We start from the raw sequence: 113,118 nt of genomic DNA, 5'->3' as shown, positions 1-113,118 counted from the left end.
TGCCGAGGTATCGCTGTTTTATCGGGCATTACCGATGCACACAACGTCAAGGAAGCAACAGCAGCATATCGGAATGTATTGGACACTTGGGAGGGCAGGTCAATATGAAAGACAGAAACGTACTTCGCGAAAAAATGGGAGTCTATTTTGTAGTCGGTACGCAGGACTGCGATTACTCCATCGAGCGGACAGTAGCTATCGTCGCAGATGCTCTGCAAGGCGGGGTAGGCACGCTTCAGCTGAGAGACAAGGGAAGCAAGCTCACGGCGGATGAACGCGATGAGCTGGGGCGTCAGCTGCAGCTTCTTTGCCGTGAGAGCGGGGCACTCTTTTTTGTCAACGACGATGTGGACTTGGCGATCCGTCTGCAGGCAGATGGCGTACACGTAGGCCAAGACGATATGCAGCTCGCTGAGGTAAGAGAGGCGGTAGGGCCAAACATGTACATTGGGGTTTCTGCCGCTACCATAGAAGAGGCATTGGCCGCTCAAACGGGCGGAGTCGACTGCATCGGTGTAGGAGCGATGTACGCCACTTCATCCAAAGCGGATGCGGGAGAGCCGATCGGACCAGAAGGCTTGCGGGTCATTCGAGAAGCTGTTGGCCGCGAACTTCCTATTGTGGGGATCGGTGGGATTACGCTGCAAAATGCCGCGGAAGTTATTCGCGCAGGTGCGGATGGAGTGGCTGTGATCAGCGCCATTACGCGAGCGGATTCACCGAGCGATGCGGCACGTGCTCTGCAGGGAATTGTACGAACTGTCTAGCACGGACAGGTCTCAAAATACATATGGTACGTTAACCGAATAACCGGCTAAATCAAAAACGCCAAATGGCGACCAAAAGGAGGTGGAGCCGATGAAAAACCGGATATACCGAATCGGATATGAGTGGGTCAGCAAACGGGAGCTGCTGGAGCGTCTGTCTATGAATGAAAGTGCGCTTGTGGAACATAAGCGTCTGAATCCTGCTCCTGACGATCAGGACACCGAAGTTCCGCCAGAGGAAGAGCGTCATACCGTCCTTATTCGCAGTCAGCGACGTCCAGGGGAATGGGTTACTTTTAATGGTCTTTATGAGATTTTGGAGCGGGAACCGATTCCATGGATTGATTCTCCCCTCGAATATCACCAGTTTGGTACAGAGCTGATACCTGGGAATATTCGCAGGGAGAAGGCACCTCAGGGCAGAATCCCCGCTCGTACGAAGCTGCAGGTGGCCGCTGTCCGTCAAGATACTGTCTTTGTTACGGTTCCTGGCCATCCCTCTAGGCGCTATGAAATGTCGCTTTCTCATGCACGCTTTGCAAAGGACTTTCCTACAGAGCTGGAAATGAAGCTGCAGGTATACGCGTTTCCTCCACGCCCAGATATTTTTGTCGACTGGCTGCTGAAAGAAGGGCGTAAATCAGGAATCATCACGCGTCCGAATCAAGAGAGAGTCGAAAAATCAGCGTTTCAAGTGTGGGATGATTTGCGAAAGGAATACGGGATCAGCGTCAGCGCTGCGCTCTTGGCGATTAAACAGGCTTTGATCGTCTTAGACCGCGCTGGGGTAGAGACCGATTTTCCGTATCCTGTGCAGGAACGCTCGGACCTGTCCCTCTTTAGTGAATCAGAGCGAGATGCCTTTTACTCCTATCAGTCCGTTCGTTGCGCGATGGCGGCAGTCGCTGCCTTGTTGACTACGGATCCGAAAGAACCGCTGCAGGACACTCTGCTGATGGATATTATGCTGGAACAACAAATGAACCGCAGGCGCGAATAGATGCGTCAGCGGTTATTTTTGTTTTGCTAGAGTCCCATGTATAATGGAAGGGAAAACCAATGTGGGAAAGGACGTGGCAAATATTATGTACGTATCGATGAACCGACTTCGCGTGCCAGCTGACTACGCATCGCATTTGGAAAGAGCATTTGGCAGTGGTGGAGAGCGGATGAAGGGTGTTCCTGGGTTCCTTGAATTCCTTTTCTTGGCTCCGTCTGAAGGGGATGAGTACGTCGTCTTTACGAAATGGGAGTCGGAAGCGGATTTCCAAAACTGGACGCAGAGTGAAGCGTTCCAACGAGCACACGCAGGCGGCAACCCGAACAGCCCGGTGAAATCCGAGCTGCGAAACTACACGGTAAAATCCCATTCCTAATAGCCAAAGGCATTTGTCTGATCACAGGGGCAAATGCCTTTTTTGTAGGAAACGCCTTGGTTTTGTCCTATTTCGCTAGTGACTATGCTTTACATATCAACCTATTTCCAGCCATAATAGAAGCATTCGGAAAATGGAAGAAATCACCACGGTACAGTTGGAAGCAAAGGAGCCAGAGCGTTTTGAAAAATCGAATACGTACGTATTTTGCAGATCTGGCCCCTGTGATGGCGGCCGAAATGCTCTCATTTCTTTCAGACGAGCAGCAAGCACTTGTGTGGGAGCGTGGAATGTATCGGGAAGAGTGTTTTGTTGAAACTTTTTTGCGATTAGGGGATGCTCTTGCAGCCTCTGATCCCCTGCAGGTCAGACAGCAGATATTCGTATTCTCAAATTTTTTTGAAGAGCTGGGCTTATCCAACCGGCATGTAGCTGAGCAGCTTCGGAACGGACGGGACAAGATCATCGAGCATTTGCTGGAGCATGCGAGCTGTCTCCTTATCACTACAGAGGACAAGCTGTCCTTTTATCAAGTCGAGCTGCAGCTGTACCAAGCAGTGGACAATCAAGTGGCCAAGCTGCTGGAATTGGGCCAAGTCCATTCCGACATAGGGACGGGAGTGCAGGTACCCGCCCGCGTGAAAAACCGAAACGGTGACCCATTTGCGGAAGTAGCGGAGCAAGAATTAGTGCAAATCGTTTTGCAATCACATGATATTGCCGTGCTGATGATTGACCGTCAAATGAACATCGTGGAAGCCAACCAAGCCTTGGCCAAACTGTTTCAGGTAAATCGAGAAAAAATCCTGGGTCAAAACATCGATGAGATCTTTCGCCCGCATGAAGGGGAGCGCTTTGTGCAGTGGGTCCTCGAACGGGGGCAGACTGGTCATTATGTCGCGGAGTATTGGGGACAATGGACGACGGTAAGTACGAGTCCGATCTACCATGATGGGGAGCTGTGGGGAGCGATTGCCGTATTGCGGAATCTAACCGACAGCAATCGATACGAAGAGGAACTGACGAAAAGGGAAGCGCTCGCGGCAGTCGGCCAATTGGCAGCAGGAATGGCGCATGAAATCAGAAATCCGCTGACGTCGATCAAAGGCTTTATCCAGCTGCTGAGGGAACAGGAAGAGACGAATCGCAGAGAGACCTATTTTTCTGTGATCTTGACGGAGATAGAGAGAATTGACGAGCTTCTAAATGATGTTCTAGTTCTAGCGCGTTACAGGGATGACAAGATCGTTTCGGAGTGCTTTCCAGTGATCGAGGAGCTTTCAGGTGTCATCCGTTTACTGGAGCCCGAAGCAAACCGCCGAGGAATCAAGCTGGAGCTGCAAATTGCCCATGGAGCTTGGTACATATACGGTTATCGCTCGAGAATCAAACAAGCCTTTCTCAATATTTTAAAGAATGCTTTTGAAGCACTCTCGAACGGCGGCTCACTGGTGAGGATCACAGTCATTGCATCCATTCATCGGATCGTGATTACAGTCGAGGACGATGGCCGGGGAATGTCTGAAGAGACTTTGCAAAACCTGTTCATTCCGTTTTTTACGACGAAGCAGGAGGGAACCGGCCTCGGGCTGTCTACGACACAGCGTATCATCACAGATCATGGAGGAGAAATCTTCGCGGGCAACTCGTCCGATTTGAAAGGTGCTCGTTTTGAAATTTGTCTGCCTTTACGCTCCAAGGAAGAGCTGTAAAACATGCAAAAAAAAGACGGATGCTTCCTCCGTCTTTTTTCCTGTGAATCGATGAAAAGAAATTCGCTTGTTATTTGACCAGTTGCTGGCGAAGTGCCATGGCAACCGCTTGCGTGCGGTCTTCTACGCCCATTTTCTGCAAAATGCGATGGACATGGGTCTTCACGGTTCCTTCTGAAATGAACAGATTCTGTGCAATTTGGTCGTTTCGATAACCGTATGCAATCTGCTGCAGGACGTCCAGCTCCCGATCCGTCAGCTCATCCAACAGGTAAGAGGCTTGCGGGGTAGTATCAGGTGCTGGCTGCTGTGTTTGCAGGACCTCCGCAAGTGCCTTGGCAGCCGTTACGGTGTGAAACAGGGCCTCTCCCTGATGGGCGCGCCTGATCAGATCCAGCATTTCTTGAGAATCCGCGTCTTTTAGCATATAGCCGACAGCACCAGCGCGGATGCCGTCCACTACGTAGTTATGATTGTCAAAGGTCGTCAAAATCAGCACCTTTAACGTGGGGTGGAGGAGCATAATTTCTCTAGTAGCGTCGATCCCGGACTTGTTGGGCATCTGCACATCCATCAAAACGACATCGGGATTGAGCTCACCCACCAGCGCGACCGCTTCGTCGCCATCAGAAGCTTCCCCGATTACTTCCATATCCGGTTGCATCTGGATGACGTAGCCGAGTCCCTGGCGAATCATCGTTTGGTCATCTACCAGAACGACGCGAATTTTCTCTTGATGATGCGTATCTGTCATCTGCGTATGCTCCCTTCTTGTGGGGGTGTATTCAGCGGTATTTCTACATCAATTTGAAATCCGTGTGGAGTCCGGACAAAATAGCGGAATCGTCCATTGAGCTTTGTCAACCGTTCCTGTATCCCGTGCAGTCCGAAGCCTGGTTTTACGGCTTGTTTTGGTGTGATGCTGCCGTCATCGCGGATACTGAACCAGAGATGCTGACCGCGATTTTCAACCACTACCTCGATATGCTTGGCGTCGGAATGGCGCAATGTGTTTGTAACCGCTTCCTGCAGGATGCGGTAAATCGTGATCGTGATCTCCTGAGACAAGGTGATGTCCAGTTTGTCCGTAACCAGCTCCATTTTTACACCGGTATGCTTTTCTGCTTGTGAGAGCATGGCACGAAGCGGGGTCAGACCCAGCGAGGTTTTATCCACTGCAAGTGTGTGCACAGAGGAGCGGATTTCCTCCAGACTTTGCTTGGCGACACCAAGCATATTCCGTATGGCTTCCTGTGCCTGGGGAGGTCCGTCCTGCAGCATGTACTTGACCGCATGAAGCTGCACGATGAGGGACGTCAGACTGTGCCCGAGGGCGTCGTGGATGTCCCGTGCGATGCGGGTCCTCTCCTCTAGAACGGCGACTTGCATGGTATGGAGGGCAGCTTCTTGCAGCTGTTCATGTGCTTCCTGCAGCTCCGCGTGCGCCTGCTGCAATTCTTCCAAATGCAGCTGATTGGTTTTATAGGCAGTATCCTGGATGCGGTAGCCCCGTGCACCGATATAGCAGCCGATGTAGGTCAAAATGAACGGTACGATGTGCGCAAGCTGCAAGATGTCTTCGAAATACAAAGACAGGGTCGTGCAGACGCCGAAAAAAGTGGCATAAGCCAGTGAGCGTTTTCCTTCAATATGAAAACCGATAAACACAGCAAGTGGCAGCATCATGCCAAAGCCTTCTCCACCGATAAAAACACTCTTGATCAGTGACATGGACCCGAGAAGGATGGTAACTAGCTCAATTTGGTAAGGCTTCCAGTTCTTTTTAGACACCCAGAACAAGACGATATAGAAAAAGAATAGTACCATAGTAGTGTAAAATTGAATGGGTGTTTCCCGCATGAATGAATTCGGAAGTAAAGACAAAATGATGAGAACTGAAAACCAGATGATCAACAAACGCTTTTGGATCGCTTTTAGACTCATTCGCAACAAAGAGACGTCCTTCTTTCTCTGTCGGGTTTTTCGCTTAGTTTCATTCTAGCATGGGCTGTCATCTATCTCTAGATAGACACTGTACACCTGGAAATCATCCAACTGGTAGACTTCACTCCCTGGGTCTGCAGGTAGAATGAAATGGGTAAATACACTCACAGGGTAGTGTAGAGTCTAAAGTGATGCAGTCAACGCAAGGGGAGGCTTTCATGAAAGAGTTGATTCAGCTGGCAAAGCTTCTGCGGGAAGCGAGTGCCTTGTTTTCATCGATTTCGAAGAAGGAACTGGATACCGGCGATGTGACATGGCAACAGGTGCTCATCCTGGAGCAGATTGAAAAGGGTCCGAGGACGATGGGAGACATTAGCAAGGCTGTCGATCTTTCATACAGTACAGCTTCCGGACTGATAAACAGGCTCGAGCAGGAAGAGCTGGTGAGGAGGTATCGGGATAAGAGTGATCGGAGAATCGTGTGGGTCGCCTTGACTGAGCGGGTAACCGAGCAGGATCGGGCCGAGATGGAAGATCCTCAGACAATCTCATCTCTTCATGCATTGCAAGATTTATTTTCACCAAAAAAGAAACTGACTAGCTGAATTAAAAGAGGTGAGTAAAATTGAATCTGTCAGAGCTATCGATTAAACGCCCCGTTACGATGATCATGTTGACGGTGGCCATGCTTATTTTTGGCTTCGTGTCCTTACCCCGCCTGGCAATTGATTTGATGCCAGAGCTGAACTTCCCGGTAGCGGTCGTCGTAACGTCCGTAGACGGTGGTTCGCCGAGCGAGGTAGAGAAGCTCGTAACGAAGCCGATAGAGAATGCCCTCGGAACGGTTTCTGACCTGGATAGTATTTCATCCGTTTCGATTGAGGGTGCATCGCAGGTTATTTTGATGTTCAACTGGGGTACGGATTTGGACCAAGCGACCCTGGATATGAGGGAAAAGGTGGATCAGGTTCGAGGAGCCTTGCCTGATTCCGCACATGCTCCACGTGTACTTCGGATTGATCCGAACTCTCAGCCGATTATTCAATTTGCGGTAACGGGTGATGCGGATGTAAACAAACTGAAGGACATGGCAGAGGATTTGATCCAGTCCCGTTTGGAACGGATTGACGGTGTAGCTTCTGCAGCAATCAACGGTGGTCAAGACCGCGTCATTGACGTCATCGTAGATCCAGCCAAGCTTTCTGCCTATGGCTTGACGCTTGATCAGATTCAGCAATCTCTCGGCAGCAGCAACTTGTCCGGTTCGGCAGGGGCTGTCCGTGAAGGGGATGGAAAACTTAACATTCGGGTACAAGGTGAATTTGCCAATGTCGAGCAGATCGCTCTGACGCCGATATCCGTAGGAAGTGGCGGTTCTATTCGCTTAAGTGATATCGCACAGGTGAACGATACAACCGAGGACGTCACCCAGCTGAGCTATGTAAATGGGAAACCAAGCTTGGGCATCTCGATTACGAAAGCATCCGGCGGCAACACGATTGAAGTAGCCGATGCCGTAATCAAAGAGATGGAGCAAATCAAAAAGGATTTGCCTGAAAACATACAAGTAACAACAACGATGGATACATCTACTTACATCAAAGATTCTATTTACACAACCGCTGAACACGCCCTGTTGGGTGGACTTGTCGGGATTATCTTGCTGTTCTTCTTCTTGGGAAGCTTCCAGTCTATGATCATCGCGATCATCGTACTGCCTGTTTCGATCGTAGCGACCTTCCTGCTCATGTACATGACGGGGCAGACGATCAACTTGATTTCTCTTTCCGGTTTGACACTGGGTCTCGGGTCCTTGATTGACTTCGCGGTCGTTATGTTGGAAAATATTTTCCGACAACGCGAAAAAGGGAAAGGCATGATGGAAGCGGCACTGGTCGGTTCCAAAGAAGTGGGAACAGCCGTTATGGCTTCCGCTTTGGCACAGATTTGCGTATTCTTGCCGATCGCTTTGACGGAAGGGATCGCAGCGGAATTGTTTGGACCACTTGCTCTGACGGTGGTATTCTCTCACATCGCAGCTCTCGTGTTCTCGATTCTGCTCGTACCAATGCTGAGCTCCCGCATTTTGAAAAAGGTGCCGGAGCATACCGAACGCAAGAATTACAAAGGGATCAACCCGGTTATCTGGTTTAACATCGGGTTCCATAAAGTAGAGAAAGCTTATGCCAAATTGCTCGGTTGGGCTTTGGGCCGCCGTAAAACGGTTATCGCCGCAGCAATCATCATGATGGTGGGCTCCCTGGCTCTGACGCCTTTGATCGGTGCTGAATTTATTCCGAGCATGGACCAGGGGCAAGTATCTGTCTCCATCAAGATGCCGAACGGTACCGTGCTGGCTGAGACAGAAAAAGTCACGAAACAAGTGGAAGAAATCGTGAACCAGGTGCCTGAAAAGGACATCGTTGGGGTATCGATCGGTAGCAGCGGCTCACCGCTCGCAAGTACCTTGTCCTCTAACCAGGCGACCATTACCTTGAAGCTGGTGGATGTAACAAAGCGTCAGCGTTCGTCGGATGATATCGTGATTGATTTGACGAAGAAGCTCAAGTCGATTGCAGGTCCGGAAATTACGGTAAGTGCTGCAGAAGGAATGTCAACTGGATCGCCAATCGAATTGACCGTTCGCGGGGATGATCTGGAAGTTTTGAAAGACATTAGTGGCATTGTGAAAGGCGAGGTAGAAAGTGTACAAGGTACGAATAACGTAACGACGAGCTTGGAAGAGTCCCGTCAAGAGTTTGAAGTGAAGGTAGACGCCGAGAAAGCGAGCCTGTACGGTTTGACAACCGGCCAAATTCTTTCCACTGTTCGTACTTCTTTCCAAGGACAGACAGTTACGAAATATCGTACAGGTGACGACGAGATTGATGTGAAGCTGCAGTTGCCTGAAAATTATCAGGAAGATATTAACTACTTGAACAATCTTCGCATTTCGGCACCAGGCGGAGCACAAGTCGCGCTCTCGTCTGTGGCAACGATCAGCAAAGTCGATGTACCATTGACCATTAATCGTTCCAACATGACGCGTGAAGTGAAAGTGACCGCTGATTTGGCAGGTCGTGACCTGAACGCCGTTTCCAAAGATATTCAAGCTAAAGTGGATAAGCTGAACCTCCCTGACGGCTACAAGCTGGAGTTTGGTGGTCAAAGCCAAGACATGGCGGAATCGTTCGGCAGCTTGGCACTTGCGATTGTCTTGTCCGTAGTATTGCTGTACATGGTAATGGCAGCGCAGTTTGAATCGCTTTACAGCCCGTTCATCATCATGTTCTCCGTGCCGCCTACAGTCACAGGGGTACTGCTTGGCTTGCTGGTAACAGGCACGTCGATCAGCGTATCTGTCTTGATCGGTTACATCCTGCTAATTGGTCTGGTCGTGAACAACGCGATTGTATTGATCGACTACATCAACCAATTGCGTGCGCAAGGCTGGGAGCTTCGCGATGCTATCCTGCATGCAGGTCCGATTCGTCTGCGTCCGATTTTGATGACGACATTGACCACGATTCTGGCGATTGGGCCGTTGGCATTCGCAGGTGGGTCGGGTACAGAGACGCAAGCACCGATGGCGATTACCGTTATCTTCGGTTTGAGCTTCTCGACACTCATTACGCTCGTACTGGTGCCAGTAGTTACCTCGTGGTTCGATGATAGAGGGAAAAAGCGCCGTGAAAAACGCGCACTGAAAAAAGCGAAAAAAGAAGCCAAGAAAAATGCCAAAAACGCTCCCGCTCTGGAAGTGTAGACGTTTGTGGGATAAGGAGGGACATATATGATTAAAATCAACAAACCCGTCATTCTAGCTTTGCTCGCCATCAGTCTGGTGGCAGGTTGTTCCAGCCCGCAAGCGGCAGAGACACCTACAGAAAAGACGGAGTCCGTAACACCGGTGCAAGTGGAGCAAGTCACGACCGGTACAGTGAGCTCAGAGGCTGGACTGACTGCCAAGCTGGCACCAAGTGAAGAAGTGCAGGTAACACCGAAAGTCAGCGGGAAAATTTCGTCACTTCCGGTAAAGCTGGGACAATACGTGACAAAAGGTCAGGTCCTCTTCAAAATTGACGAGCAGGACTTGAGTAATGCCGTTCAGCAGGCGGAAGCTGCTTATCGTGTGGCGCAGGCCAACCTGAGACAGACCAATAGCAGCTCTGACCAAGGACTGGTCCAAGCGAAAAACGGACTGAAGCAAGCGGAGCAAGCCTTGGCGGATGCCAAGCTGAACCAGCAGCGTATGCAGGAGCTGTTTACACAGGGCGCGATTGCTTCGCAGCAGCTGGAGCAAGCAAACACCCAGCTGACAAATGCACAGACATCCTATGCGAACGCGCAGCAAAGCCTGCAGGCAGCGCAGCAGAAAACGGGCACACAAGTATCCGAGGCTTCGGTGAACCAATCGTCTGTCAGTCTGCAAAACGCACGTAACCAGCTGGCGAATGCAACGGTAGTAGCTCCAATCAATGGCTTTATCTCCAGTGTGAACGGAGCAGTTGGGCAGATGGCGGGTCAACAGCCCGTTGTGGTTATCGTCAACACGAACCCGCTGCTGGTAAAAGCCAACCTGTCCGAGACTGACATTACGAAAGTAAAAGTCGGTACGGCAGTAAAAGTGAATGTGCAGTCCACCGGAAAAACCATTGATGCGAAAGTTTCCGCGGTCAGCCCGGTGATGGATTCAGCGTTGAAAGCTTATCCGGTTGAGGTGACCATTCCCAATGCGGATAATGCGCTGAAATCCGATATGGTAGTCAATATCACGTTCCCGAATGCTTCCGGTGAACAAAAATCCAGCCTCATTGTTTCTCGCAAAGCCGTGTTCGAGCGTGAAGGCAAGCAGTACGTATTCAAGCTGGAAGGCGATGTAGCGAAACAAGTGGAGGTAACAACCGGTGCTTCTACCAGCGATACGATCGAGATCGTGTCTGGAGTATCAGCAGGGGATCAGGTTGTAGTCAAAGGTCAAACCCTTTTGACAGATGGCAGCAAAGTAAGCATTCAGAAGTAAAGCAAAGAGGAAAGAGACGGGCGAGGCTCGTCTCTTTTTTGTATGCACAGAAATCAAGCAGCTCAGGTCCAGTGGGGAGTGTTGAACGAAAAAAAGGCAGTCCGTTTGGCGACAGCCTTTTTCCTTACACTTCGTTATTCTGTGAAAGCTTTTGAATAGTGGACGACACCTTGCGCATTTGCAAGAGCATTCTCCGTTAATTCCAAGGCCATAAAGAATTCGGGAGGAACATCAAAGGGAGCTTTTACTTTCCACAGGCTAGCTGGTTTAAAGCCAAACCTCGGGTAGTAATCTTTATGCCCTAAAACAATGACTGACTGGTAGCCTAACTCTTTAGCCTTGATCAGGGCTTTGCGGATTAATTGGCTGCCAATCCCTATATTCTGGAACTTAGGAGCAACCGAAACGGGAGCAAGCGCCAATGAGTTTGCGACAACGGTAGTACCATCTATGATGTGAATTTTGGACAAAAGGATATGTCCGACAATCTCGTTGTCTTGTGTTACAGCGACTAAAGAAAGCTCAGGAACGAATGCATCTGATTTTCGGATGCGGCAAACCAGCAAATGTTCTGTTTTGTCGCTAAATTCTTCGTTTAGAAATGCCCGCTCGACTACTTCTTCTGTCTTGTTATATTCTTCCGGGAGCTCTTGTCTGATCAAGATATCCATTTATTTTCTCCTATTCTTTGAGTCCATTGAAACGAGCGTAACGATCGGTTTCGCGAACAACATTCGCTCATTTCGGTGATTTCAGTGTAATTACAAGGACAAGTAAAGTCAACGACAGTATGGGGTGGCAGAAGTGAGGGAAATAAGTAAACATAATATTTATTACGTAAACAAAAATGTCACGGATTTAAGACAAAGTGTAGGTCCCACTTTTGACATGAAGAAAGTTTCGCTACAATAAGGTAGATAGTGGATGAATCAAATTTGGAGGTATGTATGACTGGAAATCTTTCCATTTTGTTAGCCTTTGGCGCGGGCTTTCTTTCTTTTATCTCGCCTTGCTGTCTGCCGCTTTATCCTTCCTTTTTATCATACATAACGGGGATTACTGTCGATGAAGTGAAAAAGGGGAAGACTGTTTTTCAGAAACAGGCGCTCTTGCACACGCTGTTTTTCATCATCGGATTTTCCATTATTTTTATCGCGCTTGGGTTATCGACCTCCTGGATCGGCAGTTTGTTTGTCAATCAAAAGGACTTGATCCGTCAGCTAGGCGGCATTTTGCTTGTTGTCATTGGACTGATTATGTTTCAGGTGTTTAAAATGGATTGGATGATGCGCTCATTTAAAGTTGATTTAAAATCGCGCCCATTGGGGTATACTGGGTCCATACTGGTAGGAATGACTTACGCAGCTGGTTGGACGCCATGCGTAGGACCGATCCTTTCCGGGATTATTGTCATGGGCGTGACGGATCCATCTCGTGCCTTGTCGTATACACTCGCTTATACATTGGGTTTTGCTATTCCGTTTTTTGTGATGACTTTCTTTATCAGCAAAGTAAGCGCGATCGTCAAATACTCCGATCAGTTTATGAAGGTGGGCGGGGCTATCATGATTTTGTTTGGCGTGCTGCTGTACACCGATAAAATGACGGATATTACACGTGTGCTCATTCAACTGTACGGTGGGTTTACGGGATTCTGATCGAATGAAGCAGAGGTGACGTAATGAACAAAATAGCGTTGGCGATGCTGGTTACAGTAGGCGTCGGCTATGCAGTCTGGCAGCAGCCTCAGGAGTCCGTCGCGGTTGTGTCTGAGGTGCAAAAGCCGGAAGTAGGGTTTGCAGCGCCTCATTTCTCTTTGACTGGGCTGGATAATCAAGTGTACAAAGTTGAAGGAAAAAGGGACAGGCCCGTCGTGCTAAATTTCTGGGCATCCTGGTGCGGTCCTTGCCGTATGGAGGCGCCGGATTTGCAGAAGCTCTACGAGAAATACAAAAACCAGATCGATTTTTACGGCATCAATGTAACCAACAACGACAGTCCAGAGGCTGCAGCCGCGTTTGTGCAGAGCTACAAGCTCACGTTTCCGATTCCCATGGATGTGGCCGGAACGGTCTCCAACCGATATCTGATTCAAGCTTTTCCAACTACGTACGTGATCGATACGAATGGCGTCGTCCGAAAGAAGATTATCGGGATGATAGATGCACCAACGCTAGAGCTGGAACTGCGCAAGCTGCTCCAGGAAAAACCGTGAACGATAGAGAGAACCTCCCAAAACGCTGTGTGTCCGCGCAGCGTTTTTTGCTTTTGCCACGATGGCTATCACATGTCTCTGTGCGGTGAAAATCGTGCTAAAATGTGGAAAAGGAGGTAGTCGTAATGGCGGATAAGATCTCGTTTTTGGAGTGCTACAATCGTGATCATCAGCACCCTGTAAACAAGCTGACACATGCGATTGGTATTCCGATGATTGTCGTTTCCTTGCCGCTGTTTTTCTGGAATGGGAAGTGGGCAGCAGTGTTATTTATTCTTGGCTGGATATTTCAATTTGTTGGTCATTTCTTCGAAGGAAATCCTCCGTCCTTTTTCAAGAATCCTGTTTATCTCCTAATTGGTCCGTGGTGGATCCTAAAGAGGTTAGGACGCTTTTTATAGGAAAACCATTAAAATAGCGCGGCATGCGACCATTCTGCCTATTTTCGTGGAAAGAGCCCCGTTTTGTGTCTTTGCCTAAAGAATGGGGTTGTTCTCCTTCATAGACTGGAGTGATCTAGGGCTAAGGGAGGGGAGAAGATGGCTAAGGCAAAGAAAATCAAGAAGAAAAACTCTAGGCAGCATCCAAATCAATTAAACCTGAAAATTGTGACTTCTTCTACTTGTCAGGTGTGCAAACAGCAATGTGCTCGTGGGTTAGCATATCTCGAGAAAATGTCCCAGCCCGGCGAGATCGGATACGGGGTGCCGTGCATCCTGACGAAACGGCAGACATAGGCGGTTGTAAAGAGAGAACCCTTCATCCAGCAGAGACGAGGGGTTTTTTCGCGTGGAGCATGAACCGTTTTCCCCTCGAATGCCTGCGTTCTATGGCAAGATCGTCTGGCATGTACTATACTGAAGAGACTTCTATTTTTACAGATGAAAGGAGGGTGATTTTGTGCGTCCCTTGCAAATATCGCCCGAAACAGCCGTGAAATTGGCTGAGAAACTGAATGTTCCGCTGGAGCAGCTGATGCATATGCCCCAGCATATTTTGATGCAGAAAATGCTGGAGCTGGCCAAACAAGAAGAGGAAGAGAAGAACCAAGAGTAAGCAGCTCCTGCTGTTTGAAAGACAGGAGTTTTCGCGGGGGCTGTAGAATCGTAAACACGATACAGAGTATGGAGGAGGAATACATATGGCAGCAAACGTGTCTCACAAGCTCCGTAACGGGATAAAACCCCAAGCCTTTATCGATGGGATGACCAAGAATCAGGATACTTTTCTCAGCAGGAAGGCAGAGTTTACGTGGCCGAGTGAGGAAGACCGTGCTTTTTTTGCTTCGCTCGCCAATCGGGATGATCTTCGTTGTCTGATCATCGCGGCGGACTGGTGCGGTGACGTTGTTCGCAATATACCGGTGGTGCTGGAAGCCTTGAAAGAAACGGAAATTCCAACAGAGATTTTTATTATGGAAGAGCATCTGGATCTCATGGATGAATTCTTGACCATGGGCGGCCGCTCCATCCCAGTGGTTCTTTTCGCAGATACGGGTGGACATGTGCTTGCGAAATGGGGACCGCGTCCGAAGCATGTCCAAGACGTGATGATCGCGTTTAAGGAGCAGAACCCTGATCGCAATGCGCCTGAGTATGAGGAGAACCTCAAGGCTGCACGCGCGGAAATGCTCAAGCAATACGGGGAAGGTACTGGATACCAAGCTGTCATCGTGAAGGAGCTTCGAGAGCTTCTCTCTTCCATCTAGCGTAACGGTTTCGTTCTTGGCGGGCGGAGTTCCTCTCCGCCTGTTTGCTTGATTTCACGGTTCGATGGAGAATCAGATGTAGAAAGGTTGAATGAAATGCACTACTACGGTAATGAAACGATTATGTCCTTGGAGCAAGTACTGCGATTAAAGCCATCGGAAGTACGTATTCTGGAATGGGTACGGACCTATGAGTTTTTGGAAAACAGCTATGGCATTGACGAGTCTGTACCGTACTTCCTGGATATCCAGTGCATGGCAGACGGGGTACGTATTCGGAAAAATCGCATTGCAGATTTTCCGGAATTTATTTGTGAAGCAGAGCATTCTTTTCCAACCGTGGAAGAAGCATTGGCTGTTTTTCATCAGTGGGCTGAGGAAATTTTGGAGAAGCTGTAAGTGGTGAGAAAAATCAAACGTTGATTTTCTATCAAAATTGTGCTAGTATGAAGACACAGATTGATATGCCGGTGTGGCGGAATGGCAGACGCGCGCGACTCAAAATCGTGAGGGAAACCGTGGGGGTTCAAGTCCCTTCACCGGCACCACTATTTCCATAAAGAGAACGATACAGCACACAATTCAAGTGTTTACAGCGCTTGGGAGGTGTGCTTTTTGATTTGTCATTTTCTGCAGACGAAATTCGCGCAAACAAAAATCCCCCCGAAGAGGGATTAGTAGCTTAGCACATTTTCTTGATACCTTTTCATCACCGTATTCGCAATGCCAATTTTGCTATCCAGATAGCCAGTCGGATTGACAGAGGCGATCGATCCACTCTCTAGTTCCTGCAGTCTCAGATCAACGAGGAACCCAGCTACTCTCGACAAATGATCAATGACAGTTATCAATTCCGTTTGCGGTTGTTGTGCACTCAGTTGTAACGAGGCGGCATGAATCTCCGTAATCTTTTTGTATAGCTCCATGAGATATTCTGAGTTGAGTTGGGTCATGATTTCACTCCTTTCAACAGGGCTGATACTTCATTTTTATGTAGGAGTGATGAGATTAGAACAAGCTAGAATTAGAGAATGAGCTGGATATCCTGACCGAGCAGCTCCATTTTAGCAGAAAATGAAAAAAGCCTTGCTGCGCAAGACTTTTCCGATGGAGCGGGTGATGGGAATCGAACCCACGCTACTAGCTTGGGAAGCTAGAGTTCTACCATTGAACTACACCCGCAAACGTTTTTTTTGCTTTAATTTAACAATATTATATAACGTTCAATCAAAGATGTCTAGTGGATTGCTTGATCCTGTAGTTTTTTACAAGGGCTCACTCGATTAGGAATGCGCCCATGATTAGGGTACGCGAATGGCAAGTCAGTGTAAATATCAGGAAAACCATCCGCACCATGTGGAGTAGCCTCGAAGTATGGTATCCTTAGGAAACAACGAATGAACTGTCCGAATAGGAGTGATTCTCGCGTGAATATGTGGATGCTTTCAAAAGTGATGGTGGCAGCCGTGTCGGGCTTTTTCATGTTTGGGGATGTGGCGGAAACGGAATCAAGCGGAGGATCAGAAGCTGTCAACCATGCCCCAGCTCTCACGGAAAAAATGCCGGATGTAGAGACGATCTCTCCTTGGGTTGAGTATAAAATCGATGTCAGCGAGGTTTTTTCGGACGCGGACGGAGATGAACTCATTTATTCTGCCTTATCTCAGAGTGAGGCCGTCGCAAAAGTGGAAGTGGAAGGGAGCCGTGTGAAAGTCATGGCTCAAAAACCGGGAGAAGTGACCATCATCGTGACCGCAAGTGATCAAAAAGGCGGAACCGCATCAACTGCCTACCGCTATAAAATAACAGAGTGATGCAAGGGAAGGCTGTCGATTACGTTTCGGCAGCCTATCCAGGCAGATTCCGATGATTCGCAAACATTCCAAGATTACATAAATTTTTGTAGGTATAACGCAGTTGAACATGGTAGGATGGAGAAGGAAGCAGAGGCAGTCAAAAGTCCTTCCAGGTAAAATCGATGCTCAAGTGTCCGATGGGCTTTTCTTTTCGCAAAGTACGAGATCTCATTGCCAATTCTGGTTTTCGAAAACAAACGAGGTCTGTGTAATACCCAAAATCTCGACAGATTTCTGGGCGTGCTGCGTGTATTCCGCACTGATCTTTATCGATGTCATAAAAAATACAGGTTCCAAATAAGCGTTGCTGCTTTTCCAAGCTCTCCCGGATTTTTCGCGGCATGCTTTTGAGCTTTTTCTGTATCTTTTTCAGCTCATGTTCGGTTATGGGAACAGGACCACAGCAAAGTCCTTTGCAGCCCTGGCAAGGTAGTGTCTCCATGATTGTCCAGCTCCTTTCAGGATTCATAAGGTTTTCTCAATGAACATTATGGAAGCTGCAGGGGTGTTTGTAAATAAAAAAATATTCAATCATAACACAAAGAAAAAATTTTGTCAATAATTATTTTAGGGTTGAAAGATATGCCGATGCCTGGGGCCATCTATACAGGAAACACCTGGTGATTTGCGGATCATAGAGCTGGCTGCAAACCAGATCAGAAGGATACTGGTAAGGTGGAAAGGAAGTTTGCGATGATGCTGGAAAATTTGCGCGGCTGGATGCTGGCCCCTCCCTCTATTGCTCGAATCCAAGACGAATAACACGATTCTGGGGAGGGCTGTAAGTGGGTAGGAAGAGCATGTTTCATCCGTTGATTGTGCGCTACGGGGTATTTATGCTTGGATTGGCCATCATGGGTTTTGGGATCGGGATGATGATCCAGGCTAATCTAGGAGTAGCGCCATGGGATACGCTTCATATTGGATTGCAGAAAACGTTTGGCTTAACGATCGGGATGTGGTCGCAAATCGTAGGTTTGTTGATCATCGTCTCCTCTTATGTGATTGGGAAAATAAAGCCTAGCGTAGGAATGTTTTTGAATATGTTTTTCTTTGGGCTGTTCATTGATCTTTTTATGTGGCTGAATTGGATTCCGATCGGCGGAACGCTCAGTGAACGTATTTTTCTATTTGCGGCTGGCTTGTTGATCTACACGTTCGGGACTGGAATGTATATCTCACCGCAGCTGGGGGCAGGACCGCGGGACAGCTTTATGCTAGCGCTGCACGACCGAACCGGCTGGGATGTCGGCCGGATCAGGATCGGGATTGAATGCACCGTGACTTTGCTAGGTTTTTTGCTGGGAGGTCCTGTTTCTATCGGTACTTTGGTAACTGCGCTATCGATTGGCCCTTTGATTAAACGCTTTATCCCCATGTGGGAACGCGTGATGGCAAAGCTGAATAGCGTCAGGAGCGAAAGTCAGTTAGCCAAATAAAAAATCGGACCGCCATGGAGCACCATTCATGGCGGTTCTCTTTTCAAGCCTAAGAAGGAAGAAAGCAGCAAACCCAACTGTTCTTTTTTAAGAATCACCCTTATAAAAAAGAGAGAAATAAGTTATAATATAGACTTGTGAAAGAGTGCGGGAAATCATTCGCACTTTTTGTCGATGAACGTAGAACGGAAAGAAATCCTTTGCTATCGAAAGAGAGTGGGAAAAATGGGTCGTAAGTGGAACAATATTAAAGAAAAAAAGGCGTCCAAAGACGCTAGCACCAGCCGTGTATACGCAAAGTTCGGAAAAGAGATCTACGTGGCTGCAAAGCAAGGCGAGCCTGATCCTGAATCGAACCGTGCATTAAAAGTCGTACTTGAGCGTGCCAAAACATATAGCGTACCGAAAGCTATTATTGACCGGGCGATTGAGAAAGCAAAAGGTGGATCGGATGAGGTTTACGACGAGCTGCGTTATGAAGGCTTCGGACCGAATGGCTCTATGATTATCGTGGACGCCCTCACCAACAACGTGAACCGTACAGCCCCAGAAGTGCGGGCTGCATTCAACAAAAACGGTGGAAATATGGGTGTAACAGGTTCTGTTGCCTATATGTTCGATGCTACTGCCGTTATTGGTTTAGAAGGAAAAACAGCGGAAGAAGTCTTGGAAATTTTGATGGAAGCGGATGTAGATGTTCGCGACATTATCGAAGAAGACAACGCTGTGATTGTCTATGCCGAGCCGGATCAGTTCCATGCTGTACAAGAAGCGTTAAAAGCTGCAGGTGTATCGGAATTTACAGTAGCAGAGCTGTCCATGCTGGCGCAGAATGAGATTACGCTGCCAGAAGATGCCATTGCACAATTCGAAAAGTTGATCGACGCGTTGGAAGATTTGGACGACGTTCAGCAAGTGTACCACAACGTAGATTTAGGCGAGTAATCAGGATTAAAACCCGAGGCTCTCACAGCTCGGGTTTTTTATGTGCGCTCCGAGTGGACGTCATGAGAGGATAAGGTTCTCTATCGTAACAAGAGGAGACCTCCGATGCTGGAAGTCTCCCTATCTGGTGGGCTTGTCCGTATGTGTGTTGGTAATGATCAATGCTCATGGTCGTGACGGCGTAAATCTACGGATCGCAATTCATCCTTCGCTTTTTCCACCAGGACCTGATAGTCTCTGACTACCTCGGTCAAAGCGGCAACGGACTCTTTGTATTCTGATTCATTACAGATCCCGTCAATGGCTCGGTGGAGATGAAACATCTTATCTTCGGTTTTTCGGATAAATTCTACCCAATCCATCCCGTTCATCAAACTCCTCCTTTCCCATCGTAGTTTATACATCTGCTGGAGAATGTATGCAAGACTACAAGCAGTAGCAACAGATAAAAACGACATTTAGTCTTGTTGAAAATGAAAGTTCGTGATAACATACCTCACATTAGAAAAACTTTGTTTGCTAGGTAACAAGGATGTGCTGGGAGTGAAACGAATGTGGACTATTTAGCCAAACTAAACAAACTGCTGGAAAAAATCATGCCTGCGCTTACACCCTGCAGCGTAGTGATTGGCGTGCTGACGGGAAGTCATTTGCAGCCTTTCTCTTTTCTGTCTCCCTGGGTGTTTGCGTTCATGACTTTTTCGGGGAGTCTGGGGTCGGGGTTTGGAGATTTCGCTCGAGTTCTTGCGCGACCACTTCCGCTTGTTGTTAATTTGCTCCTTTTGCATGCAATCATGCCTTTTGTGGGTTGGGGCGCTGCACTCTTATTTTATCCCGATGATGTGCATGTCTTGACGGGGCTTCTATTGGCATCCGTGATTCCTACCGGGATCTCCAGCTTTTTATGGACTTCTATCTACATGGGGAATATTGCTCTGACGTTGTCCATTATCTTGGTGGATACGATGCTGGCTCCATTGATTGTACCTTTGGGGATGGCTTTGCTGGTCGGAGCCAAGGTTGATATGGATGCAGGTGCGATGATGCAAGGACTTTTCTTGATGATTATGTTCCCGTCGCTATTGGGAATGCTCCTGAATCAGCTGACGCGTGGTGAAATCAAAAAGACGTTGGCTCCTAAGCTCGCTCCGTTTTCGAAGCTGGGAATGGGTGTTGTCGTTGCGATTAATGCGTCTGTCGTGTCACCTTATCTGGTGCAGATCGATGGAAAATTAATCGGCTTGGCTGCTGTCGTTCTGTTGTTAGCCATCTTGGGTTACTTGATGGGGTGGTGGGTTTCGAGAGCATTTGGATGGCAACGTGACATCATTGTAACATTGACCTTCAATACCGGGATGCGAAACATAAGTGCGGGTGCCGTTATGGCTATTGCTTATTTTCCTGCCCCGGTCGCACTGCCAGTTGTATTGGGCATGCTGTTTCAACAGACGTTGGCTTCAACCTTTGGGAAATTCCTCTCTCTTGTTGAAAAAGAGCACACGGAGAAGCGAGTGGAAGCGACAAATCAAAAGGCTATGTAATGTCAGAAAAACTAACATAAAAATCAAAAAACTCATTGACACCTATCGTTAATATGTTAGTATATATTACATAGCATGCATTCTCTCCACTTCCTATCTTTGACCCAGAACATTTCTGGGTCCTTTTTTTTGCCTAAAATCATGCGTGTGGCACAGAAACGCTGTCACTAGAGAAACGAAAGGCAGGACATGCGAATCATTTGGTGAATACTGGTGTGGAACAGTGAGTGAAGAAGTGCTTAAACACCTTGACACACAATTGTTTGAGTGGTCCCGAGAATGAGAACGGCAAGGATACCTAATGAAACCGGGCATGATAATAATGAACAAGCTCAGTCTCCAACTCTATTTTCTTTGAATCGAACGGAAAGGGGGGAATATTATGTGTGGACGCTTTACCTTGGTAATTGCGCCTGAGAATATGGTCAGACGTTTTCAAGTAGACATGCAAAACCTGGAGTATCGCATGCGCTACAATATCGCACCGGGACAGCAGGTTCTGGCTATCATCGCAGAGAAAGGGAAGAGGCGGATGGGGGAGCTGCGCTGGGGATTGATCCCTTCTTGGGCGAAGGATGACAAAAAGGGGTTTCAATGGATCAATGCAAGAGCGGAGAGCCTGCAGGAGAAGCCGTCCTTTCAAAAGCTGCTGAGCAGAAAACGATGCATCATTCCTGCCGACAGTTTTTATGAGTGGAAGGAAACGAAGCAAGGAAAGCAGCCCATGCGGATCATGCGGAAAGATGAACAGCCGTTTGCATTTGCTGGGCTGTTTGATACGTGGGTGCAACCGGACGGACAAAAAGTACATACCTGTACGATCATTACAACAACCCCAAACGATGTTGTTGCGCCGATTCATCCGCGTATGCCTGTCATCCTGCGGGAAGAAGACGAATCGATCTGGCTGGATCGCGAATACCACGACCACCAGCATCTACAATCCATGCTCATACCCTACAAGGCAGAGTGGATGCAGGCCTACCCTGTAAGCAAAGCGGTTGGAAATGTGAAGAATGATCATCTAGACTGCATTCGGGAAGTACGTCTTCATGAGGAAGAATAGCGAACGGGGAAATGCCCTTATTGGGGGTAAGGATGGGCATCTCCCTGGAATAGTTTACTGACCATGGCATACAGCTTTCCAGGCATGTTTGGGAAGACGAACGAATACTGATTCGCTCCATTTGCCAAAAGGGCGACAGGAGTTTCGATCACATACGGTATTTTCATGAGATCGAGCATTTTTTTGTATTCATCCACCATCGACTGGTCGACCGTATAATAAAATGATTTGGAAGATTTCATGGGCGCACACTCCTTTCTATATATTGTAGCATAGCCGACATCCAGAAGGAACGAGACATAATAAGGGTTACGTTAACTAATGATGAAGCCTGTACTTTTCATGCTACGAAAGTTGACCGAAAAAAAGAAAGTAACTATAATCAATATAATTGTTTCTTATCTAGTCAACAGGAGGTAGTCGCGTGAAAGCTCAATTTGCCCCACTATTTGAAAATGTCACATTAAACAGCGGAGTTACGCTGAAAAATCGAATTGTCCTCGCTCCAATGACGCATATTTCTTCGAATGAAGATGGAACGGTCTCGGACGAAGAGCTCGAGTATTACGTTAGAAGGTCTGGTGGCGCCGGGATGGTGATTACGGCGTGCGCGTATGTGACACCAAATGGAAAAGGATACGCGAGACAGTTTTCTGTAGATGATGACTCCTTCATTCCTGGATTAAAACGATTGGCAACCAGGATTCAGGAAAAAGGTGCGAAAGCAATTTTGCAAATTTTTCATGGGGGTCGATTAAGCCCTGCGTCTGAAGTGCCAAATGGAGAGCCGGTCAGTGCGAGCGCAATAGCAAGTGAACGGAAAGGCGCTGTCGTCCCTCGTGCTCTCGAGGAAGAAGAGATTATCGACATTATCAAAGGGTTTGGCGAAGCAACACGCAGAGCGATCGTGGCAGGCTTCGACGGTGTGGAAATTCACGGTGCAAACGGGTATTTGGTTCAGCAATTCTTCTCTCCTCACTCCAATCAACGCGAAGACCGTTGGGGCGGAAGTGTGGAGAAACGACTCTCATTCCCTCTTGCTGTGGTGGATGAAATCAACAAAGTGGTCGCCGAGCATGCAAAGGAACCGTTTGTGGTAGGCTATCGCTTTTCGCCAGAAGAACCAGAGACACCTGGGATTACCATGGCGGAGACATTTGTTTTGGTAGATGCTTTGGCTGACAAAGGGCTTGATTATTTGCATCTGTCCGTTAATGAATTTTGGAGCGTATCCCGCCGCGGTACGGATGATTCGCGGTCTCGGATCGAAATTGTCCAAGAGCGTGTTGGTGACAAGGTAGCCGTCATTGGTGTTGGTGGCATCAACACGGCAGACGACGCAGTGAAAGCACTGACAGCCAATATCCCGCTGATTGCCATTGGAAGAGCATTCATCGTGGAGCCGGATTGGGTCGAGAAGATCCAGGCGGGAAAAGAAGAGGAGATCGTCACGACTCTAACCAAGGACGATCAGGAGCGCCTCGTGATTCCAGATCCGCTGTGGAAAATGATTGTTCATTCTCCGGGCTGGTTTCCTGTGGTTCAAGAAGCGGACAAGCAGTAAAAAGAGGTGGATGAGAGAACAGGTGCGCGCTTGGGGCGTTCCTGTTTTTTGTTTTGCTTGTCGAGTCTTCAGGGTTCGTAGTATCGGGCGTATATGATATGCTGATGCCAGTGATTTTCCGATATATGGGAGCGTGGAGAGATGGCAATCCCGCAAAAACGAAGCAGGGGACGACCGGTGAGTCGCCCCTTTCATTTGAAAATGATTATTATTTTGCGGTCCCTAATGATCCGTTTAAAAAGCTGTGGATGAACGCGTTGACTTCTTGCGGACTGTCGATATTCGGGAAGTGAGCGGAATTTTTGAGAAAGATTTGACGGACATCAGGGATTTGATTGACCAAGCTCTCTGCCGTCAAGAGGAAGTCTGCGTGATCGAGCTCACCTGACACGATAAGCGTTGGGGCGGATACTTCCGATAGACGACTTCTCGGATCAGGCTCCAGCCAGGTCGGCATTCCTGTGACGGTTGGCCGGGTGTAAATATCTCGATAAATGTCTGATAGCCACTGGCGCCTGCTTTGGACGCGCCCGCTTTGCTGATGGAAGCCATCCAGCGTGATATGCAATGTGATGTCCAGCGCTTGCTCCAGATTTCCCTTCTGGAGCTGCTCCTGCATCACCTGAAGCTTTTGTTGCCATTCATCAGAAGGGGGAACAAAGCCCCCTGGACACAATAGGATGAGTCGATCGACCAATTCCGGATAGGCTAATGCAAATTCAATGCTGGCATAACTGCCAAATGAGGCGCCAACAAGTGAAGCGCGCGAGATGTTCAATTGCAGCAGCAAATCGTGCAGATCTTCGTAAAGCGTATAGGAACCGCCTGGGTTGGCAGACTGCCCCATTCCTCTCATGTCAAAACGAAGAACCTGGTATTGGCTCGAGAGTACAGCCATCTGCGGCTCCCACATACGGCTATCCAAAGGAAAACCGTGTAGAAAGACGATCGTTTCGCCAGATCCCGCCATTTCGTAAAAGATTTTAGCGCCGCGACAGGTAATAAACCCTTCTTGTGCCATCGAAACCACCCTTCCGTCTGAAGAAGTGATACCCTCTCATCCAAATACTACCATTTACTTGGGCGTTCATCTGTGAAAATTCAGTGGCATTTCCCAAGGGAACCTGGGCGTCAACTCCTGATTTTCAGGAAAGCGGATTTTTCAGTCATACAAAAAAGCGGCAACGAATATGTAAACAATATTCGGCAGCAAATAGGTCGGCATGGGCGTAACGATGGACGAGGTCTTGATGGAAGAAAGGGGGAGAGTGATTTCAAAATAACGAATGAAGTCATCGTGACGGCTGGTGTTTATGTCAGGGTACAAGGGCGCTTCCCTTTTCAAATCGGACCGAACCGAGCTGGAACTGCACTAGGCATCGTCCGGCTGGGGGGCCATCGGGAAGGCAGGGAAACAGGTTGGCAATGCGCTGCGCGTGAAGCTCATGAGGAAGCGAGTTTGCAGGTCAGTCCAGTTCCTCCGCCGAGAACCTATTGGTATGAGACTGCAGTGGCTGACACGCCAGCTTTGTTTGAAGGCGCGTGGCTGGAAGAGGGGGTTGCCCCTATTTTGATTGGCAGACATTTGAACAGACACAACATGACACCGATCTACTTGGCAGTATCGCAAGACAAACCCGTCCCAGCTCATGAGACAAAGGGGTTGCTCCTTCTGAGTCCAGAGGAGATTTCCACCATCCTCTCAAAGGAAATCACGCTGGGACAGTATCTGGATGCAGGAGGCAAAGCGCTTCTGCGAGTAGATCTTCCATTAAACGGCAGACTGCAGCCTTTCCCGCATCTCCGACTCCTTCACTGGGTGCTCACGCAGCATCCTGAGATTCTGTCATAAAGCGTCAGTTCGGACCATCGTTACGGTTCTGCACTGACGCTCTTTCATGTGAATTTAAACGATCGTTTAACATAAGAGTGTTGGCTAAACATAATGGAATTGGCGAGGGCACAAGATGCCATTAACGATGGATCCAAAAGAGTTTGTCAATCGCCGTCAACGACTCGCGGAAAAAATGCCTGATCACAGTGCACTTGTCCTATTTTCAGGAGTTCTCAAGACTCGAAGCGGTGACGATAAATATCCGTTTTCGCCGAACCGCAGCTTCTATTATCTGACCGGCATTGCGCGCAGCAAGCTCATTCTGATGATCACAAAACGTGCTGGCATCGTGACCGAGACGTTATTTCTGCAGCGTCCCAATGAACTGGAAGCGAAATGGACAGGAGCCGTTCTTTCGGATCAGGAAGCGAGGAAGCAGTCTGGTATCGAACATTTTGACTATCTGGATGAGTGGTTACAGTCATTTGGAACCTTTGTAAGACGCTGCGAAGGCAAATGTTCGCTCTATCTTGATCTGTACCGCGATCAGTGGAGCGATGAGCTGACCCCTGCTGAAAGCTTTGCCGAAGAGGCGCAGAAGAAGTACCGGACTCTACAGATTCAAGACGCTGGCCCATGGCTGAAAGAACTGCGTATGGTGAAAAGTCCAGCAGAGATCGTAGAAATCAAGCGTGCGATCGCGATCACAGATAAGGCCATTCGACGCATGTGGTCCCATTCACGTCCAGGAATTATGGAATATGAGCTGGAAGCGCACTACGATTTCACGTTGAAGTCACACGGTGTTCGTGAGCTTCCCTATTTGCCTATTATTGCAAGCGGACTCAATGCCACTGTTCTGCACTATGAAGACAATGACCAGCGAGCGGAAGATGGTGACTTGGTCCTTCTCGACCTCGGGGCAGCTTCCAACTACTATGCGGCTGATATTTCGCGGACGTTCCCCGTAAATGGTCGCTTTACAGAACGCCAGAAGGGGAGATCCCGAAGGAAATCGAAGAAGTAGAAGGGTTGATCGGGAAAAAAGAGTAGCGGTTGCTGCGGTTCCGTCTCTCGTAATTTTCCAGGGGCTTCATATAAGGAGTGTCGAATCGCTTGATATCGGAGGATGCAACAGAGAAGCTTCTTGGTACAAAGCAGCGAAATAGAAGTTCTTCAAAAGACTCCAACAGACTCGACAACACTATTGTACGAAAATCGCACAGAGCTGCCCCAAACGAGGAATTGATACTCGTCTGGGGTTTTCTTTATAAATCCAATGCTCAGCAGAAATTTGTCAGACACTAAAATAATATTGCGAATTTTTGTTGACGAATGAAAAGGGTTTCAATTATACTTTCACTAAACCGGTTCGCTAAACCGATTTAGTACACTTTGGAATGTACCGATTATGACAGTATAAATCGTTTCTGCATCGTGGTAGAGGGTGTTAGGAGGAAAGAAAATGACATCGAATTTTGGTGTGTTCACGCTGGGAGACGCAATGATCACGATGAACCCGGCCGTGAAGGGCCCGCTGCGATTTGTATCGCAGTTTGAGCGAAAGGTAGGCGGCGCTGAGCTGAATTTTGCGATCGGCTGTGCGAGGCTGGGTTTGCGCTCGAAATGGGTAAGCCGACTGGGGAAAGATGAGTTTGGACGAGTCATTGATCATTTCGCGCGTGGCGAAGGGATCGACATGAGTGACGTTCATTTTGTGGAAGGGTATCCCACTTCCCTGAACTTTAAAGAAATTCGTGAAGACGGATCGGGAAAAACGTTCTACTACCGTTACCAATCCCCTATTTTGACCATGAAGCCGGAAGACATTACGGCTTCCATGTTTGAAGGAATCAATCTCGTTCACATCACGGGTGTCTATCTGGCAATCGACCCGCAAAATATGCAAATCATCATGCGAGTGGTACAGATTGCAAAGGAAAAAGGACTTGCCATTTCATTCGATCCCAACATCCGTCTCAAGCTGTGGACGATTGAAGAGGCGCGAAAAGCCTACTTTGAACTCTTCCCGTACGTCGATATTTTGCTGACGGGCAGAGATGAGATTCGTCTGATACTGGGAGAGGACAGTGAAGAAGCACTGGTTTCCCTGGCAGAAAAATATGCGATCGATCAGCTCGTCGTCAAAGATGGCGCGAACGGGTCCAAGCTGTACACGAAAGGAACCTGGCATGAAAAAGAAGCGTTTTCCGTGGAGGCCGTTGACACGGTCGGGGCAGGAGATGGCTTTGATGCCGGTTACATCTACGCTTTTCTAAACGACTATTCCTGCGAGGAGCGGCTGGTCTTCGCCAATGGAGTCGGAGCGTTGGCTACGACAGTGTCTGGCGACAATGAGGGGCTGCCTTATTTGGAAGAAGTCTTTCCCTTTATCCGTCAGGAAGCCGTGATTGAAAGATAAGGTGGGAGAGAAAGTGACGACCATTCCGTTGATCTTGAAAGAAGTGGGAGCTGCACTCAATGGCTGTTGCCAAGTAGAGTATCAGACATTTGTTTCACTCCTGAAGCGGGAGTCGCGGTTTTTCTTCACAGGGGAAGGGCGTTCCGGTCTGGTCGCGAAAATGGCTGCGATGCGCCTCATGCATAGCGGGAAGTCCGTGTTTGTCATCGGGGAAACAACGACGCCTGCGATCGGTGCCGATGATGTGCTGATCGCCGTCTCTGGCTCTGGACAGACACCACTGACAAGCCAGATTGCTCAGTCCGCCGCAGCTGCCGGAGCATTCGTCTGTGTGGTGACCACGAGTGAAGCGGTTCGACAGCTTGCATGGTGTTCAGCAGTTTTGCGCATACCTGCTGCGACAAAATATCGTCTAGCTGATGAGCCGACAACCATACAGCCGCTGGGCAACCAGTTTGATCAGGCCGCCCATTTGCTTCTGGATGCCGCGATCATCGATAGTTTAATAGAAACACAATCAAATGAATCTTTCAGGGCAAGGCATGCCAATCTGGAGTAGGAGGGAATCCAATGTCCAGCATTGTGATTCAAGCAGAGGAAGCTAGAGAGCTTGTGGTAAAGAAGCTGACAGAAGCAGGACTGCATAGTGACGACGCCAGCAAAGTGGCAGATGTCCTCGTGCACGCGGATTTGCGCAACGTAAACTCCCACGGAGTGCTGCGGACGGAGCATTATGTGAATCGTCTGCAGGCAGGTGGGATCAATCCCCACGCCCGCCCGACCTTTTCGCCGTCAGGGCCGGTAACAGGCGTGGTCGATGGGGATGACGGCTTCGGACATGTCATCGCGGATCTAGCGATGGAGCATGCGATCGACATGGCGAAGAAAAACGGAGTCGGGATGGTCACGGCCATCAACAGCAGCCATTGCGGGGCTCTCAGCTACTTCGTACAAAAAGCGGCGGATGCCAAGCTGATCGGCATCGCGATGTCCCATACGGACAAAATCGTCGTCCCTTTTGGCGGGAAGACACAGTTTCTGGGAACAAATCCGATTGCTTACGGCGTTCCTGCGAAATCAAAAAAGCCTTTCATTCTGGATATGGCTACTTCCAACGTGGCCTTGGGCAAAATCTTGCAAGCGCGTGAAGAAGGCAAAGAAATTCCGCATGGCTGGGGTGTAGATGAGCAGGGAACGTCCGTAACCAACCCACATGATGTCGTCTCTCTACTGCCTTTTGGCGGTCCAAAAGGGTACGGATTGTCCGTCATCGTCGATATTTTTTCCGGTTTGCTGGCTGGAGCCGCCTTTGGCCCGCACATTAGCAAGATGTATGGAGACCTGGATCAGAAAAGAAAGCTGGGCCATTACTTTTGTGTGATCAATCCTGCCTTTTTCACGGACGCTGACGTGTTTCTGGAGCAGATGGATCGGATGATGGAAGAGCTTTCGCTTGTAGCACCTGCGCCTGGTTTTGACCGCGTTTACATACCGGGTGAGATCGAGCAGCTGCATGAAGAAAGAAATCGCGCCCACGGCATTTCCATCGCACAAAGTGTCTACGAATTTTTGACGAAGTAGGTGAGCGAGCATGAAAACAGTCCAAGTTCGAAAAGCGTATGAGCTTCATCTGCATGAGGTAGATAAGCCTGTGATCGCACAGCCAACAGATGTGCTGGTAAAAGTGAAGCGGGTCGGCATCTGCGGCTCTGACGTCCATATTTATCACGGAACCAATCCGTTAGCGACCTTGCCAAGAGTGGTTGGACATGAAGTGGCTGGCGAAGTGGTTGAGATTGGATCAGCAGTGACAAACGTTAATGTAGGTGACCATGTGGTAGTGGAGCCTATTCGCTACTGCGGCACTTGCTACGCGTGCAGAAAGGGCCGTCCGAATGTATGCGCTTCCTTGTCCGTATTCGGTGTGCATGAGGACGGGGGGATGCGCGAGTGGTTCGTGCTGCCAGAGAAACAGGTGCATCTCGTAGACGCCAGCCTTCCCTGGGAAGAAGTCGTGCTGGCCGAGCCGTACACGATCGGCGCTCAGGCAGTATGGAGAGGTCAAGTGGAGCAAGGTGACACTGTGTTGATCCAAGGTGCTGGTCCGATTGGTATTTGCATTCTGAAAATGGCCAAGCTGCAGGGGGCCACTGTCATGATAACCGATCTAAATGAAGAGCGCCTCGTCTTTGCAAAGGAAAATGGCGCAGATTTCACCATCCATGCCGGAAAAGAAAATGTCCGTGAAGCCGTGGCGGAGTGGACGCAGGGGGAAGGCGTCAATGTCGTGATCGATGCGGTCTGCCTGCCCATGACGTTTGAGCTGTCGGTAGACGTGGTATCTCCTGCTGGAACAGTGGTCGTCCTAGGTTTTGATGAGCGGCCTGCTGCCATTGCGCAGCTGCCGATTACCAAAAAAGAAGTAACGATCGTAGGCTCTCGTCTGCAGACGAATCAGTTCCCGAAAGTCGTTCGCTATTTAAATGAAGGAAAACTGAAGCACAACGGACTTGTCACTCACACATTTCCACTGGAAAAGGTGCAAGAAGCCTTTGATTTTGTGGAAAAGCATCCGGATCAGGTCCGCAAAGCTTTGATCGTTTTTGAGTAAGGAGGTGGAACTGTGAACAGGAAATACGATGTCCTGCAGAAGCTGGAATCCGCCAAAGTCGTAGCAGTCATCCGCGGCGCGAGCGCTGAAGAAGCGATCCAGCTGTCAAAAGGTGCGATTGAAGGCGGGATTCAGGCAATTGAAGTCACCTATACGACCCCGAATGTAGCAGCTGTTTTTCAGGCACTGGAGCAGTCGAACGCCCTTCTGGGGGCAGGTACGGTTTTGGATGCAGAAACTGCGAGACATGCGATGCTGTCGGGAGCCAAATTCATTGTCAGTCCCCATTTTGAGAGAGAGATCGCGACGGTGTGCAATCGGTACGGGATCCCGTACTTGCCAGGGTGCATGACCATCAAAGAGATGGTACAAGCACTGGAAGCTGGCTGCGACGTGCTGAAGCTGTTTCCGGCAAACAATTTCGACGCTTCCTTTATCCGCTCTGTCAACGGTCCGCTTCCTCACGTCCGCATTATGCCAACAGGCGGTATCCATTTAGAGAATATGAAGGATTGGCTCGAGGCAGGGGCAGTTGCGGTCGGGATTGGCAGCGATTTGAACAAAGCCTATCGAACGGGCGGCTTCGAGGCAGTTGTTTCCTTGAGTCAAAGCTATATGCGCAAAAGCGCGGAATAAGGAGGGAATCGTATGCAAATGACGTTTCGTTGGTACGGACGAGGCAATGACACGGTTTCGTTGGACCAGGTGAAGCAAATTCCCGGAACGAAGGGCATTGTTTGGGCTCTGCACCAAAAGCCAGTGGGAGAAGTGTGGGAAAAAGCAGAGATCCAAGAAGAAGTTAGCTACATCCAGTCTTTCGGATTCCATGCCGAAGTAGTGGAGAGTGTGAACGTCCATGAAGCGATCAAGCTGGGGAACGAAGAGCGGACCCCGTACATCGAAAACTACAAGCAAACCATCCGCAATCTGGCAGAAGCAGGCGTAAAAGTCATCTGCTACAACTTCATGCCAATTTTTGACTGGACTCGGACCGAAATGTTCCACCCGCTCGAGGACGGGGCGACTGCGCTGTTTTATGAAAAGGCGAAAGTCGAGCATCTGGATCCTCAAGAGCTAATTCGTACCGTTTCGGAAGCATCCGATTTGACACTTCCAGGCTGGGAGCCCGAAAAGATGGCGCGCATCTCGGAGCTGTTTGAAGCCTATAAAGAGGTGGATGAAGAAAAGCTTTGGGACAATCTCGGCATCTTTCTGAAAGAGATTTTACCGGTCGCCGAAGAATGCGGCGTGAAAATGGCGATTCATCCGGATGATCCGCCATGGTCGATTTTCGGATTGCCTCGGATCATTACGGGAGCGGCAAGCTATGAGCGATTATTCGCGATTTCCGTCTCTCCATCGAACTGCATTACCATGTGCACTGGCTCGATGGGGGCAAACCCGGAGAATGACATGGTGGAAATCGCAGAAAAATACGCTTCTCGCGCACCATTCTCCCATATTCGAAATGTGAAAATTTACGAGAATGGCGATTTCGTCGAGACATCCCATTACACACAGGACGGCTCCATTAACGTCAAAGGTGTTGTGGAAGCCCTGAGCAAGCAAAATTACACCGGATATGTCCGTCCGGATCATGGACGCCATATTTGGGGCGAGGTGTGCCGACCAGGTTACGGACTGTATGACCGTGCTTTGGGGATCATGTACCTGCTTGGTCTGTGGGATGCTTACGAAAACGCAAAGGCAGGGCAATCCAGATGATCCCGATCCATGAGAACCTGAAAGACAGAGTAGCAGTCATCACGGGAGGCAGCGGTGTCTTGTGCTCTCGCATGGCGAAAGAGCTGGCTAGGCATGGGGTAAAGGTAGCCATCTTGAATCGCACAGCGGAAAAAGGGCAGCAAATTGCGGATGAAATTCGTGAAAACGGCGGGGAAGCTCTCTCGATTGCAACAGATGTACTGAGCCGTGAGTCATTGGAGACGGCAAAAGAAACACTCATTGCAGCGTTTGGTCAAATCAACATTTTGATCAACGGAGCGGGAGGCAATCATCCCTCTGCGATCACGGACTCAGAAGTACACAGCGAGGACAACCCGGGAAAATCGTTTTTTGACTTGGAGGAACAAGGATTTGCCCATGTGTTTAACAGCAATTTCACGGGGTCCTTCCTGGCTAGTCAGGTTTTCGTACCAGCGATGCTGCAGACGGATGCACCGACGGTTGTGAACATTTCCTCGATGAGTGCCTATGCACCGATGACAAAGGTTCCTGCCTACAGTGCAGCCAAGGCGGCGATCAACAACTTCACCATGTGGATGGCCGTACACTTTGCCGAAACGGGCCTGCGTGTCAATGCCATCGCACCCGGCTTTTTCCTGACGGCGCAAAACCGCAGTTTGCTGCTGGATGAAGAGGGGAACTATACGACCCGATCACAAAAAATACTGACGGGGACGCCGATGAAGCGCTTTGGTCAACCGGAAGATTTGCTGGGTACTCTGCTCTGGCTGGTGGATGACACCTATTCAGGTTTTGTGACAGGTGTTACGGTTCCGGTCGATGGCGGATTTATGGCCTACTCTGGTGTATAGCTTCACTCTCGCATAGACGGGGGGATGGATATGAAACTGCAAGTAGCATTGGATCGACTGGAATGGTCGGAATGCTTGCGCCTGATTGAACAACTGCAGGATACCGTTGACCTTGTCGAGATCGGCACGGGCGTCATAAAAGAATACGGGATGGCCATCGTGCGAGAAGTGCGAGAAGCTTTCCCGGTTTTGCCCCTCGTCGCAGACATGAAAATTTGCGACGCAGGCAGGTACGAAGCGGAGCAGGCATTGCTTGCTGGTGCCGATGCTGTAACCGTAATGGGCTTTGCGCCGCTCTCGACGATACGTGACGTGCATGCGGTGGCAGGTAGGCTGGGAAAGCAAGCGATCGTAGATCTATTGGGCATAACGGATCGAAGCAGGGTAAACCAGCTGGCGGAAGCGGGCTGCTCCCATTTTTGTCTGCATGTCGGATTGGACGACCAGTCCGCTGGCCATCAGGCTGATCAACGATTGTTTGAGCTTGTACAGCCTCTCGCCCATGTGAAGATCAGCGTGGCGGGCGGGATTAACGAGCAGACGATAGATCGGTTCCTTCTGCAGTCGGTTCACACCGTCATCGTCGGTTCAGCCATTACGGGGAGCAAGCTGCCCAAACAAGCGGCGGAGCAGATCAGAAGCAAGTGCCAATCGCCGAGCGAAAGCGGATAGCACCATTTCAGGATCAAATATTCAAAAAATATTGTAAAGCGTTTTCATCCACGCTATAATTTTGCTACACAGGGAATAAATCGTTTTACTAAAACGTTTTATTTTGATCGTGACCAGGCTATGCTAGTTTTAGTAAAATGAAACTGTTGCGTAAGTAGCAAAAGATGGGATGGAAATATGAAAAATATCACAATAGCAGATGTTGCCAAACACGCGAATGTGTCGAAAAGCACAGTGTCGCAGTATCTCAACAAGCGATACGACTACATGAGCGAAAAAACGCGGAAAAAAATCGAGGAGACGATCAAAGAGCTGAACTATCAGCCCAACAGCGTCGCCCGAAGTTTGAAGCAGAAATCGACCTTTACCGTCGGCGTTGTGGTCGCAAACATCTTGCATACATTTTCAACCTATATCATCCGCGCGATTGAAGACTTCTTTCACGAGCACGATTTTCAGATCATCGTTTGTAATGCAGATGATGAGCCCGAGAAGGAAAGAAAATACATTGAAATGCTCCGGGCCAAGCAAGTGGATGGCATTCTCATTTTCCCGACCGGCGGCAACCTCGACTTGTATGAGCAGATGAAAGACGACGAGTTTCCGATCGTTTTCATGGACCGGACGATAGAGCATCTGGGCATCGATACCGTAATGCTGGATAATCACCTGGCTGCCCGGTTGGCTGTCGACGAGTTTGTGAGAAATGGATACAGCCGAATCGCGATCGTGACGACATCGATTATTCGCAACATCTCACCACGTGTCGAACGGATTCAAGGGTATCGAGACGCACTTAGGTCGCACGGCATGGAGGTGAACGAGGCCTACATCAAAACGGTGGATGTCGGCCAAATCTCCCTCGCGTTAGCGGACCTGTTTCAGCAGACCGTACCCCCACAAGCCATTCTGGCGGGAAATGACATCGTGCTCGTTGAGGTCTTGAAATTCATGAAAGAAAACAACAAGCACATCCCGAAGGACGTTGCCGTCATCGGAATCGACGAAGTATCCTTCGCTAGCTTCTATACGCCATCCATCACCACGATCGCGCAGCCGACGAAGGAAATGGCGAAGAGTGCAGCGGAGCGGCTGCTGCAGCAAATTCGAAAAGAAGAAAGACCAGAGGAACTGCCGATTATCCAGCGATTTGCGCCAGCGATGATTTTGAGAGATTCCTGTGCGGTCAAATAAGCAAGTGGTTCAAAGTTCTGCAGTAGAGAGGGGAAGCGAAGGCTCCACCATTTTTCTCGGTGAAGCCGGGCTTTCTCACTCCAAAACTAAACCGGTTTACTCTCTAAAAAACAAAATGTATGCGTTTTCCTGCTCCGTTTGCAGAAAGCGATCACAGAGCAGCACCATGGAGCGCTCTTTTGGATTCATTCCATCACGGTAAGAAAAAAAGGAGGAGATTCTGTGTTTTCAAAGGACAAGCTTCCCGTCATTATCATGTTATTTTTGGCAGGCGTGATCAACTATCTCGACCGCTCTGCGCTATCGATTGCCGCTCCTTTTATTCAAGATGATCTAACGCTCACGGCAACTCAAATGGGTATCATCTTTTCCAGCTTCTCGGTCGGTTACGCTATTTTCAACTTCCTAGGTGGTGTCGCTTCCGATAAGTACGGAGCGAAGCTGACGTTGTTCGTCGCGATGATCGTCTGGTCGCTTTTCAGTGGCGCCGTTGCATTGGCAGTCGGGTTCGTGAGCTTGATCGTCATCCGCATTTTGTTCGGGATGGGGGAAGGGCCTCTCTCCGCTACGATCAACAAGATGGTCAACAACTGGTTCCCGGCTGATCAACGTGCATCTGTCATCGGTCTGACAAACAGCGGTACTCCTTTGGGTGGTGCGATTTCCGGTCCAATCGTAGGTTTTATCGCAATCGCTTACAGTTGGAAAGTTTCGTTTCTTCTCATTATGGTCATCGGCTTGGTATGGGCTGCGTTTTGGTGGAAATCTGTTAAGGAAAGACCAGCAAATAGCCAGAAGGAAAGCACCAAGGCACAAACAAAATCAGAAACAACCGAGAAAATTCCGCTTACTTTCTATCTGAAACAAAAAACAGTCTTGTTCACGGCATTTGCGTTCTTTGCTTACAACTACATCTTGTTCTTCTTCCTGACCTGGTTCCCTAGCTACCTGGTTAAAGCGCACGGTGTCAGTGTAAAAGATATGAGTATCATTACGATTATTCCTTGGGTATTAGGATTTATTGGCCTTGCAGCAGGCGGCTTTGTCTCCGATTACGTTCGCAAAAAATTTGTGAACAAAGGTATGCTCTTCTCAAGAAAAGTGGTTCTGGTAACATGCCTGTTTATCTCCGCGGTTTGCATTGGCTTTGCAGGACTCGTAACTACGACTGCAGGCGCGGTTACGCTGGTAGCACTGTCCGTTTTCTTCCTGTACCTGACAGGTGCGATCTACTGGGCGATTGTTCAGGACGTTGTCGATCAAAACAACGTGGGATCTGTTGGTGGATTCATGCACTTCCTGGCGAACACTGCAGGGATTATCGGTCCGACTCTGACAGGCTATTTGGTAGATACATCTGGCTCCTTTACCTCTGCGTTCTTGCTGGCGGGTGGATTAGCCGTTGTAGCTTCCCTGACTGTCATCCGTTTTGTACAACCTATCGTCAAAAAAGTTCAACAAATGTATTAATCCAATCAGCGGCGCTCGCTTCCCCAGCAGTCTAATTAGGGAAGGGGGCGTCGCTTTTTTGCGTAAACAACGAAAAACCCCTCTGCCGCAAGCAGAAGATTTGTTCGAAATGAACAGTCTTCCTGCCAGCCAAGAGGGGAGGGCGCATTCGCTTAGCTGCTGAAAAAGCTGCGGCTGGAATGCTTTCTTTTGTAATGAGAGCTTCCGTAATAAGAATGCCCGTGTCCGGAGCCGTGTCCATGGGGATGGCCGTATCCTTTGCGATACTTGTGGTCACTGCTGCTGTATTTGCGATAACTGTGAGAGGATGAGTGATTCCCCATCAAGCTTTTCAACAGTTTTTTCAGCATTTCCCATCACTCCTTATGGTGTCGATATTAGGATATACGAATATATCGGGCATTCGTTTCATTTTTTACAACGCGATTCTTCATTTTTTGTATATGCGGCAAAGATCCGATCGATGCGATTTGTCCAGATCCCCCCAGAGAAACCATCTGGAACCCGCTTGAGGTCATCAAGCGTATCAAACCCGCTGGACACATCGCCGCTACCCGCTACGAGAATGACTCGTGTATCTTGCTTGTCCATTCTTTCCATAAAACGGGTAGGCCACCCCCAGAGCCAAGAAGCAATTTTATCTGGAATATGCAGCTGCGTCTGACCGCAGGCAGCAGGTACATACCCCGACCAGCCTACGGCAATATAAGGGAGCAGGCAGCTTTTTAAAGTAAAGCTCCCTTAACCGCTGTATAGTTATACCCGATATCCAGCTTTTGCAGGTGGGCCAGCGAGAAGTCGCGGGTAACTCCTTCGCCATTTGTGCGACAACCGAGCGTCCAGTTGTGAAAGACGGCAAATTGTCCATCCTTGGTCGGCTGTATGTCCAATTCTACTACATCTGCCCCACGATCAAAGGCGGCTTGCATGGAGGCGATAGTATTCTCCAGATAAGGATGCTCAGGAGGATAGATCCTTTCAGCGGTACAGGTATCGTTCGTGATGCCCTCCATGTGGAAGGTCTGCGCCATGCCCCGGTGGGCGAGGAGAAAAGGCTCGCGTGTAGATGGCTTTGCAAAAAGCGAGCTGTTGTTCACATAAACGAAAGCGATCAGGAAGAAGATGATTCAAAGAGCAGGCCGCTTCCTGAGAGGCTTTCGTGGCTGGCCCTTGTCATGCCTTTTGATCATTTATGGAAACCTCCGAAATGTTGGATAAGGTTCATCCTAAACTTGCATATTCCCATGAGGAAGTCTTGGCATAAGGAAAAAAGACTGGCACAATAAGAGAAACCATGCTAGCAGTCAGGAGGTTCCATGAAAATCGCATTGCATCATATCGCCTATCAAATCGGATACCATCCAAATGAGATGGCCAGGCTGGTTCATGATGGGGAAATCACCGGAGAGGTCCCAGAAAACAATCCACAGTCAAAGGATGCCTGGGTGGATTTGCATTCGCTAAGAAACTTCATCCAATGGAGGCGGGATCAGGGGCGAATCGATACCATGTTTTACGACAAGGCGATTCGTCATATTGACAAGCATCTGCGCCGCTAATAGAGACAAAAAGGAAACGGAGAAGATACAGACATGACGATGATTTATTGCCTGGTACCGAAAAGCTATTGGGAACAGTGGGAGGGACGGGATCATTACCTTCCGCGCGACTATGAACAGGAAGGCTTTATCCATGCGACAAAAGGGGACGATCTGCTCGCAAAGGTAGCTGACCGCGTCTATGCGACCTATGAAGGAGAGCTGCTGGTGCTCGTCGTCGATGAAGCCAAGTCCTCCTCGCCAGTAAAATATGAGCAGGCTAAGGATGGTCTATTGTACCCCCATATTTACGGACCGTTAAACCAAGACGCGATCGTAGACGTGAAAAGCATGGTGCGGACGAACGGTCACTGGGCGCTTGGTGCAAGCGTCCGTTGATTCGCTGCCCTACCAGTTAAACCATTGTAACAGGTCAAGTACCTCCCGGCGTTTTTCCTCGGGGAGCTTGTCTAGCCTGCGCAGGAGCAGTCCGATTCGCAGCCGCTGCTCCTCTTCTGTATCGGTTTGCTTGTGGGCATGAATCCACTGGCGCTTTAGCCTGACGGTTTCAGTCTCCGAGATGATTTTGAGCAGCATGCGTTCAAGCAGATCCAGTGATGCCATATGTAAAAACCTCTTTGCCATGTAATCTGTTACTCGCATTATAGCACGGACTTCTTCGCAAGGTAGGAAAAACGAGAGACAGAGGTGCGATTGCCACACAGGCATAGAAGCATAATTACTCCAGAAATGGCGCACAATGGGATAGGTGCAATCACCAAGATACCACGCTGCAAAGGAGGGCTTATTCATGGCAAAACCAGATGATCGTTCAGACAACGCAGAAAAGCTGCAGGAGATGCTGCAAAACACGGAGGAACGTATTCGTGAGTCACAAGACTATGTAGCTGCGAATGCAGGGGAAATCTCGGCAGAGGAAAAAGCAAACATTGAAGCGAAAAACGAGCGTCGGGCAGAAAGTATCGAAGGTTATCGTGCTGAGATCAAAGACGAGATATCCCAAAGCTAAAGATGTAAATGCGCCTGTTGCCTCCCGTGCGACAGGCGTTTTTTCTACGAAGTGTAACAATACATGATTTGTTTTGCGAAACGTGGTAATCTGTTAGAGGAACAAATTGAGAATAGAGGAGAAAGACTATGAAACGACCAGAAGACACACGCGTCGTTGTCGGCATGTCCGGCGGGGTCGACTCCTCCGTGACGGCTCACCTGCTCAAACAACAGGGATATGACGTCATCGGCATCTTCATGAAAAACTGGGATGATACCGATGAATTCGGCCATTGCACGGCGGAAGACGACTTCCAGGACGTTCGTCGCGTCTGTGAACAAATCGGTATTCCATACTACACTGTCAATTTTGAAAAAGAATACATGGATAAAGTATTCCAGTATTTTTTGGATGAATATAAACGTGGGCGCACACCAAACCCGGATGTCATGTGCAACCGGGAAATCAAGTTTGGGGAGCTTTTAGCCAAAGTCATGGATCTGGGGGCGGATTACATCGCGACGGGTCACTATGCGCAGGTAAAGGAAGTAGATGGGGAATTCAAGCTCATCCGCGGTGTTGATTCCAACAAGGATCAGACCTATTTCCTGAACGTGCTCGGCCAAGAGCAATTGTCTAAAACGATGTTCCCGATCGGGCATCTGCCGAAAGCGCAGGTCCGTGAAATCGCGGAGCAAGCGGGACTTGCGACGGCCAAGAAAAAGGACAGCACGGGAATCTGCTTTATCGGAGAACGGAATTTCCGCGAGTTTTTGCAGAACTATCTGCCAGCCAAGCCAGGTAACATCGAGACGGTGGATGGGACTGTAATTGGTCATCACGACGGGTTGATGTACTACACACTCGGCCAGCGTCAGGGACTAGGCATCGGCGGTGGTCATGGAACGAGCGGTCAACCGTGGTTCGTGGTAGATAAAGATCTGGCACGAAATGCGTTGATCGTAGGAGAAGGCTCTGATCACCCGCGCTTGTACTCGACCAGCCTGATCGCAACAGACGTAAGCTGGGTCAGTGACAAGCAGCCTGCTTCGACATTTACATGTACGGCAAAATTCCGCTACCGCCAGCCTGATCAAGGGGTCACCGTTCATATTCGGGAAGGCAGCACAGTGGAGGTCGTATTTGACAAACCGCAAAAGGCAGTCACTCCAGGACAGGCTGTCGTCTTTTACGACGGAGAATACTGCTTGGGTGGCGGTACGATTGATAAAGTCACCTTGATGGATAAATAGAAGAACCGAGACAGACGGGGGTAACGCGGTGGATCCAACGAAAAAGTCGAAAGTCATTATTGTATCCTTTGTAGCAGGAGCACTTCTGCTAGGATTCCTGGCATATTGGGGCATGGCATCAACAGGAAACGAGCATATGGCGACCATCAAGAAGGTCATTGCTGAAAAAGGCGGGGTCATTGTAGCGCATGGTGTGACCGCTGTTCCTGCGGATGAGAGCCCTTTTGAACGAGGCGGAAAAGGGAATACCATCTACAAGATCGATTATACGAAAGATGGGAAGCCGTACACGGCCTGGTACCGTTCTGAAAATCATTCCTCCATTTTGAAAGAACCGGAAGAATGGATTCTTCCTTGAGCGCGTGAACCATTTTTGGGAGAGTAGGGTTGATCATGACCGAATTTGCTGGGCTTCGTGAGCTCGCTCGACTTCTGCAGCGGATTGAACCAAATCTGGCAGGAGGCTCTTTGAGCATTTTAGCGCATGAAAACAAAGACGAAATCGCAAAGCAGCTGCTGGATGGTTTTGGCGTTTCCTTGCCTGTCCAGCACAGCTCTGGTGAATATGCCAACCATTTGGCGATTCTGCGTGCCGGCGGGAACAAGTACACGTTTGCCCAAGATTGGCGAGAAGTGTACATCAGTGAGATTAACTACTGTGCATGCCGTATCCCGGCAGGTTCCCATGGCTTGCTGGTCCACCACGTTGATTACCCGGGAGTTATTTACGATGTCTCTCGGAAATTAGCCGAACACGAAATCAATATTTCCAAGCTGAACGTCTCACGGGAGCAAAAAGGAAAAAATGCGTTGCTCGTATCCGTGACAGATGAAGAAATCACACCAGCGGTCGTTCGCGCGATCGAGGAGCTGCCGCAAATTACAAAGGTGGTCTCTTTGCAATAGGCTCGCGGTGTTCCGTTTCTTTCCAAGCGAGGCAGAAATGATGATAGAAATGCGTACCGTCCGCATGCTTGCGGGCGGTTCTCTTTTTTCCTGATTCTACAAGATCTGACAAATAGTAGATCTATCAAGCTTTTGTGAACCTTTTGCTTCTCGAAGGGGGAAAACTCGCTCCTCTCTCTTGACTGACACGATATATTGATGTAAAGTAAGTTTTACCAACTACATATTGATGCGGATAGGTGTCTTGCTACGAAATATCGGCAGACTTAATAGGGAAGTCGGTGAGAATCCGACGCGGTCCCGCCACTGTAAGAGGAGAGCTCATTTGTATAGGCTACGCCACTGGTCGACGTGATTGGGAAGGCGAAATGAAGCGATGATCCTATAGCCAGGAGACCTGCCTACCCGTTAAACACGAGTAAACCTACGGGAGATAGGGGAAGTGTTCGAGCGCTCGATTCGTTTTGGCGAGTCGATTATCAGTGGATGATTGCGCATTCGACTATCTCTACCCGTCGAATGCGTTTTTATTTTCCTGACAAGTAGATAGGATCGCGCTACATAGAGGAAAGGATGAGGGCGTATGCTCATCGCGTACGATTCCAAAACGGGAAACGTTCGTAGATTTGTAGGAAAGCTGGCTTTGCCAAGTATAGAGATTGACTCTGAGATGGTGATCGAGGAACCGTTTGTTCTAGTCACGTATACGACTGGCTTCGGACAAGTCCCTGAAAAGGTGGCATCGTTCCTCAGCAGGAACCATCGTTACATGAAAGGCGTATCGGCGAGCGGCAATCGCAATTGGGGCGCGAGCTTTGCGAAGAGCGCCGATACCATTTCCCATCAATACGGTGTTCCTGTGATTTCCAAATTTGAATTATCCGGTACCGGCAGGGATGTCGAACATTTTACGAACGGGGTGGCCAGCATTGCGGCATATTGAACTGAACAACGAACTGATGCAACGGGGCGAGGATGGCTTTTATCAGCTGGAAAAAGATCGGGAAGCCGTCGAAGTCTTTCTTGAGGAAGTACAAGCCAAAACATTGACCTTTAACAGTGTTGGGGAACGGATGGATTATCTGATCCAAAACGATTACTACGAAAACGTCTATGAACGTTACACGGAAGAGCAGGTCGAAGAAGTATTCCGTTTGGCAAAGGACGCGTCTTTTCAATTCGCCTCTTACATGGCTGTCTCGAAGTTTTACAAAGACTATGCCCTGAAAACAGACGATAAATCGATGTATTTGGAACAGTATCCGGACCGCGTAGCGATTGTCGCACTCTCGCTGGCGCAAGGAGACTTTGATCGTGCCAAGCGTCTGACGGTCTCGATGATGGACCAACGCTTGCAGCCTGCGACGCCAACGTTTCTGAATGCAGGAAAAAGTCGTCGTGGCGAAATGGTATCTTGCTTTTTGCTCGAAATGGACGATTCCCTCAATTCGATCAACTACATATTGGGCACATGTATGCAGCTGTCCAAAATCGGCGGTGGAGTGGCCGTCAACCTGTCCAAGCTGCGCGGCCGCGGCGAACCGATTAAAGGAGTAGAAGGTGCTGCCAAAGGAATTATGCCGGTACTGAAGCTTTTGGAGGACGCCTTCTCCTACGCGGACCAGATGGGTCAGCGCAAAGGCTCAGGAGCTGCTTATTACAACATCTTCGGCTGGGATATCAACGAGTTTCTCGATTGCAAAAAGATCAATGCGGATGAAAAATCACGGATCAAAACGCTCTCGATCGGGCTGATTGTTCCAAACATGTTCTACAAGCTGGCGGAAGAGAACAAGCCGTTGACCATTTTCGCCCCGTACTCGGTGTATAAAGAATACGGCCAGCATCTGGATGACATGAACATGGACGAAATGTACGAAGAGCTGCTCGCAAATGACAACATCAAGAAAAAGACGATCATGAGTGCACGGGACATGCTTACCAAGATCGCTATGATTCAGCTGGAGTCCGGCTATCCGTACATCATGAACAAGACCAACGCCAACAAAAATCACGCGCTGAAAGACATAGGCTCGGTCAAAATGTCCAACCTGTGCACGGAAATCTTCCAGCTCCAGGATACCTCGACCATCAACAACTACGGTGAAATGGACATCATCCGTCGGGACATCAGCTGCAATCTGGCATCCCTGAACATCGTGAATGTGATGGAGCAAAAGAAGATTCGCGAGTCGGTCCATGAGGGCATTGAAGCCATCACATCAGTAAGTGACATGACTGCTGTCGAGAACGCACCGGGTGTCCAAAAGGCAAATCGGGAGCTGCACTCTGTCGGTTTGGGTGCCATGAATTTGCACGGGTATTTGGCAAAAAACAAGATCGCGTACGAGAGCGAGGAAGCGAAAGATTTCGCCCGCACGTTTTTCATGATGATGAACTTTTACTCCCTTGAAATGAGCATGGAGATTGCTAAAGAGCGAAAAACGACCTTCCTCGGTTTTGAGCAGTCTGAATATGCCAAAGGGACGTACTTCTCGAAATATGAAGAGACGGATTATCGCCCTCGGACGGAAAAGGTCAAGCAGCTGTTCGCTGACATGTACATCCCGACAACTGAGGATTGGGCACAGCTGAAAGAAAAGGTCCAGACCTATGGCTTGTATCACGCTTACCGACTGGCGATTGCACCTACTCAAAGCATCTCGTACATTCAGAATGCGACATCGAGTGTCATGCCGATCGTGGAGCACATCGAAACGAGAACATACGCAAACTCGACTACGTACTATCCGATGCCGTACCTGTCACAGGAGAATTACTTTTTCTATAAATCAGCGTATGTCATCGATCAATTCAAGGTAATTGACCTGATCGCGGAGATCCAAGAGCATGTAGACCAAGGGATTTCCACTGTTTTGCACGTCAACAGCAATGTATCTACGCGAGAGCTGGCACGCTACTACATTTACGCTGCGAAGAAAGGTCTGAAGTCGCTCTACTATACACGGACCAAGCATTTGACAGTGGAAGAGTGCATTAGCTGCGCAGTGTAAACTAGGAGGCCGAGACCGTGGATCTGAGGCAAACGCTGACGAAGCAGTTCAATCCGCTTGTATCGCATGTGGAGCGTACATTTGAGCATGTAATAGGCTCAGGAGCGGCTCTGATGGTCATTCACCGTGATGAGATCGTGATGGAAACATACTGGGGCAAGCAGTCCCTGGAGCAGGCAGCACGAGAAGTTCAAGCAGATACCCAGTTCCACGCAGCTTCTGTGAGGAAGAGCTATATTGGCTATGCAGCTGCTTATGCTGTGACCTGTGGAGCCATCGCTTCCATCGACGATCAGGTGATGAAATACTTGCCGCATTTGGACGAGGAGCGGATGACAGGGACCACCATTCGCCATCTGCTGACGCATACACACGGCTTGCACGGAACCTATACGGGGGAGATCGTACGAGAATTTCCTGCTGGAAGCAGTTGGGCGTATCGAGGAGTCGGCATTGATATGCTGGCGCAGATCGTTAAAAGAACGACAGGCAAAACGATCGCCCAAATCGTTCAGGAGCAAGTCTTCCAGCCGCTCGGATTTGTAGAGACAGGCTGGCGCGCCCAGATGGATCCGAAAATGGTTGAAGTCATTCGCAAGCCGGATGACGTCAGCTGGTACACGAGCACAAGCACCGAGGGTGACAAGATGAATCTCTACGTATCCGCACGTGAGCTGGCATACTGGGGCTATTTTCACCTGAAAAAAGGCTTAGTGGACGGCAAACAGCTCGTCCCCCGGGAAGTAATCGATCTGGCGACAACGGTGCAAAGCCCTCCGCTGCAGGGCAAGGACTTGCCACAGAACGGCTTTTTATGGTTTGTGAAGGACCTGCCTGCGGATAAGACCGAGATCGGGGAGCGAGTACCGAGGGGGTCTTATCAAATACTAGGCTATACAGGCGTTACGCTGCTGGTCATTCCTGAGCACGAATTCGTAGCTGTGCGGATGTTTAACAGCTTCGGATCTCCTCCTGGCTACGACTATTTGGGGGATGTCAGAGGGTTCGGGGATTGCGCCATGCGGTGTCTGCTAGAGAGCTAGGAAGAACGAAATAGAGAAGAGGAAAGCCTACATGAAAGCTGTCAATTGGAACAGGCCCGACGATGATTTCACCATGACGTTTTGGAACCAAAACATCATGCAATTCTGGACCGATGATGAGATTCCGCTATCCGACGATAAAATGGCTTGGATGGAGCTATCGGATACGGAGCGTGACACCTATAAAAAAGTACTCGGAGGATTGACTCTGCTGGATACCGTCCAGGGAGGAGTCGGGATGCCGAAAATCATGGAGCATGTGGACGGACTGCAGCGCAAAGCCGTGCTCGCCTTCATGGGAATGATGGAGCAAATCCATGCCAAGTCGTACAGCAGCATCTTTACCACACTGGCCGCGACCGAGGAGATCGACGAGATTTTCAGCTGGGTCGAGCAAAACCCATATCTGCAAAAAAAGGCCGAAATGATCTCCAGCCGCTATCAGGAAATCCATACGCAAAAGGATTTGTACATGGCTATGGTTGCTTCCGTCTTTTTGGAAAGCTACCTGTTCTACAGCGGCTTCTTTTATCCCCTCTACCTCGCAGGGCAAGGCAAGATGACGAGCAGCGGAGAAATCATCGACCTGATCGTGCGGGATGAGAGCATTCACGGATTGTACGTGGGTGTACTGGCGCAGGAGGTTTACCAGCGTTTGACTGTCAACGAGCAGAAGGCATGCAAAGAAGAGCTGTATCAGCTGCTGGCTGAGCTGCATCAAAATGAAGAGGCCTATACGACGCAGCTGTATTCATCAATCGGTCTGGCACAGGATGTCCATGCCTACGTACGATACAACGCCAATAAAGCGTTGATGAACCTCGGACTCGATCCGTTCTTCCCGGAAGAGGATGTCAATCCAATCGTGTTAAACGGGATCAGCACCCATACCAAGCAGCATGATTTCTTTTCCAAGAAGGGGAATGGCTACGTTCGCAGTCTCCACGTTGAGCCATTGACAGATGACGATTTTCGGTTTGATTTTTAAAATCCATTTGATATACGGAAGATTTTCGTTTATTATGTCTACACAACCATATAGGAACGGATAAACGATGTTGAGGAAGAGCAAGTACGTATCAGAGAATGAGGCACAGAGAGTCGGTGGTTGCTGCGAACCGATCCTCACCTGAGTGAATCGCTTTTTGCATTAAAAAGGTGGTACCACGATAACCTCGTCCTTTATTGGGCGAGGTTTTTTTATCGTATAGGAATTTATAAGCGTTTACGTTTATGAATTCCGGAGCGCATGACGAAGTACCTCAGCGTCCGCTTCTTGCATAACTTCGGTAAAACTTTCCGCTTAAACGCGGTCGCTCCTCTTTGAACAGACCACGATAAAGGTTTTCTTATTTTCCTTGAAAGGGGTGATGCCCATGGATGATGGCTGGTGGATCTCTCGTTTACATGACACAAGCAAAATGCTGAGGAGGATCAGAAATGAAAGAGCGGATTTTAACAGGGGATCGGATTACGGGAAAGCTTCACCTTGGGCATTACGTTGGCAGCTTGAAGAACCGAGTCGAGCTGCAAACCCAATACGAAACGTACTTGCTGCTTGCTGACGTCCAGGCCCTAACGACTCATTTTGAACAACCAGACTTGATTCAAGAAAACTTGCGGCAGGTGGCCTTGGACTATTTGTCAGCAGGCATCGACCCTGATCAAGCCACGATTTTTATTCAGTCCTTGATCCCGGAGATTGCGGAGTTAACCATTTACTTTTCCATGTTTGTGACTGTTAATTCCTTGCGTCATAATCCTACCATCAAAGCGGAAGCCACGGAGCGCGGCTATCAAGAGATGTATTACGGTTTCCTCGGATACCCCGTCAGCCAGGCGGCAGATATCACCTTCTGCAAGGCGACGTTAGTTCCCGTAGGAGAAGATCAGGTGCCTCATATCGAGCAAACACGGAAAATTGTCCGGCGATTTAACCAATTGTATAAACCTGTTTTAGTGGAGCCCAAACCGCTCGTAGGGGATGTTCCACGACTTGTCGGATTAGATGGCAATCACAAAATGAGCAAAAGCCTTGGAAATGCCATCTATTTGGATTCCACGCGGGAAGAGGTGAGTGAGAAGATCAAAAAAGCGACGACGGATCCTGCACGCATTCACAAAACGGATCTCGGTCATCCAGAAATTTGTCCCGTCTACGCTTATCATAAAGTATTTCGTAAAGACGGCTCAGATGAGATTTATGAAAGCTGTAAAAAGGGCCAAATCGGATGTATGGAATGCAAACGAAGCATTTCGCAAAGCGTCAATGATTTACTCGAACCCATGAGAGAACGCAGAAGCTTGTACAAAAACGATCCGAAAAAGGTCGGTGAAATGCTGATGTCGGGTACGGAAAAAGCACGGCAGGTAGCCAAAGAGACCATGCAAGAGATTCGTGAGGCAATGAGCATGAACTATTTTTAAAATACGAAAGCCGATACCCCTATTGGTGTCAGGGGAATCGGCTTTTCCTTTATACGTACATTACTGGAGATGAACAGCTTCCTGCATATTCGCCATTGCAGGCTGACTGATCAAGCCTAGTCTCCACAAGGCAAAGCCTTTAAGGCTATAGCGCTTGGCAAGACCGATCTTTTGATTGACAGACTGCTCGTTTTCGCTGCCCATAGAGATGCCCAGGATTAGCTTTTCCTTCGGCACTTGGGCGAGTGCCAGCTTAATGGCTTGATCGACCTGGTTCATCGGCTCGGGGCCTTTCTCGTTTTCATACGCGTAGGCCATGATGACGAGATCATCAGCGAGACTGCCGAGGGTGGCATAGTCATAGCCCTGATAAGCTCCGTTGAGCGGATGGAGCACCAGTGTCAGCTTGACTCCAAGACTTTTCGTTTGTGCAGAGAGGAGCTGGACGAACTCATTGTAGTCCTGCTTGATTTCTGCTCCCTGTCCATTCATTCCCAGACCTTCAAAATCAAGGACAATCCCTTCGAGTCCTTTTTCCTGTACAATAGTGAGGATGTTGGCGATGGCCTTATCCCGCAAGCTGCTGTCCGAGAGCAAGGTAGTCAATTCGTTGTTGGCATCCCCTGCAAAGACCATGAGATGGGGAGAGGTTCCGCTGGACTTCGCTTCATCGATAATCATTTCCGGGGTGGTTGCACCTGCTGCCTTTGGCCAGTAAAAATCGTTGCCTACAAGAGTCAGGCTGCCGTCTTTGTCGATCCGGCTCCAGCCAAATGCAACAGAGTCAAAATGGGAAATCAAGTCCTTTTGGGCAAAGGAAGAAATCGCATAGAATGCCAGACTGTAGAGGTCGCGTGCTGGGGAAGTAATGGAAACCGTCTTCGTCGACTCATTCCAGCTCACGTGTGCTCCGAACTGCTCACTGAAAAACCGCAGCGGGATGAGGGTACTGCCTTTCGTCTGATAAGGAGCCACAGCAAGAGTATAGGGCTGGTCATTGACCGAAAACTGCGGGTTATTCAAAGTCATTTTGACCGTTTTACGCTCCTGCCCGCTTGTTTGAATCGCCGTAATGGATTGCGTCGCTTTGTCCCATTGCACATCGATGCCCATCGCTTCGGAGATGGCTCGAAAGGGTACCATTGTCGTACCTTTTTCAATGACAGGCGGTGTCGGAAAAGCGAGTGGATAACCATCTAGTAGAATCGTAGTGGCAGGGGGAGCTGTCGAGGCCGATACCTCAGCAGATAGACCGACCATACCACTCGTACAAATGGACAGGGAAAGAAGCAGCTTCCAAAGTCTCGTTTTCATACGAATTCCTCTCTTTTCGGGAGTCGTTTTACATACCACTTATTACAGGATTACGTAAATCATTGCAAGAGTTGTTTCATTCAAACGATGTGAAATTTACAAAAACCAGGGAATTGTTGGAGGAATTATGAGACATGCTGCTGCCTTTTTCATTCTTCTCTTTGCTCTCGTAAGTGCAGGCTGCTCAGAAGGAGCTGGTGCTCCCACGGAGGAGATGAGACTGGAAAGCAGCCAGGACCTGCAGGGGAAAAAATGAGCAAAGAGTGGGTCGTGAACCGCCTAGTAGAAATTTCTCGCTACTATTTTAGCAGGCAAGAAGAGGCTTTGAATCAGAATTTGCCCTTCGAGGAGTTCCGGGAAGATCTGCAACGCTACATGACAAACCGCTTCATCGATCAGGAACAACTGGAGCAATACTACGCTGGCGGGATTGGCATGACGCGATTGTTTCTCTTTCACTATGAGCCTGGGACGCTAAGAGCTCGCACAACCATCCTGGAGCAAACAAAGGATCGCATCATAGTGAAGACGATGTGGTTCGCCAATGAATTAAACAGCGGATACTATGAGATCAGCACGCTTCAAAAAAGCGGAGGGAACTGGCTGCTGGATGAAAAACGGAGGGAGGAGACGCCCAAGGGGGGATTTCAGTTGACGATCCAGGAAGCAGAAACCTACCTGAAAAACTACCCGTATGCAGAAAAGCCGATCCAATCAGTCAAGTTTGTAGGCAATCAAACCTTGGAAGACGCGCATGGAGAGTTTGCCGTTTTTTATCAGTTCGATTGCGATGGCGAAACGTATTACATTTCTCCGATAGACGGGTATGTATTGTCAGCTGATCTGGAGCATTATTAGGCGTGAGGAAGGTAGAAAGAGACGGCAGCAACTGAGCCTCTTTTCTCATGAAGTCTGTCTGAGAATCTATCCGCTGCCTTCGTTCACGAAACAGTGCCAGTCTATGAAGATTCCATAAAAATCAGCGCAGCCTGGCTCCCTATCTTTCGAACGAATATCGCTTTCCCAACGGCATCTGTCCATGTGGGGAGGCGTTTTTTTGTTCCATCGTGAAATAAGTGGCGATAACGGTACAGGGTATATTTGCCTCAAAATGAAGCGTAAACTACAATTTTATGGAAGTATTGTAGTGAATTATTGCAGAAGATATAGTATTCACAAAATTAACTTCCGATCAGTCTTCAAAAGGAGTGCCGCAGATGGATGAGCATGTAAAAGAACGGATTCGAAAGCAGTATGGAAATCTCACAGCCAGTCAAAAAATCATTTCCAAATTCGTCATCGAAAAGCCCAACCTGATCGCAATCCATACCGCCAAAAAAATTGCTGATCTGACAAACATGAGCGAAGCGACTGTCATTCGCTTTTGCTACGCCTTGGGCTACACAGGCTATACCCAATTGCAGGATGAGATTAAAAAGGCGCTGTTGATTGCGGATCCGCGCAAAGGTCCTATTCAAAAGTACCGCGACTCAGAAGAAATACGGACAAAGGACAATTATGCCCAGCAGGTCATGGAAACGGACATCGCTTATTTGCAGCAAGGTCTGCAGCAGCTAGATTACGGCCTGCTTGACCAAGCCGCACGTCAAATTATCTCGGCAAATCGAATTGTCGTTGTAGGCTTTCGCTGGTGCCATATTCCTGCCAAATGGCTTTTCTCGACCCTCAATGCCATCAAGGGAAACACCCATTTGTATACGGGCGCGGTGGATAACGCGGACTACTTTCTCACAGAACGAGACCAGGAATGGCTCGTGATTGCGCTTTCCTTTCCCAGACATCCGGCTGAAACGGTGGCGCTCGTCCAATCTGCCAAAGCATTGGGAGCCAAGGTACTCGCGATCACGGAAGGGGAGCTGTCACCGATAAGCCAGATGGCGGATCTGCTTTTGAAGGTTACGACTCCCCAGCCTGCTGCAACCAGTGGAATGCCTGTTTTGTTTTCCTTGTTAAACGTGTTGATCAAAGGAGTGATGGTCTACGACGCAAAGAATGTACAGAAACGGCTGCAGCACTACGACGAAATCAGTTCACAGCTATACTCGTTCATTGGCGATGAGGATGAATTTACGATTTGAGAGGGAGGGATGAGAACGATGACCAAACCAGTCACGTTTGCAGCAACAGGCGACAGCTTTATTACACGCCTACTTCATAAGGACGAGGCCTTCGAAGAGGTAGCTGCTTTGCTTCACCGGGCAGATGTTCGCCTAGCCAACCTAGAAACGACGGTACATGACAGCAAAGGATATCCGAGCGCGCAGAGCGGGGGAACGTGGGCAATGTCTCCTCCGGCTGTCCTGCAGGTCATGAAAGAGTACGGCTTCAACATGATCGGCTGGGCGAACAACCATACTCTCGATTATTTGTACGGGGGACTGGAGGCGACCGAACAGCATCTAAATGAATACGGTTTCGTTCACGCGGGCGCAGGTAAGAATTTGGCAGAAGCGGGTGCGCCAAGGTACTTGGAATGCGATTCTGCCCGCGTCGCATTGATTGCAGCTACCTCCACCTTCCATCCATGGTGGGCGGCAGGCGAACAGCGTAGAGACAGTATCGGCAGACCGGGAATCAATCCGATGCGCTACATCATGACGCACCATCTCTCAAAAGAAAAGCTGGAGCAATTAAAGTCAATTGCGGATTCTGTGGATATAAATGCCTTCAGCAAAGTCTTGATCGAGGAAGGCTTCATGAATTCACCGGGACAGAATGTTTTTCTGTTTGGGAACTCGCTTTTCAAGATGGGCGAGCAGGAAGGAACCAAAACAGAGCCGCACCCACGCGATATGCAGAGAATCATCAAAACGATTGAGGAAGCGAAGCGAAGGGCGGATTACGTCATTATCAGCATCCATGCCCATGAGATGAAAGGGGAGCAAAAGGAAGCACCGGCAGAGTTTTTGGAAACGTTTGCCCGTGCCTGCATCGATGCAGGTGCACACGCTGTTGTTGGTCATGGTCCGCATTTGCTAAGAGGGATCGAAATTTACAAGAACCGCCCCATTTTCTACAGCCTGGGCGATTTTATATTCCAGACGGAGGCTGTTACCAGTCAGCCCGCGGATTTCTATGAACAGTACGGACTTACTCACGACCACAACGTAGCGGATGCCTTAGAGGCGATGAGTGCGAACTACACAAGGGGGCTGTGCGTTCATCGGGAAGTGTGGGAAGCTGTCGTCCCGATCTGGAAAATGCAGGATGGTGAGCTACTAGAAATCGAGCTGCACCCGATCGAATTGGGCTATGATTTGCCGATTCATCGCATGGGGTGGCCGAGGCAAAGTACATCTCCTGCCATTGTTGAGCGCCTGCAGGCTTTGAGAGGGATCCTGGGTGCGGCACTCTCGGATCGGATCGGAACGAAAAAGCTGCTGGCGATCATGGCGATTTCCTGGACGGTGGTACAGTTTGGAGCTTATGCGATCGCCAGTTTGCCGATGCTCGTCCTGGCGCGTGTCCTGCTCGGCATAGGGGAAGGTCCGTTTTGGGCGACAGTTGTCAGTCATCTAAACAAATGGTTTCCTGAAGAAAAACGAGGCCTCGTTTATTCCACTGTCAATTTTGGTGCTTTTGTGGGAGCGGTTGCGTCCGCGCCATTACTGGTTGCCATGATCGATCAGAACGGTTGGCGCTTTGCCTGGGCATTCATGGGGGCGCTCAGCCTCATCTGGTTTCTTGTCTGGATCTGGATGGGGAAAGAAAAGCCCGCGATTGCGGTGGCTGCTTCTTCGCCAGTCAGCGTAGAAGCACCAAAAGCGAAGTGGTCAGAAATATCCAAGGTCATGCTCTCCTCCACCTACATTTTTTGCTTTTTGATTTACTTCGGACAAATCTGGGGCACCACTTTTGCAGCCGTATGGGAGCCTGTCTATCTGGTGAAAGCCATCCACCTCACCAACTAGCAAATGGCCTACTCGATTGCAGGGACGGGGCTGGTAGCGGGACTCATGACGATTCTCATTTCATCGATCGGGGACCGGTTGTACAAAAAGCATCGCTCTTATCGCAAATCCTACGTATGGGTCGGCGGTGTATCGATCATTCTCGGTGGACTGTTCTTTTACCCCGTCACATGGGTACAATCGACTGCGCTTGTCCTGATCGCACTCTGCTTGGGAAAAGGCTTTGCTTTTTCCGTAGGAATGGCTTCATCCGTCATCGTGAGCAGTCTGATGCCCGCTAGAACAGGTCTGCTTGTCGGGGTGATGTCCAGCCTGGTTACGTTAGCAGGGATCATTTCTCCGCTCGTCACGGGATCCATCGTGCAGGCAGCGGGGGATGTAGCTGTCGGTTTTGGTCATGCGATGAGCCTGAATGCCTTGATCTTTGTAGTTTTCGGAGTCCTTTTTCTGCTCTTCGCCAAACGGAATGAAGGAAAAATGGAAATAACCTCTCCAATCTCGAACAAAATAGAAAACTAATACTTTCGCCCGATTATTCAGAATGTTAAAATTTTTAAAAGGAGGTAGATATGAGATGTATGATTTGAACGAGAATTTGAAGCGTAGTGCCCACAACTTTCCAGATCGTCCCGTGTATGTCTATCAAGGAGAGAGCACTACATATGCGGAGCTGGACCAGCAGGTAGAGTTTTTGGCAGCGGGCCTGGCGAAAAGAGGGATCGGCAGCGGGGATGCAGTGGCTCTGCTGTTAGATAACCGCCCCGAATTTGTGAGCGCTTACTATGCCATTCTCCGAGTCGGGGCGGCTGTCGTCCCCATGAATCCTATCTATACTCCTAGAGAGATCAGTTATATATTGTCCAATAGCCATACCAAAGCAGTAGTGGCTCTGCCGGCGCTGGCCCCGACCATAAATTCGTTAAAAGAAGAGCTTCCTGAGTTGCAGCTGGTCATCTACACAGAGCCAGTGGGGGAGGAACTTACGATCGGCCAGCTGATCAGTGAGAAAGCGACCGAATACGAAGAGCCAGAACGACACGAGGATAGTCTGGCTGTTATCTTATATACATCGGGAACAACCGGGCAACCCAAAGGGGCCATGCTTTCTCATCGCAACATGGATTCGAACGCTGAAGCGATGGGAATCTTGTTTGAGCTTGAACCGGATGATCGCGTTGTTGCCGTTTTACCGATGTTCCACGTCTTCTGCATGACGGTATGTCTGAATGGTCCGATTCGCTCCGGTTCTACCATTTTGATCGTCCAGCGCTTTCATCCAGTAGAGGTGGTCAATGTCATTCGCGATCAAAAAGCGTCTTGCTTTGCCGGAGTTCCTACCATGTACAATTACATGCTGCAGCTTCCTTCCGCTACGCGGGCTGACTTTTCTACCATCCGCGTATGCTGCTCCGGTGGTGCTTCGATGCCAGTCGAGCTGCTGCACAAGTTCGAGGAAAAATTCGGCGTAAAAATCATGGAAGGTTACGGACTGTCTGAGGCGGCTCCTGCGACTGCATTCAATCCGATTCGCGGCACACGCAAGCCGGGATCTGTCGGCATCGATCTTCCAGGTGTAACCAACAAGGTGGTGGACCCAGAAGGAAATGAAGTTCCGCGCGGGGAGGTAGGAGAGTTGATCGTCTATGGTCCGAACGTCATGCTTGGGTACCTCGGACTCCCGGAAGAAACGAAGGCAGCTCTCAAGGATGGCTGGTTGTACACAGGTGATTTGGCGCGCATGGACGAGGAAGGCTACGTCTACATCGTCGACAGGAAAAAGGATATGATCCTCGTAGATGGGTACAACGTTTACCCGCGTGAGGTGGAAGAAGTGCTCTATCAGCATCCGGCGATTATCGAAGCGGCCGTCATCGGTATTCCTGATGAGGTACATGGAGAAGCGGTCAAAGCCTTTGTCGCCTTGAGAGAAATCGCGGTATCTCAGGAGGATATCTTGTCGTTCTGCAACGATAAGCTGGCAAAGTACAAGATCCCACGCCAGGTTGAATTCGTAGCAGAGCTTCCGAAAAACAGCACGGGCAAAATCCTGCGACGTTCCTTGCGAAGCTAAACAGACGAATAAGCGAATACAGATACTCGCAAATAAAAAAACCAGCTGCAAACAAATGTTTGGGCTGGTTTTGTTGTTGTTTGTCCCTATTTGATCGGGCCACGCTGAGCCTGCAGGTTTACGTAAAAGGCACGTTTTTCGAGAGTAAAATTTCTGACAGCCTCGAGCTGCTGCATCTGTTTCTCCAAATGCTCAAGATGTTCATCCAGGATTTCAATTCGTTTTTTCAGAGTCTCGTCGACATGCATGACGGGATAATCGTCGGCTAACAGGCAGCCTTCCTGTACAAATGCTGCGATTTCCTCCAGCTTCATGCCGGTCTGCTTCAAGCCGTGGATAAAGCGGATAAATCGCAGGTCCTGATCACTGTATCGACGGATGCCGTTTTTCCTGCCTTCTTGACGCGTAGGATCGGGCAAAACGCCAATTTTTTCATAGTATCGCAGGGTGTAAGCGGAAATCCCTGTAAGCCGGGCGATATCACTGATGGTGTACATAGGATGGAATCTCTCCCTTACGCAGTCAGGAATGGACGAGGACGATCTTCCCAGTCGCCTTGGATGTCTCCAATAGTTCATGAGCCCGTGCCACTTCATGAAAAGGAATACGATGGGAAATCAGAGGCTGAATCATCCCCTGAAGCAACAAGGAAAACAAATGCTGCACATCCTCGAAAAACCACTCCGGCCGCTCTTTCTTCAGCGTCGTAATACTGTATAGGTGGACGGGGTTTCCGTTTGCCGTTGTCCCAGCTTCGGTCAACGCCTGCCAGCGAGCCGCCCAATCATTTTCTTCTTCTTGTGAAAAGACCGAGGTATACCCATACCCGATAAAGATGCCCCGTCTATGTAAGGTTCGCATAGAACGGTCCCAGTTCCTGCCTCCGATCGGATCAAATACGGCATCCATACCTTCTGGTGCTTGCTCTGAAAGGACTTGTGCAAAATCCTCCTGGCGATAATCGATCGCATAGGCACCGTAGCTCGTCACGACAGAATGCTTTTGGGCGGAGGCGGTTCCAAACATCTTCAGCTTCGCCAGCTTTCCCAGCTCCAGAAGGGCCGTTCCTACCCCGCCGCTGGCTCCATGAATCAGCACGCGGTTTCCTTCCGACACGCAGGCGAAACGATGAAGCATTTGATAGGCAGTCACATAATTCAATAGGATTGACAATGCACTCGCTGGATCTAACGATGCAGGCACCGGGATGACTTCGCCGACCGGTGCGTAAAGATAGGATGCATAACCGCCCAGGCCATCCATAAAGACAGCGACACGATCCCCAATTGCAAATGCCGTGACGCCTTCTCCTTTTTCGATGACGATACCAATCGCGTCATAACCGGGTGTAAAGGGAGGCTGTGGGGTAGAAGGGTACAGACCTTCCCTGCGCATGAGATCGGCGAGAGCGACACCGGAGTACTCCACTTGAATCAACAATTCACCCCTGTGAGGCTTTCTCAACGGCTCCAAAGCGAGCTTGAGGACATCTGTCCCTCCATATTCAGTTACTACTACACGGGCACTTTTCATCACACAATCCCCTTTTCTATTTTCGAAGTTGGGTATATGGTAAGTGTTAGAGTAAACTCGAAGTCAAGGGGGGAAATGCCATGCAAGAAATAAAGGTCGAACAGTTCCAACAGCAGGTGGAGCAAAAGCATTCATTCGCCCTGTTCGTCTATACGCCGATGTGCGGGACCTGCAAGGTAGCTAAGCGAATGTTACATGTTGTTTGCGAAGCATTACCCCAGGCAAATGTGTACCAGATGAATATCAATACGGCACCGAACGTGGCTTCTCAGTGGGAGATCAGCAGCGTTCCTGCCTTGCTATTGTTCCGAGAGGGCGTGCTGGCGGAGCGGCATTTTGCCATGCAATCAGTCGGGTTTCTCTTTGAGCGTCTAAAGGTTTTGAACTAGACATACACCTAATTCCTTCGCGCGGAATAAAAAGAAAGAGAGACTGATTGCGAAGGAGGAGGCGTATGCAGATTCATGTGGTGGAACAAGGACAAACGCTGTCTGGCATCGCCGAAACATATGGGACGACCGCGTCCGAAATAGCAAGAGCCAACGAGCTTCCCGATCCAGCGAATCTTGTCATCGGACAGGCGATGGTGATTCCCATCGAGGGAAGCTTTTACTGGGTGAGACAAGGGGATACTCTGTACACGATCGGCCAACGCTTCCAGATCAGTGCGGCAGAATTGGCGCGGGTTAACGGAATATCCCAGTATCGTCCGCTGCAGATTGGTCAAAAGCTGTATATTCCGCCCCGCCCCAGAAGAGCAGCAGACTTTAATGCTTATGCCGAACCGCGAAGGACCGTTTCCGAGGCGTTGGAAAACGATGTCCGCACAGCTGCTCCTCATCTGACCTATTTAGCGCCGTTTAGCTTCCGAATCAAGCGCGATGGCACGCTGGCACGGCCTGCCCTGAACAATTTTCCGGCGATTGCACGCGAAAATCAGGTGGTCATGATGCTGGTTGTAACGAACCTCGAGGGGAGTCAATTCAGCACAGAGCTGGGCGGACTGGTCTTGAACGATATGGAGCTGCAGAACAAATTGCTCGACTCGATCATTTCCACTGCACAGGAGCTGGGCATGGGGGACATCCACTTTGATATGGAAGCACTGCCGCCAACAGACCGAGAAGCCTACATTCGCTTTTTGCGTCGTGCCAAGCAGCGAGCACAGGCTGCAGGGATGATGATGTCGGTAGCGGTAGCACCAAAAACGAGTGCAGAGCAGCAAGGAAGATGGTACACCGCTCACGATTACGGGGCGATCGGCGCCATTGCCGATTTCGTCGTAATCATGACGTACGAGTGGGGATACAGCGGAGGTCCACCCATGGCGGTCTCCCCGATCGGGCCGGTGCGCAGGGTGCTGCAGTACGCCTTGACGGAAATGCCAGCAGAGAAAATCTTGATGGGTCAAAACCTGTACGGATATGACTGGACCCTGCCATTCGAGCAAGGGACGACTGCAAGAGCACTCAGTCCTCAGGCCGCCATCGCTTTAGCAGCCGAGCACAATGTCCACATCCAGTACGACTATCGGGCACAGGCACCCTTTTTCGAATACACAGCCGCTGATGGGAGGCGTCACCAGGTCTGGTTTGAAGATGCGAGGTCGATTCAAGCCAAATTCGATCTCGTCAAGCAGCTTGGATTGCGCGGTGTGAGCTACTGGAAGCTTGGGCTGCCGTTTCCGCAAAACTGGCTTTTGATCGAAGGGAACTTCCGAGTACGAAAACGGGCATGAGGAACGGGCGTGCAGTGCTTTTAGGCTGTGCGCCTGTTTTTTGTGGCCAGCTCACTTCAACTGCTGTATACGTTTTCCTATCTGCTAGAATCATGGTATGATGGCAAAAAGTAAGGATGAAGCGTCATGCTTCGAGTAGAAGGAGGGGGAGAAAAATGGGAGAATGCAAGCTGGACCACAGTGTGGAGGATGTACAAAAAAAGCTGGGAGAGCAAGCTCCTTTTTTGCCAGAGAAACGAGTCCAACAGCTGCAGACGTTGCTTGCAACCGAGCTGTCGCAAGAAAGACTGAACGAGCTGTTCCACCTGCTGAAAAAGTATGATTTGGCGACACCGGAAGAGCGAGCTAGACGTGAAGAACAAATGGAGCTGCTGCTGGGCTAGAAGGTGACGCAAGAAGCTGATTTACTCAAGCTTCTTGCGTCCCTGAAAGCCTTCATGCAGTCCGTGGTAGTGAGTGATCTCACTTTCTCCCTCCCGCCAGCACAGGAGGACTTCTTCGCCATTGATCATCGCCGGGAAATCAAACAAGCCGATGTCGACATCTTTCACTTGAACGCCTTTTTCAAGAAGGCGTGTGATACGTGCCTTGGCTTCCAACTCCATAAATTCCAGGCGGCATTCAACGGCAAAGAGCTCGCTCTCGTCCACGGGCAAAAGCTTTTTCACTTCTTCACGCTGTTGATAGAGCTTATAGAAAGTGCGTTTGGCTTCCTGCATAAAGGATAGCTCTGCGCGTACATAGGGCAGCAGCTCATTGGCTTCCTCGGGAGTAAAATACTTTTTGGACAAAAGAAACACCTCCTACTTATCTATTATACTAGCAACCCCGTACGGGAGAAAATGGCGGAAGCAGCGCAAATGTGTTTTTGCTTCTTGCGGTAAGGAGTCAGGAAAAATGAAGGACAGACTGTATTACCAGGATGCCTATGTGAAAACATTTACGGCCGAAGTAACGAAACGAGGCGTGGAAGAGAACGGCACGCCCTATGTGGTATTGAGTCAGACCGCTTTTTATCCGACTGGCGGTGGACAGCCATCTGATCATGGTCATCTTGGTGAAACGCGTGTCATCGATGTAGAAGAAGTAGATGGAGAAGTCCGTCATCGCTTAGCATCCCCCATCCCGGAAGAAACGGTGCAGCTCGAAGGCAGCATCGACTGGGAACGCAGATTCGACCATATGCAGCAGCATGCCGGGCAGCACATTTTGTCGGCAGCTTTCCTGGAGGTAGTGGGAGCAGAGACCGTTGCTTTTCATTTGGGAAAAGAGCGAGTCACGATCGATGTAAGACTCGATGAGCTGACCCCAGAGGTATGGGAAGCAGTCGAGCAGCGCGCCAACCAGATCGTTCTGGAAAATCGGCCGATTTCCGCGCGTTTTGTAGATGATGAAGAGCTGGCGACATTGCCGCTAAAAAAGCAGCCGACTGTTACTGAAAACATCCGTGTCGTGATCATTCCCGAGTTTGATTACAATCCGTGCGGGGGGACACACCCTGCACATACCGGCGAAGTGGGGATGATCAAAATTTTGGGCTGGGAGCGTCATCGGGGCAATATTCGACTGGAGTTTATTTGCGGCTGGCGTGCATTGCGAGATTATACGAGAAAGCAGTCCATGGTGCGAGAGGTCTCGAAGCTGCTCATGACGAGTGACGCGGAGCTTGTAGCCCAAACAGAGCGACTGGTCGCCGAGCGTGATGCGCTGAAGCAAAGCTTGGTGGAAAAGGAGCGTCTCTTGCTTGAAGTGGAGGTACGTCAGCATCTGGCACAAGCGGATCAGCTGGGAGGGGTGCGACTTTTGGAAATGACCTTTAGCGACCGCTCGATCCAGCAGCTGCAGCAATTTGCTCATCAAGCTGTAGCACAAGAGCCGAATGTCGTGTGCCTGCTGGCAGCGACAGGTGAAAAACTGCAGCTTGTCTTTGCCCGAGGAGCAGAGGTAAACGTGGCGGTGAACCAACTGATTAAGGATACCCTGCCTTTAATCGACGGAAAAGGCGGCGGGAATGCGGCTATGGCACAAGGCGGTGGCCAGCCAACTCGACCTGCGCAGGAAGTTCTTGACCATGCAAAACAGCTGTTGAAGGCAGCTCTTTCCTAAAGGATAACGAAAGAAAATAACAGAGGAGGATGATCGCGCCATGATGTGGAATCCGGGAGATATCGTACGCGTCACGCAAAAGACTGGGGAATATATAACGGAAGTTCTCGAGAACCATGATTCCAAGCTGCTCGTAAAGGTACTGGCTGTCACCAAGTTCCCGACCCAGGGAGACTTGCATACATCGTTTGAGGTCGACGTGCCTTTGTTTCATCAACGCCCAGCGCTGTCGTACCAAGAAAAGTTCATGTGCCCAAGCAATGCCGTGATGCGGTATAGCGGAGCGATCCCTGACTACAAGGAATCGGTGCGGATTGCGATGGAGCGGGAAATGGAGAAATTGAAGAAAATGTCTCTGTGGGCGCAGCGCTGTCTGGTGGAGCTGGAAGCGATGCACAAGGAAACCTTTACAAAATAGAAATAGAGTGATACTGTAGGTATCGAAAGTACGACAAATGAATAAGAACACTACCAAGCGGGGGCCGAGCATAGTTGGCTGAGATTGTAACGAATGTGTTACTGACCGTTGAACCTGAACTGGGTCATGCCAGCGGAGGAAGAGGTATAACGAATCGTTATGAACCAAAACCATCCACGGCGGATGGTTTTTTTTGTAAACTATCTGCGTGATGATTAGGGAAACGGCTTCTTCTGTTTTGACTGGATGATTTCCAGCGACGGGAGGAGCCGTTTTTTAACGTAAAGGAATTTATAAGCGTTTACGTTTATGAATTCCGGAGCGCATGAAAACTTTCCGCTAAAACGCGGTCGCTCCTCCTTGAACACGCCTCGATTGAGGATTTCTTACGGATAGGAGGAATACGATGGTCGTAGTTCTGAACGGAAAAAAGGTGGAGCTGGCTGATGATGTCCAGAATGTACGCGCACTGCTCGCGTCTTATCAGCTGCAGGAGAAGATCGTAGTCGTGGAGCAAAACGGGGTAATCATCGACCGCACCCACTATGAGGAATCACCGATTATGGATGGAGATCGTATTGAAATCGTTCACTTTGTTGGAGGAGGATGATCCTGATGGATACATGGAAAATTGGACCGTACGAGTTTCGCTCCCGCTTGCTCTTGGGAACGGGTAAGTTTGCTGATTTGGAAACACAGGGTAAGGCAGTCGAGGTATCAGAGGCAGAGATTCTCACTTTTGCCATTCGTCGACTGAATTTGGAAAACCCACACGAGCCTAACTTTTTGGAACAGCTCGACCTGAAAAAGTTCACGCTTCTGCCGAATACAGCAGGGGCTTACACGGCAGAAGAGGCTGTGCGCATCGCTCGCCTGGCGAAAGCATCTGGCTTGTGCGACATGATCAAGGTCGAAGTCATCGGTGATCCGAAAACATTGCTGCCAGATCCAATCGGCACACTGGAGGCATCCAAAATCTTGGTGGAGGAAGGCTTCATCGTCTTGACTTACACCAACGACGACCCGATTCTTGCGCGCCGTTTGCAGGAAGCAGGCGTTCACGCAGTGATGCCGGGAGCTTCTCCGATCGGTTCCGGTCAAGGGATCGTGCATGAAAACAACCTGCGCTTCATTATCGAGGATGCAAAAGTACCGATCATCGTCGACGCGGGCATCGGTGCGCCAGCGGATTGCGCAAAAGCCATGGAGCTGGGCGCGGATGGCGTGCTTTTAAATACAGCAGTAGCGCTGGCAGACAATCCGGTGCTGATGGCAGAAGCGATGAAGCTGGGCGTGGAAGCGGGACGCAAAGGCTTTTTGGCAGGACGCATCGCGAAAAAACGCTACGCTTCGGCAAGCAGCCCAACAGAAGGGATGATTGAGTAGCGTGAGTGGGGTACGTGCAGCAGTCGAGGCAATCGCCAGTCGACAAGAGGAGTTGTTTGACCTGCTGGACCGCCTGGTCTCGTACCCGACAGTCAGCCCGCCTGCACGAAATAGCGAGCAGGCGCAGAGCTTGATTGTGCAAGAATTGCAGGGGCTGGGCTTTGCAATCGATCGCTGGCCGGTATTTCCGGGCGATGACAATGTGGTGGGCACGCTCAAAGGTTCTGCGTCCGCGATTGCGAACAGCTTGATCATCAACGGGCATATCGACGTAGCTGAGGTCGGAGATGATGCGGGCTGGACATATCCGCCGTTTGCTTTGACGAAAGGAAAGAACGGACGTTGGTATGGACGCGGCGTAGCTGATATGAAAGGTGGAATGGCCGCCAGCCTGTTTGCGATCAAAATGCTTCGCGAACACGGCGTAGAGCTGAGGGGCGATCTGCTGTTCCAGTCGGTCATCGGGGAAGAAGCCGGTGAAGCTGGCACGCTGGCTGCCATCGAGAGAGGCTATCAGGCAGACTATGCAGTCGTCGTGGATACAAGCGACTTGCATATGCAAGGGCAGGGCGGTGTCATCACGGGCTGGATTACGATCGAAAGCCCAACGACCTTGCATGACGGGATGCGGGCAAAAACGATCCATGCTGGCGGGAGAGTGAAAGGTGCCTCTGCGATCGAGAAGATGATGAAGGTCATTGCTTCCTTGCAGGATCTGGAACGCCACTGGGCGGTCATGAAATCGTACCCGGGCTTTCCAGCTGGCAGCAACACGATTAATCCCGCTGTCATCGAAGGCGGTCGCCATGCGGCTTTTATCGCGGATCAATGTGCACTTTGGATTACGGTTCATTTTTATCCCAATGAATCGTACGATCAGATCATTCGGGAAGTAGAGGATCATGTACTGCGAGCAGCGGCAGCAGATGTATGGCTCTGCGACAACCCGCCGACCTTTCGCTGGGGTGGGCGTTCGATGATCGAGGAGCGCGGTGAGATTTTCCCGTCGCTCGAGCTGGATCATGCTCATCCCGGATTGGTTGCTTTGCAATCTGCTTTTGAACAGCAGGTCCAGCAGGCACCGACCGTCAATATGTCGGTCACCGTGACGGATGCGGGCTGGTTTGCTCACGCAGGTATTCCAGCTGTCCTGTTCGGACCAGGAGAGCTTTCCCATGCCCATGCGGTGGATGAATCGATCGATCCCGAGCAGCTTGTTTTGTTTGCGCAAATCATGGCGCAGTTTATTGCAGATTGGTGCAATACGGATAAGGAAGGAAAGGCGTGAATCTCATATGACAACGTTTACCGATCGTCTTTGGAAAAGCGTAGCCCCGATCTGGGAAAAGACTCATCAGCATCCCTTTGTCACCGGAATGGGAGACGGAACGCTGCCAGTCGAATCATTTAAATATTACATGAAGCAGGACTATGTCTATTTGATCGATTATGCCAAGATGTTTGCGATTGCAAGCACAAAAGCATACGATCTGGAAACCAGTGCGAAGTTTGCTGGTTTGCAGGAAGCGACCTTGAATGGCGAGATGAATTTGCACAGACAGTACGCCGAGCGATTTGGGATCTCTCGCGCAGAGCTCGAAGCGACAGAGCCATCTTTTGTAATGCTCGCGTACACCAGCTACATGCTGAGAGTCGCTCACCAAGGCTCTCTGGCTGAATTGGTCAGCTCTCTTCTTCCGTGCATGTGGGGCTACTGGGAGATCGGCAAGAAGCTGGCAAAGATAGAGGGGGCGCTCGATCACGAATTGTACGGAGAGTGGGTGCGCACTTACAGCTCTGACGAGTTTGGGGAACTGGCAACCTGGCTGATTGGCGTGATGAACGAGCTGGCAGAGGGGAAAAATGAGAAAGAGCTCGCTCGTTTGGAAGAGCATTTCCTGACCACGTCCAAGATGGAATATTTGTTCTGGGATATGGCGTACAGAAAGGAATTTTGGCCGTGCTAGACAAAGTGGCCTTCTCCGGTGTCCGTTTTGCGTACGGAGACCAGCCTATTCTTCAAAATTTTGACCTGCGCGTTGCAAAAGGCGAGTTTATCAGCCTGATCGGCCCAAGCGGGATTGGGAAAAGTACGTTGTTTCAACTGATTGCAGGGCTTTTGCAGCCTGAACAAGGCTCCATCACGCTAAATGGTGCTCGTTCAGAAAATCGGCTTGGGATGGTCGGATACATGCCTCAGCGCGATGCTCTGCTCCCTTGGCGTACGGTCGTGGAAAATGCGGCGCTTCCTTTGGAAATCAAAGGAGTTGCCAAAAAAGAAGCGCAAGACAGGGTTCGTTCGGAGCTTCCCCGGTATGGGTTGCACGAATGGGCAGATGCGTACCCGGCAGAGCTTTCGGGGGGAATGCGGCAGCGCGTTTCGTTTTTACGCGCATTGTTGTCTGACACCGACATCATGCTGCTAGACGAGCCGTTCAGCTCTCTCGACGGGATCACAAGAATGGAGCTGCAAGAGTGGCTGATGGAAATGTGGCAGGAGACCGGCAGTACGATGCTGATGATCACCCATGACATCGATGAAGCCATCTTGCTCGCGGATCGCGTCATTGTGTTGAACGGCAAGCCGATTGAAAAGCCTGTGGAGCTTGCGGTAAATGTAGAGCGCCCGCGAACGACTGCCCACCGAAATCGTGCGGAATTCCTGGCATTACGTGAGCAAATTTGGGAGCTGCTGCGCCAAAATGCCAGCAAATCCCCAGCTGGGAGGGAAGCGTGATGGCCGGGTGGAATCGGGGTGTGTGGTTCGGGATCTCGATTGCGCTTTTCGTAATCGTCTGGGAAGCCGTCTGCCGCTTGCTGCATGTGCCTCCCTTTATTCTCCCGCCGCCAAGCACCGTCGTCTTGTCGTTGTGGGACTTGCGCAAGACCCTGCTGGGTTTGCATCTATGGGTGACTTTGAAGGAAGTTATCCTCGGGCTTAGCGCTTCCATCGTGTTTGGGATTTTGCTTGCCTTTGCGATGAATATGAGTCGTGTGGTTGAACGATTGGTCTATCCGTATATTGTTATTTCCCAGACCATTCCGATCATCGCTTTATCACCGGTCTTTATCCTATGGTTCGGCTACGATTTGTCAGGAAAGATCGCGATCACGATTCTGTTTACGTTTTTCCCGATCGTGGTCAATACGTATGACGGCTTGCGCTCGACAGACAAGGAGATGCTGCAGTTGCTCAAAACCATGGGAGCCAATCGCTGGCAGATTTTTACCAAGCTGCAGCTTCCGTCGAGCTTGCCGCACTTCTTCAGTGGATTGAAGGTGGCGGCTACCTACAGTGTCGCAGGGGCGACTATCGGGGAGTGGCTGGGATCGAGTGAGGGGCTCGGCTATTTTGGTCGCCGCGCCTCTGGAAACTTTCAGGCGCCGGCGCTGTTTGCCTCCGTCCTGCTGCTGTCCATTTTGGGCATGCTGTTGTTTTGGCTGGTGGGACGTATGGAGAAGTATTTTACCCCGCATCAAAGAACAAGTAGAAAAACATCGAAAGAAAAATAGGGGGATTTTACTCATGAAACCGATTCAAAAATGGAGCAAAACGGTTGCAGCCTTGCTGCTGTCGGCAGGTCTGGCGGCTTGCGGAAATCAATCAGGAGCACAACCTACACCTGCACCTGGTGGAAGCGAAGGAAATGCACCAACTGAATTGACTGTAGCTTTGGACTGGTATCCGAATGCCGTCCATTCCTTCTTGTATGCCGCTGAGGAACAAGGCTATTTCAAAGAGGAAAATCTGAAAGTAAACCTACAGATGCCATCAGACAGCAACGACCCGCTGAAAATGGCAGCCGCCGGAAAAGTAGACCTGGCGATCAGCTACCAGACGCAGGTCGTACAAGCTCGCTCCGAAGGAATTCCCGTCGTGTCCGTAGGAGCGCTGGTTCGCCATCCGCTCAACGTTATCATGACCAGACAGGATAGCGGCATTGATGGTCCGCAAAAGCTCGCTGGAAAAAACGTTGGCTATCCATCCGTGCCATTGGATGAATCCGTGGTGCGCAACGTAGTGAAGCAAGCAGGCGGAGATGACAGCGGCATTTCCTTTACCGATATTGGCTTTGACATCGTTCCTGCTCTGACAGGGAAAAAGGTCGATGCAGTCGTCGGTGGCTACAAGAACCATGAACAGCTGATCCTCGAGAAAAATGGCATTCCAGTCCATGCTTTTGCACCTACTGATTTTGGTGTACCGGATTACTACGAGCTGGTGATGACGACTAGTGACGATACTTTCGGGAAAAAACAGCAGGCCATAGAGGCTTTCATGCGTGCAGCTGCGAAAGGTCAGCAATACGTCAAGGACAATAAAGAAAAAGCGCTGGATCTGCTCTTGAGCAAGCAAGCGAACGAGTTCCCACTGGAAAAAGACATCGAGTCGAAAAGCTTGGAGATTTTAATTCCATTGATGGACGCAGGAGATAAAACGTTTGGCAGCCAGACCACAGAATCCTGGCAGACGCTGATCGACTGGATGAAAAAAGAAAACCTGATCACGCAAGACGTGAAGGCGGAAGAGATCATGCGTGAAGTGGTGAAGTAAGGCTCAGCTCGAGGAGCATAATAAAAAACGGCAGCTTGGGAGCGAACGCGATTCCCGAACTGCCGTTTTTTTACATTACCATATTGGATATTCCCCACAAGAGTACGAAGCTGATTAGAATCGTCATGTTCGAGACCATCCCGACAAATTTGTAGTCGTATTTGAACTCGACGGAATAGGCGAGGACAGAGACACCCATCGGTAGAACGAAGCCAACGAGCAAGGTGTACTTGAACATATCTTCAAACGGCAGCAGCCTAAAGCAGGTGATGCCGACAGCCAGACCTACGATGTAGCGCAGACCCAGAACCTTCCAGAAGTGATGCAGGTAGCGCTTGTCAAAAGAGAAATTCAAATAAATGCCGAGCAGCAGCAAAGACAGGGGCGTATTCGCTTTGGAAATCGTCCCGGTGATGCCGAGGAACAGATCCGGAAGCGGAATATGAGCAAGATTCAATCCGAAAATAATGAGATACGTAAGCAAAGGAATGGATTTGGATACTTTGCTCAGTACTTGTTTGAAATTCAGCTTGACCTTTTCACCGGAATAATAGCTGCCGATCAAATAGCTGACTCCGAAGACGATCATGGCATTTCCAACATCGAACATCCCGAAGTACGCCAGCCCCTCCTGACCCCAAATGCCTTGAACGAGCGGATAGGCGAACAGCCCCACATTGAAGCCCGGAACCATCATTCCTAGCATCCCTTTCGTCTGACGGTTTTCTTTACGGAATGCGAAATAAGCTAGGAATGCGGCCATGACTCCGTACAAAAAGCCGATGACTACCAAGAGCATGAGAGACCCATCAAGTGTTACATTATGAAAAGTAGAAACGATCAAGCAAGGAAGCGTGATATTAAAAATAATCCGTGCCAGCCCTTCGCCATCTTTTTCTTTGATGATGTTGCACCGCTTGAGAAAATAGCCGAGAGCGATAATGAGAACCGATGATAAAAATTGACTGTTAAAGCTGTCCATTTACGTAAGTCTCCTAACTATCGTGCATTTCAATCGTTTTAAACAAATATAGACTCTACCACTCTTTCGGTAAGATGAAAAGGAAAAATTCTTAGTCTGCCGATGCTTTTACTCGAATATGAAGAAGCGAGATGACTCCAGATTATCAGAGTGAGGTTACAAAAGAACAATAAAAACCCAGCTCACAATAGGAGCCGGGCAGGGAGAAGGGGGTCACTTACGTTCACGGAAAGTAACTGGATAGCTTTTTACACCGAAAACGAAAGGGCTGGGAATAGGGGTCAGCGACGTTTTCTCGAACTCGATATCCGTGAATCGCGTTAGCAGGATTTCAAGGGCGATCTGTGCTTCCAGTCTTGCGAGAGGTGCTCCGAGGCAGAAATGGATGCCAAATCCGAAGCCCATATGCGCATTCGGCTTGCGATCCGTGTGAAACGTCTCGGGATCATCGAACTTTTCCGGGTCACGATTGGCTGCGCCTACCCACGATACTACTTGCTGCCCTTCCCGGATGAGCTGGCCGCAAATTTCTACATCCTGAGTAGCTACTCGGCCGATCGCAACGATCGGAGGATAGTAGCGAAGGGTTTCTTCCACCATGCTTTTGACCAGCTCTGGCTGCTGTCGTACCTGGTCTTGAATGGCGGGCTGCTCGGTCATGAGACGGGTCGCATTTGTAATCAGATTGGTCGTGGTTTCGTTACCAGCGACGAGAAGCAGAATACAGAATCTCAAAATATCCTGCTCTTGCAGCTTTTCTCCGTCAATTTCAGCATCCAACAGAGCGGAAACAAGGTCGTCCTCAGGCTTTTTGCGCCGTTCCTCGAGAATCTTGAGAAAGTATTGCACGAGTTCAGCTTCTGCTTTATCTCTTTCCGCCATCATGTGAGCAAGTGCCGTGTCCGTGTTGTCCTCGACTCCTTTGACCATCGTATCCGACCAATCCTTGAACAGCATGCGATCCTTTGCAGGAACTCCCAATAGCTCGGCGATGACGATCACAGGCAAAGGAGTGGCCAAGTCGTAGACGATATCCATTTTTCCACGGGAAGCGACTTGATCGAGCAGTTCGTTTGTAATGGAAGTAATGCGAGGGGCGAGGTCGTTGATCGCTTTTGGAGTAAATGCCTTGTTTACCAGATTGCGCATGTGAGTATGCTTGGGCTGATCCATTGTGAGCAGCGTTTCGCCTCTCACTTCCAATCCACGCCGGGATGAAAAAGTTGCCGGGTCCTTTAAAATGCGATGGACGTCCTCATACCGAAAAACATCCCAGGATTGTCTGTCCTCGTCATAACGGACAGGTGTTTTTTCTCGCAGCTCTCGATAGATGGGAAACGGAAGCAATTGGGCGGCATTATTCGAGAGCTCTTTCATGAAAATGATGTTGCCATAGCGCTTTCCTTGTGTCTCCGTATTCAACGTAGAATTCCCCCTTCATGAAAAGAATACATACAAGCTAAGATTTCGCTGGCTGCTAGAAAATATACGAAAATGACAACGATCATCTCAGCGCTGCCCTTTCGATGAGAGCGTTTTTATTTTATAATGAAAGAACTGAATGATAGGGGTAAGGAGTAGTTTGCATGAGTGATAACCAGGGAAGCAACAACAAGCTTGTCATGTGGGGCTTCATCGGTACGATCTTGGTATGCGCGCTGTCTATGTTTGTGTTCATTTATGTCATGAGAAGTTAGCCAAAATCGACATAGTTGTACAAAAAAGAAACCGCTGAGCCGATGCGGTTTCTTTTTTGTATGCCTCTTTGGCTCGTATCGCTTAAGAAGAGACGCTCTTCACTTTTTTCGCGAATTCTTCGATTGTCAGTTGGTTGAGCTCTGAAAAGCCAGCACCTTCCAGCGCAATGCTCTTTCCCTGAAAGAGGGGATAAACGCCCTGCCACAGTCCCGACGCACTGTATAAATCAGGTGCAGAAACTCGGTGTAAAAACAGGATGTAGTTTCCTTCTGCAAGCGGACCTGGATAGGTGCGATTTAAAGGACTGCTGGCATCAGGCAAAGGCTCTACGCCTGTGCTCACCAGCTTTAGCATCCGCGCAGACGAGCCTTTCAAAATTTGTTTGATATGCAGGGTCTGCGCGTAGTTTACGAGTTTTCCTTCACGCAGGGAACGGCCTGTCGATGCAGACTGATTGGAGGTGTCTGCCCAGGCGACGACGATAAGCTCACTGTGGTTGACGAGCTCCTGCCACGTTCTTGAGGTAGCTGGATTGATACGGAGACTCCCAATATCGGTTGCCGCTATAGCAGGAGCTGCCATCGTCCCGAGAAGGAGGAGTACGAGTAAAATGCGTTTGAACAAGGTGGATACCTCCGATAGACAGTCATGTTGTTTAGTATGATCAGAGGAAGGGGAGGTATCCAGATTTTAACTTTTAGTATTATGGTAATATTTCGAAAAGGAAAAATGCATGCTATCATTGGGTCAACCCGCTTGAGAGACTCGATCAGAGAGAATAACACGAGGAGGATTCTATGAACGCACGGTTGGTCAGACGCACTTGTACGTGGTTACTTTTCATCATGCTAGTTTGGCAGGTGACAGCGGTTCCTGTCTTTGCACAAGAGGCGGTAGCAGTAAGCGGTCCTCTGGCAGCTCAAGTGGAAAAATCCCTCGCAGATTTGAGAGGGAACAAGGAGAGCCTGGGCGCGTCAGCAGGAATTGCAGTCTATGACTTGACAGAGAAAGCGTACCTATACACACATAACGAAAAGAAAAACTATACACCCGCATCCAACATGAAGCTGCCCACGACCATCTCTGCTTTGGATCGGTTGGGGCCCTCGTATCAATGGAAAACGGAGCTCTACATAGACGGGAATGTCACGCCTGGGGGGATTCTGCAAGGGAATCTGATCTTGAAGGGCTACGGGGATCCGACTCTCGCGCCACAAGATTTGCGCTCACTCGCCGATGCGGTAAAAGCAATCGGAATCAAGCAAGTACATGGGAACCTGCTCCTGGATGATAGCTACTTTGATGAAACCCGACTGGGAATCGGATGGATGTGGGACGATGAGCCTTACGGATACAGCGCGCAGATCAGCGCTCTTGCCGTTCATAAAAACTTCGTCACCGTAACTTCAAAGGCAGGTGCAAAGCCTGGAGATGCGGCCACATTGTCACTTGAGCCGAAGACCTCCTATCTTACCGTGACCAACAAGACAAAAACGGTGGAGGGTGCGGCAGCGGATATTGTAGTCGAGCGCCCACGCGGAAAAAACGAAGTGATCGTTACGGGTACGATCGGAACGGCCGCAGAACCGTATCAAGAAGATGTCACGATGGAGGACCCAGCTTTGTATGTCGGGGACATCTGGAAGCAGGAGCTGGCCGAAGCCGGAATTCAGCTTCAGCCCCAAGCAGCCATAAAAAAGACAGTAGTCCAAGGGGGAGTGCCCCTTCATACGCATCTTTCCAAACCTTTTCGCGATATCCTCGTGGAGCTGAACAAGGAAAGTGACAACTTTTACGCGGAAATGGTGCTCAAGACTTTGGGGGCCACGCAAAATGGCAAAGGGACTTCGGAAGCAGGTGCACAGGTTGTTGCAGATGTATTGAAAAGAGCAGGGATTGAGTCAGGATTCCAGATAGCAGATGGATCTGGCCTCTCGCGTTTCAATCTCATTACTGCGGAGCAAATGGTCAAGCTTCTCGCTTTCGTTCAAGATCAGGATTATCGAGAAGCTCTGCAGGCTTCTCTGCCCATTGCTGGCGTGGATGGAACGCTCCGTAATCGAATGAAGGATACTCCTGCCAAGAGCAATGTGCTTGCCAAAACAGGTTCGATGGGAGGTGTGTACAGCCTGTCGGGCTATGTAACAGCCCGAAATGGTCACAAGCTGGCATTTTCCATGATTTTCAACGGGCTGTACAAGTACGAGTACGCCCAAAAAATGCAGGATGCTGTAGCAGTACAGCTGGCCATGTATCCGGAAAACGTGTACCCTGAAGGCTTTACACCAAAGCCTGCCAAGACGTATAAGCTGTCGGCCAAGATCGATCCGATCCTGGATCAACCAGCGACAGTGGGATTAACTACGAGCGTGCTTATTCAATCCCTGGACGGTGAGGTCTTGTATGAGCGTGACGCAGATTCCTTGGTGACACCGGCTTCCAACCTGAAGCTGCTGACGACAGGAACGGCTTTGAATCAGCTGGGAGTGGATTACACCTTTCAAACGGAGCTTTATGGCGATTCGGCGATACAAAAAAGCGGCGTTCAAAACGGCAATTTGTATCTGAAAGGCTATGGCGATCCATCCCTGCACACTGAAAATGCGCTGAAGGTACAGGATGGCGTATCGATCGAACAAATCGCCAAATGGCTAAAAGACAAAGGACTCAAGCGAGTGAACGGAAATCTGGTGATGGACGAGAGCTATTTTGATGAGCAGCGTCTGGGTCTGGGATGGGCCTGGGATGACGAAAGCTATTACTACAATCCGACTCTAGGCGCCCTTGCCTTGAACCGCGGTACGGTCATGATCGAATACAAGCCGGCTGGACAGCCAGGGGAGCTTGTCAGCATGAATTTGCTACCGAAAACCTCCTATGTGCAGGTGATCAATGAATCGCATACGGTCCCGGCTGGGGAGGAAAATACGTTTGCCATTACGCGGGATCGTGGGACCAATACCATTCGTTTGAAGGGGAATCTGCCAGCCGATCACCCAGGCGATTATGAGCGGCTCCCAGTAGAAGATCCGGCAAAATACGTGGGAACCGTGCTAAAGGAAGCCCTCATCAATGAAGGTGTCAGCTTCGCTCCGAACAGCAGCGTAACAATCGGAAAAGTACCGGCAAAGGCAGTCAAATGGAATGCATTCGCTTCAAAGCCGTTACAGGAAATCGTCCGGTATTTGAACAAGCAAAGTGATAATTTCTATGCCGAAATGCTCCTGAAGACTCTAGGCGCGGTGAAAAAAGGCGAAGGCAGCGCAGAGAAGGGCGCCCAGGTCGTTCATGAGGACTTGGCTGCCAAAGGTGGAAGTATCTATTTCGACATGTTTGACGGCTCGGGATTGTCCAGATACAGTCTGGTCTCCGCACGCCACATCGTAGCGGAATTGGAGGGGATGACCCACTCTCCTGCATTTTCTGCCTACGATTCGTCTCTGCCAATTGCGGGAGTGGATGGAACGCTGAAAAACCGTTTAAAGGGAACGCCCGCGGAAAACAACCTGCATGGGAAGACCGGCTCGATGACGGGTGTAAACAGCTTGTCAGGCTATGTCACAACGAAGGGGGGCAAAAAGCTCGTCTTCTCCATCCTCGTGAATGGCTATGCAGAGAGCAGTAAAATCATGACCGAGCTACAGGATCAAATCGCGACGACACTCGCTTCCTTGGAATAAGCGGATGGGTAGAAATAAGCTGGACGTTCAGCAAAAGCTGAGGTCCAGTTTTTTCTTTTCCTCGCGTTTTCGACTGCTCGTCGTTGGGCCAACGCCGTGTCGGTGCATAGTCGGCCATCATATTTATATCCAGATGATTTCGGGCATGAGCGTTGAAACGATGAAAAGGAGGGCAGTCAAACCTTGGATTCTATACGATACGATTGGAAACGTCTGGAGGAAGTGGCCGCTGAACTGTTTGAGAAGGTCGGGGTATCAGAGAGGCATGCACAGACGGTCGCTCAATCCCTGGTTCATGCAGACTTGAGGGGAATAGAGTCGCACGGACTTTCCCGGTTGCCTATTTATCTTTCGCGCATCAAAGCTGGCGTCCTTTCGCTGAGAGAAGCACCGGAGATTGTGAGGCAAGACGGAGCTGCGGCATTGGTGGACGGCAAGAACCAGCTAGGAGCAGTGATCGGTCAGACAGCCCTGGAGCTGGCGATGTCCCTCGCAAGGCAAACAGGAATCGGCTTCGTCGGAGTCCGCCATTCCAATCACTTTGGCTCCTGTTCCTTTTACGCGGAGAAGGCGATTGAAAAAGGGTTAATTCTGCTTGTTCTTTCAAACGCACCAGAATCGATGGCACCCACAGGCGGCATTCGCCCCTTCTTCGGGACCAACCCGATCGCCATCGGTATTCCTGCGGGACAGGAAGCTCCTTTTTTACTCGACATGGCGACTAGTGTGGTAGCACGTGGAAAAATCGCTTTGGCAGCGAAAAAGGGAGAGAAGATCCCAGAGGATTGGGCGATCGATCCAGATGGCAACCCGACCACGGACCCGCAGCGAGCTTTGCTGGGCTCCCTGCTGCCGATTGGCGGAGCAAAAGGATATGGACTGGCGATGTTTATTGACATTCTGTGCGGTCTGTTGACGGGAGCTGCGAGCGGACCCGCTGTACAAAGCTTGTATGATAATTGGACACATCCGCAAAATATTGGTCACGTGTTTTTGACCATCGACATTCAGCGCTTTTGGCCGTTGACGGTATTCCAAAGCAGGATGGACGAGTACATTCGTGAAATCAAGTCTGTTCCGAAAAGAGCGGGTATCGAGGAAATTCTGATTCCTGGAGAGATCGAGCGACGAAAAATGATTGAGCAACAGGCAAACGGCGTCAAGCTATCGGCAGCAATTGCCCAGGAATTGGAGCAACTCTGTGTGGAGTACAGCGTAGATTGGAGCAAGGTGAAGATCCACGATTGATCAGATTGGAGCGGCTTCGGGTTTCACGGACAGCCGTTTCTACATAGACTGGTGTCATCGGTTTGGAAAGGAAGGATAACGGATGCAACGACACATGTGCAAAGGAAAAATCCATCGCGCGACGGTAACGCAAGCAGAGCTCGATTATGTGGGCAGTATCACAATCGATGCCCTTCTATTAAAGGCAGCGGACATCAAGCCGTATGAAATCGTCCAGGTCACAAGCCTGCGAAATGCAACACGCTGGAAGACTTATGCCCTCCCTGCGCCTGAAGGGACGGGCAAGATTTGTTTAAATGGTCCACCTGCTCATTTGTTTCAGCCAGGGGATTTGGTGATCATCCTTAGCATGGGCATGTACGAGGAGGAAGAAGTGGATCAGCTGATCCCGCGAGTTGTTTTTGTCGATGAAAAGAACCGTATTACTAAAATAGAGGAGCATCATCTTATAACGAATGGGGAGGCAGCGACATAAAACCGCCAAATGTTGGAAAGTGGAGCAAACATCAGCACATGATCAAGCATGCGTATTTGCGCGATTATCTGCCTGCCACACGTTTGTTTGCCCCAGATACGTTGTGGGAGTACGTGGAAGACTACCAAAAAATAATGCTCAAGCCATCCGGTGGCGGTGGCGGTGCGGGGATTATCCAGCTGACAGACAAAGGAAACCAGCGATATCTGGTACATGCGGGGAATGCCAAACGGATTGTAGAGGGCCGTGACAATACCGTCTCTTATGTAAAATCGCTGTTTCGGCCAAAGCCGTATTTGCTCCAGCCATTGATCCCGCTGGGGAGGATCAATGGCAGGCCGTTTGATATTCGTGTCATGGTGCAGCGCAAAACCAGCAAATCGACGTGGCTGGTTACGGGATGGGTAGCAAAGCTGGCAGGACCGGGCTTCGTCGTCACAAACGTGGCAAGGAGCCGGGGGAAGGTTTTGCCGCTTCAAACGGCCATTCGTTTATCCAATGTGGACGCACCAGATGATTTGCTGGCAGAAATCAAGAAAGTAGCATTGGCGGCGGCAGACGCACTGGGAAAGGCATACCCGACGCTGCGCGGGATCGGTTTGGATCTGGGCGTCGATATTGAGGGGAAGCCTTGGATTATCGAGGCCAATTTTCGACCGTCGCTTTCCTTGTTTCGCAAGCTGAAAGACCAGACGTTTTACCGCCGAATTATTGCCATGCAGAAATAGGAGAGTGACTCAACCACTTGTCGTACAGTTTCGTACGTAAAACAGGTGGTTTTTATTTTACTCCTTTCCTTTTTCTGTATTTTCCGTTATGATAAACGGAAAGAGAACATTTGTTCTATTTGTATGGAGGTGCTTGCATGTACTGCAATTTAGGAAATGTTTCCGTATACTATGAAACGTTCGGTGAAGGCTTTCCCATCGTGCTGATTCACGGGTTTACGCCCGATCATCGCTTGATGACTGGCTGTATGGAGCCTGTTTTCGAAAATCAGCCGGGATGGCACCGAATTTACTTGGATTTGCCGGGAATGGGACAAACCAAGGGGGAGGATTGGATCCAAGGCTCTGATCAGATGCTGGAGGTGGTGGAGCGTTTTATTGACAACGTGCTCCCAGAGGGGAAATACGTACTGGCTGGAGAATCCTACGGGGGGTATTTGATCAGGGCGTTAGCGGCAAAACAACCAGAACGAGTGGCAGGAATGCTGTTTATCTGTCCGCTCATCGAAGCAAATCCAGACCTTCGCATCCTGCCTGAAGGTCGAGTAATCGCAGAGAATCAAGAATTTTTGTCTACATTGACTGTTGATCAAATGAGTCGCTTTGCACCGCTGGCTGTCGTACAGGATCGATACAACTTTGAGCGGTTCGAAAAGGAGATTTTGCCCGGGTTACATGCTGCCGATACGGTGTTTCTGCAAAAGATACGGGAACGCTATGCGTTTTCCGTGCCGAATGAAAAAGAAATGCAGCCCTTTGACAAGCCAGTCTTGTTCTTGACGGGCAGGCAGGATCATGTAACGGGCTACCAAAATGTATGGTCCATACTGGAGCAGTATCCACGTGCCAGCTTTGCCGTGCTCGATCGAGCGGGGCATAACTTGCAAATCGAACAGAGCGGTTTGTTTACGGCCATGGTGAAAGAATGGCTGTATCGTGTTGCCGAAAGTGAAAACTTGCAATGATTTTGCAATTGCGAATATGCCCGAATGACTGGAATCTCGTATAGAAAATTGATAGAATGCCTCTCATTATGATGGGAGGATGTATGATCATCGATGATAACACTATCGAGACGAGAAGTGATTTGGATTAGTTTTATGCTATTTTCCATGTTTTTTGGTGCAGGTAATCTTATTTTTCCGCCATTTCTCGGTCAGTCTGCTGGAGAGAGCGTGTGGGTGTCACTCATTGGTTTCATTTTATCGGCGGTTGGTCTTCCCATATTAGGTGTAGTCGCCATCGCAAAAGCAGGAACATTTTACGATTTGGCGAGTAGAGTGCACCCATTGTTCGCTTTGGTGTTTCCCTTCCTGATTTACGTTTCGATCGGGCCGGGGCTTGCGATTCCGCGTGCGGGTAGCTTGGCATTTGAAATGGGAATGGCACCATTTTTGCCACAGGAGATGGTCATCTCACCGTATAGCCTGCTGGTCTACACCGTTGTATTTTTCGGTGTCGTCTTTTGGTTGAGCTTGTCTCCCTCCAAGCTTGTCGATCGCTTTGGGAAGCTGTTGACTCCTGCATTGCTTACCTTGATCGTCTTGATTTTTCTGATGAGCTTGGTAACGCCGATGGGAGCACCTACAGCTCCTGTGGAGAAGTATGCAGCTCACCCCGTCATCCAAGGCTTCTTGGACGGGTATTTGACGATGGACGCCCTGGCTGCCCTCGTGTTTGGCATTGTGATTGCCAATACTCTGCGCAGTAAAGGGGTAAATGATTCACGCGCGATATCAGCGAATATGATCAAGGCAGGTCTGGGCGCGGGATTGTTGCTGACGGTCATCTATGTGATGCTGGGGATTCTCGGTTCCCAGAGTGCATTCCTAGGTCATGCTGAAAATGGAGCTCAAATCTTGACAAGCCTGATGAATCATCTGTTCGGGGAAAGTGGAACGGTGATCTTAGGGGTCGTATTTACGATCGCCTGCTTATGTGTGTCGATTGGACTTGTTACCTCTTGCAGTCAATACTTTCAAGGTCTTTTCAGCGGACTCTCCTACCGCATCTGGGTAACGATTCTGTGCCTGTTGAGCATGGCGATTGCCAACCTGGGACTGACGCAAATCTTGAGCGTTTCTGTTCCGATCTTGGGAGCGATTTATCCAGTTGCGATCGTGCTCATCGTCCTGGCTTTGTTCGGGAGTTGGATACCAGCTTCGTCAAAAGTTTATCCGACGACAGTCGGTTTGGTTGCATGCTTTGGGATCGTAGATATGGTAAATGGGACATTCCTGAATCATCAATGGGATTTCTGGTTGACATTCTTGCCGCTGTACAAAGAGGGTGCGGGATGGATCATGCCTGCTTTGTTGGCAGCATGTGTGGGGATGCTTTTGGATTTTGGGAAAAAAGCAGCCTCTGTCTACAAGCGAGGACCTGTATCCTGATTCCAGTCAAAAGTAGTGGTATAGACAGCCTTTCGCTTATGGAAGGCTGTTTTTTTGTGTACGCACCCCAACGTTGCCAGGTAACGCGGTCTTTCGCCATAATAAGGAAAGCGAGTGGGAAAGGGACGATGTCGATGAAGGCTATACCTGTTTCCGAGGCAGAACGAATCCATCAGCTGGATGTGATTCGAGGTTTTGCCTTGTTCGGGATCTTTTTCGTGAATATGCCAACGTTTTTGCAGCCAGCTTTATTTCTCCCGGAGGACGGGTTGCCTGCTGATCATTCCATGCTGGATGTATGGATACGCCTTTTTTTCAATATGTTTGTCCAGACGAAGTTTTACACGATTTTTTCCTTTCTTTTCGGAGCAGGCTTCTATTTGTTTATGAGTAGAGCAGAGGCAAAGGGCCACAGGGTGAGTATGCTGTACATGCGAAGGCTAAGTGGATTGTTTCTCATTGGGGTGATTCATTTTTTGTTTTTGTGGTACGGCGATATTTTGCATACATACGCTCTAACAGGATTGATTTTACTGCTCTACTATCGAAAACGGGACATGCAGGTGCAAGGGTGGGCATGGTTCTGGCTGCTGAGCTTACAGCTGCTCTATGCGATGACACTCCTGCTTCCCAGTGAGCCAGACGTGCACAGAGCGATAGCGGATCAGAGGCTTGCCCAGAAAGCGATTCACGCATATACGAGCGGGAACTGGGGCGATTGGATGCAATTTCGGCTCGTGAATGAGTTTCCTCTTGTGCTGGCCAACGAATGGTTTGCGATTTGGTCGGTTCTGCCGCTCTTTTTGTTCGGATTCTCTTTTGCCAGACTTGGACTGTTTCAGCAAACGCGGCTGTTTCTGCCTGCCATCAAGCGGTTGTGGTGGCTCCTGCTGATGATCAGCTGCGTTCTGGTCGTCATGATTCCCCTGCTTCAATTTGAAGTTGTCCGCCCTCCAGCATCAGCCTTTGTATCCGTACAGGTATTTGTGGGGTGGAGTGGGCTTAGTTTGTGCGCGTTTTATATCTGTTCCTTGTTGCTGCTCTATGAAAACGAAAGGGCACGCAAGCTGTTGCTGCCGCTCGCGCCAGTGGGCAGGATGGCACTTACGAATTACTTGCTGCAAACAATCGTATCTGTAGTGGCCGCCAGATGGCTTCAACTTTACGGAGAAGCGAGTATGGCAATGGGTCTGTTGCTGTGTCTGATCGTATTTTCTTTGCAAGTGGCGGCCAGCAAATGGTGGCTAAACAGGTTTCGATATGGACCGGCAGAATGGTTGTGGCGCTGCTTTACTTACGCCACTCTCATGCCCATCAGGAAAAAAAGAGAGCTTCCTGTAAAGAACAGCTAAGTAATTGCGAGCGAACGCCTGCTTGTTTAGGGGCGTTTTTGTTTTGCTTCTAAACAGAGAAAGTGGATAAAAGTGGGAGAGTCAGGGCAAAATTTCCTTATCTTGAACAGGGAAGGGAGGGGGGCAGGTGAGTGGGAATCCGCGTAAATGGTGGAAAGCAAACAAAGGCAGGATGCAGCAGAAGCATGTGCCTTCGCACACCCCTCTGGAAAAAAACATCGCACGAAATGAAGAGATCCTGCGAACTCTCTATACAAACTGTTCTGATGTCGTCTTCCGTTCTTTTTTGATATTCGGCACAACTCCAGCTTTGATCATTTATATCGATGGCTTGGCGAACATTGAGGAAATGGATGCGCGTGTATTGGCGCCCCTGATGCAGGGTCGAGGCAATACTGAATGGCGCACGGAAGACTTCTTGCAAAAAGTCATCCCGATTTCCAAGTGGCAAGAGATTTGTTCTTTGGAAGAGTGTGTGGAATCAATAGCAAGCGGGTATCCTGTTCTGCTCATCGATCAGCAGGAGAAGGCGATTTCGATTGGGTTAGCTAAATGGGAGAAACGAAATGTCGAAGAACCGGTAGCAGAAGGCGTCGTGCGGGGACCGAGGGAGGGCTTCACAGAGTCAATCACGGTCAACACCTCTCTGCTGCGACGATTAATAAAAACACCGGCATTGAAGATGGAGCGGAGAGAAATTGGGGGGTATACCAAGACCTGTATCATCGTTACCTATATCGAAGGATTAGTCGAACCGTCTTTGGTAACGGAGGTCAATTCTAGATTGAGCCGCATTGAAATTGATGGCATTTTGGAAAGCGGCTATATCGAAGAGCTGATAGAGGATCAGCCGTCTTCCCCTTTTCCACAAATACTGAGTACAGAGCGACCAGATGTCGTATGCGGAAACCTGCTGGAAGGGCGCATCGCCATTCTCGTGGATGGTACTCCTTTCGTATTAATTGCACCGACTACTCTCTTTTCCTTGCTTCAATCCAGTGAGGATTACTACCAGCGATCTCTTGCCAGCACGGCGATCCGGTGGCTGCGCTATTTCTTTACTGCCATGTCCTTTGTCCTTCCTTCCCTTTATGTCGCATTGATTACGTATCATCACGAAATGGTACCGACTTCGCTGTTGATCAGTATGGCCTCTTCACGCGAAGCTGTGCCTTTTCCTGCCCTTGTCGAGGCGATGATCATGGAGGTTACATTTGAGGCACTTCGCGAGGCGGGTGTTAGACTCCCGAAACAAGTGGGTGCAGCTGTCAACATTGTCGGGGCACTGGTGATTGGACAGGCTGCCGTGCAAGCGGGACTCGTTTCGGCACCGATGGTCATTGTCGTGGCCATTACGGGGATTGCCTCCTTTATGATCCCGCACTACATCGCAGGCATCTCGATTCGTTTACTGCGTTTTCCCATGATGCTTCTGGCAGGGACACTGGGATTGCTAGGTATTATGTTAGGAGTGATTATGGCGGTGGTTCATTTATGTTCCTTACGTTCCCTAGGCGTTCCCTATCTGAGTCCTGTGGGCCCACTGCGGGTGCAGGAGCTGAAGGATACGTTGGTTAGAGCCCCCTGGTGGATGATGGATACACGCCCGAAGTTGTTGGGAGAGGCTAATCCTCACAGGCAGGCACCCGGTATGAAGCCAGGGCCATCGAATGGCGGCGATGCTACATGAGATGGGGAGTCGTCCTCAGTATGACCGTATTGGCTGTCGTATTGATCGGATACGAGTGGCCACGACTGAAAAAGCAGCCGCGAAAGGACAAGCTGGTCTTTCTCAGCCTGATTCTGATCGCGTGGACACTCTCGCTTTTTGATTTGCCTAACATACCTGGCCCGACAACGATGGTACAGACTCTCTTTAAGCCGTTTGCGATTTTATTAGAGTGATGGGATGGAGAGGAGGTGGGCACATGCTGGAGAAGGGAAAAATCTCAGCGTCCCAGATGGGAATGATGCTGTTTCTGGCAGTTGTTGCATCAGGGGTGATGTCGATCCCGGGGATCACAGGAAAGTATGCGCATAATGACCTTTGGCTCTCCCCGATCTGGGCAGCCCTGATGGGAACTGTAACAGTTTGGATTGCTCATCGACTGCATTGTATGTATCCGGAAAAAACGTCCGTTCAGTACAGTGAGGAGGTCGTAGGGAAGGTGGCGGGAAAAGCAATCGGTTTTCTGTTCATCTTTTTTTACCTGCATTTGTCCGGCTTTGTCGTCCGCAGCTATGCAGAGTTCATCGTCCAAAACTTTCTTCACAAGACTCCCATCAGCGTCGTTATTATTACGATGATTTTTGTGTGTACATGGGCAGTCAGAGCTGGCATCGAAGTCATTGGGCGAACGGCTCAGCTGTTCTTTCCGGTTTTCCTGATTCCGGTCTTATTTATTCCTCTTCTCCTCAACAACATGAAGCTGGATTATCTGTTCCCCATGCTCGAGCACGGCTTGGTTCCCTCGATAAAAGGGGCCTTGGTACCCGGTGGGTGGTTAAGTGAGATGTTTCTCCTATCGTTTTTGCTGCCCTATGTGCGCAATCAGGAGAAAGGAAAATCGAGCGCGCTGTATGCGGTAATCGGTGTGACGCTGCTACTTACGATGATCAACTTTTTCATTCTATTTGTGCTCGGCAAACAGATTGGCGATTTCCTTTTTCCCGTCATGGTTGCCTTTCGATACATCAGCGTGGCGGAATTCTTTGAGAACATGGAGTCCCTCGTCATGGCGATTTGGATTTTGGGGATGTTCGTGAAAATTTCCATTTTCTATTATGTGACGGTACTGGGTGCGAGCCAGTGGTTTCGGATGAGCGACTATCGATCCCTCGTCCTTCCCATCGGATTTTTTGTCGGCCTGTTCAGCTTCTGGTCTTTTCCCAACTTCAATACGGGGCTTTATTTTGACATCTATGCTTTTCCGTTTTACGGCCCGTTAATCCAGACTGTCCTGCCGCTGTTTCTATTGATCATCGCCGCTTTGCGAAAAAAAGGGCAAAGTCAAAATCAAAATCTCACGGCTGCAAAGCACAAATAGGAACGGACGACGAGAGGAGGGGGAGCGATGCTGGAAAAGGGGAAAATTACCGCTACGCAATCTGGAATGATCCTGTATCCGATCATCATGTCGACGGCCATGATAGCCGGTCCGAGCTTGATGATGAAGCATGCAATGCAAGATATGTGGATTACCCCGATCTGGGCATCGTGCAGCGGCTTTTTGGCACTCTTTATTGCCAAACAATTGAATCAGCGCTATGTCAACATGACGATCATCGAACAAAGTCAGCAGATCGCGGGAACCTTTTGGGGGAAGGGGATCGGCTTTTTCTACGTTCTCCTGTTCCTGCAAATCAATGGTTTTATCGTACGCGAATACGCCGAATTCATCGCTTTGTTTTTAAACGGTACTCCCTTGAGTATCGTTTCGTCGGCTTTGGTCCTTGTAAGTGCTTTTGCCGTGCGAGGGGGAGTTGAAGTGATTGCGAGATCAGCTCAGATTTTCTTTCCGTTTTTTGTCGTCCCTTTTTTGATCATGATTTTGCTCATTTTGAAAGACTTGGAGCCGCAAAATATATTGCCGATTCTGGACAATGGTCTATTGCCTACGATTCGCGCAGCGGTTATTCCCCAAGGCTGGTTTAGCGAAGTGTTTCTCCTATCGTTTTTGCTGCCCTATATGAGTGATCGGACAAATGCTAAGAAAGCAGGGGTGGTGACCATTCTCGCCTGTCTGGTCACGATGATCGTTTCCAATCTGATCACCCTTTTCGTATTCGGTGATGTGACGATGACATTGCTTTTTCCCATCATGGATATGGCGAGGTATATTAGCGTCGCTGACTTCTTTGAAAACCTGGAGTCAGGGGTCATGGCCGTTTGGGTGGTCGGGGCATTCGTCAAAGTTACACTCTTCTATTACGTGACGGTATTGGGCACGGCGCAGTGGCTCAATCTGTCAAACTTTCGCCCGATTGTACTGCCCGTCGGATGGCTGACGATACTCTTTTGCTTTTGGGGAATCCCCGACTTTTCTACTGTAGGGGAAATCAATTCCTTTGCGATCCCGTTCCTTTTAATGATATTTTTCGTGTTCATACCGGGTAGTTTGCTGCTTCTATCGACGCTGACTGAAAAGCGGAATCGAACAAAAGGAGTGGACACGGGGTGAAAGTCAAATGTCTTTGGATTAGCATCTGCTGTCTTCTCGTAGCGGGCTGTTGGGATCGAACGGAAGTAAACGACCTCGCTATTATTACTGCAGCATCCGTAGACAAGGCGAAGAATGAGGAAATTACCCTTAGCGTACAAATATTTCTCCCGCGAGCATTGGGTGGCGGTGCGGGAGGAGCAGGGGGGACGGGTGGAGGGCAGGGAAAGCTGACGACGATGCGAAACAGCAATGGACCGAATATTGCTGATGCAATCTCCAAGCTGCAGGCAAAAATTCCGCGGCAAATATTTTGGGGGCACTGCAAAGTCTACATTTTTGGAGAAGAAATAGCCAAACAAGGCCTCGCCGACCACATCGATTTTCTTGTCCGCCATCCAGAGCCGAGGAATCGCGCGTATTTGTACATTTCCAAAGGGGAAGGGCTGGATACGCTGGATATTACCCCTTCCTTGGAGCGCTCCACGGCTGAATCCCTGCGCGAATACGCAGACCTGCATATTGGTATGGCTGTGACCCTGGTGGATTTTCGTAATATGCTGCGTGGGGAATCGGAGGCTGCTGCCATTCCGATCATCGAGAATGGGAAGAAGCTGCAGAAGCCGGAAGATATTCAAGTCAAAGCTGTGATGGTAGGAACGGCCATTCTCAAAAGGGATAAAATGATCGGCTCCTTGACTTTGCATGAAACGCGTGGACTGCTATGGCTGCGAAATGAAATGAATAAAGCCGCCATCTCTGTACAATTGAACGGCGTAGAAGGAATCGTTTCTGTCAATCCGATTCGAACCAAAACAAAGCTTATTCCCCATCTGGAAAACGGGAAATGGTCCATGCTGGTGCACGTGGATACCGAAGGCGATGTGGTGGAAAACGGGACCCGCTTGAATCTGATGAAGCCGGAGCTCTTGGCATTGGTGCAGAATGCCGTACGTGCAGATATTGAAGCTCGAATGAGGATGACGCTAAAGGTACTCCAGCAAGAGCTGCAGACAGATGTGGTGAATTTCGCAGCTGCCTTTCATCGAGAGTATCCGAAAGAGTGGGAGAAGGCCAAGGGCCAATGGGAGAAGATTTTCCCTCAAATCGAGATCCATACGCAAATAAACGTAAACATACGACGCCCCGGTCTAATATCTGTACCTGCAGGAGTGCCTCAGGAGGAAATTAAAAACGATGAATAAAGTCATTGTGGGTCATTTTTCCAATTTAGGGCAATCTAAAGGTAGGGATGGAGTAGAACGCTTTAAAAGGGGCAGTAAACATGAATGGAAATTGGCTTTACTTCCTTCTCGGTTCTTTTGTCGGAACCTTACTGGCGAGCCTGTTGATCGGTGTCATGATATTCCTCTTCTTTCGCCCTGCTGTCCAATGGCTGCTCGGCAAATTCATGAAACGGCTCATGGCGGATAGATATCCGGAAAATGTGTTCGAGATGATTTCTGCGATGAGAAAGATCAACCCCCAAATCGTTTTGGAGAACAGCTTGCGGGCAGGGTCGGGACAAGTCATTGAACGACCGTTTGGCAGCCCGAGGAAATTTCTGAACTTTGACGGGCTTGTGTTTTCACCCGCTCAGCTTGCCATCTTTCCAGCACCCGAAGATGCAGATGTCGATCTGCGTATCACGATCGGTCCTAAGGCCAAAAAACCACTGACGCTTGATTTGCCCATCATGTCTGGTGCGATGGGATACGGGATTGGTATCAGTGAGAAAGTAAAGATTGCCATCGCGAAAGGAACAGCAGCGGCTGGAACGCTGACCAATACGGGAGAAGGTCCGCTTTTGCCTGAAGAAAGGCAGTTCGCCAAGCATTTGATTATCCAATACAGCTCGGGAAAGTGGGCAAAAGAGCCGGAAACTTTACGCAAAGCGGATGCTATCGAAATTCATTTTGGCCAAGGAGCCTCTGCTGGCTCGGCTAGCTTTATCCCTGCAGAATACATTCAAGGAAGAGCGAGTCAGATCATGGGGGTAGAAGGCGAGGAGGTAGTCGTTATCCCTTCGATTCATCCGGATGTGCAGCGTGCAGCGGACTTGCCGGTATTGGTAGAAAAACTGCGTACTTTAACCGGTGGGGTACCCATTGGAGTGAAGATATGCGCAAGTGCAGTGCTTGAAGAAGACATGGAAATCGCCATCCAGGCAGGTGTCGATTTTATCAGCATTGACGGCGGACAGGCAGGTACGAAAGGGAGTCCGCCTATTTTGGAGGACGACTTTGGGTTGCCCACGATTTACGCATTATCGAGGGCGGTGCGTTATTTGAAAGATCGAGGAGTCAAGGATCGTATCACCTTGCTGTCTGGGGGCGGGTACGCAACACCCGGTGATTGCTTGAAGGCTTTAGCGCTTGGGGCGGACGGCATTTACATGGGAACCGCGGTCGTATGGGCGTTGACCCACGATCAAGTGATAAAAGCGATTCCCTGGGAACCGCCTACGGAGCTGACCTGGTATCCTGGGAAGCTGAAAGACAAGTTTGATACAGAGGAGGCTGCCGGGTATCTAGAAAACTTTTTTGCCTCGTTTGCAGAAGAGATGGAGATTGCGATTCTCGCATTAGGCAAAACGTCGATAAAGGATGTGACGGCAGCCGATTTAGTAGCACTCGATGAATGGACCAGCAAAGTAACGCAGATTCCCCTCGCCTATGAGCCGAAAGCGAAATCTGAAACGAAGCGCACAGGGGAAGAGGCGTGACATGGAAGGAGGGCTTCCCATCAAATCGACTATTCATCCGATCAAGTGGCCTTCTGATCAGAAGGGCTGGATTATGAGGCAGACGTGGGAGCATTTGTTGTTTGCTCATTGGGTAGTTCCCTTTGATGTTTTGCGAAAGCTGGTTCCCGATTCACTGCAGATCGATACCTTTGAAGGACAGGCATGGGTGAGCATCATCCCTTTTATGATGACGGGTGTGCGCCTGCGTGGCTTACCTCCTATTCCATTTACGACCACCTTTCCAGAGATCAATGTGCGCACCTATGTGAAGCTGGGACAAAAGTCTGGAATCTACTTTCTCTCCTTGGATGCCTCCAAGCCGATGATTACAGCCATTGCAAAACAATGGTACCGCTTGCCTTATGCTCGCGCTGCGATGCAAGTTGTGCAGGGGAGTGAAGGGCTTCATTTTCAGTCCAGAAGATGGGGGAAACCAGATGGGGCGGAGGCATTTCATGCAAGCTACCGGCCTGTGTCGGATTGCTTCTTTGCCGAGAGTGGAACTTTGGAATATTGGCTGACAGAGCGCTACACATTATTTTGTGAATGCAGTCGTTCGAAAAAGATTTTCCATGCGGATGTGTATCATGAGCCGTGGCGGCTGCAAAAAGCTTCTCTAGAGCTTCAAGAGAACACGATGACGCACGCTGCCTTTTCCTTGGAGGGAGCGCCACAGCTAGCCTTGTATGCGAGAGGAGTACAAAGCCTCGTGTGGCCGATCAAACCGGTCAAATCGGAGGGGAAGCCCTCTTGGTAAAACACTGGCAATATTTGTTTCTCATTTGCAGCCTTTTGCTGCTCACGGGCTGCTGGGACCGCATTGAGCTTAACGACGTGGCGATCGTAACCGCTGCAGGAATTGATCGCGGAGAACACAACGAGATTGAACTGTCCATCCAGGTCTTCATCCCCCGTGCGTTGAGTGGGGGTGGTGCGATGCAAGGAGGGGGATTGCAAAGTATAACGCTGGTTCGTTCCGCAGAGGGAGTCAATATCGCCGACGCCATGTCAAAAATCCAGATGAAGATTCCACGGATGATCTTCTGGGGGCATTGCAAGGTATACCTGTATGGCGAAGCGATTGCGAAAAGCGGAATCACAGAGCTGGTTGATTATTTGGCAAGACATCCTGAACCGAGAAATCGGGCATTCATGTACGTCAGCAAAGGGAAGGCAGCAGATGTGCTAAAAGTCGCACCGGAAATCGAACGCTACTCGGCAGAAACGGTACGAGAGCTGTCAGGTTTGCATGTCGGAATGGAAGTCACATTGATCGATCTGCTGAAAATGCTGAAAGGCCCTTCCAAGGCAGCTATCCTTCCCATCATTTCCCTGTATGCTACCAAGGGATCCGAATCGAAGCTGAACCCGTACTTGATGGGGAGCGCCGTATTTAAAGAAGGCAAGATGATCGGTCAGCTTACGGAGCGTATGACGAGGGGAGTCATGTGGGTCCGTAATGAAATAGCGGCGACGACCGTTACCGTAAAGGCGAAAAACGAGAAGGGATTTGTCTCGTTGAACCCGATTCGAGAGACGACCAAGCTCACCCCCGTCATACAGAATGGGAAATGGAAAATGATAGTCGCGATCGAAACCGAAGGAGACCTGATTCAAAACGGTACCAATCTCAACCTGGTCAGTCCAGATCTGTTGCACCTTATGCAGGTCGCTTTACGCAAGGACATCGAAACGAGAATCAAGAGAACACTCCAGCATGTCCAGCATGGCATGAAAGCCGACATCTTTGGCTTCGCTACGCAATTTCATCGAAAGTATCCGAAAGAATTCGCCGCAGTCAAAGACAGGTGGGAGGAAAAGTTTCCGACCCTCGATATCGAGCTGAAGATTTCTTCCTACATCAGAAGACCTGGCCTCATCACCATACCAGCGGGCATACCTGAATCCGAGGTGAGACAGAAGTGAAGTGGGGAGCCATTCTTGGCATATCGTTGATCGTAGGGCTATTGATCGCAATGGAGTGGAATTCATTATGCAGAAGCTCCTGGAAAACTAGGGTAGCTTATGCCGTTCTCGTGCTCGCGGGTTGGTTCATCGCGATCCTTCTGGTTCACAATCCTGATTTACCAGGGATGACACAAGTGCTCGAAGTAATCTACAAGCCAATCACTACCTTTTTAAAAATCAACTGACAGCAGGGTGAGCGAGCATGCAGGAAAAGCAATACATTACGGCAGCCCAAATGGGAATGATGATTTTTCCGGTAATGGTAGCCACCGCAGATTTGCTTGTTCCCGCTACGACTGCCCGACAAGCTCAACAGGATATGTGGATGTCGCCAATGGTTGCTTCGCTCGTCGGGTTTCTTACGGTCTATCTCGTTTTTCAGCTGCATAAGCTCTTTCCGGATGAGAGCATTATTCAATTCAGCGGCAAAATTGTAGGCACCTTCCTGGGGAAGCTGTGCGGTTTGTTGATTCTGTTTGATTTCCTGTACTGCAACGGGAATATCATCAGACAGTATGGGGAATTTATCGTCGGTTCCTTCCTTTTAGAAACGCCAGTGCTAGTTGTGGTCAGCAGTATCGTCTTCCTATGTGCGATTACAGTGAGAGCTGGGGTAGAGGTCTTGGCTAGAACTGCACAGGTGTTCGTTCCGATCGTGGTGGTTCTCTACGCAGCTTTGCTTCTTCTCATGATTCCTTTTATGAAAATCGATAACCTGTTTCCTATGCTGGAGCATGGAGTGATCCCGGTTCTTCGCGGTGCGTACACTCCCCAAGGCTGGTTTAGCGAGGTGATCCTCTTTTCGTTTGTGCTGCCTTTTAGCGCCAATGAAGAAAAAGGGATGCGCACCGGTATGGTAACGGTAGGGATGGGAATGCTGGCTCTAACCAGTATCAATCTATCTACGCTGCTTGTTCTAGGAGAAGAAGTACCGTACATGACGTATCCGTTTTACAGCGCCATCCAAATGATCAGCTATGCGGATTTCTTTGAAAATATCGATTCCATCGTGATTGCTACCTGGGTCACGGGTGCATTTATCAAAATTTCCATTTTCTACTTCGCCTTGGCTCTTGGAACGGCTCAATGGCTTCGGCTCGAAGATTATCGACCAATTGTACTCCCGCTTGGCCTTTTGCTGGTTGTGTTCAGTTTTTGGGTTGCCCCTAATTTATCCCAGCTTGCTACCAATATCCAGACGATCATTGGCATTCAAATGACAGGTTACTTTACACTAATCCCGCTCTGCTTATGGATCATCGCGCATCTGAGGAAAAAGAAACGGATAGATCCTCCCAAGACGATGACATCTCCCCCTGCAAAAGAATAGGGGATCAGGAAAGAGTCGCCGATGCCAATCCGGGCATCGGCTTTTGTTTTGTGGTAGACTTGTCGGGGGGTTATGAGGAAGGTAAGATAAAAAGAAATCCAAAAGTGATTAAAATTGGAAAGGTTTAGGGGATTAGGGATGACCAGAAAAGAAAGAATCGCAGAACTAGATCTGATTCGTTCCTTCGCTTTTCTTGCTGTTGTCTATCAGCACGTCATCGGCGTGTACATAAGGCGGCCGGGAGTAGATGAACAAACTGCGATCATTTACGGGATGCTTTTTCATCTGTTGAAATTTGCGGTACCCGCGTTTATTTTCATGACTGGCTTGGTACTGTTTTATAACTATTATGAGCGGATTTCCTATTTGTCCTTCATTCGGAAAAGAGTCACAGAGATTCTGGTGCCATACGGGATTTGGTCGGCCATCTACCTGGCATTGCAAACAAGACCTCCCCAGAGTGGCTCTGAACAGGCGTGGCATATCTTGAAAAGTATCCTGACGGGAAGTGCTTCATACCATCTGTGGTTTGTCGTGATGATTTTTCAGTTTTATTTCCTGTATCCGTTTTGGCAGTCTCTCTTTCGCACCCTGCGTAAATGGGCGAGCACGAGAGGAAAAGGGATTGCCATCATTGTTTTGGTCGGAATTGTGTACAGTTTCATCGTTTGGTTTTCGGCTCGGTACATTCCTGCGCATGGTTTTCGTTTTCATCTCGCATGGATGGACTCGTACTGGATCAAGTATCGCGATCGCAATGCCTTCTACTACTTCTTTTATTTCCTCATGGGAGGGACGGCTGCGGTCACACTGGGTACGTTTCGGCATGCCATCACACGATATTGGGTCTGGATCAGCGGCTGCTTTCTCCTTTTATTTGCCTATATCGGTTATGAGCTATTTCGCGATTCTGGCACTGGGCATATCAATTTAAACGTGGCGACATCCTTGAAGCCCTCCATGTTTCTTTATACTGTTGTACAGCTTTTACTCGTATACAGGATCGCTTTGTGGACTGGAGAGTGGAAGGGGAGCAAATGGTTTGCGATGCTCGGCAAATACTCCTATGGGGCCTATTTGATTCATGCCTTGGTGCTGACATATTTAATGAAAGGACTCACGGCGCTCCAGCTTTTTCATAATAGCTTGTTGGGAAGCTTCGTTGCGTTTCTCCTATGTTCGGTCTTGTCCTTTGCCATCTCGTATGGACTGGGAAGATTGCCATTTGGCGCTTGGCTGGTGGGAGCAGCAGAGAAAAAAAGAAAGACTTCGTCCGTACAACCAAAAGATTTGCCATATGCTGGCTGAGGAAAAAGGTTTTTTCTAGTCAATGGAAAATAATAGCAGATAGTGAAGGAGGAGAGAATCCACTATGCTGCTCGCCTATTTCCAGTTAGCCATATCCATGGCATTCGTTGGCATCAATATTTCGATCGGAAAGGAGATCGTCTCACACATCCCTGTATTCCTGTTTTCGGAGCTGCGGTTCCTGATTGCTCTTCTGATTCTGCTGCCGCTGCTCTCCATGCGGGGAGAATGGAAGTCATCCTGGAGCAAAGAAGAGGGGGCTGTCTTGTTCTGGCAATCGTTTTTTGGGGTCTTCCTGTTCAGTATTTGCATGCTGTACGGTGTCAAATGGACGACGGCGACTTCTGCCGGGATTATTACCAGCACGGTACCGGCTTGCATCGCTCTTTTGTCTTTTTGGATTCTCAAAGAAAAGCTGCTGCGAAACAGTTTGTGGGCGATCGTGCTATCGGTATGCGGGATCGGCTTGATCACCTTTTCGGGCGAAAGTCAGGCGTTGTCCAGGATCAGCATGCTAGGGAATCTGCTTGTGTTTCTAGCTGTGATCAGTGAAGCGTTGTTCACCATTTTTGCGAAGCGACTATCTGGAAAAATTACGCCGTTTCAGATGACGGCAGCGATAAATGGGATCAGCTTCGTTTTGTTTCTTCCCTTTGCGATCGCAGAAGGAATGAGCTTCTCATGGGGGAGTGTAATGCGTTCTCGGGTCTATTTACATCGGCACGAATACGAACGATAAACAAGCTGGGGCTATCGCAAAAGAATAGGTGGTACGTAGAGTACCTGAGAAAAGCGTTCTGGCTCCTTGCCCAAGGCGCTTTTTTATTTGGTTGATAAACATCTGTTGCCAATTGGACAGAAGACGGCGTTCATCGTTATGGGAAAAAAGGGAAATCATAGGGGTAATTCTTGGAAGCTACTTTTCCAAATGAGGAGATATCAGCATGAAACAGTCATTTGGACGTATCGGAATGAGCTTGCGCTAGAAGAAGAGCATGAATCGATCATCGGTCAGAATCATGAGTGCCGGTTCTCTGAAACGGTAAAAAACCAGTCATTCCTGCTTAACAAGGAATGACTGGTTTTGGTTTCGGGCCGAAGAGCGTTGCCTTCTGGCTTATTTGATGGCTGCTTTTTCGAGGTCTTTGACACCGCTGTAAATCATGTCGAACAATTCGTCGATCCCGTTCTCTTCGATGCAAGAGAAGGCGACACGCAGATCCGTTTCACCGAGTGCGATCGTACCTACGCCGTATTGATCCAGCAGATGCTGGCGGAGCGTCTCGGAATCCACCGTTTTGAGCTTCAAGCACATAAAGTAGCCGGAGTTAAATGGGTAGTAGCCCCATGCATCATCGAACTTGCCGCTGTCGAGGATGTGCTTGACGCGGTTCGCACGGCCTTTCATGATATCGAACTTCTCTTGTTTTTGCGCTTGGAACTCGGGCGAATTGAGTGCATGCAAAACAAAAGTCTGGGAAGGATGCGGTCCGCTGGAAATGGTAGCGCGGATAACCCCCATGGTTTTTTGCTCCAAAGCGCTAAGCAGGTCGCTGGAAGGATCAGCAAACGTAATGAAGCCTACGCGGAAGCCCCAGACGTACTCTTCCTTGGTAGCCCCGTCCACTTTGACCGGAAGCACGCGAGGATGCAACCCGCACAGGTTCGCGAACAAGGATTCTTGCATGGAATCTTCGAAGAACAGACCAAAGTAGGCATCGTCTGTTACCGTTACGATGTTGATGCCAGCTTCTGCGCCTTCTTTTAGTGCTGCGAGGATTTCTTTGCCCTCTTCAGCACCAGGTGTATATCCGGTTGGGTTGTTGGGGAAATTCAGGACGACGATGGCTTTCCCTTTCTCTTTTTGCGCAAGGATCGCATCGCGAAGCCCAGCAGCGTTGAATTTCATGTTGTCGTTGTATAGTGGATAATGGACGATCTCGGCACCGCGGCGGATGGAAAAGGTCAGCTCGTAGTTTTCCCAGTTTTTATCTGGAATGATCACGCTGTCGCCAACATCTGCAAACAAGTCAGCAACGATGCTAAGTCCATGAGTAAGAGCGTTGGTTACGATGGGGTTGCTGAACGATTGGTTCGCCAGAGAAGGCTGTTCCTCGATCATTTTTTTGCGCCAAGCGGCACGCAGCTCAGGCTTCCCAGCTGGTGGGGCGTATTCGTAAATGTCTTTCGGCTGGTAAGCGGACAGTGTATCCTGGATGACTTTCAAATGCATGGGTTGTCCGTTCTCCAACGCGATCCCGATGGTTGCATTGTATTTCTTCGCTTTCGCTTTTGCCTCGGCAGATTGGCTGAGGATTCCCTCTTTAGGGAAATAGATCAGCTTGGCTAGATTGGACAACATTTCGTAAACATGTGGATTATCACGCTTAATGGTTGCATTCAGCTGTGCTGCTAATGCGTGCATGGTAGCCTCCCTCTTCAAGTAAAACATCTGTATCGTTTACCAATAAAGATAGCGTATATGCATCCATTTGTCATCTAGAAGGGGGACGATTTTTCTGATATTTGTACGGATTTCCTTTGACAGATGAAAAAGGCTTTGCTACGTTGAAATCGTAACAGAATGGCACGGGAGGGATTTTTATGGCTGAGCGGATCATTGTTCGCTTGGGTGACCCCATTTTGCGGGAACGGTCGAAAGCAGTTTCGTCCGTCAATGCAAATACAGAAAAGATACTGAATGACATGGCGCAAACCATATACGCTGACAAAGGACGGGCAGGCCTGTCTGCCATCCAAATTGGTATTGCCAAGCGATTGATTGTGATGGACTGCGGCGACGGTCTGATCGAATTGATCAATCCGGTCATGCTTGAAATGGACGGGGAGGAAGAGGGGCCAGAAGCTTGTCTGTCGATTCCAGGAGTCGTTGGCATCGTCAAGCGGGCCACATACGTTAAAGTCCAGACTCTGAACCGCAAAGGCGAAACCATTACGCTCGAGGCAGAAGGGTTTACGGCACGCTGCTTTCAGCATGAGATGGATCATCTGGAAGGCATTTTGTTCATTGATTATGTAAATGAGCTGTACTCTGCAAAAACGGGAAAAAAATTAAAACCGCAAGACGCCAATCCGATTCTCATGCAGCAAAGACGTGTGGTTCGATAAGCGAATTGCAGGCAGGATGGGGAAAGCATGAAACGGTGGAATGTAGTGATTACAGGCTTTGGTACTGTGGGCAAACAGGCAGCGCGGCTGCTTGCACAAAGACAAGGGTATTATCGGGAGAAGTATGATGCCGATGTGCGTTTGGTCGGTGCCGTCCGCTCAACTAGCGGTCTTTATGATGTGAATGGATTGGGAGAGGAAGCGTTGCTCGAGTGGGGAGCTGCTGGGAAAAGAGGGGACAGCACCTTCTCTGGGTGCGAATTCCTCGCGTCTAGTCACGCGGATATCCTCATTGAAACCGGCCCGTCCGATCTGAAAACAGGCGGACCCGGACTGACCTACATAAAGCAGGCTCTCGAGCAAGGGATGCATGCGATCGCCGTATCAAAAGGGGCGTTGGTTGTAGACTATGCTGGTTTGTCGGCATTGGCGAAACAAAAAGGCGTCAACCTCAAGATCAGTGGCGCGACAGCAGCGGCACTTCCGACAATCGATTTGCTGCAGTACAATTTCGCTGGCTGCCAAATACTTGGGATCGAAGGCGTCTTCACAGGCACAACCAATTTTGTTCTGACCAAAATGATGGAAGAAGGCATTACGAGCGAAGAAGCCATTTTACGCGCGCAGCAGATGGGAATAGCCGAGCCGGACCCATCCTTTGATATCGATGGCTGGGATACAGCTTGCAAGGTAACGATTCTTGCCAACGCTGCATTTGATGCGCAGGTAAAGTTGAGTGACGTTTCGCGGGCAAGTGTTCGTGAGGTAACGGACGAGCAGATTGCCTCATGGAAAGCAGCGGGCTTGACGCCGAAATTGATCGGTTCCATTCAAAAAACACCGCAAGGCATAAAGGCTGCGGTAGAACTTCAGGCAGTGGACGCTGCACATCCATTTGCAACCGTTAAAGGTACCACGAAAGCGGTTCGCGTGGAGACCGATGTGATGGGGGAGCTTCTCGTTATCGGAGGAAAGTCCGATCCGGTTGCCGCCGCTGCTGCCGCTTTAAAGGATCTGGAGCATATCATAAGGGGCCAGCGCGCATACTAAGCGGGTATTATATTACAACGGTCTGAAGAGGAAGGGGATAGCAGCATGACTCAACAAAACGATGTGAGCGCTGAGATGCAACAAGTATCTGCCTATCCGACCAAGCAAAAAATGCACCAAAAAGACGTAGCGCTGCTGGAAGGGCAAGACTTTAGCTATACACCGAAACAGACGCAAAGCGCAGAAGACCAACAACAAACGTAACAAAAGAAAGCCGAGCACCCTGTGGAGAGTGACTCGGCTTTCGCTTTTTTCATTATCCGATAAATTCTTGTACCCAGTAACCGTTGATGTAGCCTACGCCGATTTTCGTGAACGATGGGTTCATGATGTTTTGACGGTGGCCTTCACTGTTCATCCATTGGTTCATGACTTCTTCAGCTGTGCGTTGACCCATAGCGATATTCTCACCAGCAGTCATAAAAGAAACACCAAACTGCTTCATCATGTCAAAAGGAGAACCGTACGTTGGGCTCGTATGGTCGAAATAGTTGTTGTTGGACATATCAGCCGCTTTTGCCTGTGCGACGTTGTTCAGGGAAGCATCCATTTCTACAGGCTTCAGACCTGCTTTTGCGCGCTCCTGGTTAACCAGATCCGCGACCTGCTTCACCACTTCAGAAGCTTGTACTTGCTGCTCCGCATTCTTATCAGGCTGCACCGCTGCTACAGGAGTCTGTTGAACCGGTGCTTGCTGAACAGGTTGTTGTTGAACGGGCTGCTTCGCAGGTGCTTGTACTGGCTGTTGCATTTGTACAGGCAGTTGATAACCAAACTGCGGCGCGAACTTCATTTGCGGCATGTATTGAAACCACTGAGCCTGCTGTGGCATTTGAATAGGTGCTGCCGTTTTCAGTGGGCAATTCGTTGCTTCAGCGGCAGAAGCTGTGTTAGAAAAGCCGGAGAGGGCAAATCCCAATCCCAAAGTTGCGATCGCAATAGTTCCGAGGCGTTTCATATTCACATCGTCTCCTTTTTTTGGCCTACGAGGTTAGTTGACGGATTCGGGTTGAGGAAACAACCCTACGCACTATGGCGATTCACCCCATGCAGATCTCTCATCTGCAAAAAAAGATCCCCCGCACTTCCATTCGAGAGGAAGTTTCGGCTGTTTGATTTGGCATGACCCAGAATAACAGACCTTTGCGAGAGAAAGATAGGAGTAATATTTGGAAGAAAAACACCCTCTCATAAGAAAAGAGGGTGCTTCCACATGCTTATTCTGACTGCATTCGATCTGCATTCCAGGCCGTTAAGCCGCCTTCCAGAGCCGATGCACGATATCCTTTCTCCCTTAAAAGAGCAGCCGCTTTTTGCGCTTTGTTTCCTGATGTACATAAGGTGATGATCGTAGCGTCGGCACAGGCTTCTGCTGTTTCTTTTGGCAAAGCTTGATCCTGTTCCTTCATATGTATGTAAGACACGTTCTTGGTAGCAAGCCCTGGTACGTGGAGGCTGCCTGATTGATACTTCTCTACATCCCGAACATCTAGAATGATTAGCTTCGCGTTTTCTTGTAGTAACTGTTCGAATTCACGTTTGTTTATGGTAGGTTTATTCAATCGTATCACTCCTTACACTGATTGTATCAGAAGCATAAAAATATGGCATGGTGCAGTGAGCTGTTGCTTTTACTGGACAGGCATGGTAGAATAAATTTGCTACTTGAAAATCCGATCGTAATATCCACGTGCGCAGATAGAGGATCCCTTACGTTTTTTTGAATGCCCGATTCACACTGGCGCGGTCATCGGAGCCGCAAGGATGAAAGAGAGGAAGGGCTTTCGTTGTTTTAGGTTTTCAAAAGATGTACCTTACTAGACTTTGAGTTCCGTACTATACACACAAGCATATTATGCAAGAAGTAAGTAGGAATTCACATATCATGAAGGCATATCAATTCAATTGAAAGACTATTGATATTTCTTCATGATATGTGAGCTTTATTTGCTTCGGTAAATATGACTAGCATATTCAAAATTGACATTTTTGGAGGTTTTTTTAAATGCAAACGAACGGAACAGTAAAATGGTTTAATGCAGAAAAAGGTTTCGGATTTATTCAAGTAGAAGGCGGAGACGATGTATTCGTTCACTTCAGCGCAATCCAAGGCGAAGGTTTCAAAACTTTGGATGAAGGTCAACGCGTTCAATTCAACATCGTTCAAGGCAACCGTGGTCCACAAGCTGAGAACGTTGTAAAACTGTAAGTCTCCTTCTAAAAAAACTGTCCGCTCGCGGGCAGTTTTTTCTTTTTCCGCCACTACATTTCTTTCTAATTCCGCGTATAATCGAACCCTATGAAGAAAAAAAGGGGGAAGGCACGTGGAGTCATGGCTGGATCACTTGATTCGTACAGCTTCTTCGCTTCAAAAAACGATTCATATCGAGCCGATCCTCAAAGGCTTTTCTACAGATCGAAAATTCCATGTGATTTTATCTGACGGCGAACAGCGAGTGCTGCGAGTGGCGGATCGTGAGCAATGGGAACAAAAGAAAGCAGAGTTTCAAGTTCTGCAATCTTTGCAAGCGAGAAAAGGTGTCAAAGCCTCACGACCAATTGAGCTTGGTTTAGTAGATGAGTTCGATATCTGTTTTATGGTGTTGTCGTATGTGGCAGGTGAGGATGCAAAGGATGCTCTTAGAAATTTGACTGCAGAGGAGCAGTATCGGATCGGGAAAGAAGCAGGTAGGCAGCTGGCTCTTATGCATACGATTGCCGCTCCATCCGAGGTCACAGACTGGTACCAGCGCTGCTACGAACAAAAGCACTCCCGTTATATGGAGGCGTATCGTGCGTGTGGTCATTCCATCGCGAATGCAGATCGCATCCTGGCCTTTATTGATGAACATGCTGCAGCTCTTCAGGATACAACAAGTGTTTTTCTGCATGATGATTTTCATGTGGGAAATCTGATTGTGGCAGGCAAACATTACGCAGGAGCCATTGATTTCAATCGATTTGATTGGGGCGATCCCGTTCACGACTTTACCAAGCTTGCGTTTTTTTCGCAGGAAATCAGCACTCCCTATAGTATCGGCCAAATCGATGGATATCATGAGCGAAAAGGGAGCATTTCGGAAATATTTTGGCTGCGGTACTGTCTCTACACAGCGATGGCGATGTTCTCTTCTTTAGTCTGGACGATTCGGGTCATTCCTCAGCAAACCCGGGAGATGCAGGAGAGAATCAAGCACATCTCGCTGCAGCATGACTTCTTTGAGCAGCTGGTTCCTGACTGGTACAAACGTATGTAAATAAAAAAGGAATTATGGACGGACCATAATTCCTTTTCATTTGCCGTTTCTTAGAAGCAAGATTCGACTGTAACCGTCTGGAATTGGCTATCCAGTACGGAGAGACCAACCACTTGACCGCCGCCAACTGCAGTACGTCCATAGGTGGTGAGAAGAACATTGTCTCCTTCGCTATCGTTGTTGCAGCCGACAGACAGACGCACTTCATAGTGGAAGGAAGCAGGTACTGTCGCATTGAAAGCCATGCGTGTGTTTCCTGGGAGCGTTTGCGTGATATCGAGCAAAGTGCTGACAGGGTTTGTTTGCGTTACCGCATTACCCCAGTTCAGAACTTGCACACGCACCTCTACTGGATCATTGTTGAGATTGACCAGGTCCAAGTGAGCAGTGAGGGCTACGCCGAGGTTGTTTTGAAGGATACCAGTTGTACGAACGATTTGTGTCCTGTGCTTGCGTTCAGACATTCATGTCACTCCATTCTTCGTTTATTGATTCGTGGGACAATATACTTTATTTCACCTTGTCTTCATTTGTAACGGCGAACGTAATGGGACAAGGAACCATTTCTATCAGAAGGCGGGGGAGAACCATGAAAGTAGCGGACTTGTTTAGACAAAAGGACTGCAGCGCCCGCTTTGAATGGGGATATGAAGGGGTGGGGCACGTGGGTGCAGCCTCCGATGTTGTGGTAATTGTTGATGTTCTTTCCTTTACGACATGTGTAGATGTTGTGATCGGAAAAGAAGGAGTGGTATTTCCCTACCAGATGAATGACGAGACAGCACGTTCCTTTGCACGAGAAAAACAGGCCATATTGGCGGGCAAGCGAGGGGAGGAGATTTCGCTTTCTCCGGCATCTCTTTCCTCCATTCCGGAAAAAACCCGTATCGTTCTTCCTTCTCCAAATGGTTCGACCTGTACGGTTCTTGCAAAACAATGTGGGGGGATCGTGATTGCAGCCTGTTTGCGCAATGCATCGGCTGTTGCAAGATTTATTCGCGACCAAGGAGGCACCGTAACGGTTATTGCGAGTGGAGAGAGATGGCCGAATGGAACACTGAGACCGGCGATCGAGGATATGATTGCAGCTGGAGCCATTTTAGACGAGCTGACAGAGCTTACGCTATCCCCTGAGGCGCAAATGGCAGTCGGTGCCTTCCAGATGGCAAGAGGGCAATTGGTTGAACTACTGCAACAGTGCGGATCAGGGCAGGAGCTGATTCAAAGAGGATATCCGGAAGATGTTGCGATCGCATCTATGTACAATTGCAGCAAAGCAGTTCCAATCCTAAATCACGAGGACGCCTATCAAGCGGCTGTCACTTGAACGCTGTTAACGTTTTGGCACAGGAAAAAGCCCTGGTTTTTCTCCAGCACGAAGAAAAATCAGGGTTTTGAGCTTTCTAATGCTTTCTAATTACGATCCTTTAATAAGGATCTTGCTCGTGTCCTTTTTCGATGGCATCTTTTACTGCCTGATGAGCATCTTTTGCCCCAAGCGGATGCATTTCTTCCCCTATTTCCATCTTGAAGCCATCCTTCATTTTGCTTTTCTCCATTAAGCCTGCCCGTAAGCGTCGGCCATAGTCTTCATCTGCTTCTTCTGCGAGTGCCATCATCTTATCCTGAATCACCTGCGGACAGATGGCGAGATCATTCACGAGGTTGTTGATTAACTCATCTTTTTCCCATTGTTCAAAATGGCGATAAGTATCGCCTGCTTGTTTGGTATTGCTTTGGCGATCGATAGACTCTCGAACCAGGTTTCCTTCCACATGTGGAGTGTACTCGGTGCCCACCTGTTCCGCTTCTTTCAATCCGCCCATGCTGGATGGCTCGTAGTTCACATGCAGGTTTTGCCCAGGAGCTTTGTCATTGTAAAAGCGTAATTGTCCGCCTTCTTGATTCGTTGCGACGCGTTTTTTGGCTGCGTTGATCGGCAGCTGCAAATAGTTGGCTCCCACACGATAACGCTGGGTATCCGAATAGGAGAAGGTTCTTCCTTGCAGCATTTTATCATCAGAGAAATCCAGTCCGTCGACCAATACGCCCGTTCCGAAGGCAGCTTGTTCTACTTCATTAAAGAAGTTCTCCGGGTTTTTATTCAGAACCATTCTGCCGACTGGACGCCAAGGGAACAGATCTTCCGGCCATAGCTTTGTATCATCGAGCGGATCGAAATCAAGCTCAGGGTGAGGGCCGTCCTCCATGATCTGTACGAGCAGTTCCCACTCGGGGTAATCTTTGCGCTCAATCGCCTCGTATAAATCCTGTGTCGCATGGTTGAAATTTTTGCCCTGAATTTCTGCCGCTTCTTTCATCGTCAAATTTTTGATGCCTTGTTTTGGCTCCCAGTGATATTTGACGAGGACACCCTTTCCTTCGTTGTTGACCCATTTGTAGGTGTTGACGCCCGAGCCTTGCATCATGCGGTAGTTAGCGGGAATGCCCCATGGCGAATACACAAATGTCACCATATGAAAAGACTCGGGGGAATTTGCACAGAAATCGAAGAAACGGCGTGGATCCTGTATATTTGTCACGGGATCTGGACGGAAAGCATGGATCATGTCCGGAAATTTCATGGCGTCCCGGATAAAGAAGATTTTCAGGTTGTTCCCGACCAAATCCCAGTTGCCATCCTCCGTGTAGAATTTCACAGCAAATCCGCGGGGATCCCGCAGTGTTTCAGGAGAGTGAAGCCCGTGGACAACCGTTGAAAAACGTACAAAAACAGGGGTTTGCTTGCCTTTTTCCTGAAAGAGCTTTGCCCGTGTGTATTTGGAAACAGGCTCATCGCCGACCGTTCCATACGCTTCAAAGTAACCGTGAGCGCCGGCTCCACGTGCATGAACAATGCGTTCTGGCACCTTTTCTCTGTCAAAGTGACTGATTTTCTCGATAAAATCATAGTTTTCCAAGGTAGCCGGACCACGATTTCCTACTGTTCGAATATTTTGATTGTTTGTGATCGGATGCCCCTGTCTATTGGTTAAGGTGTCATCGTCAGCACGATCTGTTTGGGGGTTATTGTTCGTATCCATTGTCTTTCCTGCCTTCCTTTTTACATGTCATTCTTCGATTTCTCTTCTGTATGCTTCCCAGAAATGGAAATGTATACGCGAAAATTTTCCATTCTCTTTTTGATTGCTCTTTTTCTTGAGAATCACGGAATGCCCAGATGGACATCGGACAGAATAAGAGATGTTTGGCAGTCAAAAGGAAGGTGTGACAGGATGAACCAACGTACGCTTGCGGCACATGAGTCTCTGGAAATACATGAAGCTCTCAATCTAAAGACGCTAGGTTTGGCCAAGTCGAAGCTGGTGCAAGGTCTCGTATTTGATCAGGAGTTAAAAGCTCTGATGCAAAAAGACGTGGAGCAGTCATTAGAAGCCATAGCCGAGCTCCAGGCGCTGTATCAACGTTCGCCATTTCAAGCACCGGTGCCTCAAAATCGTCCGACCCCCATTATAAATTGAAGGTGAGAAACGATGAATAACGATTATCAGGATCCTATCAACTCGCTGCATATGCCGGAGCTGGCGGATATGACGTTTGCTATGGACTTTCTTATTCGTGCCAAAGAAGGGGTCCGAAACACCGCGTTTGCTCTCACAGAAACGGTGTCACAAGAAGCGCGCGCTGTATTGCGCAAGCAGCTGCATCAAGCGATAGCGCTTCATCAAGAAATAGCAGAGCTGATGATCAGGAAAAAATGGTTTCATCCTTATGAACTCAACGAGCAATATCAGTTGGATCAGCTTTCTGCATGGAACACGATCAAGATCGGGCAAATGAATCTGTTCCCTGGGGATACATCAAGGAAAGGTATGTTCGATCAAGCACCAGATGAACAGGGGATGGGGAGGGACAATGCATGAAGGCTGTTACTTATCAGGGCATTAAGAACATTGCAGTGAAAGAGGTTCCTGATCCAAAGATAGAGAAGCCGGATGATATGATCGTCAAACTCACAAGTACAGCTATTTGTGGCTCTGACCTGCACCTTATCCATGGGATGATTCCCAACCTGCAGCAGGATTACATCATCGGTCATGAACCGATGGGAATCGTGGAGGAGGTAGGTCCTGGCGTCACCAAGCTGAAAAAAGGGGATCGCGTCATCATCCCGTTCAATATCGCTTGCGGTGAGTGCTTTTATTGCAAAAACCAATTAGAGAGCCAATGCGACAATTCGAATCAAAATGGGGACATGGGTGCTTACTTTGGCTATAGCGGAACCACGGGCGGATACCCGGGGGGACAAGCAGAATATTTACGGGTTCCCTTTGCAAATTTTACACATTTCAAGCTGCCTGAAAGCTGTGAGGTAGAGGATGAAAAGCTATGCTTGATCGCCGATGCCATGACAACGGCGTATTGGAGCGTAGACAATGCTGGCGTAAAGAACGGGGATACAGTCATCGTTTTGGGGTGCGGTCCGGTTGGACTGCTTGCGCAAAAGTTTTGCTGGCTAAAGGGCGCAAAACGGGTGATTGCCGTTGATTACGTCGATTATCGTCTACAGCATGCGAAGCGTACGAATCAGGTAGAAATTGTAAACTTCGAGCAAGAGCCAAACATCGGCAACCATCTGAAAGAGATGACAAAGGGTGGGGCAGACGTTGTGATAGACGCTGTAGGAATGGATGGGAAAATGTCAGATTTGGAGTTTCTGGCTAGCGGCTTAAAGCTTCAAGGAGGAGCGATGGGGGCTGTAGTCATCGCATCTCAAGCCGTGCGAAAGGGGGGGACAATCCAAATTACCGGTGTGTACGGTGGGCGCTATAATGCATTTCCTTTGGGGGACATTATGCAAAGAAACATCAACATTCGCTCTGGACAAGCACCTGTCATCCACTATATGCCTTACATGTATGAGCTCATCACTACTGGTAAAGTAGATCCAGGCGACATCATCACTCATGTCATCCCTTTGCACGAAGCGAAGCGCGGGTACGAGGTTTTCGATACGAAAACGGACAATTGCATCAAAGTCATATTGAAACCTTAATGAACAGGAGCAGGTGAATGCCATGCCATACGGATTGCACGAGCAGCTGGAGGTTCATGAGATCGCTACATTTAAGACGATCTGCATGACCAAATCCAAAACAATGCAGGCTATAGTTTCTGATGACGCGTTAAGACAGCTTTTGGCAGAAGACGTTGATGTGTCGACTAGACAGCTTGAGGAGCTCAGTGAAATTCTTTCCAAGGCGAGTACGAGGGAGGGGATCGAATCATGACTGGCTTTCTACAAAATTTAACTGGATTGGGTGGAATGACCGATCAAGTTGTGGCCATGGACTTTTTACTGGCAGCCAAAAGCGGAGTGAGAAACTACGCAATGGCCCTGACTGAAGCGGGAAGCCCTGAAATAAAAGCCATTCTTACGAAGCACTTGGATGAAGCGATAGATATGCACGAAAAAATCAGCCAATACATGATCGAGCGAGGCTGGTACGATCCTTGGGACGTGGAAGAGCAGCGAAAACTGGACCAGCAAAACATTCAGACGGCATTAAACCTGATGTAAAGCGCCCCATAAGGGTGCTTTTTTCATGGTGAATATCTTGTGGAAAGACTCTTGCCATTTACTCACGAATCTTGCATAATAAGAACATAAGTTCGCGTTATGTGGAGGGTTTGGAATGGCTAGAGAATCTTCACAAGAAGCAGAGTATCCTGCTGCCCGATCAATGGCGGCATTTGTGGAGCGACCGGTTGTCGCGGAAGACGATTTTGGAGAAATGTGCTTTCGTATCTATGACAGCACGCAATACAGCTATCCGATCCATATCAAATGGTTCGAGAAAGCGGCAGGTGTCTATGGAACCGTAAACGGTGCATGGGGGCTTGTCCGCGAAATTGATGTAGAGCATTATTCGGTCAAACTTGTGAATCAGGATGACTCACGCTGGATTCGAGTAAAAGATATCGTGAGCGTCACGAAATAGGGAAAAATCCGCCCTGCCTATCCTCACCTGCGTTTTTCCGAGCGCATACGATGGAGGATAAGGTGGTGATACACAATGGGTTATTCGTTGGCTGACTGGATGATCTATACGATCTGGGCGATTTTTGGACTTATGATCATCGATTTTCTGATCGTGTTGTTCCGTTCCTTTTGGCAAGGCTCATTTGACCCAGGCTTTGTATTGGGTTATCTGAAGGATATTTTGTACTACATTTTGCCATTAAACGTCCTAGTGTCCATGACCTCAATTGATCCCACCGGATATACGTTATTGGTCTTCTACTTCATCGGAGGACTTGCGGTAATGATCAAATACATTCTCGACATAAAAAAACGCTTTGAATGAAGCTGGGAGCAGTCTTCCTTTGGGGAAGGCTGTTTTTTGCGGATACCGAGTTGGTTTCTTTTTCGATCCGAGACATGATTTGGATGGAATTCCGAATATAGTGGTAAAGAATCACTCATCGGGGAAAGTGCACCGATGGGTGGACGTGGCACCACGAGGCTTGTCTCCTCATACAATAATCCAAATATTTCGCAAAAGGAGTTGGTGCCATGAGGAGATATCAGTGGATTCGATGGCGAAAAATCCTCCTCTGGCTCGGAATCATTGCCGCAGTCTTGATTATTTTGATAGTGGGTGGACCGACTTACTGGGCGGTCGCCTGGGGGATTGTAACTCTTCTCTTTCAGCTGCTTTTTGCGATTGTCTTTATCATCATTCAGTTTGTCGCGCTTTTTTGGTTCCTGGCACGTGGCCGTACGTACTGGATTCTACCGGGGGAAACAGGCTCGACCTGGGATGATTACCGGGGGAATCCCGAGATTGTGGAAAATGCGAAACGGATCGTGACCTTGCTCAAGGGTGTCAAAGAATTTAAAGAAATGGGCGGAGAGGCCATCCGCGGGCTTCTCCTCTGCGGGCCGCCAGGTACAGGGAAATCGTATTTGGCGCAAGTTATCGCCAACGAGGCACAAGTTCCTTTTGCGTATGCTTCGGCTCCCAGCTTTCAAAACATGTTCTTTGGTGTGGGGAATCTGAAAGTGATGGGGCTGTACAGAAAAGCGAGAAAGCGGGCAACCGAACACGGGGCATGCATTATTTTCATTGACGAGATCGATGCCATCGGGATGAAACGGCAAGGGGGCGGGATGGGCGCAGGTGGGATGCTCGGGATGGGAGGAGCAGGGCTATTAAATGAACTGCTGCTGCAAATGGACCCTCCAAACATCGATAGCACCAAAATCGCGAAGCTGCTGCGGTCGCTGGGTCTTCGTCGGAAAAAAGCGGAACGACCGCCTGTCATGACCATTGCAGCGACGAACCTCCCGGATGTACTGGATTCCGCTTTGCTGCGACCAGGACGTTTTGACCGACAGCTCTGGGTGGATTCCCCTGACTACGACGGACGGATCGATGTTTTTCAATACTATCTCAAAAAGGTGAAGCACGATGAGACGTTAACACCTGAAAAGGCTGCATTGGATACGATCGGGTACAGCCCGGCGCAGATCAAGCATATCGTGAATGAGTCCGTTGTCATCGCCCATCAGCGGGGGGCGCAGGTCACCAACTACGAGGATTTTCGGGCAGCCATGGAGACGTATGAATGGGGGATCGCCCAGCCTCTGCGTTCCATGAGTGAGGACGAAAAACGCAACGTCGCGTACCACGAAGCGGGTCATGCGGTCGCCCAATTTTTATTGAAGCCTCATGAACGCGTCTGGAAGGTAACGATCATTCGACGTGGCGGGGCACTCGGTTTGGCTGCTACCAAACCGACGCATGAACGATATAACCGCAGTGACAGCGAGATCTTGGCGGAAATCCAGGTTTGTCTCGCTGCCAGAGCAGTCGAAGAGGAATTTTTGCAGAAAAAGCTGAACGGGGTTACCTCCGATCTGCATCGGGCGACAGAGCTGGCTGGTGCCTATCTCGGGATTGTGGGGATGGGGGATGAGTTGTTCAGCTGGTTGGCTACCGGTTCACGTGTAGACGGTCTGAAATCACTGCGTCCGAAAATTAACGAACTTTTGCAGGACCAAATGCTCCAAGTGAAAAAACTGGTACGGGACTATTCCGACTTCGTCCATGCGATCGCAGAGGAACTGTTGAAGCGCGGCGATCTGACTGGAGAAGAAATCGAAGAGCTGCATGAGCAATTGTACGGGCAGGGGAAATCGGTCTCGGCGGAAGAGGAGCAAAACCAGTAAGATCCAGGAAAAAGCGAGCTTCTCCCGGTTTATAGTCGGGGAAAGCTCGCCTTTTTCATGGGGGGCAGATGTGCATAAGCTTCCCGACGGGGTATCCTTGGAAGAAGGGGCACTGGTAGAACCGACGGCAGTAGCTATGCAAGCCGTTCGTCAAAGCAAGCTGAAAGTGGGAGATAAAGTTGCCATCTTTGGCGCTGGTCCCATCGGTTTACTTACCTTGCTTGCAGCAAAGGCCGCGGGTGCTTCTGAAATTGTCATGGTGGACGTGTCCGAGGAACGATTGGCTAAGGCAAAAGAATTGGGAGCTGCTTACATCGTGAATGCAGCTACAGAGGATACAGTTCAAGCAATCGTGTCCCTGACAGGCGGAGTTGAGATTGCCTATGAAGCAGCGGGGGCGCAGCCGACATTCTCCAACGCGATTTCCGTTTTGAAAAAAGGCGGAGCTCTCATGTTCATTGCAGCTTTCACGAAGCCAGTAGAGCTGGACATGAGCCTCGTCATGATCAAGGAATTGAATGTAACATCGACATTGGCCTATCGTCACGTTTTCCCAGAAGTCATCAATCTGATGGCATCCGGCCGACTGGACGTCAAGAACGTCATCACTAAAAAGATCGAGCTGGCCCAAATCGTCGATGAGGGGCTGGAGCTGTTGATCAAGGATAACGAATTTGCCATCAAGGCAAAGCATGAGTCAAAGCGGGCAGGATATCGTTCTTGCCTGCTTTTTGCGTCTTTCATGGCAAGGGCAGGGATAATCAGGAAACCACTCACAAAGGGGGAATGGCGTATTCATTTGGACAAACTAACCGAAGCAAATTCATGTACGAAAGGAAAGTGAACATGCGAATCAGGGTGATTTGTTTATTCATCGTCCTCATGCTTGGAGTCTTCGGCTGTAGCCCGTCCGGACAGTCTCGTCAGCAAGCACTTCCCCAGAGTGAGGCACCCAAGGCAAAAGTGAACAATATTTCAAACAAGAGCAGTATTTTACTTGGATGGAATGCTTTTGGAACCACCGACATTTACATTGAACAGAACAACGCTTCTCCCGAGATGAATGTGGTCTCTCCACGATGGTTTAGTCTGGATGAAGAACGGATTGTTTCTGGTGAGGCGGATCAGCGCTACATCGAATGGGCGCATGGTGCCGGTAGAAAGGTGTGGGCCTTTTTCGGCAATCAGTTCAATGCAGAGCTGACAGACAAGATGATTGGGAAGCGGGACAACCACAAAAAGATTGCCGAGATGCTGAAGGAAAAGCTCGTCCCCGCGAAAATAGATGGAGTCAATGTAGACTTTGAAAATATCAATCCGAAAAACAAGGACGACTTCGTTCACTTCGTCAAGGAACTCAAATCAACGCTAGGCCCACACGGAATTGTGATTTCGGTAGATGTCACTCGGGAAAACCCGGATCCGTTCTGGTCGGGAAGCTACGATAGGAAAGCTTTGGGGGAAACAGCGGATTATATCGTCATGATGGGCTACGACGAAGATTTGGGCGGGGGAGAAAAAGTAGGCTCGGTGGCTTCGCTAAGTTGGGTAGAGGAAGGGATACAGCTTCTCATGAAGGATGTTCCTTCTGAAAAAATCATTCTCGCGATTCCCTTTTACACGAGAGAATGGGTGACGAATCTCCAAACCAACCAGTCTATTCGCTTTGACCGCAATATGATTGAAACCGAGCAGATTTTGATGGACAAGAAGCTGGATAAAAAATACGATCCGAAAACGAAACAAAACTATGTGGAATTTATTGAAAACGGGGAGAAGCACCAGATCTGGGTGGAGGATGAAATCTCGCTGAAGAATCGTTTGGATTTGGTGAAGAAGTACAACCTCAGAGGCTCCGCCGTCTGGTATGTAGGGCAAGAGATTCCAGGCATATGGACGATTTTTCGTTAAGGAAAAAGGAGGCATCAATTAGCAAGCAGTGGCGTTGATGCTTTTCTTTTTGAAAAAAATCCCAAAAGCTTTTGTCCAAAATATGATATGTAACAGGTTTGTAACACGATCGGTTGGATAATGCAGGTAAATGTTGAACGGTGTCGAAACCATTACGAATAAGTCTGTCTGGTTGGAACGAACCTCCTTGGTCAGGCGCCTAAACAGAAAATCGATCCCTGAAAAGGAGTACGGTCACATGATTCATTCTGATAGCAACGGTCGAGCACCACAGCAAGCCAGTGCGATAGGTCAAATCCTGCTGGACGATCATCCTGAAGTGCTCTCTCAAATACAAATGATAAATATGACTTCCAGGGATTTGGAATTGATCGCAAAATTACGTCCGGTGGTAGTCTCCCAAATTGATCGAATCACGTCTTCTTTTTATGAGGCGATCCTTGATGTAGATTCTCTAAAGCAAACGGTAACAAAATTCACGACGGTAGAGAGGCTGCGGCAAACTTTATCCAATCACTTGATTGAGATGTTTGAGGGCAAAATCGATTCAGCCTTTATTGAGAAACGTCTTAAAATTGCGATGGTTCACCAAAAGATTGGGCTCCCGCCAAAGTGGTACATGGGTTCGTTCCAAAAATTGTTAAATACGCTGCTCCAAATCATTCATGAGCAGTCAGGTATACTTTTGGAAACGGAAGGACTTCGTGAAGCTGTTACCAAGCTGCTCAGCTTCGAACAGCAAATCGTACTGGAAGCCTACGAAAACCAAAACCGCTTGGAAGAACAACAAGCCAAAGCGATCATCGAGTACCAGGCCCTTCATGATGAACTGACAGGATTGCCGAATCGACGAATGTTTCATCAGGCGTTATCGCAAGCGATTGAGCGCTACCGTGAAGAGCCTACGCCCTTTGCCGTGTTTGTGATGGACATCGACCGGTTTAAATTGATTAACGACTCATTAGGTCATACATACGGTGATCGTTTCCTGCAGGAAGTGAGCAATCGGATCCGTGAGTGCGCAGAGGGTTATCCTGTGACGATCGCTCGTTTGGGAGGAGATGAATTCACACTCATCCTGGAAAACTGCGAGGAACCTTCTCTGGCGGCAGAGCTTGCTGGAAAGCTCGTGAAGGCAATTGAAGTGCCGTATCGGTTGCAAAATAACGATTACTACGTTTCGGCAAGTATTGGTATCGCCATTTACCCGACGCATTGTGCAAGCGAGGAAGATCTGCTCAAAAATGCGGATACGGCTATGTATGAAGTCAAAAAGAACGGTAAAAACGGGCATCAGTTTTTCTCTCCGGTGTTGGATGAGCAGCTGCTTCTGAGAATTGAACTGGAGAGTGATTTGCGCAAAGCCGTGCAGCGTCAAGAGCTGGAGCTGTATTACCAGCCGCAGTTTCAGACGGGCAGCTACAGCATGATTGGCATTGAAGCGCTGGTCCGTTGGCGCCATCCCACGAAAGGGCTGCTTTCCCCGGGTGTCTTCATTTCCATTGCGGAAGAGACAGGCCTTATTTACGAGATCGGGACCTGGACTTTGCACGAGGCATGCCGGCAGATGAAGGAATGGCATTTGGCAGGAGGGCCTTTGATCCCGGTATCGGTCAATCTGTCTTCCCGCCAATTCCACCAGTCCAATCTAGTGGCGTACATCCGTGAGATTTTGCAGGAGACTGGTCTGGAGCCGCAGTATCTCGAGCTCGAAATAACAGAGAGCATGATGATGGACGCAGCGGTATCTGCGGAGATTCTCAGAGAGCTGGATGAGTTTGGGGTAAAAATCAGCCTGGACGATTTTGGAACGGGATACAGCTCCCTTAGCTATCTGAAGCAATTCCCGATTCACAAGCTCAAAATCGACCGTTCGTTTATTTCGGATATTACGAGAAATGCCAGTGATCAGGCGATTGTCGCGACGATTATTTCCATGGCCAAGCATTTGAATATGGAAGTGATCGCAGAAGGGATTGAAACAAAAGGGCAGCTTGATTTTCTCACGGAAAACTCCTGCCAGGAAATCCAGGGCTATTATTTTAGCCGTCCGCTGCCTGCGCAGGAAGTGGAAGCAGCTTTCTTCACTCCTTACCGTCTGGACCATACATGGACAACATTTCGAGAAGTTTAGAAAAGGGAAGATTCGACATTCAAGCGATTTACGCTATAATGGTATTCGTGTAAATAAACAAAAGGAGCACTCTACATGGATTTTTACGCACTAAAAGATATTATTCACGGAAGACGCAGTGTACGAAAATTTACGGAGCAGGACGTTTCCATCGAAGATATTAACGACATTCTCGACTGCGCCCGTTATGCCCCAAGCGATACGAATTCGCAAACATGGGAATTCATCGTGATTACAAACAAAGATAAAATCAAAGAAATCGAGCAGCTCACTTGGGATGCTCTTCATGAAAAAGCAGCAGAAGCAGCAGAGAAAGGATTCGAGAAGGAAGGCAAGCTCTTGACGCGTTCGTTCGGGCCTTACGCAACGGCTTTCTCCGATGCACCTGCACTCATCATTTGCCTCGCTACTCCTTATCAATCGAAATTCCGCGAGAAAATTTTCGAGCCGATCCAGCTGGTGAACGACTCCGTTTGGGAAGAGGAAGGAATCAAGAGCAGCTGCTTGGCTTCCCAAAACCTGATGCTGGCCGCCTATGCAAAAGGATTGGGTACTTGCCCGATGACAGGACCGGTTTTGCTGGCTTCTGAAAAAATCCGCAAACTTCTGAACATCTCGGAAGAAAAGCAAATGAACATGGTCATTGCACTCGGCTATCCGAAAGATGTACCTAAAAAGCTCCCTCGCAAGGAAGTAAGCGAGATCACAACGTATATTCAATAAACACGCAAAGAAGAACCTCAGGGCAAGTGAATGAGGTTCTTTTTTTACAGTAAGTAAGAATTTGTAAGATTTTTAGCCAGCATAAGCGATGGCTAATGCTTAGCGGAACCAAGTTTCCTAATTGGAGCCATGTGCTCCAGAACAATGGAAACCACAGGTAAATCCTGTTAGAATGAGAAGAAGCCCCCCTGCTGGGGCTATTTGTATAAGGAGGAATCGAAATGGGAGACATCAAGTGGGTCAAACGCAAGACAGAAAATCATATCGGAGGTGACATCTATTATGAACCATAGAACGATGGATGCTACCCGTGAACAGCTGATCAAGCAGTTAGTGTTTTTTGACGAACAATATTCCCTCTTTTTTGATCATTATGTGCGTGATTACGGAAAAGAAAAACAGACCGTTGATACCCTGATCAAGCGATACAGGGATACGTTAGAGGATATCCTGGCTAAAGACGATGGAGCATTGTCCGAAAGCCTGCAGAGCGTGGCCTTGCTCGGAAGCAGTGTTCACGTGCGTTTTGAAGAGGATGGCTACGAAGAGTTATTCACTGTGGTTTTTCCCACAGATATTGATCCAGACCAAAATCGAATATCATTCTTATCTCCAATCGGCAGGCAATTGTTGTTGTCTGCCCCCCACGAGTCTATCGTCTTGGAGAGTCCGGCTGGCAGACAGTCCGTTCAGATTGGTGAGGTAAGATTCGCCTATAGAGGAGGGTTTCCATCAACGAAGGAAGGCCTCTGACAGAAAAGCAAAAGGCACCGTCTCAATGATGGTGCCTTTTTGCATGGGGCGAGGGCGGAAGCGAAATTAGACCTCACACTCATCGCTTTGATAGTTAAATTGCCACTCCATGCCGAACTTGTCGACAACACTGCCGTAGCATTTGCTCCAGAAGGTTTCCTGCAGCTCCATACGCACCGTTCCTTCTTCTTTCAGCCTTTCGAAGTAGGTTTTGATCTCATCCATGTTGGTATGGACGAGCGCTAAGCTTACGTTGTTGCCTGCCACGAAAGGAGTGCCTGGAAACGCATCTGAAAACATCAGCATCGTACCACAAACCTGAATGTTGGTGTGCATGACGAGGGGCCCCGCTTCTTCTGGAAGCGTAAAATCCGGATGCGGCGGCGTATCGCCAAAAGTCATAATCTGCGGCGGACTTGTTTCAAATAATTTTGCATAATACATCGCCGCTTCCCGACAGTTTCCTTGAAACGTAAGATAAGGATTGACTGGCATTTGCTTCGTTCCTTTCTCGTCTGACGATTGACCCTTTCTATTTTCGTCCAGGAAGGTTGGATGTAAACGATCGAGCCTCAGCAAATTGACGGTCTTTTCTTTTATTTACTTAAGGTAGGGAGGGCAACCCTGCAAAGAGTCGTCAATCCCAAATATCCGAACAAAGGATACAGGAACATCAAAAGCTGTGAATACCCAATTAAACAGAGAGAGAACGAGGCAAGGAACAAAAAGAGATACAGTCGCGTTTCAGGTACGTTGAATATTTCGCGGAGCTGCTGACCGATTCCAAATACATTTGAGATCAGGGTCGTGAAGATCTCGGAGTAGAGGACAAAAACGAAGAACAATTGCAGCCACTCATTCCATTGATCCGTCACATAGAGGATGGGGATGTCCATGAAACGAACGTCGTCCCAGTTCGCCAGCATCGCTGTATGGACGACAAGAAGCATGAAACCGAGGACGACTCCGCCGATGACGGCTGCGCGCAGCAGGACCACGGGTTCCCGGATGGCATAACCGATGGGGATGAGAACGGATTGGGCCATAGCGAGGTTAAAAGAAACGTACAAAACTGTCTTCCATAAAAATTCATAGCTATTGGGTGCAGAAAGCGGGAGCGGGGAGTCTACGTGGCCCTCCAGAAGGATGAGAATGGCAAAAATAAGCATGGAAGGCACCACGATGGCGTTGACGACGAGCAGCTGTTCGAGCCCTTGCCGCAGGATTAAAAGAGCAAGAACGAGTGTGGCAATCGTTCCTAGGAGATACGGGATATGAAACTGCTCCTCCAGCACTGAACCCGCACCTGCCAGCATCACAGTAGTCACACCAAACAGCGTGAGAAATACTAGCACGTTCATTGTTCTTCCAATAAAGGGACCAAACAGCTTTAGATTGAACGACTCATAAGAAGGTGTCCGCAGCTGATGAGCGAGCAGCATCATTTTGAAGCCCAGCCACACAAACAAGGCGGTAGCGGCTAGGATGCCGATGGTGCCTGCATGTCCGTATGAGGTAAAAAAGGCGAGAATTTCCTGTCCACTGGCAAAACCGGCTCCCACTACTGTTCCGATGTAGGTGGCAGCAACCTGGATACTTTTTCCCCATAACTTCATACCGGTCTGTTCCTTTCCAAATGGGATGCTAGTACAAGTGTATGAGCTATTGGCGAAAACAGAAGAAAAAAAGGCGACTGGCTTTTGGCCAATCGCCTCAGATTGTTGAGAAAGCCT

General features: G+C 49.2%; 124 protein-coding genes, 2 tRNA genes, 1 pseudogene and 3 riboswitches (1 of these 130 only partly in view). Of the genes and pseudogenes, 101 read left to right on the top strand and 26 right to left on the bottom strand.

The window, feature by feature from the left end:
• The 5 genes from EDM55_RS00630 to EDM55_RS00610 all read left to right on the top strand — a co-directional run.
• Nucleotides 1-108 carry the 3' portion of a thiamine phosphate synthase gene (locus EDM55_RS00630; RefSeq protein ID WP_092266850.1) on the top strand. It extends 522 nt beyond the left edge of the window, so the window shows 108 of its 630 coding nt (coding positions 523-630); its start codon lies beyond the left edge, outside the window; the stop codon is at nt 106-108.
• A complete protein-coding gene (gene thiE / locus EDM55_RS00625) occupies nt 105-767 on the top strand; it encodes a thiamine phosphate synthase (RefSeq protein ID WP_122959393.1) in 663 nt (220 codons plus the stop codon). Before EDM55_RS00630 ends, thiE begins: the two co-directional genes overlap by 4 nt.
• 91 nt (nt 768-858) lie before the next feature.
• The gene (locus EDM55_RS00620; protein WP_092266852.1) at nt 859-1,767 is read left to right on the top strand and encodes a hypothetical protein; all 909 of its coding nucleotides are present in this window, start codon (nt 859-861) and stop codon (nt 1,765-1,767) included.
• A 73-nt stretch (nt 1,768-1,840) separates the two neighbouring features.
• On the top strand, nt 1,841-2,143 hold the full coding sequence (locus EDM55_RS00615; protein WP_246070963.1) for an antibiotic biosynthesis monooxygenase family protein: 303 nt from the start codon (nt 1,841-1,843) through the stop codon (nt 2,141-2,143).
• A gap of 182 nt (nt 2,144-2,325) precedes the next feature.
• Nucleotides 2,326-3,855: a two-component system sensor histidine kinase NtrB gene (locus EDM55_RS00610; RefSeq protein ID WP_246070962.1), complete on the top strand. Its 1,530-nt coding sequence runs from the start codon at nt 2,326-2,328 to the stop codon at nt 3,853-3,855.
• 70 nt (nt 3,856-3,925) lie between these two features.
• On the opposite strand, the gene EDM55_RS00605 is transcribed toward EDM55_RS00610, so the two are convergent.
• Nucleotides 3,926-4,609 (bottom strand): response regulator, encoded by a 684-nt coding sequence (locus EDM55_RS00605; RefSeq protein ID WP_092266853.1) that lies wholly within the window; start codon nt 4,607-4,609, stop codon nt 3,926-3,928.
• A complete protein-coding gene (locus tag EDM55_RS00600; RefSeq protein WP_122959568.1) occupies nt 4,606-5,799 on the bottom strand; it encodes a sensor histidine kinase in 1,194 nt (397 codons plus the stop codon). Before EDM55_RS00600 ends, EDM55_RS00605 begins: the two co-directional genes overlap by 4 nt.
• 218 nt (nt 5,800-6,017) lie before the next feature.
• Here EDM55_RS00600 and EDM55_RS00595 point away from each other — a divergent pair, with 218 nt between their 5' ends.
• From EDM55_RS00595 to EDM55_RS00585, 3 genes are read left to right on the top strand one after another with little or no spacing between them, the layout of a single operon-like run.
• Complete coding sequence (locus EDM55_RS00595; protein ID WP_092266854.1) at nt 6,018-6,404, top strand: MarR family winged helix-turn-helix transcriptional regulator; 387 nt, start codon at nt 6,018-6,020, stop codon at nt 6,402-6,404.
• A gap of 20 nt (nt 6,405-6,424) precedes the next feature.
• Entirely contained in the window at nt 6,425-9,565 is a 3,141-nt protein-coding gene (locus tag EDM55_RS00590; protein ID WP_092266855.1) for an efflux RND transporter permease subunit, read from the top strand.
• 30 nt (nt 9,566-9,595) lie between these two features.
• Nucleotides 9,596-10,822 carry an efflux RND transporter periplasmic adaptor subunit gene (locus EDM55_RS00585; protein ID WP_122959567.1) on the top strand — a complete coding sequence of 409 codons (1,227 nt, stop codon included), beginning with the start codon at nt 9,596-9,598 and terminating at the stop codon, nt 10,820-10,822.
• Between the two features lie 134 nt (nt 10,823-10,956).
• Here the strand turns inward: EDM55_RS00585 and EDM55_RS00580 are convergent, their stop codons facing one another.
• On the bottom strand, nt 10,957-11,493 hold the full coding sequence (locus tag EDM55_RS00580) for a GNAT family N-acetyltransferase (protein WP_122959392.1): 537 nt from the start codon (nt 11,491-11,493) through the stop codon (nt 10,957-10,959).
• A gap of 276 nt (nt 11,494-11,769) precedes the next feature.
• Between EDM55_RS00580 and EDM55_RS00575 the strand changes: the two genes are divergently transcribed.
• The 8 genes from EDM55_RS00575 to EDM55_RS00540 all read left to right on the top strand — a co-directional run bounded on the left by EDM55_RS00575 (nt 11,770) and on the right by EDM55_RS00540 (nt 15,293).
• On the top strand, nt 11,770-12,480 hold the full coding sequence (locus EDM55_RS00575) for a cytochrome c biogenesis CcdA family protein (RefSeq protein ID WP_122959391.1): 711 nt from the start codon (nt 11,770-11,772) through the stop codon (nt 12,478-12,480).
• A 23-nt stretch (nt 12,481-12,503) separates the two neighbouring features.
• A complete protein-coding gene (locus EDM55_RS00570) occupies nt 12,504-13,037 on the top strand; it encodes a TlpA family protein disulfide reductase (RefSeq protein WP_092266858.1) in 534 nt (177 codons plus the stop codon).
• A gap of 125 nt (nt 13,038-13,162) precedes the next feature.
• Nucleotides 13,163-13,438, top strand: a complete 276-nt coding sequence (locus tag EDM55_RS00565; RefSeq protein ID WP_122959390.1) for a DUF962 domain-containing protein — start codon at nt 13,163-13,165, stop codon at nt 13,436-13,438.
• Between the two features lie 138 nt (nt 13,439-13,576).
• Entirely contained in the window at nt 13,577-13,774 is a 198-nt protein-coding gene (locus EDM55_RS00560) for a hypothetical protein (RefSeq protein ID WP_092266860.1), read from the top strand.
• 163 nt (nt 13,775-13,937) lie between these two features.
• Nucleotides 13,938-14,093, top strand: a complete 156-nt coding sequence (locus tag EDM55_RS00555; RefSeq protein ID WP_092266861.1) for a YycC family protein — start codon at nt 13,938-13,940, stop codon at nt 14,091-14,093.
• 85 nt (nt 14,094-14,178) lie between these two features.
• Complete coding sequence (locus EDM55_RS00550; protein ID WP_122959389.1) at nt 14,179-14,745, top strand: thioredoxin family protein; 567 nt, start codon at nt 14,179-14,181, stop codon at nt 14,743-14,745.
• A 96-nt stretch (nt 14,746-14,841) separates the two neighbouring features.
• Nucleotides 14,842-15,144 carry a hypothetical protein gene (locus tag EDM55_RS00545; protein ID WP_092266863.1) on the top strand — a complete coding sequence of 101 codons (303 nt, stop codon included), beginning with the start codon at nt 14,842-14,844 and terminating at the stop codon, nt 15,142-15,144.
• A gap of 67 nt (nt 15,145-15,211) precedes the next feature.
• A tRNA-Leu gene (locus EDM55_RS00540) sits at nt 15,212-15,293 on the top strand.
• 126 nt (nt 15,294-15,419) lie between these two features.
• On the opposite strand, the gene EDM55_RS00535 is transcribed toward EDM55_RS00540, so the two are convergent.
• Nucleotides 15,420-15,698: a hypothetical protein gene (locus tag EDM55_RS00535; protein WP_092266864.1), complete on the bottom strand. Its 279-nt coding sequence runs from the start codon at nt 15,696-15,698 to the stop codon at nt 15,420-15,422.
• Between the two features lie 155 nt (nt 15,699-15,853).
• Nucleotides 15,854-15,927, bottom strand: a tRNA-Gly gene (locus EDM55_RS00530).
• A gap of 245 nt (nt 15,928-16,172) precedes the next feature.
• Between EDM55_RS00530 and EDM55_RS00525 the strand changes: the two genes are divergently transcribed.
• Nucleotides 16,173-16,559, top strand: coding sequence for a hypothetical protein (locus EDM55_RS00525; RefSeq protein WP_092266865.1), 387 nt, complete (start codon nt 16,173-16,175; stop codon nt 16,557-16,559).
• Between the two features lie 139 nt (nt 16,560-16,698).
• On the opposite strand, the gene EDM55_RS00520 is transcribed toward EDM55_RS00525, so the two are convergent.
• Nucleotides 16,699-17,043 (bottom strand): YkgJ family cysteine cluster protein, encoded by a 345-nt coding sequence (locus EDM55_RS00520; RefSeq protein ID WP_092266866.1) that lies wholly within the window; start codon nt 17,041-17,043, stop codon nt 16,699-16,701.
• Between the two features lie 358 nt (nt 17,044-17,401).
• Between EDM55_RS00520 and EDM55_RS00515 the strand changes: the two genes are divergently transcribed.
• Together EDM55_RS00515 and EDM55_RS00510 are read left to right on the top strand one after the other, a co-directional pair.
• Nucleotides 17,402-18,040: a YczE/YyaS/YitT family protein gene (locus tag EDM55_RS00515; protein ID WP_170184402.1), complete on the top strand. Its 639-nt coding sequence runs from the start codon at nt 17,402-17,404 to the stop codon at nt 18,038-18,040.
• Between the two features lie 225 nt (nt 18,041-18,265).
• Nucleotides 18,266-18,985 (top strand): YebC/PmpR family DNA-binding transcriptional regulator, encoded by a 720-nt coding sequence (locus EDM55_RS00510; RefSeq protein ID WP_092266868.1) that lies wholly within the window; start codon nt 18,266-18,268, stop codon nt 18,983-18,985.
• Between the two features lie 158 nt (nt 18,986-19,143).
• On the opposite strand, the gene EDM55_RS00505 is transcribed toward EDM55_RS00510, so the two are convergent.
• A complete protein-coding gene (locus EDM55_RS00505) occupies nt 19,144-19,356 on the bottom strand; it encodes a hypothetical protein (RefSeq protein ID WP_092266869.1) in 213 nt (70 codons plus the stop codon).
• Between the two features lie 183 nt (nt 19,357-19,539).
• On the opposite strand from EDM55_RS00505, the gene EDM55_RS00500 reads away from it, so the two are divergent.
• Together EDM55_RS00500 and EDM55_RS00495 are read left to right on the top strand one after the other, a co-directional pair.
• Nucleotides 19,540-20,526 carry a bile acid:sodium symporter family protein gene (locus tag EDM55_RS00500; RefSeq protein WP_122959387.1) on the top strand — a complete coding sequence of 329 codons (987 nt, stop codon included), beginning with the start codon at nt 19,540-19,542 and terminating at the stop codon, nt 20,524-20,526.
• A 382-nt stretch (nt 20,527-20,908) separates the two neighbouring features.
• Nucleotides 20,909-21,592 (top strand): SOS response-associated peptidase, encoded by a 684-nt coding sequence (locus tag EDM55_RS00495; RefSeq protein WP_122959386.1) that lies wholly within the window; start codon nt 20,909-20,911, stop codon nt 21,590-21,592.
• A 17-nt stretch (nt 21,593-21,609) separates the two neighbouring features.
• Here EDM55_RS00495 and EDM55_RS00490 read toward each other — a convergent pair whose 3' ends face one another.
• Nucleotides 21,610-21,834, bottom strand: a complete 225-nt coding sequence (locus EDM55_RS00490) for a hypothetical protein (protein WP_092266872.1) — start codon at nt 21,832-21,834, stop codon at nt 21,610-21,612.
• 182 nt (nt 21,835-22,016) lie between these two features.
• Here EDM55_RS00490 and EDM55_RS00485 point away from each other — a divergent pair, with 182 nt between their 5' ends.
• Nucleotides 22,017-23,156, top strand: a complete 1,140-nt coding sequence (locus EDM55_RS00485; protein WP_092266873.1) for an NADH-dependent flavin oxidoreductase — start codon at nt 22,017-22,019, stop codon at nt 23,154-23,156.
• Nucleotides 23,157-23,364: 208 nt separating this feature from the next.
• Here EDM55_RS00485 and EDM55_RS00480 read toward each other — a convergent pair whose 3' ends face one another.
• Nucleotides 23,365-24,177: an alpha/beta fold hydrolase gene (locus tag EDM55_RS00480; RefSeq protein ID WP_122959385.1), complete on the bottom strand. Its 813-nt coding sequence runs from the start codon at nt 24,175-24,177 to the stop codon at nt 23,365-23,367.
• Nucleotides 24,178-24,453: 276 nt separating this feature from the next.
• Between EDM55_RS00480 and EDM55_RS00475 the strand changes: the two genes are divergently transcribed.
• The 12 genes from EDM55_RS00475 (at nt 24,454) to EDM55_RS00415 (ending at nt 35,917) form a co-directional block, all read left to right on the top strand.
• Nucleotides 24,454-25,008 carry an NUDIX hydrolase gene (locus EDM55_RS00475; protein WP_139228065.1) on the top strand — a complete coding sequence of 185 codons (555 nt, stop codon included), beginning with the start codon at nt 24,454-24,456 and terminating at the stop codon, nt 25,006-25,008.
• A gap of 115 nt (nt 25,009-25,123) precedes the next feature.
• The gene (locus tag EDM55_RS00470) at nt 25,124-26,017 is read left to right on the top strand and encodes an aminopeptidase P N-terminal domain-containing protein (protein WP_246070961.1); all 894 of its coding nucleotides are present in this window, start codon (nt 25,124-25,126) and stop codon (nt 26,015-26,017) included.
• 438 nt (nt 26,018-26,455) lie between these two features.
• On the top strand, nt 26,456-27,412 hold the full coding sequence (locus EDM55_RS00460; protein WP_092266877.1) for a sugar kinase: 957 nt from the start codon (nt 26,456-26,458) through the stop codon (nt 27,410-27,412).
• Nucleotides 27,402-27,971, top strand: a complete 570-nt coding sequence (gene hxlB / locus EDM55_RS00455) for a 6-phospho-3-hexuloisomerase (RefSeq protein WP_246070960.1) — start codon at nt 27,402-27,404, stop codon at nt 27,969-27,971. The genes EDM55_RS00460 and hxlB overlap by 11 nt, the downstream gene beginning before the upstream one ends.
• Before the next feature lie 11 nt (nt 27,972-27,982).
• Entirely contained in the window at nt 27,983-28,993 is a 1,011-nt protein-coding gene (gene allD, locus EDM55_RS00450) for an ureidoglycolate dehydrogenase (RefSeq protein WP_092266878.1), read from the top strand.
• Between the two features lie 10 nt (nt 28,994-29,003).
• Nucleotides 29,004-30,023: a zinc-binding alcohol dehydrogenase family protein gene (locus EDM55_RS00445; RefSeq protein WP_122959383.1), complete on the top strand. Its 1,020-nt coding sequence runs from the start codon at nt 29,004-29,006 to the stop codon at nt 30,021-30,023.
• A 12-nt stretch (nt 30,024-30,035) separates the two neighbouring features.
• Nucleotides 30,036-30,659 carry a bifunctional 2-keto-4-hydroxyglutarate aldolase/2-keto-3-deoxy-6-phosphogluconate aldolase gene (locus tag EDM55_RS00440; RefSeq protein ID WP_122959382.1) on the top strand — a complete coding sequence of 208 codons (624 nt, stop codon included), beginning with the start codon at nt 30,036-30,038 and terminating at the stop codon, nt 30,657-30,659.
• A 12-nt stretch (nt 30,660-30,671) separates the two neighbouring features.
• Nucleotides 30,672-31,748: a mannonate dehydratase gene (gene uxuA / locus EDM55_RS00435; RefSeq protein WP_122959381.1), complete on the top strand. Its 1,077-nt coding sequence runs from the start codon at nt 30,672-30,674 to the stop codon at nt 31,746-31,748.
• On the top strand, nt 31,745-32,581 hold the full coding sequence (locus EDM55_RS00430) for an SDR family oxidoreductase (protein ID WP_122959380.1): 837 nt from the start codon (nt 31,745-31,747) through the stop codon (nt 32,579-32,581). The genes uxuA and EDM55_RS00430 overlap by 4 nt, the downstream gene beginning before the upstream one ends.
• Nucleotides 32,582-32,611: 30 nt before the next feature.
• Entirely contained in the window at nt 32,612-33,253 is a 642-nt protein-coding gene (gene hxlA, locus EDM55_RS00425) for a 3-hexulose-6-phosphate synthase (RefSeq protein ID WP_170184401.1), read from the top strand.
• Between the two features lie 177 nt (nt 33,254-33,430).
• Nucleotides 33,431-34,447: a LacI family DNA-binding transcriptional regulator gene (locus EDM55_RS00420; protein ID WP_092266884.1), complete on the top strand. Its 1,017-nt coding sequence runs from the start codon at nt 33,431-33,433 to the stop codon at nt 34,445-34,447.
• A 222-nt stretch (nt 34,448-34,669) separates the two neighbouring features.
• Complete coding sequence (locus EDM55_RS00415; RefSeq protein ID WP_122959379.1) at nt 34,670-35,917, top strand: MFS transporter; 1,248 nt, start codon at nt 34,670-34,672, stop codon at nt 35,915-35,917.
• Nucleotides 35,918-36,069: 152 nt separating this feature from the next.
• Here EDM55_RS00415 and EDM55_RS00410 read toward each other — a convergent pair whose 3' ends face one another.
• Entirely contained in the window at nt 36,070-36,267 is a 198-nt protein-coding gene (locus EDM55_RS00410; RefSeq protein ID WP_092266886.1) for a hypothetical protein, read from the bottom strand.
• A 58-nt stretch (nt 36,268-36,325) separates the two neighbouring features.
• Nucleotides 36,326-37,044 (bottom strand): annotated as a pseudogene (locus EDM55_RS00405) (glycerophosphodiester phosphodiesterase family protein).
• A 189-nt stretch (nt 37,045-37,233) separates the two neighbouring features.
• On the opposite strand from EDM55_RS00405, the gene EDM55_RS00400 reads away from it, so the two are divergent.
• Both EDM55_RS00400 and EDM55_RS00395 read left to right on the top strand, forming a co-directional pair.
• Nucleotides 37,234-37,476: a hypothetical protein gene (locus tag EDM55_RS00400; protein ID WP_092266887.1), complete on the top strand. Its 243-nt coding sequence runs from the start codon at nt 37,234-37,236 to the stop codon at nt 37,474-37,476.
• 33 nt (nt 37,477-37,509) lie between these two features.
• Nucleotides 37,510-37,854 (top strand): DUF952 domain-containing protein, encoded by a 345-nt coding sequence (locus EDM55_RS00395; RefSeq protein WP_092266888.1) that lies wholly within the window; start codon nt 37,510-37,512, stop codon nt 37,852-37,854.
• Nucleotides 37,855-37,863: 9 nt separating this feature from the next.
• On the opposite strand, the gene EDM55_RS00390 is transcribed toward EDM55_RS00395, so the two are convergent.
• A complete protein-coding gene (locus EDM55_RS00390; RefSeq protein WP_122959378.1) occupies nt 37,864-38,079 on the bottom strand; it encodes a hypothetical protein in 216 nt (71 codons plus the stop codon).
• Nucleotides 38,080-38,266: 187 nt separating this feature from the next.
• Between EDM55_RS00390 and tlp the strand changes: the two genes are divergently transcribed.
• The 9 genes from tlp to trpS all read left to right on the top strand — a co-directional run bounded on the left by tlp (nt 38,267) and on the right by trpS (nt 47,110).
• Nucleotides 38,267-38,485 (top strand): small acid-soluble spore protein Tlp, encoded by a 219-nt coding sequence (tlp, locus tag EDM55_RS00385; protein ID WP_092266890.1) that lies wholly within the window; start codon nt 38,267-38,269, stop codon nt 38,483-38,485.
• Between the two features lie 128 nt (nt 38,486-38,613).
• Nucleotides 38,614-39,720, top strand: a complete 1,107-nt coding sequence (mnmA, locus tag EDM55_RS00380) for a tRNA 2-thiouridine(34) synthase MnmA (protein WP_092266891.1) — start codon at nt 38,614-38,616, stop codon at nt 39,718-39,720.
• Nucleotides 39,721-39,748: 28 nt separating this feature from the next.
• A complete protein-coding gene (locus EDM55_RS00375) occupies nt 39,749-40,078 on the top strand; it encodes a hypothetical protein (RefSeq protein WP_122959377.1) in 330 nt (109 codons plus the stop codon).
• Nucleotides 40,079-40,113: 35 nt separating this feature from the next.
• Nucleotides 40,114-40,626, top strand: a complete 513-nt coding sequence (locus EDM55_RS00370) for an ACT domain-containing protein (RefSeq protein ID WP_092266985.1) — start codon at nt 40,114-40,116, stop codon at nt 40,624-40,626.
• Nucleotides 40,627-40,846: 220 nt separating this feature from the next.
• A riboswitch (cobalamin riboswitch) is annotated at nt 40,847-41,045 on the top strand.
• A 164-nt stretch (nt 41,046-41,209) separates the two neighbouring features.
• A complete protein-coding gene (gene nrdI, locus EDM55_RS00365; protein ID WP_092266893.1) occupies nt 41,210-41,569 on the top strand; it encodes a class Ib ribonucleoside-diphosphate reductase assembly flavoprotein NrdI in 360 nt (119 codons plus the stop codon).
• A complete protein-coding gene (gene nrdE / locus EDM55_RS00360) occupies nt 41,556-43,640 on the top strand; it encodes a class 1b ribonucleoside-diphosphate reductase subunit alpha (protein WP_092266894.1) in 2,085 nt (694 codons plus the stop codon). Before nrdI ends, nrdE begins: the two co-directional genes overlap by 14 nt.
• A 17-nt stretch (nt 43,641-43,657) precedes the next feature.
• Nucleotides 43,658-44,683 (top strand): serine hydrolase domain-containing protein, encoded by a 1,026-nt coding sequence (locus tag EDM55_RS00355; protein WP_122959376.1) that lies wholly within the window; start codon nt 43,658-43,660, stop codon nt 44,681-44,683.
• Nucleotides 44,684-44,714: 31 nt separating this feature from the next.
• Entirely contained in the window at nt 44,715-45,671 is a 957-nt protein-coding gene (gene nrdF / locus EDM55_RS00350; protein WP_092266896.1) for a class 1b ribonucleoside-diphosphate reductase subunit beta, read from the top strand.
• 452 nt (nt 45,672-46,123) lie between these two features.
• Entirely contained in the window at nt 46,124-47,110 is a 987-nt protein-coding gene (gene trpS, locus EDM55_RS00345) for a tryptophan--tRNA ligase (protein WP_092266897.1), read from the top strand.
• A 60-nt stretch (nt 47,111-47,170) separates the two neighbouring features.
• Here the strand turns inward: trpS and EDM55_RS00340 are convergent, their stop codons facing one another.
• Nucleotides 47,171-48,424 (bottom strand): stalk domain-containing protein, encoded by a 1,254-nt coding sequence (locus EDM55_RS00340; protein WP_122959375.1) that lies wholly within the window; start codon nt 48,422-48,424, stop codon nt 47,171-47,173.
• 252 nt (nt 48,425-48,676) lie between these two features.
• Between EDM55_RS00340 and EDM55_RS00335 the strand changes: the two genes are divergently transcribed.
• From EDM55_RS00335 to EDM55_RS00320, 5 genes are all read left to right on the top strand, one after another.
• Nucleotides 48,677-49,282: a hypothetical protein gene (locus EDM55_RS00335; RefSeq protein WP_122959374.1), complete on the top strand. Its 606-nt coding sequence runs from the start codon at nt 48,677-48,679 to the stop codon at nt 49,280-49,282.
• A 359-nt stretch (nt 49,283-49,641) separates the two neighbouring features.
• The gene (locus tag EDM55_RS00330; protein ID WP_092266900.1) at nt 49,642-50,523 is read left to right on the top strand and encodes a MurR/RpiR family transcriptional regulator; all 882 of its coding nucleotides are present in this window, start codon (nt 49,642-49,644) and stop codon (nt 50,521-50,523) included.
• Nucleotides 50,524-50,541: 18 nt separating this feature from the next.
• The gene (locus EDM55_RS31245; protein WP_281285166.1) at nt 50,542-52,356 is read left to right on the top strand and encodes an MFS transporter; all 1,815 of its coding nucleotides are present in this window, start codon (nt 50,542-50,544) and stop codon (nt 52,354-52,356) included.
• A 45-nt stretch (nt 52,357-52,401) separates the two neighbouring features.
• The gene (locus EDM55_RS30050) at nt 52,402-52,875 is read left to right on the top strand and encodes an MFS transporter (protein ID WP_174769298.1); all 474 of its coding nucleotides are present in this window, start codon (nt 52,402-52,404) and stop codon (nt 52,873-52,875) included.
• A gap of 55 nt (nt 52,876-52,930) precedes the next feature.
• Nucleotides 52,931-54,427 (top strand): long-chain-fatty-acid--CoA ligase, encoded by a 1,497-nt coding sequence (locus EDM55_RS00320; RefSeq protein ID WP_122959373.1) that lies wholly within the window; start codon nt 52,931-52,933, stop codon nt 54,425-54,427.
• A gap of 86 nt (nt 54,428-54,513) precedes the next feature.
• Here the strand turns inward: EDM55_RS00320 and EDM55_RS00315 are convergent, their stop codons facing one another.
• Together EDM55_RS00315 and EDM55_RS00310 are read right to left on the bottom strand one after the other, a co-directional pair.
• Entirely contained in the window at nt 54,514-54,924 is a 411-nt protein-coding gene (locus tag EDM55_RS00315; protein ID WP_092266903.1) for a MerR family transcriptional regulator, read from the bottom strand.
• Nucleotides 54,925-54,949: 25 nt separating this feature from the next.
• A complete protein-coding gene (locus tag EDM55_RS00310; RefSeq protein ID WP_092266904.1) occupies nt 54,950-55,960 on the bottom strand; it encodes a medium chain dehydrogenase/reductase family protein in 1,011 nt (336 codons plus the stop codon).
• Nucleotides 55,961-56,040: 80 nt separating this feature from the next.
• On the opposite strand from EDM55_RS00310, the gene EDM55_RS00305 reads away from it, so the two are divergent.
• The 3 genes from EDM55_RS00305 to EDM55_RS00295 all read left to right on the top strand — a co-directional run bounded on the left by EDM55_RS00305 (nt 56,041) and on the right by EDM55_RS00295 (nt 58,081).
• Nucleotides 56,041-56,349: a thioredoxin family protein gene (locus EDM55_RS00305; protein ID WP_092266905.1), complete on the top strand. Its 309-nt coding sequence runs from the start codon at nt 56,041-56,043 to the stop codon at nt 56,347-56,349.
• A gap of 65 nt (nt 56,350-56,414) precedes the next feature.
• Nucleotides 56,415-57,698, top strand: a complete 1,284-nt coding sequence (locus EDM55_RS00300) for a glycoside hydrolase family 18 protein (protein ID WP_122959372.1) — start codon at nt 56,415-56,417, stop codon at nt 57,696-57,698.
• A gap of 155 nt (nt 57,699-57,853) precedes the next feature.
• Nucleotides 57,854-58,081: a 50S ribosomal protein L7ae gene (locus EDM55_RS00295; protein WP_092266907.1), complete on the top strand. Its 228-nt coding sequence runs from the start codon at nt 57,854-57,856 to the stop codon at nt 58,079-58,081.
• Between the two features lie 21 nt (nt 58,082-58,102).
• On the opposite strand, the gene EDM55_RS00290 is transcribed toward EDM55_RS00295, so the two are convergent.
• Complete coding sequence (locus EDM55_RS00290; RefSeq protein ID WP_246070959.1) at nt 58,103-58,498, bottom strand: DUF2203 domain-containing protein; 396 nt, start codon at nt 58,496-58,498, stop codon at nt 58,103-58,105.
• Nucleotides 58,499-58,595: 97 nt separating this feature from the next.
• On the opposite strand from EDM55_RS00290, the gene EDM55_RS00285 reads away from it, so the two are divergent.
• The 9 genes from EDM55_RS00285 (at nt 58,596) to EDM55_RS00245 (ending at nt 66,163) form a co-directional block, all read left to right on the top strand.
• Nucleotides 58,596-59,804: an alanyl-tRNA editing protein gene (locus EDM55_RS00285; RefSeq protein WP_122959371.1), complete on the top strand. Its 1,209-nt coding sequence runs from the start codon at nt 58,596-58,598 to the stop codon at nt 59,802-59,804.
• A gap of 40 nt (nt 59,805-59,844) precedes the next feature.
• Entirely contained in the window at nt 59,845-60,222 is a 378-nt protein-coding gene (kapB, locus tag EDM55_RS00280) for a kinase-associated lipoprotein KapB (RefSeq protein WP_122959370.1), read from the top strand.
• 47 nt (nt 60,223-60,269) lie between these two features.
• Nucleotides 60,270-60,380: riboswitch (TPP riboswitch) on the top strand.
• Nucleotides 60,381-60,628: 248 nt separating this feature from the next.
• On the top strand, nt 60,629-60,832 hold the full coding sequence (gene thiS, locus EDM55_RS00275; protein ID WP_092266911.1) for a sulfur carrier protein ThiS: 204 nt from the start codon (nt 60,629-60,631) through the stop codon (nt 60,830-60,832).
• A 5-nt stretch (nt 60,833-60,837) separates the two neighbouring features.
• Nucleotides 60,838-61,608 carry a thiazole synthase gene (locus EDM55_RS00270; protein WP_122922483.1) on the top strand — a complete coding sequence of 257 codons (771 nt, stop codon included), beginning with the start codon at nt 60,838-60,840 and terminating at the stop codon, nt 61,606-61,608.
• Nucleotides 61,601-62,896, top strand: coding sequence for an acetylornithine deacetylase (locus tag EDM55_RS00265; protein WP_122959369.1), 1,296 nt, complete (start codon nt 61,601-61,603; stop codon nt 62,894-62,896). The genes EDM55_RS00270 and EDM55_RS00265 overlap by 8 nt, the downstream gene beginning before the upstream one ends.
• Nucleotides 62,897-62,903: 7 nt before the next feature.
• Nucleotides 62,904-63,575 (top strand): thiaminase II, encoded by a 672-nt coding sequence (tenA, locus tag EDM55_RS00260; RefSeq protein ID WP_092266914.1) that lies wholly within the window; start codon nt 62,904-62,906, stop codon nt 63,573-63,575.
• Nucleotides 63,569-64,345: an ABC transporter ATP-binding protein gene (locus tag EDM55_RS00255; protein WP_092266915.1), complete on the top strand. Its 777-nt coding sequence runs from the start codon at nt 63,569-63,571 to the stop codon at nt 64,343-64,345. The genes tenA and EDM55_RS00255 overlap by 7 nt, the downstream gene beginning before the upstream one ends.
• On the top strand, nt 64,345-65,121 hold the full coding sequence (locus EDM55_RS00250; protein WP_122959368.1) for an ABC transporter permease: 777 nt from the start codon (nt 64,345-64,347) through the stop codon (nt 65,119-65,121). The genes EDM55_RS00255 and EDM55_RS00250 overlap by 1 nt, the downstream gene beginning before the upstream one ends.
• Before the next feature lie 13 nt (nt 65,122-65,134).
• A complete protein-coding gene (locus tag EDM55_RS00245) occupies nt 65,135-66,163 on the top strand; it encodes an ABC transporter substrate-binding protein (protein ID WP_122959367.1) in 1,029 nt (342 codons plus the stop codon).
• Between the two features lie 70 nt (nt 66,164-66,233).
• On the opposite strand, the gene EDM55_RS00240 is transcribed toward EDM55_RS00245, so the two are convergent.
• From EDM55_RS00240 to EDM55_RS00230, 3 genes are all read right to left on the bottom strand, one after another.
• Entirely contained in the window at nt 66,234-67,145 is a 912-nt protein-coding gene (locus tag EDM55_RS00240) for an AEC family transporter (RefSeq protein ID WP_122959366.1), read from the bottom strand.
• Between the two features lie 213 nt (nt 67,146-67,358).
• Nucleotides 67,359-68,522, bottom strand: coding sequence for a cytochrome P450 (locus EDM55_RS00235; RefSeq protein WP_174769300.1), 1,164 nt, complete (start codon nt 68,520-68,522; stop codon nt 67,359-67,361).
• 402 nt (nt 68,523-68,924) lie between these two features.
• Nucleotides 68,925-69,467 carry a hypothetical protein gene (locus EDM55_RS00230; protein ID WP_122959364.1) on the bottom strand — a complete coding sequence of 181 codons (543 nt, stop codon included), beginning with the start codon at nt 69,465-69,467 and terminating at the stop codon, nt 68,925-68,927.
• A gap of 173 nt (nt 69,468-69,640) precedes the next feature.
• Between EDM55_RS00230 and dacB the strand changes: the two genes are divergently transcribed.
• From dacB to EDM55_RS30045, 20 genes are all read left to right on the top strand, one after another.
• Nucleotides 69,641-72,523: a D-alanyl-D-alanine carboxypeptidase/D-alanyl-D-alanine endopeptidase gene (gene dacB / locus EDM55_RS00225; protein WP_122959363.1), complete on the top strand. Its 2,883-nt coding sequence runs from the start codon at nt 69,641-69,643 to the stop codon at nt 72,521-72,523.
• A 183-nt stretch (nt 72,524-72,706) separates the two neighbouring features.
• Entirely contained in the window at nt 72,707-73,771 is a 1,065-nt protein-coding gene (locus EDM55_RS00220; RefSeq protein WP_122959362.1) for an Ldh family oxidoreductase, read from the top strand.
• Nucleotides 73,772-73,853: 82 nt separating this feature from the next.
• Nucleotides 73,854-74,246: an aspartate 1-decarboxylase gene (panD, locus tag EDM55_RS00215; RefSeq protein WP_092266922.1), complete on the top strand. Its 393-nt coding sequence runs from the start codon at nt 73,854-73,856 to the stop codon at nt 74,244-74,246.
• Entirely contained in the window at nt 74,243-74,974 is a 732-nt protein-coding gene (locus tag EDM55_RS00210; protein WP_258957591.1) for a YheC/YheD family protein, read from the top strand. The genes panD and EDM55_RS00210 overlap by 4 nt, the downstream gene beginning before the upstream one ends.
• A 137-nt stretch (nt 74,975-75,111) precedes the next feature.
• Nucleotides 75,112-75,939, top strand: coding sequence for an alpha/beta fold hydrolase (locus tag EDM55_RS00205; protein WP_122959361.1), 828 nt, complete (start codon nt 75,112-75,114; stop codon nt 75,937-75,939).
• A 93-nt stretch (nt 75,940-76,032) separates the two neighbouring features.
• Nucleotides 76,033-77,367 carry a branched-chain amino acid transport system II carrier protein gene (brnQ, locus tag EDM55_RS00200; RefSeq protein ID WP_092266925.1) on the top strand — a complete coding sequence of 445 codons (1,335 nt, stop codon included), beginning with the start codon at nt 76,033-76,035 and terminating at the stop codon, nt 77,365-77,367.
• Between the two features lie 134 nt (nt 77,368-77,501).
• A complete protein-coding gene (locus EDM55_RS00195; protein ID WP_122959360.1) occupies nt 77,502-78,719 on the top strand; it encodes a DUF418 domain-containing protein in 1,218 nt (405 codons plus the stop codon).
• Nucleotides 78,720-78,891: 172 nt separating this feature from the next.
• Complete coding sequence (locus tag EDM55_RS00190; protein ID WP_174769299.1) at nt 78,892-80,409, top strand: spore germination protein; 1,518 nt, start codon at nt 78,892-78,894, stop codon at nt 80,407-80,409.
• Nucleotides 80,406-80,624, top strand: coding sequence for a hypothetical protein (locus tag EDM55_RS00185; RefSeq protein WP_092266928.1), 219 nt, complete (start codon nt 80,406-80,408; stop codon nt 80,622-80,624). Before EDM55_RS00190 ends, EDM55_RS00185 begins: the two co-directional genes overlap by 4 nt.
• 23 nt (nt 80,625-80,647) lie before the next feature.
• The gene (locus EDM55_RS00180; RefSeq protein ID WP_246070958.1) at nt 80,648-81,766 is read left to right on the top strand and encodes a GerAB/ArcD/ProY family transporter; all 1,119 of its coding nucleotides are present in this window, start codon (nt 80,648-80,650) and stop codon (nt 81,764-81,766) included.
• A 27-nt stretch (nt 81,767-81,793) separates the two neighbouring features.
• Entirely contained in the window at nt 81,794-82,900 is a 1,107-nt protein-coding gene (locus tag EDM55_RS00175; protein ID WP_092266930.1) for a GerAB/ArcD/ProY family transporter, read from the top strand.
• The gene (locus tag EDM55_RS00170; RefSeq protein ID WP_122959357.1) at nt 82,897-84,084 is read left to right on the top strand and encodes a Ger(x)C family spore germination protein; all 1,188 of its coding nucleotides are present in this window, start codon (nt 82,897-82,899) and stop codon (nt 84,082-84,084) included. The genes EDM55_RS00175 and EDM55_RS00170 overlap by 4 nt, the downstream gene beginning before the upstream one ends.
• An 80-nt stretch (nt 84,085-84,164) precedes the next feature.
• Complete coding sequence (locus tag EDM55_RS00165) at nt 84,165-85,604, top strand: FMN-binding glutamate synthase family protein (RefSeq protein WP_122959356.1); 1,440 nt, start codon at nt 84,165-84,167, stop codon at nt 85,602-85,604.
• A 1-nt stretch (nt 85,605) separates the two neighbouring features.
• Nucleotides 85,606-86,382 (top strand): YqjF family protein, encoded by a 777-nt coding sequence (locus tag EDM55_RS00160; RefSeq protein WP_246070957.1) that lies wholly within the window; start codon nt 85,606-85,608, stop codon nt 86,380-86,382.
• Nucleotides 86,337-87,551 carry a Ger(x)C family spore germination protein gene (locus EDM55_RS00155; protein WP_246070956.1) on the top strand — a complete coding sequence of 405 codons (1,215 nt, stop codon included), beginning with the start codon at nt 86,337-86,339 and terminating at the stop codon, nt 87,549-87,551. Before EDM55_RS00160 ends, EDM55_RS00155 begins: the two co-directional genes overlap by 46 nt.
• Nucleotides 87,548-87,778: a hypothetical protein gene (locus EDM55_RS00150; RefSeq protein ID WP_122959355.1), complete on the top strand. Its 231-nt coding sequence runs from the start codon at nt 87,548-87,550 to the stop codon at nt 87,776-87,778. The genes EDM55_RS00155 and EDM55_RS00150 overlap by 4 nt, the downstream gene beginning before the upstream one ends.
• A 17-nt stretch (nt 87,779-87,795) precedes the next feature.
• Complete coding sequence (locus tag EDM55_RS00145) at nt 87,796-88,923, top strand: GerAB/ArcD/ProY family transporter (protein ID WP_092266936.1); 1,128 nt, start codon at nt 87,796-87,798, stop codon at nt 88,921-88,923.
• Nucleotides 88,924-89,061: 138 nt separating this feature from the next.
• Nucleotides 89,062-90,231 (top strand): acyltransferase, encoded by a 1,170-nt coding sequence (locus tag EDM55_RS00140; protein WP_122959354.1) that lies wholly within the window; start codon nt 89,062-89,064, stop codon nt 90,229-90,231.
• A 64-nt stretch (nt 90,232-90,295) separates the two neighbouring features.
• Nucleotides 90,296-90,970 (top strand): DMT family transporter, encoded by a 675-nt coding sequence (locus EDM55_RS00135; protein WP_246070955.1) that lies wholly within the window; start codon nt 90,296-90,298, stop codon nt 90,968-90,970.
• Nucleotides 90,971-91,159: 189 nt separating this feature from the next.
• Entirely contained in the window at nt 91,160-91,309 is a 150-nt protein-coding gene (locus tag EDM55_RS30045) for a hypothetical protein (RefSeq protein ID WP_170184400.1), read from the top strand.
• A gap of 39 nt (nt 91,310-91,348) precedes the next feature.
• Here the strand turns inward: EDM55_RS30045 and EDM55_RS00125 are convergent, their stop codons facing one another.
• Entirely contained in the window at nt 91,349-92,656 is a 1,308-nt protein-coding gene (locus tag EDM55_RS00125) for an aminotransferase class I/II-fold pyridoxal phosphate-dependent enzyme (protein ID WP_122959353.1), read from the bottom strand.
• A 179-nt stretch (nt 92,657-92,835) separates the two neighbouring features.
• Between EDM55_RS00125 and def the strand changes: the two genes are divergently transcribed.
• The 3 genes from def to EDM55_RS30040 are packed head-to-tail and all read left to right on the top strand — an operon-like array spanning nt 92,836 to nt 94,614.
• The gene (def, locus tag EDM55_RS00120; RefSeq protein WP_122959352.1) at nt 92,836-93,360 is read left to right on the top strand and encodes a peptide deformylase; all 525 of its coding nucleotides are present in this window, start codon (nt 92,836-92,838) and stop codon (nt 93,358-93,360) included.
• 27 nt (nt 93,361-93,387) lie between these two features.
• Nucleotides 93,388-94,410: a homoserine dehydrogenase gene (locus tag EDM55_RS00115; protein ID WP_092266941.1), complete on the top strand. Its 1,023-nt coding sequence runs from the start codon at nt 93,388-93,390 to the stop codon at nt 94,408-94,410.
• Between the two features lie 45 nt (nt 94,411-94,455).
• Nucleotides 94,456-94,614: a hypothetical protein gene (locus EDM55_RS30040; protein ID WP_170184399.1), complete on the top strand. Its 159-nt coding sequence runs from the start codon at nt 94,456-94,458 to the stop codon at nt 94,612-94,614.
• Nucleotides 94,615-94,666: 52 nt separating this feature from the next.
• Here the strand turns inward: EDM55_RS30040 and EDM55_RS00110 are convergent, their stop codons facing one another.
• Nucleotides 94,667-95,368 (bottom strand): CAP domain-containing protein, encoded by a 702-nt coding sequence (locus EDM55_RS00110; protein WP_122959351.1) that lies wholly within the window; start codon nt 95,366-95,368, stop codon nt 94,667-94,669.
• A 7-nt stretch (nt 95,369-95,375) separates the two neighbouring features.
• Nucleotides 95,376-95,530, bottom strand: a riboswitch (cyclic di-AMP (ydaO/yuaA leader).
• Between the two features lie 97 nt (nt 95,531-95,627).
• Nucleotides 95,628-95,981, bottom strand: coding sequence for a rhodanese-like domain-containing protein (locus EDM55_RS00105; RefSeq protein ID WP_373863381.1), 354 nt, complete (start codon nt 95,979-95,981; stop codon nt 95,628-95,630).
• A gap of 434 nt (nt 95,982-96,415) precedes the next feature.
• On the opposite strand from EDM55_RS00105, the gene EDM55_RS00100 reads away from it, so the two are divergent.
• Nucleotides 96,416-96,619: a cold-shock protein gene (locus EDM55_RS00100; RefSeq protein WP_055744215.1), complete on the top strand. Its 204-nt coding sequence runs from the start codon at nt 96,416-96,418 to the stop codon at nt 96,617-96,619.
• Between the two features lie 115 nt (nt 96,620-96,734).
• A complete protein-coding gene (locus EDM55_RS00095; protein WP_122959350.1) occupies nt 96,735-97,667 on the top strand; it encodes a phosphotransferase family protein in 933 nt (310 codons plus the stop codon).
• A 50-nt stretch (nt 97,668-97,717) separates the two neighbouring features.
• Here the strand turns inward: EDM55_RS00095 and EDM55_RS00090 are convergent, their stop codons facing one another.
• Nucleotides 97,718-98,131 (bottom strand): hypothetical protein, encoded by a 414-nt coding sequence (locus EDM55_RS00090; RefSeq protein ID WP_246071156.1) that lies wholly within the window; start codon nt 98,129-98,131, stop codon nt 97,718-97,720.
• A 125-nt stretch (nt 98,132-98,256) separates the two neighbouring features.
• Here EDM55_RS00090 and EDM55_RS00085 point away from each other — a divergent pair, with 125 nt between their 5' ends.
• Nucleotides 98,257-98,994 (top strand): 2-phosphosulfolactate phosphatase, encoded by a 738-nt coding sequence (locus EDM55_RS00085; RefSeq protein ID WP_122959349.1) that lies wholly within the window; start codon nt 98,257-98,259, stop codon nt 98,992-98,994.
• A 100-nt stretch (nt 98,995-99,094) separates the two neighbouring features.
• Here EDM55_RS00085 and EDM55_RS00080 read toward each other — a convergent pair whose 3' ends face one another.
• Nucleotides 99,095-100,711, bottom strand: coding sequence for a catalase (locus EDM55_RS00080; RefSeq protein WP_122959348.1), 1,617 nt, complete (start codon nt 100,709-100,711; stop codon nt 99,095-99,097).
• A gap of 192 nt (nt 100,712-100,903) precedes the next feature.
• Here EDM55_RS00080 and EDM55_RS00075 point away from each other — a divergent pair, with 192 nt between their 5' ends.
• The 13 genes from EDM55_RS00075 (at nt 100,904) to EDM55_RS00015 (ending at nt 111,385) form a co-directional block, all read left to right on the top strand.
• Nucleotides 100,904-101,149, top strand: a complete 246-nt coding sequence (locus EDM55_RS00075; RefSeq protein ID WP_092266946.1) for a spore gernimation protein GerQ — start codon at nt 100,904-100,906, stop codon at nt 101,147-101,149.
• Between the two features lie 12 nt (nt 101,150-101,161).
• A complete protein-coding gene (locus tag EDM55_RS00070) occupies nt 101,162-101,551 on the top strand; it encodes a spore coat protein (protein ID WP_092266947.1) in 390 nt (129 codons plus the stop codon).
• On the top strand, nt 101,548-102,684 hold the full coding sequence (locus EDM55_RS00065) for a zinc-dependent alcohol dehydrogenase (protein WP_122959347.1): 1,137 nt from the start codon (nt 101,548-101,550) through the stop codon (nt 102,682-102,684). Before EDM55_RS00070 ends, EDM55_RS00065 begins: the two co-directional genes overlap by 4 nt.
• A gap of 22 nt (nt 102,685-102,706) precedes the next feature.
• Nucleotides 102,707-102,919, top strand: a complete 213-nt coding sequence (locus tag EDM55_RS00060) for a hypothetical protein (protein ID WP_092266949.1) — start codon at nt 102,707-102,709, stop codon at nt 102,917-102,919.
• Nucleotides 102,916-103,209, top strand: coding sequence for a spore coat protein (locus tag EDM55_RS00055; protein ID WP_092266950.1), 294 nt, complete (start codon nt 102,916-102,918; stop codon nt 103,207-103,209). Before EDM55_RS00060 ends, EDM55_RS00055 begins: the two co-directional genes overlap by 4 nt.
• A gap of 115 nt (nt 103,210-103,324) precedes the next feature.
• Nucleotides 103,325-103,630 (top strand): YolD-like family protein, encoded by a 306-nt coding sequence (locus EDM55_RS00050; protein WP_122959346.1) that lies wholly within the window; start codon nt 103,325-103,327, stop codon nt 103,628-103,630.
• A 75-nt stretch (nt 103,631-103,705) separates the two neighbouring features.
• A complete protein-coding gene (locus EDM55_RS00045) occupies nt 103,706-103,996 on the top strand; it encodes a hypothetical protein (RefSeq protein ID WP_092266952.1) in 291 nt (96 codons plus the stop codon).
• 209 nt (nt 103,997-104,205) lie between these two features.
• Nucleotides 104,206-105,864: an AAA family ATPase gene (locus tag EDM55_RS00040; protein ID WP_122959345.1), complete on the top strand. Its 1,659-nt coding sequence runs from the start codon at nt 104,206-104,208 to the stop codon at nt 105,862-105,864.
• Between the two features lie 70 nt (nt 105,865-105,934).
• Nucleotides 105,935-106,708 (top strand): zinc-binding dehydrogenase, encoded by a 774-nt coding sequence (locus tag EDM55_RS00035; protein ID WP_246071155.1) that lies wholly within the window; start codon nt 105,935-105,937, stop codon nt 106,706-106,708.
• A 2-nt stretch (nt 106,709-106,710) separates the two neighbouring features.
• Nucleotides 106,711-107,775 carry a glycosyl hydrolase family 18 protein gene (locus EDM55_RS00030; protein WP_170184535.1) on the top strand — a complete coding sequence of 355 codons (1,065 nt, stop codon included), beginning with the start codon at nt 106,711-106,713 and terminating at the stop codon, nt 107,773-107,775.
• A 238-nt stretch (nt 107,776-108,013) separates the two neighbouring features.
• The gene (locus EDM55_RS00025; RefSeq protein ID WP_246071154.1) at nt 108,014-109,909 is read left to right on the top strand and encodes a putative bifunctional diguanylate cyclase/phosphodiesterase; all 1,896 of its coding nucleotides are present in this window, start codon (nt 108,014-108,016) and stop codon (nt 109,907-109,909) included.
• A gap of 75 nt (nt 109,910-109,984) precedes the next feature.
• Complete coding sequence (locus tag EDM55_RS00020; RefSeq protein WP_122959341.1) at nt 109,985-110,632, top strand: nitroreductase family protein; 648 nt, start codon at nt 109,985-109,987, stop codon at nt 110,630-110,632.
• 282 nt (nt 110,633-110,914) lie between these two features.
• Nucleotides 110,915-111,385, top strand: coding sequence for a GreA/GreB family elongation factor (locus EDM55_RS00015; protein ID WP_092276473.1), 471 nt, complete (start codon nt 110,915-110,917; stop codon nt 111,383-111,385).
• A 66-nt stretch (nt 111,386-111,451) separates the two neighbouring features.
• Here EDM55_RS00015 and EDM55_RS00010 read toward each other — a convergent pair whose 3' ends face one another.
• Together EDM55_RS00010 and EDM55_RS00005 are read right to left on the bottom strand one after the other, a co-directional pair.
• The gene (locus EDM55_RS00010) at nt 111,452-111,880 is read right to left on the bottom strand and encodes a VOC family protein (protein WP_122959565.1); all 429 of its coding nucleotides are present in this window, start codon (nt 111,878-111,880) and stop codon (nt 111,452-111,454) included.
• 101 nt (nt 111,881-111,981) lie between these two features.
• Complete coding sequence (locus tag EDM55_RS00005) at nt 111,982-113,001, bottom strand: YkvI family membrane protein (protein ID WP_092276479.1); 1,020 nt, start codon at nt 112,999-113,001, stop codon at nt 111,982-111,984.
• Nucleotides 113,002-113,118 lie beyond the last annotated feature (117 nt).

Source organism: Brevibacillus centrosporus (assembly GCF_003710815.1).
Taxonomy (GTDB): domain Bacteria; phylum Bacillota; class Bacilli; order Brevibacillales; family Brevibacillaceae; genus Brevibacillus; species Brevibacillus centrosporus.
This window is presented reverse-complemented; position numbering and strand designations above follow the sequence as displayed.

Excerpts from the sequence above, each read along its gene's own strand:
- EDM55_RS31245 (WP_281285166.1), top strand. The coding sequence starts at position 50,542 with ATGACCAAACCAGTCACGTTTGCAGCAACAGGCGACAGCTTTATTACA.
- EDM55_RS00185 (WP_092266928.1), top strand. The coding sequence starts at position 80,406 with ATGAGATGGGGAGTCGTCCTCAGTATGACCGTATTGGCTGTCGTATTG.
- EDM55_RS00125 (WP_122959353.1), bottom strand. The coding sequence starts at position 92,656 with ATGCACGCATTAGCAGCACAGCTGAATGCAACCATTAAGCGTGATAAT.
- EDM55_RS00140 (WP_122959354.1), top strand. The coding sequence starts at position 89,062 with ATGACCAGAAAAGAAAGAATCGCAGAACTAGATCTGATTCGTTCCTTC.
- kapB (WP_122959370.1), top strand. The coding sequence starts at position 59,845 with ATGATGTGGAATCCGGGAGATATCGTACGCGTCACGCAAAAGACTGGG.
- EDM55_RS00515 (WP_170184402.1), top strand. The coding sequence starts at position 17,402 with ATGTTTCATCCGTTGATTGTGCGCTACGGGGTATTTATGCTTGGATTG.
- EDM55_RS00445 (WP_122959383.1), top strand. The coding sequence starts at position 29,004 with ATGAAAACAGTCCAAGTTCGAAAAGCGTATGAGCTTCATCTGCATGAG.
- EDM55_RS00575 (WP_122959391.1), top strand. The coding sequence starts at position 11,770 with ATGACTGGAAATCTTTCCATTTTGTTAGCCTTTGGCGCGGGCTTTCTT.
- EDM55_RS00270 (WP_122922483.1), top strand. The coding sequence starts at position 60,838 with ATGGATACATGGAAAATTGGACCGTACGAGTTTCGCTCCCGCTTGCTC.
- EDM55_RS00430 (WP_122959380.1), top strand. The coding sequence starts at position 31,745 with ATGATCCCGATCCATGAGAACCTGAAAGACAGAGTAGCAGTCATCACG.
- EDM55_RS00560 (WP_092266860.1), top strand. The coding sequence starts at position 13,577 with ATGGCTAAGGCAAAGAAAATCAAGAAGAAAAACTCTAGGCAGCATCCA.
- trpS (WP_092266897.1), top strand. The coding sequence starts at position 46,124 with ATGAAAGAGCGGATTTTAACAGGGGATCGGATTACGGGAAAGCTTCAC.
- EDM55_RS00565 (WP_122959390.1), top strand. The coding sequence starts at position 13,163 with ATGGCGGATAAGATCTCGTTTTTGGAGTGCTACAATCGTGATCATCAG.
- EDM55_RS00065 (WP_122959347.1), top strand. The coding sequence starts at position 101,548 with ATGAAGGCTGTTACTTATCAGGGCATTAAGAACATTGCAGTGAAAGAG.
- EDM55_RS00190 (WP_174769299.1), top strand. The coding sequence starts at position 78,892 with ATGCAGCAGAAGCATGTGCCTTCGCACACCCCTCTGGAAAAAAACATC.
- allD (WP_092266878.1), top strand. The coding sequence starts at position 27,983 with ATGTCCAGCATTGTGATTCAAGCAGAGGAAGCTAGAGAGCTTGTGGTA.
- EDM55_RS00605 (WP_092266853.1), bottom strand. The coding sequence starts at position 4,609 with ATGACAGATACGCATCATCAAGAGAAAATTCGCGTCGTTCTGGTAGAT.
- EDM55_RS00395 (WP_092266888.1), top strand. The coding sequence starts at position 37,510 with ATGACGATGATTTATTGCCTGGTACCGAAAAGCTATTGGGAACAGTGG.
- EDM55_RS00055 (WP_092266950.1), top strand. The coding sequence starts at position 102,916 with ATGACTGGCTTTCTACAAAATTTAACTGGATTGGGTGGAATGACCGAT.
- EDM55_RS00570 (WP_092266858.1), top strand. The coding sequence starts at position 12,504 with ATGAACAAAATAGCGTTGGCGATGCTGGTTACAGTAGGCGTCGGCTAT.
- EDM55_RS00250 (WP_122959368.1), top strand. The coding sequence starts at position 64,345 with ATGGCCGGGTGGAATCGGGGTGTGTGGTTCGGGATCTCGATTGCGCTT.
- EDM55_RS00135 (WP_246070955.1), top strand. The coding sequence starts at position 90,296 with ATGCTGCTCGCCTATTTCCAGTTAGCCATATCCATGGCATTCGTTGGC.
- EDM55_RS00595 (WP_092266854.1), top strand. The coding sequence starts at position 6,018 with ATGAAAGAGTTGATTCAGCTGGCAAAGCTTCTGCGGGAAGCGAGTGCC.
- EDM55_RS00495 (WP_122959386.1), top strand. The coding sequence starts at position 20,909 with ATGTGTGGACGCTTTACCTTGGTAATTGCGCCTGAGAATATGGTCAGA.
- EDM55_RS00100 (WP_055744215.1), top strand. The coding sequence starts at position 96,416 with ATGCAAACGAACGGAACAGTAAAATGGTTTAATGCAGAAAAAGGTTTC.
- EDM55_RS00330 (WP_092266900.1), top strand. The coding sequence starts at position 49,642 with ATGGATGAGCATGTAAAAGAACGGATTCGAAAGCAGTATGGAAATCTC.
- EDM55_RS00510 (WP_092266868.1), top strand. The coding sequence starts at position 18,266 with ATGGGTCGTAAGTGGAACAATATTAAAGAAAAAAAGGCGTCCAAAGAC.
- brnQ (WP_092266925.1), top strand. The coding sequence starts at position 76,033 with ATGATAACACTATCGAGACGAGAAGTGATTTGGATTAGTTTTATGCTA.
- EDM55_RS00620 (WP_092266852.1), top strand. The coding sequence starts at position 859 with ATGAAAAACCGGATATACCGAATCGGATATGAGTGGGTCAGCAAACGG.
- EDM55_RS00315 (WP_092266903.1), bottom strand. The coding sequence starts at position 54,924 with ATGTACACCATCAGTGATATCGCCCGGCTTACAGGGATTTCCGCTTAC.
- EDM55_RS00320 (WP_122959373.1), top strand. The coding sequence starts at position 52,931 with ATGTATGATTTGAACGAGAATTTGAAGCGTAGTGCCCACAACTTTCCA.
- nrdI (WP_092266893.1), top strand. The coding sequence starts at position 41,210 with ATGCTCATCGCGTACGATTCCAAAACGGGAAACGTTCGTAGATTTGTA.
- EDM55_RS00205 (WP_122959361.1), top strand. The coding sequence starts at position 75,112 with ATGTACTGCAATTTAGGAAATGTTTCCGTATACTATGAAACGTTCGGT.
- EDM55_RS00025 (WP_246071154.1), top strand. The coding sequence starts at position 108,014 with ATGATTCATTCTGATAGCAACGGTCGAGCACCACAGCAAGCCAGTGCG.
- EDM55_RS00505 (WP_092266869.1), bottom strand. The coding sequence starts at position 19,356 with ATGAACGGGATGGATTGGGTAGAATTTATCCGAAAAACCGAAGATAAG.
- EDM55_RS00075 (WP_092266946.1), top strand. The coding sequence starts at position 100,904 with ATGAACCAACGTACGCTTGCGGCACATGAGTCTCTGGAAATACATGAA.
- EDM55_RS00295 (WP_092266907.1), top strand. The coding sequence starts at position 57,854 with ATGGGAGAATGCAAGCTGGACCACAGTGTGGAGGATGTACAAAAAAAG.
- tenA (WP_092266914.1), top strand. The coding sequence starts at position 62,904 with ATGACAACGTTTACCGATCGTCTTTGGAAAAGCGTAGCCCCGATCTGG.
- EDM55_RS00390 (WP_122959378.1), bottom strand. The coding sequence starts at position 38,079 with ATGGCATCACTGGATCTGCTTGAACGCATGCTGCTCAAAATCATCTCG.
- EDM55_RS00520 (WP_092266866.1), bottom strand. The coding sequence starts at position 17,043 with ATGGAGACACTACCTTGCCAGGGCTGCAAAGGACTTTGCTGTGGTCCT.
- EDM55_RS00550 (WP_122959389.1), top strand. The coding sequence starts at position 14,179 with ATGGCAGCAAACGTGTCTCACAAGCTCCGTAACGGGATAAAACCCCAA.
- EDM55_RS00285 (WP_122959371.1), top strand. The coding sequence starts at position 58,596 with ATGAAGGACAGACTGTATTACCAGGATGCCTATGTGAAAACATTTACG.
- EDM55_RS00235 (WP_174769300.1), bottom strand. The coding sequence starts at position 68,522 with ATGAAAGAGCTCTCGAATAATGCCGCCCAATTGCTTCCGTTTCCCATC.
- hxlA (WP_170184401.1), top strand. The coding sequence starts at position 32,612 with ATGAAACTGCAAGTAGCATTGGATCGACTGGAATGGTCGGAATGCTTG.
- EDM55_RS00545 (WP_092266863.1), top strand. The coding sequence starts at position 14,842 with ATGCACTACTACGGTAATGAAACGATTATGTCCTTGGAGCAAGTACTG.
- EDM55_RS00245 (WP_122959367.1), top strand. The coding sequence starts at position 65,135 with ATGAAACCGATTCAAAAATGGAGCAAAACGGTTGCAGCCTTGCTGCTG.
- EDM55_RS00370 (WP_092266985.1), top strand. The coding sequence starts at position 40,114 with ATGACCGAATTTGCTGGGCTTCGTGAGCTCGCTCGACTTCTGCAGCGG.
- EDM55_RS00340 (WP_122959375.1), bottom strand. The coding sequence starts at position 48,424 with ATGAAAACGAGACTTTGGAAGCTGCTTCTTTCCCTGTCCATTTGTACG.
- EDM55_RS00090 (WP_246071156.1), bottom strand. The coding sequence starts at position 98,131 with ATGTCTGAACGCAAGCACAGGACACAAATCGTTCGTACAACTGGTATC.
- EDM55_RS00045 (WP_092266952.1), top strand. The coding sequence starts at position 103,706 with ATGGGTTATTCGTTGGCTGACTGGATGATCTATACGATCTGGGCGATT.
- EDM55_RS00080 (WP_122959348.1), bottom strand. The coding sequence starts at position 100,711 with ATGGATACGAACAATAACCCCCAAACAGATCGTGCTGACGATGACACC.
- EDM55_RS00165 (WP_122959356.1), top strand. The coding sequence starts at position 84,165 with ATGAATGGAAATTGGCTTTACTTCCTTCTCGGTTCTTTTGTCGGAACC.
- EDM55_RS00490 (WP_092266872.1), bottom strand. The coding sequence starts at position 21,834 with ATGAAATCTTCCAAATCATTTTATTATACGGTCGACCAGTCGATGGTG.
- mnmA (WP_092266891.1), top strand. The coding sequence starts at position 38,614 with ATGAAACGACCAGAAGACACACGCGTCGTTGTCGGCATGTCCGGCGGG.
- EDM55_RS30040 (WP_170184399.1), top strand. The coding sequence starts at position 94,456 with ATGACTCAACAAAACGATGTGAGCGCTGAGATGCAACAAGTATCTGCC.
- EDM55_RS00480 (WP_122959385.1), bottom strand. The coding sequence starts at position 24,177 with ATGGCACAAGAAGGGTTTATTACCTGTCGCGGCGCTAAAATCTTTTAC.
- thiE (WP_122959393.1), top strand. The coding sequence starts at position 105 with ATGAAAGACAGAAACGTACTTCGCGAAAAAATGGGAGTCTATTTTGTA.
- EDM55_RS00085 (WP_122959349.1), top strand. The coding sequence starts at position 98,257 with ATGAAAGTAGCGGACTTGTTTAGACAAAAGGACTGCAGCGCCCGCTTT.
- EDM55_RS00400 (WP_092266887.1), top strand. The coding sequence starts at position 37,234 with ATGAAAATCGCATTGCATCATATCGCCTATCAAATCGGATACCATCCA.
- thiS (WP_092266911.1), top strand. The coding sequence starts at position 60,629 with ATGGTCGTAGTTCTGAACGGAAAAAAGGTGGAGCTGGCTGATGATGTC.
- EDM55_RS00020 (WP_122959341.1), top strand. The coding sequence starts at position 109,985 with ATGGATTTTTACGCACTAAAAGATATTATTCACGGAAGACGCAGTGTA.
- EDM55_RS00335 (WP_122959374.1), top strand. The coding sequence starts at position 48,677 with ATGAGCAAAGAGTGGGTCGTGAACCGCCTAGTAGAAATTTCTCGCTAC.
- EDM55_RS00030 (WP_170184535.1), top strand. The coding sequence starts at position 106,711 with ATGCGAATCAGGGTGATTTGTTTATTCATCGTCCTCATGCTTGGAGTC.
- EDM55_RS00010 (WP_122959565.1), bottom strand. The coding sequence starts at position 111,880 with ATGCCAGTCAATCCTTATCTTACGTTTCAAGGAAACTGTCGGGAAGCG.
- EDM55_RS00420 (WP_092266884.1), top strand. The coding sequence starts at position 33,431 with ATGAAAAATATCACAATAGCAGATGTTGCCAAACACGCGAATGTGTCG.
- dacB (WP_122959363.1), top strand. The coding sequence starts at position 69,641 with ATGAACGCACGGTTGGTCAGACGCACTTGTACGTGGTTACTTTTCATC.
- EDM55_RS00310 (WP_092266904.1), bottom strand. The coding sequence starts at position 55,960 with ATGAAAAGTGCCCGTGTAGTAGTAACTGAATATGGAGGGACAGATGTC.
- EDM55_RS00470 (WP_246070961.1), top strand. The coding sequence starts at position 25,124 with ATGCCATTAACGATGGATCCAAAAGAGTTTGTCAATCGCCGTCAACGA.
- EDM55_RS00195 (WP_122959360.1), top strand. The coding sequence starts at position 77,502 with ATGAAGGCTATACCTGTTTCCGAGGCAGAACGAATCCATCAGCTGGAT.
- nrdF (WP_092266896.1), top strand. The coding sequence starts at position 44,715 with ATGAAAGCTGTCAATTGGAACAGGCCCGACGATGATTTCACCATGACG.
- EDM55_RS00115 (WP_092266941.1), top strand. The coding sequence starts at position 93,388 with ATGAAACGGTGGAATGTAGTGATTACAGGCTTTGGTACTGTGGGCAAA.
- EDM55_RS00600 (WP_122959568.1), bottom strand. The coding sequence starts at position 5,799 with ATGAGTCTAAAAGCGATCCAAAAGCGTTTGTTGATCATCTGGTTTTCA.
- EDM55_RS30045 (WP_170184400.1), top strand. The coding sequence starts at position 91,160 with ATGAGGAGATATCAGCATGAAACAGTCATTTGGACGTATCGGAATGAG.
- EDM55_RS00180 (WP_246070958.1), top strand. The coding sequence starts at position 80,648 with ATGCTGGAGAAGGGAAAAATCTCAGCGTCCCAGATGGGAATGATGCTG.
- EDM55_RS00240 (WP_122959366.1), bottom strand. The coding sequence starts at position 67,145 with ATGGACAGCTTTAACAGTCAATTTTTATCATCGGTTCTCATTATCGCT.
- EDM55_RS00145 (WP_092266936.1), top strand. The coding sequence starts at position 87,796 with ATGCAGGAAAAGCAATACATTACGGCAGCCCAAATGGGAATGATGATT.
- EDM55_RS30050 (WP_174769298.1), top strand. The coding sequence starts at position 52,402 with ATGACGATTCTCATTTCATCGATCGGGGACCGGTTGTACAAAAAGCAT.
- EDM55_RS00580 (WP_122959392.1), bottom strand. The coding sequence starts at position 11,493 with ATGGATATCTTGATCAGACAAGAGCTCCCGGAAGAATATAACAAGACA.
- EDM55_RS00175 (WP_092266930.1), top strand. The coding sequence starts at position 81,794 with ATGCTGGAAAAGGGGAAAATTACCGCTACGCAATCTGGAATGATCCTG.
- EDM55_RS00305 (WP_092266905.1), top strand. The coding sequence starts at position 56,041 with ATGCAAGAAATAAAGGTCGAACAGTTCCAACAGCAGGTGGAGCAAAAG.
- EDM55_RS00005 (WP_092276479.1), bottom strand. The coding sequence starts at position 113,001 with ATGAAGTTATGGGGAAAAAGTATCCAGGTTGCTGCCACCTACATCGGA.
- EDM55_RS00060 (WP_092266949.1), top strand. The coding sequence starts at position 102,707 with ATGCCATACGGATTGCACGAGCAGCTGGAGGTTCATGAGATCGCTACA.
- EDM55_RS00110 (WP_122959351.1), bottom strand. The coding sequence starts at position 95,368 with ATGAAACGCCTCGGAACTATTGCGATCGCAACTTTGGGATTGGGATTT.
- EDM55_RS00015 (WP_092276473.1), top strand. The coding sequence starts at position 110,915 with ATGAACCATAGAACGATGGATGCTACCCGTGAACAGCTGATCAAGCAG.
- EDM55_RS00535 (WP_092266864.1), bottom strand. The coding sequence starts at position 15,698 with ATGACCCAACTCAACTCAGAATATCTCATGGAGCTATACAAAAAGATT.
- EDM55_RS00460 (WP_092266877.1), top strand. The coding sequence starts at position 26,456 with ATGACATCGAATTTTGGTGTGTTCACGCTGGGAGACGCAATGATCACG.
- def (WP_122959352.1), top strand. The coding sequence starts at position 92,836 with ATGGCTGAGCGGATCATTGTTCGCTTGGGTGACCCCATTTTGCGGGAA.
- panD (WP_092266922.1), top strand. The coding sequence starts at position 73,854 with ATGCAACGACACATGTGCAAAGGAAAAATCCATCGCGCGACGGTAACG.
- EDM55_RS00040 (WP_122959345.1), top strand. The coding sequence starts at position 104,206 with ATGAGGAGATATCAGTGGATTCGATGGCGAAAAATCCTCCTCTGGCTC.
- tlp (WP_092266890.1), top strand. The coding sequence starts at position 38,267 with ATGGCAAAACCAGATGATCGTTCAGACAACGCAGAAAAGCTGCAGGAG.
- uxuA (WP_122959381.1), top strand. The coding sequence starts at position 30,672 with ATGCAAATGACGTTTCGTTGGTACGGACGAGGCAATGACACGGTTTCG.
- EDM55_RS00160 (WP_246070957.1), top strand. The coding sequence starts at position 85,606 with ATGGAAGGAGGGCTTCCCATCAAATCGACTATTCATCCGATCAAGTGG.
- EDM55_RS00410 (WP_092266886.1), bottom strand. The coding sequence starts at position 36,267 with ATGCTGAAAAAACTGTTGAAAAGCTTGATGGGGAATCACTCATCCTCT.
- EDM55_RS00300 (WP_122959372.1), top strand. The coding sequence starts at position 56,415 with ATGCAGATTCATGTGGTGGAACAAGGACAAACGCTGTCTGGCATCGCC.
- EDM55_RS00070 (WP_092266947.1), top strand. The coding sequence starts at position 101,162 with ATGAATAACGATTATCAGGATCCTATCAACTCGCTGCATATGCCGGAG.
- EDM55_RS00050 (WP_122959346.1), top strand. The coding sequence starts at position 103,325 with ATGGCTAGAGAATCTTCACAAGAAGCAGAGTATCCTGCTGCCCGATCA.